The sequence below is a fragment of the Streptomyces sp. LaPpAH-108 genome (assembly GCF_000373625.1).
Lineage (GTDB): Bacteria > Actinomycetota > Actinomycetes > Streptomycetales > Streptomycetaceae > Streptomyces.
Genome location: NZ_KB891988.1, coordinates 853991 through 969333 on the forward strand (window position 1 = coordinate 853991; position 115343 = coordinate 969333).

Below are 115343 nucleotides of genomic sequence, written 5' to 3' on the forward strand. Positions count from 1 at the left end.
CCGGTGCCGTCGAAGTCGGCGACGGTGGTGGCGAGCCGGTTCTTCAGCGGGGCCCGCCAGTGTTCGGGCAGTGCCTCGGGGGAGCCCGCGAGCAGCCCCGCGACACTGCCCGCCGTCGCCCCGTTGGAGTCGGTGTCCCAACCGCCGGACACCGCACGGCAGATGGAGCCGGAGAAGTCGCCGTCCGCGTGGGTGAGCGCGGCGGCGATCAGGGCGGTGTTGGGGATCGCGTGCACCCAGTGGTGGGTGGCGTCGTACCGGGCGTGGAGCCGGTCCACCACGTCGTCGAAGTCGTCGTGCTCATGGGCCAGTCGGACGGCGTGGTCGAGCGCTGCGGCCAGCCGGGAGCGGGCCGGGACGACCGTGCGGCCGGTGCGCAGACAGGCGTGCACGTCGTGCGTGCCGGTCGCTGCGGCGGCGAGGACGGCTGCGATGAACATCGCCGCGTAGACGCCGTTCGCGGTGTGGGTCAACACGGCGTCGCGGTACGCCTGTTCGGCGGCGGCGGCCGGGTCGCCCGGGTGGGTCCAGCCGTGGACGTCGGCGCGGATCAGCGCGCCGATCCACTCGCGGAACGGGTTGCGGTGCCGTGCGGTGCGCGGGGGTTCGATCCCGTCCAGGAGGTTGCGGAAGGCGACGCGTTCGGCGGTGAAGGTGCGGCCGGGCGGGAGTTCGTCCAGCCAGAGCGCGGCCACCTGGTCGGTGCTGAAGGCGCGGCCGTGCCGCCGGAGCAGCAGCAGGCCCAGCAGGGGGTAGTTGAGGTCGTCGTCCTCGGGCATGCCGTCGATGTTCTCGGCGAGCGAGGTGGGGGCCGAGCGGCGGTTCCAGGGATACCGGGCCAGCAGCTCGGCGGGGACGCCCCGGGCGGTGAACCACGTGGTCAGCGGCCGGTTCCCGGCGGCCTCGGCGAGGGCGCGGATGCCGTCGAGCGGCAGCTTCTCCACCGGCTTGCCCAGCAGGCACCCGGCCGCGCGGCCGAGCCAGGCGGCCTCCAGGGCGGCGGGGGAGACGCCGGTGTGCTCGCGCGGGGCGGGCCAGTCGGGGCAGGCTTCCTTGAGCGCGGTCCACTCCGTCGGCTCGTCGGCCGTCAACGCGCTGGGCAGATCGGCGAGTTCGTCCAGCAGATCCTCGGCGAGCAGCCGCAGCGAGCGGGAGACCGGCTCCGGGGAGGCACCGGCCCGCTCGGGGGCGTCCGGTCCGCCCGCCGCCTTCCAGCGTGCCTCGATCCGTGCGGGCTCCCGGCCGTCCAGGCGGGCCTGGCGGATCTCGTGGCCGAGCAGGTCCTCGGGCTGGACCCAGGTCAGCCGGATCATGCCGGGCCCCCGAGCGCGGCGAAGGCCCGCTCGTGCGCGCGCCGCCGGGCCACGTCCCGCGCGAAGACCTCCCGGGCGACCCCGGCCAGTTCCCGCGCCGGGGCCCACAGGTCCAGACGGCTGGCCTCGGCCACCGTCTTCGCCCACTCCTCGGGCACCGGCGAGCCGAGCGCGCCGGTGATCGCGCCCGCCATGGTGGCGATGGAGTCGCAGTCGCGCCCGTAGTTCACCGAGCCGAGCACCGCGTGCCGGAAGTCGCCGCCCGCGACCAGCACCATGCCGAGCGCCACCGGCAGCTCCTCGATGGAGTGCAGCCGCGAGGGGCGGCGGGCGCCGAGCGAGGGGGCGCGGTAGTCGGGGCCGACCGTGTCGTACGGCGCCACCGCCGTGCGCAGCGGGACCAGCGCGGACTCGAAGTCGCCGTATCCGGCAGCGGTTTCGCAGACCTTCTCGATCGCCTCGCGGGTGCCGTCCTTCGCCAGTGCCAGCGCGGCGGCCACCACCGAGTCCGGGGTGGCCCCGGGCGCGGTCGCGGCGGCGACGGCCGCGGCGAAGACCCCGGCGGCCTCCCTGCCGTACGACGACTGGTGGGCGCCCGCGACGTCCAGTGCCTCGGCGTACGCGGCGGCCGGGTCGGCGGCGTTGACCAGGCCGACCGGCGCCATGTACATCGCCGCACCGCAGTTGACGATGTTTCCGCTGCCCGCCTCGCGCGGGTCCACATGACCGTAGGCCAGCCGGGCCACCAGCCACTTCTCGGCGAGGAAGATCCGCTGGAGCGGCAGCGCCTCCGCCTCCAGCTCGGGGATCCAGCGGGGGGTGGTCATCAGGTCCGGGACCAGATGGTCGGCGACCGCGTAGGCGTCCAGATGGTCGCGGACGCGCTGGTAGACCCGGATCAGCGCGTGGGTCATCAAGGTGTCGTCGGTGACGTGCCCGTCGCCCTTGTGGTACGGCGCGATGGGGCGGGCGGTGCGCCAGGCGTCGCCGTTCCAGGGGCCGACGAAGCCGTGGACGCGGCCACCGTGGCGGTCGGCGATCTGGTCGGGGGAGTAGCCCTCGACGGGGCCGCCGAGCGCGTCGCCCACGGCGGCGCCGACCAGGGCTCCGGTGATCCGTGCGTCCAGTGCGGTCAGTCCTGGGCCGGGGATTTCTTCCTTTTCGGGCGTCATGCCCGAATCATCCCTCCGGTCGGGCCCGTTGTGCGGCTTCCAGCAGCCCGGCGAGTTCCACGAGGTCCGTACCGGTGAGCCGGGGCAGCGCGCAGCCGGACAGGACGCGGCACGCGTCCCGCCACGTCCCGGGCACGCACGCGCCGCCGCCGAGTGCGCCGGTGAGCGCCCCGGCCAGCGCCGGAGCGGAATCCGCGACCCGGGACAGGCAGGCAGCGGCCGGGACGGCCTCGCGGATACGGCCCCCGGAGGCGGCGGTCAGCGCGAGTGCGACGGGGACCGTCTCGGCGGCGGCGACACCGTAGCTGTACACATGATCGACGATCCGGTGCTCCAGGAGAGGGATCAGCTCGAAGGCCGAGCCGCTGTCCGGGACCAGCGCGAGCGCCTGGCGGGCGTTGCGGCCGATCTCCGTCCCGGCCGGGAGTTCGGCGAGCGCCGCCGCCACGCACTCGTCCGGCTTCGCCCCGCCGAGGGCCGACGCCAGCGCCGCCGCCATCGCCCGCGCGCCGTGCACGCCGTCGCCGTCCTGGGTGTAGCGGGCGTCGAACTCCGCGAGGTCCGCCGCGCGCCGGGCGTCACCGGGGTGGGCCACGGCGAGGACACAGGCCCGCACACAGGCGGCGTCGTCGAAGTAGTGCGGGTTGTCGTGCCCGGTCGCGGGCGGTCGCAGCCCGGCGGCCAGATTCCCGAGGCCCGCCCGCACCGAGATCCGGGCGCGCAGCGGCAGGACGGCCGACTCGATCTCCGGCGCGCGCTCCGCCGCGGCCGACACCTCCGCGGCCACGGCGGTCCAGGTCAGGTCGATGGCCGCGCGCATCCTGCGCTCCCGGCTCAGGTCCCCGAGCACGTCGTCCCCGGCCCGCAGCACCGCCTCGGCCGCGAACGCCGCCCACTCTGCGTCGTCGGAGGGGCCGAGCCGCAGCGGTTCCGGGGGCTGGTTCAGCGCGACCGGCACGGGCAGCGTGGTCGTCGCGTTCAGCTCCGCGAACGTGTCCAGCTCCCGGGTGAGCCGCCGCGTCCACTCCGGCATCCGCGCCGCCCGATGCCGCGCGGCGGGCCACCCGGCCGCGTCCCCGGCGGCCAGACCGAGCAGCAGTCCCTCGATACGGCGGCTCACGCGGGCACCTCCGAGTCGGCGCGGGTGCGGGTGTCCGGGGCGGGCGCGGCGGGATCGGCCGGGTGTGTGGGCGCGGCCCGCCCCGCGCCGGAGGCGGCGCCCTGCCCCGGATGTCCGGCGTCGTCGGGCGGCGCGACGGGCACGGCTCGCGCCCCGGCCGCTTCCGGCCCGGTCCCCGTCCGCTCGGCAGCGCCCGCGAGGCCGGGCGACGACACCGGCGCGGTCCGCACCCCGGCCGCCTCCCGGCCGACCCCGGGCCGCTCCGGGGGTACGACCCCGGCGGGAGGCGCCGCGGATGCCGCCCCGCCCTCCGGTGCCGCGCCGCTCCCGGTCGTCACCTGTTCCCGTACCTCTTCGCTTCCGGCGGTCACCCGTTCCCGCGCCGTCTCACTCCCGGCCGTCACCAGTCCCCGTACCTCTTCGCTTCCGGCGGTCACCAGTTCCCGCGTCGCCTCGCTCCCGGCCGTCACCAGTCCCCGCACCTCCTCACTCCCGACCGTCACCCGTTCCCGCACCCCCTCCCGCGCCGTGCCGCCCCCCGCCGAAGCCGCCTCGCGGAGCGCCCCGCTCCGCACCAGCTCCCGTACCTCCTCCGGCAGGAAGTCCGGTACGGCGAGCGCCTCGCCCCATTTGCCGCCCTCCTCGGGGACCAGGAGTTCGGCGATGTCCAGGACGTGGTGGCCGGCCATGGCGGGCAGGCAGCGGCCCCGGGCGGGGCCGATGGCGGCGGCCCACTCGGCGGGGATCGCGCAGACGCCCTGGGTGGCACCGGCGAGGGCACCCGCGACCGCCGCCGTGGTGTCGGCGTCGCGGCCCATGTTGACGGCGGTGAGGACCGCCTCCCGGAAGTCGCCGTCGGCCGCCGCGTACGCCCCGAAGGCGAGGGCGACGGCCTCGGGGGCGAGGTCGGTCCAGGGGTAGCCGCCGATGACCACGGCGGAGCGGACCGCGCGTTCGCCCCGGTGGGCGACGGCGACCGCGCGGCGCAGCGAGCGGGCGGTCCAGGAGTCGTCGGGTACGGCCGCGAGCGCGGCGGCGATCACCACGGCCGGGTCGGCGCCCGCCATCGCCGCCGCCACCCCGGCCGCGACCGCCTGCCCGCCGTGGATGCCCTCGCCCTCGTGGCTGACCGAGCCGTCGATCGCCACCAGCCGGGCCGCCTCGCCCGGCCGTCCGGCGGCGAACACCCCGAAGGGCGCCGCCCGCATCGCGAGCCCGTCGCTCCAGGCGTGCCGGTGCTGGGCGGAGATGGGGGCGGCCAGTCCGCGCCGCAGGTTCTCCAGGGTGCCGCGCTCGCTGAAGCCCGCGCCCCGGAAGGGGCCCTCGGCGCGGTCCGCGATCCACTGGTGCCAGGCCGCCTCGACATGCGCCGGGGTGAGCGCGGAGCCGTGCCGGGCGAGCAGCAGCCCCGAGAAGATCGCGTACTCGGTGTCGTCCGTGCCCGAGGGCCGGTCGGTGACGTACCCGGTGATACGGCCCCAGCGGGCGCGGATCTCGGAGGGCTTCATGTTCTCGGCCGGGGCGCCGAGCGCGTCGCCGACCGCCAGGCCGAGCAGCGCCCCGCGCGCCCGCTCACGCGGTCCGGGGCGGTTCCCGGACGCCGGGTCCGGGACGGGGTCCGGGGCGGTGCGGGCGGTCGAAGCCATGGCGGACTCTCCTTCGGCGGGGGGTCGCGCTACAGGCGTGGGCCGCGCGGCCCTTTGCGGATGTGTCCCCCGTGACACGCGCCGACCAGCCTCCGGAGGCCCAGCATCACTCTCTCGGCATCTGAGCGTTCGATTCCTCGGATGAGCAAGAAAAGGTAAAGCCGCAGGTTAGCGGAGCCTTTCCTTGCTGGCGGGCAAGGAATGCCCGACGTAGGTTGGTAGTTGTCAAAAGATAGAAACAGTCCAAAGTTAGCTTTGGCTAAGCTCCCCGGGGGTCCTGAATGGCCATCATCGACACCGAGGCCACGCTGCACGAGGCGCACCGTGACAACCACACCCACCGCGACGTCAACGGCGGCTGGCTGCGCCCCGCCGTCTTCGGCGCGATGGACGGCCTGGTGTCCAACCTCGCCCTGCTGACCGGTGTCGCGGGCGGGTCCGTCGGCCATCAGGCGATCGTGCTCACGGGCCTGGCCGGGCTCGCCGCCGGCGCCTTCTCGATGGCGGCCGGTGAGTACACCTCCGTCGCCTCGCAGCGCGAGCTGGTGCTGGCCGAGCTGGACGTGGAGCGCCGTGAGCTGCGCAAGCACCCGCAGGCCGAGGAGGAGGAGCTGGCCGCGCTGTACACCGCGCGCGGGGTCGAGCCCGGCCTCGCCCGCGAGGTCGCCCGGCAGCTGTCGCAGGACCCCGAGCGCGCCCTGGAGATCCACGCCCGCGAGGAGCTGGGCATCGACCCGGCCGACCTGCCCTCGCCGCTGGTGGCCGCCGTGTCCTCGTTCGGTTCGTTCGCGCTGGGTGCCCTGCTGCCCGTGCTGCCGTTCCTGCTCGGCGTGACCGTGCTGTGGCCCGCCGTGCTCCTCGCCCTCGCCGGACTCTTCGGCTGTGGTGCGGTGGTGGCCCGGGTGACGGCGCGGACCTGGTGGTTCAGCGGCCTCAGGCAGCTCGCCCTCGGTGGCGCCGCGGCCGGTGTGACGTACGCCCTGGGCAGTCTGTTCGGTACGGCCCTAGGATGACAGGCGCGGAATGTATGCGAGAGCCTGCATAAATAATCGTTACTCGCGGGTTTCGAACGCTTAACCACGGGGCATGACCAGTGAGCACTGGCACTGCGGGCAATGACGCCTGCGGTGGCGCCCCGCGGACCCGGGGGAAAGACACCCGGCCCGCCCCCTCGGACCGGCCCGGTCCCGATCCGACCGATCACCCCGGCCCGGCCTTCACGCACCTTTCCCGCCGCCGTGCGCGGCACCCGCCGTGACCGACCTCGCGGCACCCGCCGCGACCCCTGCGGCACCCTCGCCGCACCCCCGCGGCACCCGACGCGACCTTCCGTGTGGCGTCCGCATGCTGGAACGGCCTATCCGGTTCCCGGGAGCCGTCCCATCATGTAACCTGCACGAAATTTTGCACCCCACGCAGAGGGCCAGCGTCGTCCCTCGGTACCGCACATGGCCAGATGACGACGACGGGAGAGCCGATGCGTACGCCGCGCCAGCCGTCCCAGCACTCCGTGACCGACCGCCCCTGGTCCTTCATGGATGCCCGCCCTGCGGCTCAGGGCATGTACGACCCCCGCGACGAACACGACGCCTGTGGCGTCGGTTTCGTGGCCACCCTCACCGGCGAGGCGAGCCACGCGCTGGTCGAGCAGGCGCTGACAGTACTGCGCAACCTGGAGCACCGAGGTGCCACCGGCTCCGAACCCGACTCCGGGGACGGCGCCGGCATCCTCTCCCAGGTGCCCGACGCGTTCTTCCGCGAGGTGGCCGGATTCGATCTGCCGGCCGCCGGTTCCTACGCGGTCGGCACCGCCTTCCTGCCCGAGGACGGCACCTCCGACGCCGTCTCACGGATTGAGACGATCGCCGCCGAGGAGGGCCTTACGGTCCTCGGCTGGCGCGAGGTCCCGGTCGCCCCCGAACTGCTCGGTGCGACCGCTCGCTCGACCATGCCCGCCTTCCGTCAGATCTTCGTCTCCGACGGCGTCAGCGAGGGCATCGCGCTCGACCGCAAGGCGTTCGTCCTGCGCAAGCGCGCCGAGCGGGAGGTGGGGGTCTACTTCCCCTCGCTGTCCGCCCGGACCATCGTCTACAAGGGCATGCTGACCACCGGCCAGCTGGAGCCCTTCTTCCCGGACCTGTCCGACCGCCGCTTCGCCTCCGCGATCGCGCTCGTCCACTCGCGCTTCTCCACGAACACCTTCCCGTCGTGGCCGCTCGCGCATCCGTACCGCTTCATCGCGCACAACGGTGAGATCAACACCGTCAAGGGCAACCGCAACTGGATGCGCGCCCGCGAGTCCCAGCTCGCCTCGGACCTGTTCGGCACCGAGGACAACCTCGCCCGGACCTTCCCGGTCTGTACGCCGGACGCCTCCGACTCGGCGTCCTTCGACGAAGTTCTCGAACTGCTGCACCTGGGTGGCCGCTCGCTGCCCCACTCCGTGCTGATGATGATCCCGGAGGCGTGGGAGAACCACGCCTCGATGGACCCGGCCCGGCGCGCCTTCTACCAGTTCCACTCCACGATGATGGAGCCCTGGGACGGTCCCGCCTGCGTCACCTTCACCGACGGCGTCCAGGTCGGCGCCGTCCTCGACCGCAACGGCCTGCGCCCCGGCCGCTACTGGGTCACCGACGAGGGCCTGGTCGTCCTCGGCTCCGAGGTCGGCGTCCTCGACATCGACCCCGCGCGCGTGGTCCGCAAGGGCCGCCTCCAGCCCGGCCGCATGTTCCTCGTGGACACCGCCGAGCACCGCATCATCGAGGACGACGAGATCAAGGCGTCCCTCGCCGCCGAGCAGCCCTACGGCGACTGGATGGAGGCCGGGGAGATCGAGCTGGGCGACCTGCCCGAGCGCGAGCACATCGTGCACACCCACGCCTCGGTCACCCGCCGCCAGCAGACCTTCGGCTACACCGAGGAAGAGCTGCGCGTCATCCTCGCCCCCATGGCCAAGGCGGGCGCCGAGCCCATCGGCTCCATGGGCACCGACAGCCCCATCGCGGCCCTCTCCGAGCGCCCCCGGCTGCTGTTCGACTACTTCACCCAGCTCTTCGCGCAGGTCACCAACCCCCCGCTGGACGCCATCCGCGAGGAACTGGTCACCTCCCTGCGCTCCTCGCTGGGCCCCTCGGGCAACCTGCTCGACCCGAGCGCCGCGTCCTGCCGCTCGGTCCTGCTGCCCTTCCCGGTGATCGACAACGACGAGCTGGCCAAGCTCATCCACGTCAACGCCGACGGCGACATGCCCGGCTTCAAGGCCGCGACCCTCTCCGGCCTCTACCGGGTCTCCGGTGGCGGCGAGTCGCTGGCCGCGCGCATCGAGGAGATCTGCGCCGAGGCGGACGCCGCCATCGACAACGGCGCCCGGCTGATCGTCCTGTCCGACCGGCACTCCGACGCCGAGCACGCGCCGATCCCCTCGCTGCTGCTCACCGCCGCCGTCCACCACCACCTCATCCGCACCAAGCAGCGCACCCACGTGGGCCTGCTGGTCGAGGCCGGTGACGTGCGCGAGGTCCACCACGTCGCCCTGCTGATCGGCTACGGCGCCGCCGCCGTCAACCCGTACCTGGCGATGGAGTCCGTCGAGGACCTGGTCCGCGCGGGCACCTTCCTGCCCGGCATGGAGCCCGAGCAGGCCATCCGCAACCTGATCTACGCCCTCGGCAAGGGCGTCCTCAAGGTGATGTCCAAGATGGGCATCTCCACCGTCGCCTCCTACCGGGGCGCCCAGGTCTTCGAGGCCGTCGGCCTGGACGACGCCTTCGTGGCGAAGTACTTCGACGGCACCACCTCCAAGATCGGCGGCGTCGGCATCGACGTCATCGCCCAGGAGGTCGCCGCCCGCCACGCCAAGGCGTACCCGGCCAGCGGCATCGCGCCCGCGCACCGCACCCTGGAGATCGGCGGCGAGTACCAGTGGCGCCGCGAGGGCGAGCCGCACCTGTTCGACCCCGAGACGGTCTTCCGCCTCCAGCACTCCACCCGGGCCGGCCGGTACGACATCTTCAAGAAGTACACCGACCGCGTGAACGAGCAGTCCGAGCGCCTGATGACGCTGCGCGGCCTGTTCGGCTTCACCTCAGGGCGGGCTCCCATCCCGGTGGACGAGGTCGAGCCGGTCTCCGAGATCGTCAAGCGCTTCTCCACCGGCGCCATGTCGTACGGCTCCATCTCCCGCGAGGCGCACGAGACGCTGGCCATCGCGATGAACGAGCTGGGCGGCAAGTCCAACACCGGCGAGGGCGGCGAGGACCCGGAGCGGCTCTACGACCCGGCCCGGCGCAGCGCCATCAAGCAGGTCGCCTCCGGCCGCTTCGGCGTCACCTCCGAGTACCTGGTCAACGCCGACGACATCCAGATCAAGATGGCCCAGGGCGCCAAGCCCGGCGAGGGCGGCCAGCTGCCCGGCCACAAGGTCTACCCGTGGGTGGCCAGGACCCGGCACTCCACGCCCGGCGTCGGCCTGATCTCCCCGCCCCCGCACCACGACATCTACTCCATCGAGGACCTGGCCCAGCTGATCCACGACCTGAAGAACGCGAACCCGCAGGCGCGGATCCACGTGAAGCTGGTCTCCGAGGTCGGCGTCGGCACGGTCGCGGCGGGTGTGTCCAAGGCGCACGCGGACGTGGTGCTCATCTCCGGCCACGACGGCGGCACGGGTGCCTCCCCGCTGACCTCGCTCAAGCACGCGGGCGGTCCCTGGGAGCTGGGCCTCGCCGAGACCCAGCAGACCCTGCTGCTCAACGGGCTGCGCGACCGGATCGTCGTCCAGACCGACGGCCAGCTCAAGACCGGCCGCGACGTGGTCATCGCCGCGCTGCTCGGCGCCGAGGAGTTCGGTTTCGCCACCGCGCCCCTGGTCGTCTCCGGCTGCGTGATGATGCGCGTCTGCCACCTGGACACCTGCCCGGTCGGCATCGCCACCCAGAACCCGGTGCTGCGCGAGCGGTTCAACGGCAAGGCCGAGTACGTCGTCAACTTCTTCAAGTTCATCGCCGAAGAGGTCCGCGAACTCCTGGCCGAGCTGGGCTTCCGCTCCATCGAGGAGGCCGTCGGCCACGCCGAGGTGCTGGACGTCGAGCGCGCGGTGAACCACTGGAAGGCCCAGGGCCTGGACCTGGCCCCGCTCTTCCACGTGCCCGAGCTGCCCGAGGGCGCGGTGCGCCACCAGATCACCACCCAGGACCACGGCCTGGAGAAGGCGCTCGACAACGAGCTGATCAAGCTCGCCGCCGACGCGCTGGCCGTCCCGGACGCCACCGAGGCCCACCCGGTGCGCGCCCAGGTCGCCATCCGCAACATCAACCGCACGGTCGGCACCATGCTCGGCCACGAGGTGACCCGGAAGTTCGGTGGCGCGGGCCTGCCCGACGACACCATCGACATCACCTTCACCGGCTCGGCCGGCCAGTCCTTCGGCGCCTTCCTGCCGCGCGGCGTCACCCTCCGCCTGGAGGGCGACGCCAACGACTACGTCGGCAAGGGCCTCTCCGGCGGCCGGATCGTCGTCCGCCCCGACCGCGCCGCCGACCACCTGGCCGAGTACTCCACCATCGCGGGCAACACGATCGGCTACGGCGCCACCGGCGGCGAGCTGTTCCTGCGCGGCCGTACCGGCGAACGCTTCTGCGTCCGCAACTCCGGCGCGCTGGTGGTCTCCGAGGGCGTGGGCGACCACGGCTGCGAGTACATGACCGGCGGCCACGCCGTCGTCCTCGGCCCGACCGGCCGCAACTTCGCGGCGGGCATGTCCGGCGGCATCGCCTATGTGATCGACCTCGACCGGGACAACGTCAACCCCGGCAACGCGGGCGCGATCGAGCCCCTGGACGACGCCGACCGGAGCTGGCTGCACGACGTGGTGCGCCGCCACGCGGAGGAGACCGGCTCCACGGTCGCCGCCAAGCTGCTCGACGACTGGGACCGGGCCGTCGAGCGCTTCAGCAAGATCATCCCCAGCACGTACAAGGCAGTGCTCGCCGCCAAGGACGCCGCCGAGCGAGCCGGTCTCTCCGAGACCGAGATCACCGAGAAGATGATGGAGGCGGCGACCAATGGCTGATCCCAAGGGCTTTCTTCACCACGGCCGCGAGGTCGCCCGCACCCGCCCCGTGGACGTGCGCCTCAAGGACTGGAACGAGGTCTACGTCCCCGGCTCCCTGCTGCCGATCATCAGCAAGCAGGCCAGCCGGTGCATGGACTGCGGCATCCCGTTCTGTCACAACGGCTGTCCGCTCGGGAACCTGATCCCCGAGTGGAACGACTACGCCTACCGCGAGGACTGGGCCGCCGCCTCCGAGCGGCTGCACGCGACCAACAACTTCCCGGAGTTCACCGGGCGGCTGTGCCCCGCCCCCTGTGAGTCGGCCTGTGTGCTGGGCATCAACCAGCAGCCGGTCACCATCAAGAACGTCGAGGTCTCCATCATCGACAAGGCGTGGGAGACCGGGGACGTCGCCCCGCGCATCCCCGAGCGCCTGTCCGGCAAGACCGTCGCCGTCATCGGCTCGGGCCCGGCCGGGCTCGCCGCCGCCCAGCAGCTCACCCGCGCCGGGCACACGGTCGCCGTCTACGAGCGCGCCGACCGCGTCGGCGGCCTGCTGCGGTACGGCATCCCCGAGTTCAAGATGGAGAAGCGGCACATCAACCGCCGCATAGAGCAGATGCGCGCGGAGGGCACCCGCTTCCGCACCGGCGTCGAGATCGGCCGCGACCTCAAGGCGACCGACCTCAAGAAGCGCTACGACGCCGTCGTCCTGGCCGTGGGCGCCACCACCGCCCGTGATCTCCCCGTCCCCGGGCGGGAGTTGAACGGCATCCACCAGGCGATGGAGTATCTGCCGCTGTCCAACAAGGTCCAGGAGGGCGACTACGTGGCCCCGCCGATCTCGGCCGAGGGCAAGCACGTCGTCGTCATCGGCGGCGGCGACACCGGCGCCGACTGCGTGGGCACTGCCCACCGCCAGGGCGCGGCCTCCGTCACCCAGCTGGAGATCATGCCCCGCCCGAGCGACGAGCGGCACCCGCTGAACCAGCCCTGGCCGACCTTCCCCATGCTCTACAAGGTCACCAGCGCCCACGAGGAGGGCGGTGAGCGGGTCTACTCCGTCTCCACCACCCACTTCGAGGGCGACGAGGACGGCAACGTCCAGTGGCTGCACCTGGCCGAGGTCGAGTTCATCGACGGCAGGCTGACCCCCAAGCCGGGCAGCGAGCGGAAGATCCCGGCCCAGCTGGTCACCCTCGCCATGGGCTTCACCGGCACCGACCGGGAGAACGGGCTCGTGGAGCAGTTCGGTCTCGACCTGGACGAGCGGGGCAACATCGCCCGCGACGCCGACTTCCAGACCAACGTGCCCGGCGTGTTCGTCGCCGGTGACGCGGGCCGCGGCCAGTCCCTCATCGTGTGGGCCATCGCCGAGGGCCGCTCCGCCGCCCGCGGCGTGGACCGCCACCTCACCGGGGCGAGCGACCTGCCCGCCCCGATCCGCCCGACCGACCGCGCCCTGGCGGTCTGACGGCCCCTCCACCGGATGTCCCGTACAACGGCGTACGCGGCATCGGGCGGCGCCTGCCCGACAGTCCCCGACCGGACGCCCCGGCAGGCGCCGCCGCCTGTCCGCAGCCGTCCGGCCGGGGGAGGCGCGTGGCTCAGGCCATGCCGCTCGTGTAACCCGCCACCTTCACCCACGTCAGCACCAGCAGCAGCACCACCAGCGCCGCGCACGCCCCCGCCTGGATCAGCGTCCGGCGCTTGTCCCGGGGCGCGTAGGCGTAGGCCAGCGTCACCAGAGCGCCCGTCAGCAGGCCGCCCAGATGCGCCTCCCAGGACGTCATGAACGCGGAGATCACCAGCCACACCAGCAGACCGGTCATGTACTGGTTGACCGCCCGCATGTCGTAGCCCAGACGGCGCCCCATCACCCAATAGGCCGCGCCCAGACCGAAGATGGCGCCCGAGGCGCCGATCGTCAGGTCGTCCGGGGCGACCAGGAGCACCAGCACCGAGCCGCCCAGCGCGGAGAGCAGATACAGCGCGAGATAGCGGGCCCGCCCCAACTGGATCTCCACCACCCGGCCGATGCTCCACAGCGAGACCATGTTCATCACGATGTGCACCATCCCCATGCCCTCGTCCGGCGGCATGTGCAGGAACGATCCGGTCAGCAGCCGCTCCCACTGGCCGTCCGCCAGGCCCTCCGGGCGCAGCACCGGGTCGTAGGGGTACTGCCACAGGTAGTGCCCGCCGTCCGGCCCGAGCAGCCCCGCGCCCAGCATCCCGAAGCGGTCCACCAGGGAGGGCCGGACCAGCTCGCAGAGATAGGCGAGCACGTTCAGGCCGACCAGCGCGTACGTCACCAGCGGCACCGCGCTGATCCTGCCGCCGAACGCCGTCCGCGCCTGCCGGACCGAGCGCGTCCCCTCCTTCACGCACTCCACGCACTGGTGGCCGACCGCCGCCTCGCGCATGCAGTCCGGGCAGATGTAGCGGTCGCAGCGGGTGCAGCGGACGTGCGACTCCACCGTGGGATGGCGGAAGCAGGTGGTCACGTCGGACTCGGCGGTCACGGCCGGCTCCTCGGGGAAGGACTCGGGGAAGAGTGGGACAGGATGAGCCGGTGGGGCGGCGGCGAACAAACTATCGGACCGGAGCGGACGGTGGGCGAACGGCGGGGGAGCGCCGCCCGTCCGGCTGTGATCAGCTGATTTCCCGATACCGCGTCACCGCCCCGCGTCCCGCGCACTCTTAGGGATGACAGACCCGCGATTCACGTCCGCGCAGGTGGGAGGGCGTGCTGATGATGTCCCGGATCATCGCGCCCACCGCAGTCACGCGACCCGCGCCTGGCGGGCCGCTGCGCCGTGCGCGGATCCGGAAGGAGACGGCCTTGTCCGAGCAGAACGAACAAGCCGAGCGCAGCGTAGGGGAGTTCACGCTCACCGGCCCGCTGGCCGCCGCGCCGCCCGCCGGGTACCGGGCCCCCGAGCCCGACGAGAAGTGGCAGTTGCCGGGCGGCTTCGCCCACGTCTACTACGGCGAGCGCAACCAGGGCATCATGCGGCCGGTGATCGTCGCCGACGGCTTCAACCTCGGCCGCAGCGACCTGGACTGGCTCTACGCGGGCCTCGACCAGGGCCAGTTCCCCTTCCTGACCGAACTGCGCCGCCGGGGCCGGGACGTCATCCTGCTCGGCTTCGACGAGCGCACCGCCTCGATCCTCGACAACGCCCAGACCGCGACCGCCGCCATCATGCGGGCCAACGCCGAACGGCTGGGCGGCACCCGCCTCACGGTGGGCGGCTTCAGCATGGGCGGCCTGATCACCCGCTACGCGCTGGCCAGGATGGAGATGCAGCGCGTCGACCACCAGGTCGGCGTCTACTTCTCGTACGACACCCCGCACCGGGGCGCGTACATCCCCGTCGGGCTCCAGGCGTTCTCGCACTTCATCCCCGTGGCGAACGACTTCGCCCGGCAGATGGACAGCCCCGCCGCCCGTCAGATGCTCTGGCGCCACTACGACCCGAAGACCGGTGAGAGCGGGATCGCCCCCGAGCGCACCCAGTTCCTCGAACAGCTCCAGCAGGTCGGCGGCTGGCCCCGCATCCCCCGTCTCCTGGCGGTCGCCAACGGCCGGGGCGACGGCACCGGCATCGCCGTCCTGCCCGGCGAGACCGTGCTCAAGGTGGACCGGGTCTACCCCGGCACCTCCTTCTCCGCCCAGGCCCAGGGCCGCAACGTCACGGTCGCCGAGCTGAAGCGGCGCTTCCCGGCCGCCGAGAAGACCATCACCACCAGCGACTTCCCCGAGCTGGACGGCGCCCCCGGCGGCACCCTGCGCTCCTACGGCATCCTCGCCGACGCGCTGAAGAAGGCGGGCGCCCAGGTCGACCTGCGGCACCCGGAGGTCTCTTTCGTGCCCACGGTCAGCGCGGTCTCGATCCGCGACCTGGACCAGCAGAAGGACCTGTACGCGAACGTCGACGACCTGCCGCCGGACGAGGCCGACGTCGACGACTACCTCTGCTCCTCCGACACGACGGCCCACACCGCCGTCACCGAGGAACTGGCGATCTGGCTCCTGGACCGGCTGCCCGACTGAGCCCACCGGTTCGCTCAGGTGTCGCACTCCAGCACCGTGCGGCACAGCCCGCACCGCGCCTTGACCCGGCCCCGCACCGGCACCCTGATCCGCTGGTGGCAGACCGGGCAGTCGAAGGAGACACGCGGGCGCCCGTCGGCCCCGGAGGCGAAGGTGTAGCCCGCTTCCGGGGCCGGCGTACGCAGGGGATGGCGGCGGTGGTGGGCGTAGCGCAGCCGGGCCGGGCGGCCCGCCGCCGTCAGCGGGGGCCTGCGCTCGTCGTGCCGGGCCCGGGCGAGACCCTTGGCGTAGGCGTCGGCCGCCTGCGGGCTGGTGAACCACACCGCCGGGTCCTCGTGGAACAGCAGCGCCCGCTTGGCCAGCACGTACCCGAACTCCTCCGGGGTGAGATAGCCCAGCTTCTGCGAGGCGGGACCGTGCTCGCGGTAGGCGTCCAGGAGCAGCCAGCCCGCGCCCAGGTACACCGCCACCGTGTCGGTCAGGATCTCGTTCTCCGCCGTGGTCGGGAAGGCCAGGCCGAGCCGGTGCAGATAGACGTGGGTGACCTCGTGGGCGAGGGCCGCGCCGATGTCCTCGCGGTGGGTGCGGAAGCGGTCGTTCAGCTCCACGAAGTACTCCGGGCCCGCCGCCAGCTCGACGTTCGCCGCCTGGGTCATCTCCCGGAAGCCGACGATCAGCCGGGCGTCCGGCAGCCGGAAGTGCCCCACCAGCTCGCGCGCCACCCGCTGGGCGCCCAGATGCAGGTCGTCCGCGTCCCCGAAGGCCACGTCGGCCGGGGCCACACTGGTCGCGAAGGTCTCCACCACGTCGTACGACAGCCGCTTGTAGAGCGCGGTGACCGCTCTGCGCACCGTCGCCAGATGAGGAAAGCCGTGCTCGACCGGTCCGCCGTTCGCCACGTCCGCACCCCCAAAGACGCCGGGAAGCCCCCTCCACCATAGGTCCGCCCCGACCGCCCGGGAACGGTGCCGGGCCGCGCCCCTTAGGGTTGTCGCCCATGACCATCAGCAACACCGGTACCGGTGACGTCGAGCCCGAGGTCCGCGAGGAGCTGGAGCGGCTGCGGGCGAGCATCGACAACATCGACGCGGCCGTCGTCCACATGCTGGCCGAACGCTTCAAGGCCACCCAGCAGGTCGGCCGCCTCAAGGCCCGCCACCAGCTGCCCCCGGCCGACCCGGCCCGCGAGGCCCGCCAGATCGCCCGCCTGCGCAGCCTCGCCGAGGACGCCCGCCTGGACCCGGCCTTCGCCGAGAAGTTCCTCAACTTCATCGTGGCCGAGGTGATCCGCCACCACGAACGCATCGCCGAGGACGTGGCGAAGCCCCCGGCGAACTGAGGGAGGAGCGGGACACGAAGCCTCTGGTGAGCCGGGGGAAGAGCGGGCGAGGGGCGGACATAAGCCATGTACCGGTCCGCCTCTGTCCGGCACCGGCGGCATCGGGCAGCATGGCCTGCATGTCCGTACTGACGCGCGACGAAGCGCAAGCCCGAGCACAGCTCATCGACGTCCACCGCTACACCGTCGACCTCGACCTCACCACCGGGGACGAGACCTTCGGCTCCCGTACCGTGATCGCGTTCAGCGCGCGGTCCGACGGGGACACCTTCGTCGAGCTGAAGCCCGCCGAGCTGCGCACCGTCACCCTGGACGGACAGCCCCTGGACCCCGAGACCCTGGACGGCAACCGGCTGCCGCTGAAGAACCTCACCGAGGGCGCGCACGAACTCGTCCTGGACGCCGTCATGCGCTACTCCCGCACCGGCGAGGGCATGCACCGCTTCACCGACCCCACCGACGGCGAGACCTACGTCTACAGCCAGCTCTTCCTGGACGACGTCCAGCGCGTCTACGCCGCCTTCGACCAGCCCGACCTCAAGGCCGTCTTCGACGTCACCGTCACCGCCCCCGAGGGCTGGACCGTCCTCGCCAACGGCGTCACCGAACACCTCGGCGAGGGCCGCTGGAAGGCCGCCACCACCCCGCTGATCTCCACCTACCTCCTCGCCGTCGCCGCGGGCCCCTGGCACTCGGCGCACACCGAACACCGCGGGCTGCCCTTCGGCATCCACTGCCGCCGCTCCCTCGCCCCCCACCTCGACGCCGACGCCGACGAGATCTTCGACGTCACCCGCGCCTGCTTCGACCGCTACCACGAGAAGTTCGCCGAGCCCTACCCCTTCGACTCCTACGACCAGGCGTTCGTCCCCGAGTTCAACGCGGGCGCCATGGAGAACCCCGGACTCGTCACCTTCCGCGACGAGTTCGTCTACCGCTCCGCCGTCACCGACACCGAGCGGCAGACCCGCGCCATGGTCATCGCGCACGAGATGGCCCACATGTGGTTCGGCGACCTCGTCACCCTCAAGTGGTGGGACGACATCTGGCTCAACGAGTCCTTCGCCGAGTACATGGGCTACCAGACCACCCTGGAGGCCACCCGCTTCACCGAGCCCTGGGTCGAGTTCGGCGTCACCCGCAAGGCGTGGGGCTACGACGCCGACCAGCGCCCCTCCACCCACCCCGTCGCCCCCGAGGCCGTCGACGACACCGCCGCCGCCCTCCTCAACTTCGACGGCATCTCGTACGCCAAGGGCGCCTCCGCGCTGCGCCAGCTCGTCGCCTGGCTCGGCGAGAAGGACTTCCTCGCGGGCATCAACATCCACTTCGAGCGGCACCGGTTCGGCAACGCCACCCTCGCCGACTTCATCGACTCCCTCGCCGCCGCCACCGAACGCGACGTCCACGCCTGGGCCGACGCCTGGCTGCGCACCACCGGCGTCGACAAGCTCACCGCGCACATCGGCTCCGCCGAGGACGGCACCCGCACCCTCACCGTCGCACACGAGGGCAGCCGCCCGCACCGGATCACCGTCGGCCTCTACGACCACGACCTCACCGAGGAGGGCCGCCTCACCCCGCGCGCACCCCTCGGTCTCGACATCCCGCACACCGGGCCCGCCCCCATCGGCAAGCGCCCCGCCTTGGTCGTCCTCAACGACGGCGACCCCACCTACGCCAAGATCCGCTTCGACGCCGACTCCTTCGAGACGATCCGCACCAGCCTGTCCGGGCTGCCCGACCCGCTCACCCGCGCGGTCGTCTGGAACGCCCTGCGCGACGCCGTACGCGACGGCGAACTCCCGCCCGCCGCCTACCTGGAGACCGCCCGCGCCCACCTCCCGCTGGAGACCGACCTCGCCCTCGTCGAGGGCGTCCTCGCCTTCGCCATCGGCCACATCGCGCTGCGCCACCTCACCCCCGAGGAGCGGCCCGCCGCGCTCGCCACCCTCACCTCGCTCTGCCGCGACCTCATCCGCCGCACCGAGGACGGCGACAACCCCGGGCTGCGCCTGATCGCCGTACGCCACTTCATCGACGTCGCCGCCCACCCCGAGACCATCGCCGCCTGGCTCGCCGACGGCACCGTGCCCGGCGGACCCGAACTCGACCCCGAGCTGCGCTGGCGCATCCTCGGCCGGCTCGCCGTGCTCGGCGCCACCGACGAGGCTGCCATCGCCGCCGAGCTGGAACGCGACCCCTCCGCCAGCGGCCAGGAGGGCGCCGCCCGCTGCCGCGCCGCCCTGCCCGACCCGGAGGCCAAGCGGACCGCCTGGGACGCCATGTTCACCGGCGACGACCTCTCCAACTACCTCTTCAAGGCCACCGCCCTCGGCTTCTGGCAGCCCGAACAGGCCGATCTGGTACGGGAGTACGTCACCCGCTACTTCAAGGAGGCCCCCGCCCTCGCCGCCCGCCGGGGCCCCGCCATCGCCGCCGCCGCGGGCGCCTGGGCCTTCCCCCGCCACGCCGTCGACCGCGAGACCCTGACCCTCGGCGAGACCTGCCTGCGCGAGGACGCCCCGCCCACGGCCCTGCGCCGCAAGCTGATCGACGAACTGGACGACCTGGCACGGGCGTTGCGCGTACGGGGCGAATAGCCGACAGGGGCGCCGGGCGGTGCCCTCACGCGGAGGCCACCCTCCGCGGCACCGCCCGGCGCGGCACTCCTCCCGCCGACGGCAAGCCCGTACACGTACTCCTCCGACGTGTTTTCCCCGCACGGCAGTACCCACGACCGCTCTCCGTCGTTGGACATCGCGGACACCCGGCCCCAAATCCGCCCGGCCGGCGTACCCGCCCCGCAGGAGAGCCCATGAGCACGCCGCCCCTCGCCGCCGGACCGCACGGCCCCGACGCGCTGCGGCCCCTGCTGGAGACCGTGCTCGACGCACTCGCGGCGGGCGCGCGGGACCGGGGCGGACCGCTGCCCGCCGGAGGGCCGCACGCCGTGGACACCCGGGTCGCACAAGCCCTCGGGGACGTACTGCCCGAGCACGGCGACCCCGACGCCCTGCACACCCTCGTCCGCCTCCTCGCCGCCGGGGCCGCCGACCCCGCCGACCCGCTCTGCGCGGGCCACCTCCACTGCCCCCCGCTCGCCGTCGCCACCGCCGCCGACCTCGCCGTCAGCGCGCTGAACCCCTCCCTGGACTCCTGGGACCAGGCCCCCGCCGCCTCCGCATTGGAGGCCCGCGTCACCCGCGCCCTCGCCCGCCAGGCCGGACTCGCCGACGCCCTGGTCACCACCGGCGGCACCGAGTCCAACCAGCTCGCCCTGCTCCTCGCCCGTGAACGGCACGGCACCGCGCTCACCCTCGTCTGCGGGGCCAACGCCCACCACTCCCTGCCCCGCGCCGCCTGGCTCCTCGGTCTGCCCGCCCCGCTCGTCCTGCCCACCCCGGACGGCACCCTGGACCCCGCGACCCTCGACACCGCGCTCGCCGCACTCGAAGGCCCCGCCCTCGTCGCCGCCACCGCGGGCACCACCGACGCCGGGCTCATCGACCCCCTCCCCGAGATCGCCGCCCGCTGCACCGCCCACGGCGCCCGCCTCCACATCGACGCGGCCTACGGCGGCGGACTCCTGTTCAGCGACCGCCACCGCGACCGGCTCACCGGACTCGATGCCGCCGAAACCGTCACCCTCGACCTGCACAAACTCGGCTGGCAGCCCGTCGCCGCCGGACTCCTCGCCGTCGCCAGCCCCGCCGAACTGACCGCCCTCCACCAGCGCGCCGACTACCTCAACGCCGACGACGACACCCACGCCGGGTATCCCGACCTCCTCGGCCGCTCCCCGCGCACCACCCGCCGCCCCGACATCCTCAAGGCCGCCGTCACCCTCAAGACCCTCGGCCGCACCGGACTCGCCGAACTGGTCGACCAGGTCTGCGCCCGCGCCGAGGAGTTCGCCGCCCTCGTCCGCGCCCACCCCCGCTTCGAGCTGTACCGCGCCCCCGGGATCAGCACCGTCCTGTTCCGGCCCGCCCACGCCCCCGACGACACCGTGGCCACCGTCCGCCGCACCCTGCTCCACCAGGGCCGCGCCGTCCTCGGCCGGGCCCGCGCCGACGGCCGCCTCTGGCTCAAGGTCACCCTCCTCAACCCCCACACCCGGCCGGACGACCTCGCCCACCTCCTGAAACTCGTCGAAGGACACACGCCCAGATGACCCACCCCCCACGGCACGAGCCCGCATCCCCCCGCGACCTCGTCGGCATCGGCATCGGACCCTGCAACCTCTCCCTGGCCGCCCTCGCCCACCCGCTGGCCGAACTCGACGCCGTCTTCTACGAACAGCGCCCCGGCTTCCACTGGCACCCCGGCCTGCTCATCGACGACGCCACCCTCCAAGTCCCCTTCCTCGCCGACCTGGTGACCCTCGCCGACCCCACCAGCCCCTGGAGCTTCCTCAACTACCTGCGCGCCCGCCAGCGCCTCTTCCCCTTCTACTTCGCCGAGCACTTCCACATCCGGCGCGCCGAGTACGACGCCTACTGCCGCTGGGTCGCCCGGCAACTGCCCGGACTGCGCTTCTCCCACCAGGTCGACACCGTCCGCTGGGACGCCGCACGCGAGGTGTTCGAGGTCGACTTCACCCGGCTCGACGCCGAAGGCCAGGCCGAATCCCTCGGCCGTACCCGCGCCCGCAACCTCGTCCTCGGCATCGGCACCGCCCCCCACGTCCCCGAACCCCTGCGCCCGCTCGCCGCCGCACCCGGCGTCCCCGTCCTGCACGCCGCCGACTACCTCACCCACCGCGACGACCTGCTCGCCGCGGGCCACGTCACCGTCGTCGGCTCAGGACAGTCCGGCGCCGAGGTCTTCCTCGACCTCCTGCGCCACCGCCCCCAGGGCCGCGAGGGCCTGCACTGGATCGGCCGCACCCCCGCCTTCGCCCCCATGGAGTACTCCAAGCTCGGCCTGGAACACTTCACCCCCGACCACACCCGCTACTTCCACGCCCTGGCCGAACCCGTCCGCGACCGGCTCGTCCCCGCCCAGTGGCAGCTCCACAAAGGCGTCGACGCGGGCACCCTGGCCGCCATCCACGACGAGCTGTACCGGCGCACCCTCCACGGCGGCTGGCCCGACGCCGTCCTCACCCCCGGCGTCCACGTCCGCACCGCGGGGCGCCTGGGCACCGGACAGGTCGAACTCCACCTCGAACACCACGACCAGGGCACCCGCACCCGCCTCGCCACCGACGCCGTCGTCCTCGCCACCGGCTACCGCCAGCGCCCCCTCGACGGCGTCCTCGCCGGACTCACCCCGCACCTGCGCCGTGACAGCGCAGGCCGCCCCCTGATCGACGACGCGTTCCGGCTCGTCCTGGACCCCGCCGTCACCGGCGCCGTCCACGTCCAGAACGCCGAACTCCACACCCACGGCGTCGGCACCCCCGACCTCGGCCTCACCGCCTGGCGCAGCGCCCGCATCCTCAACTCCCTGGCGGGCAAGGAGCAGTACCCGCTGCCGACCCGAACGGCGTTCACGACCTTCGGCCTCGAACAGGCGGCCTCGGTCCCCGGAACCCGGCAGAAAGCGGAATCCCCCATCACCCTCGGCGCGCCCGTAGGGGGATCTGTGCGACCCAGGTGAAGAACCACGGGAGGGGGTGCGAAAGGACACGGGGATATTCCCTACCCCTCCCCCGTATCTCTGTGCGCTGATACCGTCCCGGCATGTCGCTGCAACGGGGGCATGTGAGCCGGGTGGTAGTGGTGGCGGGGGGCATATTCCTCGCGGTCCATTTCCCGCAGGAAGACCCTTTCTTCCGTTCGGTGATCGACTTACCCGGTCTCACCGCGATGGCATTTCTGATCACGGCATTGCACGCCGGACCGCATCAGCGAGCGGCAATTCCGCCCCCGCCCCCGATGGCCGAATGCCGTGAACGCCCAGGGAACAACCGGCCGACCCGTTCCGACGCCGCCGACGGCGAGGTACGACTCGACGCTCTCGCCGCACAGGCCGCCCCTATCCGCGCGCACAGGAGAGGCAGCAGAGCATGACCGTCATCCCGCCACCCGCACCACCCGCCGTTCCCCCCAGCATCCCCGACCCCCGCTTCGCCCGCGACATCACGCGGTATCTGTGCGCCGCCGTCCACACCGACACCAAGCTCGCCCGACAAGCCGTCGAGCAGATCATCGATGAACCGCGCCGTGCCGTCGCCTCCTCACCCGGCGTCGACCTCGCCTGCGTCCTGCGCCACGCACTGGCCGCCCGCCGCCGCCACATCCAACGCGACGTCGTCCTCACCCTGCTGATCATCATCGCCCTCGTCATCCTGCCGAACGCCCCCGGCACCGCACTCTTCGGCGGACTCCTCGTCGCCTGGATCATCGTCGCCCTCGAATCACTCGCCGTTCACTACGGCGTGCTGGCCCGACACCTCAAACGCGAGAACTTCGACCCCGGCAAGGCCCCACAGCCCACCAGCACCCGGCACCGGCACCGCATCGCGGCCATCGAAAGACGCGACCGCGGCAACGTCGTCGTCTTCTCCCCCTACGCCCCCTTCGTCGGCTACGGCACCACCATGAGCACCTGGTCCTTCGCCCTCGACACCGCACGCCCCCAAGAGGGCAAGCAGGTCACCCCCTTCACCGTCCACGAACTCAACGACCACCTCGCCGCACACATCGGCGACCTCAAACTCCCCGGCGTCCACGTCGAGAACCTCCTGCTCGTCAACGGCGCCGACCTCCTGTACGCGGTCGACGACCGCACCCGCGGCGAACTCCTCCCCGACAACGCCGGACCACCCCGCGAGCAGGTCTCCGCCACCCTCCTCCGCGACCTGCGCGAAGACGGAAACGGCCGAGCCCGCCCCTACCTCGCCATCCGTGTCACCGGCTGGAGCGGCGAACTCGCCGCCACCCTCTTCCTGCGCTGCGCCCTCCTGTCCGACGGCAGGATGCTGTTCCTCGAAGCCAGCAACTCCCTCCTCACCCCCGTACGCGAGCGGTACCGGGCCGCCGACCGCATGCTCGACGCCCCCACCGCCCGCCAGTGGTGGGCCCTCGTCGGCACCGCCGCACGACGCACCCTCCCCACCCTCGTCGGAGCACCCTTCTCCGTCCTCGCCGGGCTCACCGCACCTCTGAGCGAACAGAGCAAACAACGCCGGCAGGCACGCGAGATCCGCCACCGCACCTTCAACTACGGAGCCTCCTTCAGCATCCGCGACGCGGCCGGCGACCAGGTCTACTACCGCTACTTCCAGCAGATGGACCGCGAGCTGTACGCCAAGACCGTCGAACACCGCGTCCTCGACGCCCTGGTCGCGTTCCTGGAAGACCACCACATCGACACCGGCGAACTCGTCCAGCGCCAGACCGCCATCTACAACACCGGCCTGTACGCCGCGGGAAACCTCACGGTCAAGGACTCCGCCGTCGGCATCGGAGGCAGCATCGCCGCCGCCCTCCGACGCGGCCAGAGCCCCGCCGCATCCAGCCCCCTCACCCCCCTCAGCCCGCCCGCCCAGCCTGGCCAGCCCATGACTCCAGGAAGGTGACGCCATGCCCGACACCACCCCCGGCCACAACAGCGGCATCCAGAGTGGAGGCGACCTCACCATCGACAACAGCGCCGTCGCCGTCAACCACTCCACCGCCACCAACACCCCCACCCCACCCGACCACGACGCCGCCATCGCCGAACTGCGCACCGCGGCACGCCAGTTGCTCGAAGAATTACGCCGCCACCAGGACCAGTACGAGGACGGCACGGCTCTCGTACACGCCGCCGAAGAGGTCGACACCGAACTCACCCGCGACGAACCACGCCGCAACCGCATCCTGAGCTGGCTCGGCTTCATCGCCCCCGGCGTCCAGGCCACCGCCGAACTCGCCGGCCACGTCGCCGCCCTCCAGAACAGCGTCACCAGCCTGCTGTGACACCCGGGCCGTCCCAGCGGCCTGACCCGCAACGGAAAACGGCGCCGACGGGAAACCCCCGCCGACGCCGTCCACCCGGGCCCGGTCCTAGAACACCGGCGTGCCCTCCCGCGTCAGCTTCCAGTCCACCGACGCGAAGTCCTTCGGGTCCAGCTCACCCTTGGCCGTCACCCACTCCGCGATCCGGGTCCGGATCTCCGTGGACTCCGACCACAGCTCCTTCGCCGAGGCCACATACGGGAAGGCGCCACCGCCGTTCGCCCGGTAGTTGTTCACCGCGAACACGAACTGCGCGGCATCGTCCAGCGGCGCCCCACCGAACGTCACGTTCTTGATCCGCGAACCGGCCGCCTGCGCCACATCGATGTCGTACGACAGCCCGGACACATAGTCGTAGTTGTAGTCCGGGCGGTCGTTCGCGTTCGTCAGCTTGTCCACGTCCACCGGGGCACCCGGCGCGGTCTGCACGAAGTACTCCGCCGAGTACTCCAGGTACGCCCGCACCTGCGCGCCCGTCAGCAGCTTCGCCACCAGCGTGTTGTCGTACACGTACAGGCTCGACAGATCCCGGATCGTCACATCGCCCGCCGGGATCTCACTGGTCCGCGAGAACGGCGACGCCTGCGACAGCACCGGCAGCGACGCGTACGCGGTGCCCGCCAGCGCCGCCTTGACCACGTCCTCCTGCACCTTGTTGATCAGATCGATGATCGGCGCGTCCTTGTACCGCGCGTCCACCGTCGTCAGCGTCTCGGTCGCCCGGCCCACCACCTGGTTGACGTACGCGACCACCTCCTTGTGCTCCGCCGTCAGCAGCCGGGTGATCTTCGGGTCGTCCGCGACCGTCCGCGAGTCCCGCAGCGAGGCCGCGACCGACTCGACCTCCCACTTGCCCCGCCGCAGCACCAGCTCCACGTCGAACAGGGTCAGCCGCTCCGCGAAGCACAGCGGCTCCGACAGCACGACCGTCTTGCCCGACTTCTCGTTGACGACCCGCAGCTCCGGGATCTCCAGATGCGCGTGCCCCACCAGGATCGCGTCGATCCCCGGCACCAGCCGCGCCACGTTCGCCGCCGCGTTCTCCACGTACGGCACCTGATCCCCGTACGACGACGTGCCCGACGTACCCGAGTGCGCCGAGACGATCACCACGTCCGCGCCCATCGAGCGCAGCTTCGGCACCCACTTCGCGGCCTGCTCCTCAAGCCCCTCGAACGCCAGCTTCCCCTGGACGTACGCCTTGTCCCAGATCGCGATGCCCGGATTGGTAAGACCCAGCACCGCCACCTTCACCGGCGGCGCCCCCGGCACCCGGATCTGCTTCATGACATACGGCTGGAACGCGGGCTTCAGCGTCTTCGCGTCCACCGCGTTCGCGCCCAGCAGCGGGAAACGCAGCTGGCTCTCGAACGTGCGCAGCGTCTCGATGCCGTAGTTGAACTCGTGATTGCCCAGCGCCGCCGCGTCGTACCCGATCGCGTTCATCGCCAGCGCCATCGGATGCACCGGGCCGCCCTTGGCGGTGATCGGGTCCACCTTCGCGTAGTAGTACGTCAGCGGGGTGCCCTGGATCGTGTCGCCCGCGTCGATCAGCAGCGTGTTGTGCCGCCCCTTCTCCTCGCGGACCTGGTTCACCAGCGTCGAGATCCGGGACAGCCCCAGCGCGTTGCCCGCCGGGTCGGCGTACTCCGCGTTCTTGAAGTAGTCCCAGTTGAAGACATGGCCATGCAGATCGGTCGTGCCCATCACGGTCAGCGCGTACCGCTTCTCGTGGTGCTTGCCGGGGTGCGCCCCGTGATGCGCCTCGTGCGCGTCGTGCTTGTCGGTCGCGGCCTCGGCCACCGGCGCTCCCGCACCCGCCACGGCCACCCCCGCCCCGGTCACAGCGGACTTCTTCAGGAACTTCCGGCGGTTCAACGACATCGGTGGCCTCTCTCGGCACGATCGGACAACGCGCGTAGATTGTGCCGGGCCAGAACCCGCCGCAACAGACCTCCCAGGTTGCGATCCGGTGACCGATCCCCCCCGAACTCCCCCCGCCCGCACGGGCGTCACATGACACAGTGGGACACATGACCACTCCACCGGCACCCGCACACGGAACCCCCGAAGCACCCCTCCTCGTGGTCCAGGGCGAGGCGGAGTTCGAGACCGGACCCGAGATCGCCCGCATCGGCATCACCGTCGGCGCCCGAGGCCGCGACCGACGCGCCACCCTCGACGACCTCACCCGCCGCAACGCCGCCGTCCTCGACCTCGTCAAGTCCTACGGCGAAGCCGTCGCCGAACTCTCCACCGGCGTCTTCTCCATCACCCCCGAACTCTCCGAACGCGGCCGGGGCGAACGCGTCCGCAGCCACCAGGGCCAGGTCCGCCTCGACGCCGAGTTCACCGACTTCACCGCACTGGCCGAACTCACCACCCGACTGGCCGACTTGGAACTGACCCGCGTCGACGGCCCCTGGTGGTCCCTGCGCCCCGGCTCCCCGGTCCACACCGAGGCCCGCCGCCGCGCCGTCGCCGACGCCCTCCAGCGCGCCCGCGAATACGCCGACGCACTCGGCACCTCCCTCGCCGCCCTGGTCGAACTCGCCGACACCGGCGCCGACCGCCCCCGCGCCACGGCCGCCTACGGCCGCGCCGCCCGCTCCCTCACCAGGGGCGGCCCCGCCGAACCGCCCGAGGCCCTGGACCTGGAACCCGCACGGCTCACGGTGGCCGCACAGGTCACGGCACGCTTCACCCTGGTGCCGCCGCGCCTGTGAAATACGCGGCGCCGGAATGGGCGGCGTAATCGGCTGGGATGAAAGAGTGACGAACTGTTGCGCGAAAAACATCGCTCATAGGAGCGGGGCGCCGCACAATTCAACACTTGTCAATAAGCCTTTCCGTAAAGGTCGTTGAATGGCCATCGGCCCCGGATTCTCTACCCGCCGGTAAGCCCTAGGCTCGAACCATGCGCCGAGCAAAGATCGTCTGCACCCTCGGGCCGGCCACCGACTCGTACGACCAGATCAAGGCACTGGTCGAAGCCGGAATGGACGTCGCCCGCTTCAACCTCAGCCACGGCGGCCAGGCCGAACACGAGGCGCGATATCAGCGCGTACGCAGGGCCGCCGACGAAACCGGCCGCAGCGTCGGAACCCTCGCCGATCTTCAAGGCCCGAAGATCCGCCTCGGCCGATTCGCCGAAGGCCCGGTGATCCTCGAACGCGGCGACACCTTCACCCTCACCGTCGAAGAGGGCGTCGAAGGCGACCGCCACCACTGCGGCACCACCTACGCCGGACTCGCCACCGACGTCACCCCCGGCGAACGCGTCCTCGTCGACGACGGCCGCGTCTGCCTGGAGGTCACCTCCGTCGACGGCCCCCGCGTCCACACCCGCGTCCTCGAAGGCGGCGTCGTCTCCGACCACAAGGGACTCAACCTCCCCGGCGCCGCCGTCTCCGTCCCCGCCCTCACCAAGAAGGACGAGGACGACCTGCGCTGGGCCCTGCGCACCGGCTTCGACACCGTCGCCCTCTCCTTCGTCCGCGCCGGACGCGATGTGCTCGACGTCCACCGCGTCATGGACGAGGAGGGCCGCCGCCTCCCCGTCATCGCCAAGGTGGAGAAACCCCAGGCCGTCGAGGACATCGAGGGGATCGTCGCCGCCTTCGACGGCATCATGGTCGCCCGGGGCGACCTCGGCGTCGAGATGCCGCTCGAACACGTCCCCGTCGTCCAGAAACGTGCCTGCCAGCTCGCCCGGCGCAACGCCAAGCCGGTCATCGTCGCCACCCAGATGCTCGACTCCATGATCGAGAACGCCCGGCCGACCCGCGCGGAGGCATCCGACGTGGCCAACGCGGTGCTCGACGGCGCGGACGCGGTGATGCTCTCCGGCGAGACCAGCGTCGGCAAATACCCGGTCGGGGCCGTGCACACCATGGCGAAGATCGTCTCCGCCGCCGAGGAGGACATGCTCGCGGGCGGCCTCCCACCGCTGACCGAACGCGACAAGCCCCGCACCCAGGGCGGCGCGGTCGCCCGCGCGGCGGCGGAAACGGGCGACTTCCTCGGCGCCCGGTTCCTCGTCGCCTTCACCCAGTCCGGCGACACCGCCCGCCGCCTCTCCCGCTACCGCTCCCCGATCCCCCTCCTCGCCTTCACCCCCGAACCGGCGACCCGCTCCCAGCTGAGCCTGACGTGGGGCGCGGAGACGTTCCTGGGCCCACACGTCGACTCCACGGACGCGATGATCGCCCAGGTGGACGAGCTGCTGCTCCGCTACGGCCGCTGCGAGAAGGGCGACATGGTGGTCATCACCGCGGGCTCCCCTCCGGGGGTGTCCGGCACGACGAACCTGGTCCGGGTGCACCACGTGGGGGAGGATGACAGTCCTCGGTAGGTGTGGTCAGTACTTGGGCCCGACGTGGGCGTCCATGAGGGCGACGGAGGCTTTGCGGGCGACGGAGATGTTGAAGGGGTTTCCGTGCCTGGTGCAGTGCGTCCACTCGACGCCGAGCGCTTCGAGCGTATCGGTGTAGAGACGCCGGATGTCGTCGGAGACGTTGGCGAAGAAGTACCGCGGGTACTCATAGCGCTTGCGCTCGCCGCCGACCAGTCGTGTTGTCCAGTTGGTGATGCGGCACCCGTCGGAGTGCACGAGCCCCCGGACGAACGGCCACGGGTGACCGTCCACGATCTCCTGCTGCCAGGGTTCCAGAGCGATGCGACGCTCATGCTTCTTCCCGGGGCCGTGTTGGGGGAAGAGGCAGAGCATGTGCTTCGAGTAGACCTTGACGTTGCGACAGCCGGTGCGGCGAACGCGGCAGACGGCGTTGTCAGGGAACACCGCCTGCATGGCCGCTTCGCACTCGTCCATGAGGCCGGGCCACGACTCCGCGCACGTGATCATGAGGTTGGGCACGCGGTGCTGGACGTAGTGGCTGATATGGCCGTCGCCCAGGTACAGACCGAGCAGGTAGCTGTACGCCGACTCGTCGAGTTCCCGCCCGTCGCATCGAGGACACGACGGGTCGTGCCGGCCGGGGCACTCGCCCCGCTTGGCGCGGTCCAGGTGTTTCCAGTAGCCGATGGTTCCCAGGGGCACGTCGAGATTCCTGGCCACGTCGGCGTTCTTCGCGCCGCCGCGCAGCAGCGTGAGCGCCCTCTGTCGTACGTCAGTGCCATGGATGTTCACTCGAACACCGTGCGTCACGGGCCACGGCGACACGCAGCAAAAAGCGGAGAACCACGCGAACGTGATCCTCCGCTTGTGTCATCGCAGAGAGTGCCGGGTGCGGGATTCGAACCCGCACGTCCTTTCGGACAGATGTGTTTGAGACATCAGCGTCTGCCATTCCGCCAACCCGGCCAGGCACCCCGTGAGTGTACCGGTTCACTGCACGTCCCCGCTGCTAGGTACCCTGCTAGAAGCAGTGCCCCTGCCCTGGATCAAGGAGCCTCCGTGACCGCCCCCGAGTCGCCCCAGCCCGCAGACGTGTCCGACGACGACAAGTCGCATGTGCCCCCGCTGACGACCCGTGTCGTCATCGCGGAGGACGAGGCGCTGATCCGGCTCGATCTGAAAGAGATGCTGGAGGAGGAGGGCTACACGGTCGTCGGTGAGGCCGCCGATGGTGAGCAGGCCGTGGAGCTGGCCCGGGAGCACAAGCCGGACCTGGTGATCCTGGACGTGAAGATGCCGAAGCTCGACGGCATCTCGGCGGCTGAGAAGATCGCCGAGGAGTCCATCGCCCCGGTCCTGATGCTCACCGCGTTCTCGCAGCGTGACCTCGTGGAGCGCGCCCGCGACGCCGGTGCCATGGCCTACCTCGTCAAGCCCTTCAGCAAGAGCGACGTGGTCCCGGCCATCGAGATGGCCGTCTCCCGCTTCACCGAGCTGCGCCAGCTGGAGCAGGAGGTCGCGGACCTCACCCAGCGCCTGGAGACCCGCAAGCTGGTGGACCGCGCGAAGTCGATCCTCCAGACGGAGTACGGCCTGTCCGAGCCCGCCGCCTTCCGCTGGATCCAGAAGACCTCCATGGACCGCCGCCTGTCGATGCAGCAGGTCGCGGAGGCGGTCATCGCGGACGACCACGAGAAGAAGTCGGCCAAGAAGAAGGACAGGGACAAGGACAGGGACAAGGACTGAGCAGGACTGGTCCATGTGAGGAGGCCCGCGCCCCCCGGGAGGGGGGCGCGGGCCTCGGTCGTACGACGGCTCAGTCCTCGCCGAGGTACGCCTTCCGTACCGACTCGTCGTGCAGCAGGTCCTGCCCGGTGCCGGAGAGCACGATGCTGCCGACCTCCATGACATGGCCCTGGTCGGCGAGCGAGAGCGCGGCCTGGGCGTTCTGCTCGACGAGCAGGATGGTGGTGCCCTGGGCCTTCAGCTCGGCGATCGTCGCCATGATCTTCTGCATCATGATCGGGGAGAGGCCCATGGAGGGCTCGTCCAGCATCAGCAGCTTGGGCTGGGACATCAGCGCCCGGCCCATGGCCAGCATCTGCTGCTCACCGCCGGAGAGGGTGCCCGCGGCCTGCTTGCGGCGTTCCCCGAGGATGGGGAAGAGGTCGTAGGCGCGCTGGATGTCCTTCTCGATGCCGGGTTTGTCGCTGCGCAGGAAGGCGCCGAGGCGCAGATTGTCCTCGATGGTCATGCGCGGGAAGATGTGCCGGCCCTCGGGGGAGTGGGCGAGCCCGAGGGAGACCACGTCGTGGGCGGGGACCTTCTTCAGCGACTTGCCGTTGAAGCGGATCTGTCCGCCGACGGGCTTGAGCAGTCCGGACAGGGTGCGCAGGGTGGTGGTCTTGCCCGCGCCGTTGGTGCCGATGAGGGTGACGACCTGGCCGGCCTCGACCTTGAACGAGATGCCCTTGACGGCCTCGATCTTGCCGTAGGCGACGCGCAGGTCCTCGACTTCGAGCAGTGCGGTCATCGGTCGTTCTCCTTGCCGTTCTCCTCGCCGGGCGCGGCGTCCGTCGTGGCCTCGGCCTCTGCTCCGGCCGCCGTCGTCTCGGTTCCCGCCGCGTCCGCTTCCGCCGCCTCGACCTCGGCGGCCTCCTCGGCGCCGGGGGCGTCCTCGAAGGGTTCGCCGAGGTAGGCGGCGACGACGCGTTCGTCGCCCTGGACGGTGGCGCTGTCGCCTTCGACGAGCTTCTGGCCCTGGACGAGGACGGCGACGCGGTCGCACAGGTTGAAGATGAAGCGCATGTCGTGCTCGATGACGAGGACGGCGATGCCCTGGTCGCGGATGGCGAAGACCAGTTCCTCGGTGGCGCGGGTCTCCTGCGGGTTCATGCCCGCGGTGGGCTCGTCGAGCAGGAGGAGGCCGGGCTCGCTGGCGAGCGCGCGGGCGATCTCCAGCTTGCGCTGTTCGCCGTAGGGGAGGTTGCGCGCGAGGTGTTCGGCCTTGTTGTCCAGGCCGACGAAGGCGAGGAGTTCCATGGCGCGGGCGCGGGAGGCGGCTTCGGCCTTGTGGAAGCCGGGGCCGCGCAGGAGGGCGGACCAGAGTCCTTCCTTGGTGCGGGTGTGGCGGCCGACGAGGACGTTCTCCAGGACGGTCATGTTGGCGAAGAGCCGGATGTTCTGGAAGGTGCGGGCGATGCCGGCCGCGGTGACCTTGAAGGACTTGGGCGGCAGGACGGTGCCCTTGTAGCGGACCTCGCCCTCGGTGGGGACGTAGAGGCCGGTGAGGCAGTTGAAGAAGGTGGTCTTTCCGGCGCCGTTGGGGCCGATGAGGCCGACGATCTCGCCGCTGTTGACGGTGAGGTTCACGTCGCGGACGGCGGTGAGGCCGCCGAAGCGCATGGTGACGCCGCGGGCGTCGAGGACCGTCTCGCCGGGGGTGGTGCCGGGGGCGGTTTCCTGGGTGGGGGTGTCGGTGGTCATGGTGGTCAGGCCCCTGCCTTGCTGAGGACGGCGGGCGCGGCGGTGTCCTCGTGGAACTCGAGTTGGCGGCGCCGGTTGGGGATCAGGCCCTCGGGGCGGAAGCGCATCAGCAGGACGAGCGCGACGCCGAAGGCGAAGAGCTGGTATTCGCCCAGGAACTGGAGCTTGGCCGGGATCAGGTAGAGCAGCGAGGCGCCGACGAGGGGTCCGGAGATGGTGCCCATGCCGCCGAGGACGACGGCGGCCAGCAGGAAGGCCGAGTTGGGCGGGACGACGTGGGCGAACTGGTACTGCTCCGGGGTCACGGTGTAGGTGACGTGGGCCTGGACGGATCCGGCGAGTCCGGCGAGGGCGGCGCCGAGGGCGAAGGCGATGAGCTTGACCCGGAAGCCGTTGATGCCCATGGCGAGCGCGGCGGTCTCGTCCTCGCGGATGGCGATCCAGGCGCGGCCGATGCGGGAGTCGCTGCTGCGCCGGAAGACGACGACCACGACGAGAGTGATGAGGAGCATCAGCAGGAAGTAGTTGGCGAACCGGCCGATGGTGGCGCCGAACAGCTGGTGTTCCTGGCCGAAGTCGAAGCCGAGGATGTTCAGGTTCGGCACGGAGGAGATGCCGTTGGAGCCGTTGGTGACGTCGGGTCCTGAGGTGCCGTCCATGTTGAGGACGGTGATGCGGAAGATCTCGCCGAAGCCGAGGGTGACGATGGCGAGGTAGTCGCCGCGCAGCCGCAGGGTCGGGGCGCCGATGAGGACGCCGAAGATCATGGCGACGGCCGCGCCGAGCAGGGCGGAGGCCCAGAAGGGCCAGTGCACGTGCAGGGGCGAGGAGGGCGAGCCGGAGACGAGGGCGGCGGTGTAGGCGCCGACGCCGAGGAACGCGACGTAGCCGAGGTCGAGCAGGCCGGCGAGGCCGACGACGATGTTCAGGCCGAGGGCGACGGTGGCGAAGATGAGGATGTAGACGCCGATGGTGGCGTACTGGTCGTCGGACTGGGTGAAGGGGAAGGCCGCGGCGGCGACGAAGGCGCCGGTCATGGTGACGGTGCGGTGGCGTGCGGTGATCGCCGAGATCCGGGCCACGAGTCCGGCCTTGGCGAGGGCGGCGAAGCCGAATCCGGCGGTGATGAGGAAGCCGATGAAGAGTTCGTCGTACTCGGTGCCGATGCCGTAGGTGAAGACGAGCAGGCCGAGGGCCATGACGGCGGCGATGACGAGGATCTCGGCCCAGGCGGGCAGGGTGCGGCCGGGGGCGGGGGCCTCGGCGGCGAAGGCGGACTTGAAGGTCTGCCAGTTCTGCCGGGCGCGGTGGCGGAAGGCTTCCCAGCCGGTGTCGTCGGGGTCGGCCGGGTCGGGCTCGGGCCGCTGGAAGGGCAGCGCGAGGGCGCCGAGGAGGGCGGCCAGGGTGGCGAGGGCGACGAGGTAGCCGCCGGGTTCGAGGTTGACGACGCCGCCGAGCTTCACGCTGATGGCGATGACGGTGTACCAGGCGGTGGCGAAGGTGCCGAGCGCGGCGAGCTTGAGGGCGCTGTCGGCGCTGCCGGGGGTGAGGAGGGTGAGGCCCTTGACGCCGTAGGAGGCGAGGCCGAACAGGGTGGTGAGGAGGCCGCCGATGAGGACGAGGACCTGGAGGCCGCCGGGGTAGCCGTAGACGGTGAGGTCGCCGGGGAAGTCGGCGGTCCAGGTCCAGGCGAGGAAGGCGGAGACGACGGCGAGGGCGCCGCCGCCGGTGGCCAGGGCGCGGCCGGTGGTGGCCGGGAGGCCGATGAGGCCGGTGGCGGTGGGGGCGCCTGCGTCCGGGGTGTCCGGGGTCTCCGGGGTGCCGGGTGCGGTGGTCTGTGTGGTCATCGGTGTCACGCCCTGTCCGCGACGCGCTCGCCGAGCAGGCCCTGTGGCCTCAGCAGGAGCACGAGGATGAGGAGTACGAACGCCCAGACGTCTGCCCAGGACTGGCTGCCGAACTTGTCCATGCCGGGGATGTCCGCGATGTAGGCGGTGGAGAGGGCTTCGGCGACGCCGAGGACGAGGCCGCCGAGCATGGCGCCGTAGATGTTGCCGATGCCGCCGAGGACGGCCGCGGTGAACGCCTTGAGGCCGAGGATGAAGCCCATGCGGAAGTCGATCTGGCCGTACTTGAAGCCGTAGGCGACGGAGCCGACGGCGGCGAAGGCGGCGCCGAGGGCGAACGCGATCACGATGATGCGGTCGGTGTTGACGCCCATGAGCTTGGCGGTGTCCGGGTCCTGGGCGGTGGCCTGCATGCCGCGTCCGGTGCGGGTGCGCATCACGAAGTAGGCGAGGACGGCCATGCTGAGGGGGGCGGCGGCGACGAGGAAGACGTCACCGGTCTGGATGGTGACGCTGCCGATCTCGAAGGGGCCGCCCGGGATGCTCGGGAAGGTGCGTGCGGACTTGGCCTCCGGGTACCACGCCCAGACCGCCTGCTGGAGGGCCAGGGAGAGGCCGATGGCGGTGATGAGCGGGGCGAGCCGGGGGGCGCTGCGCAGCGGCCGGTAGGCGAATCGTTCCGCTCCGACGGCGACGGTGACGGCGACCAGGATGGCGCCCACCAGCATCAGTGGCAGGGCGATCCACATGGAGGTGCCGTCGGGAAGGACGTACACGTAGACCGTGAGGGCGCCGAAGGCGCCGGTCATGAAAATCTCGCCGTGGGCGAAGTTGATGAGCTGGACGATGCCATAGACCATGGTGTAGCCGATGGCGACCAGCCCGTACATGGAACCAAGTAGCAGGCCGTTGACCAGCTGCTGCGGCAGTTCGTTCACCGCATGTCCTCCGAGCGTTCGGATGAGTTCGACGGATGTGTCCGGATGTGAGTCCGCGCGGGGCGCCACTTCAGCGCCCCGCGCGGCTCGGCTGGTGCGGGTGGGTGGGTCAGGAGCCGTTGTAGGTGCCGGACTCCACGGCCTTCCAGTCACCGTCCTTGACGGCGTACACGGTGAGCTGCTTGTTGGTGGCGTCGCCGTACTCGTCGAAGGAGACCTTGCCGGTCACGCCGTCGAAGGAGACGTTCTGCAGGGCAGCGGTGACCTTGGCGCGGGCGTCGGAGGGCAGCTTGCCGCCGTTGTCGTCGACGACCTTCTTGACGGCCTCGATGATGGACCAGGCGGAGTCGTAGGAGTAGCCGCCGTAGGCCGCGTACTCCTCCTTGTAGCCCTCGGCCTTGTAGTCGGCGACGAACTGCTTGGCGGAGGGAAGGGTCTCCACCGGGGCGCCGACGGAGGTGGCGAGGTCGCCGGTGGCGGAGGCGCCGGCGAGCTTGATGAAGTCGGCCGCGTAGATGCCGTCGCCGCCGACCAGCGGGACCTTGGCGCCGGCCGCCTTGATCTGCTTGCTGAGCGGGCCGGCCTGCGGGTACTCGCCGCCGTAGTAGACCACCTGGGCGCCGGAGTTCTTCACCTTGGTGGCGACCGCGGAGAAGTCCTTGGTGTCGGGGTTGATGTGCTCGGTGCCGACGACCTTGCCGCCCAGCTTCTTGAACTCGGCGGAGAAGGTGGCGGCGAGACCGGCGCCGTAGGTCTTCTTGTCGTCGATGACGAAGACCTTGGTCTTCTTGGCCTTGTTGTAGACGTACTGGGCGGCGAACGGGCCCTGGATGGCGTCCGTGGTCGCGGTGCGGAAGTACGCCTTGTACGGGCGGGACTTGGTCTTCTGCCAGTTGACGCCCTGGGTGAGGGCCGGGTTGGTGTTGGCCGGGGAGACCTGGGCCAGCTTGGCGTCGTCGAGGACCTTCTGCATCGACTCGGCGACGGAGGAGTTCAGCGGGCCGACGACGCCGAGGACGCTCTTGTCGGTGACGAAGGCGGTGGAGTTCTGCTGGCCGGAGGAGGGCTGGGCCTGGTCGTCCTTGGCCGAGATCTTGAAGGTGACGCCCTTGACGTACTCCTTCTTGTTCGCGGTCTTGACCGCGAGGTCCACCGAGTTCTTGATGCCGAGGCCCAGCGCGGACAGGTCGCCGGTCAGCGGGGCGTCGACGCCGATGGTGACGGTGGTGCCGCCGCCCGAGGAGCCGTTCCCCTTGTCGCCGCTGTCGCGCGAGCCGCAGGCGGTCAGGGTGAGAGCTCCCGCAGCCAGCGCGGCGGTGATGGCGATGAGCGAACGTTGACGCACGATCAGTCCTTTCCCTGGACGACCGCATCCCCATGGAAACGGTCGGGCCGCGCACTGGCCGAAAAGTGAATCCGGGGCGCGGTGACTGGCCGTGACTCTAGGCGTGTGTGGGGAACGTGGAGGAGGGTCTGACGAATGCTGTGACGCTCTTGTTATGACACGAGGTAATGCAGAGCGGTACGCGGTGGGGGAAAGACAGGAATTCGATCCGGTTCGCCCCGTCCACATCGTGAGAACCCGCAGGAACGCCCCTCAACTGTTCAGGCGTCTCAAGGGTTTTGGTAATGACGCGGGGGTCGTCGCCGCATGTGACATTCGGGGCCTCGATGATCTGCGGGGCAGATCGGGAACGCGGAGCGGAACGGGAATCCGTATTGCGCGCGTATTACGCAGCGTTACTTCCAGGGAAATGGTTCGGCGCGTTCCGGTTTCCCGGAATTCGGTCATATGTGGGCATGGCGCGGGCCGGGGGCCCGTACCGCCGGTGCTGCGGACGGTGCGGGCCCCCGGCCCTGACGCTTCATCAATCGGTGAGATCGGACGGTCACCTCGGTCCCGTCCCCGGCGGGCTCAGCCCTCGGTGCCGCCCGGCCGCGCGTCCCGCAGCAGACAGGTCAGCCGGGCCGTGCAGACCCGGCGGCCCTCCTCGTCGCTGATCACGACCTCGTACGTCGCCGTCGTACGGCCCCGGTGCACCGGGGTGGCCACGCCGGTCACCAGGCCGGAGCGCACCCCCCGGTGGTGGGTGCAGTTCAGGTCCACGCCCACCGCGATCTTCGAGCTGCCGCCGTGCAGCATGGCGCCGACCGAGCCCAGGGTCTCGGCGAGCACGGCCGAGGCGCCGCCGTGCAGCAGGCCGTACGGCTGGGTGTTGCCCTCCACCGGCATGGTGGCCACCACCCGCTCCGGGGCCGCCTCCAGGATCTGCACGCCCATCCGCGTACCGAGGTGACCCGCCGAGAACAGTGCGGGCAGGTCCACACCGAGCGCCGCGTACTCGTCGATGATCTCCTGCGGGAATTTCACCTGCTGCTGCTCACCCATGGTCCGGCTCCGTTCTCGCCACGCCCGTCCGACGGCGCGTCCTGGTCCCCGACGGCACGTCCCTGTCGCTGAGCGAACGCTCAGTCGGTCGCCGATTGTTCCAGACGGGGCGCCGGGGCCGCCTCCAGCCGGATCACGACCGACTTGCTGGCCGGGGTGTTGCTGGTGTCGGCGGTGGCGTCCAGCGGCACCAGCACATTGGTCTCCGGGTAGTACGAGGCCGCACACCCCCGCGCCGTCGGGTAGTGCACCACCCGGAAGCCCGGCGCCCGCCGCTCCACCCCGTCCCGCCACTCGCCCACCAGATCGACGTACGACCCGTCGGCCACGCCCAGTTCGCGCGCGTCCTCGGGGTGGATCAGGACGACCCGGCGGCCGTCGGTGATGCCCCGGTAACGGTCGTCCAGGCCGTAGATCGTGGTGTTGTACTGGTCGTGCGAGCGCAGCGTCTGCAGCAGCAGCCGGCCCTCGGGCAGCTCGGGGTGCTCCACCGGGGCGGCCGTGAAGTGGGCCTTGCCGGTGGCCGTCGCGAAGCGGCGTTCGTCGCGCGGACCGTGCGGCAGGGCGAACCCGGCGGGGTCGGCCACGCGCGCGTTGAAGTCCTCGAACCCGGGGACCACGCGCGCGATGCGGTCGCGGATCGCCGCGTAGTCCCGCTCGAACTCCTCCCACGGCACCGTGCTGTCCGGCAGCACCCGCCGGGCCAGCCGGGCCACGATCGCGGGCTCCGAGAGCAGCTGCGGGCTCGCGGGCGCGAGCCGCCCGCGCGAGGCGTGCACCATGCCCATGGAGTCCTCGACGGTCACGAACTGCTCGCCGCCGTCCTGCACGTCGCGCTCCGTGCGGCCGAGCGTCGGCAGGATCAGGGCGCGGGCGCCGGTGACCACGTGCGAGCGGTTCAGCTTGGTCGACACGTGCACGGTCAGCCGCGCCCGGCGCATCGCCGCCTCGGTCACCTCGGTGTCGGGGGAGGCGGAGACGAAGTTGCCGCCCATGGCGAAGAACACCTTCGCCTCGCCGTCGCGCAGCGCGCGGATCGCCCGGACGACGTCGAAGCCGTGCGCGCGCGGGGGAGCGAACCCGAACTCCTTCTCCAGCGCGTCCAGGAAGGCCGGGGCGGGCCGCTCGAAGATGCCCATGGTGCGGTCGCCCTGCACGTTCGAGTGACCGCGCACCGGGCAGACGCCCGCGCCCGGGCGGCCGATGTTGCCGCGCAGGAGAAGGAAGTTGACCACCTCGCGGATGGTCGGCACGGAGTGCTTGTGCTGGGTGAGGCCCATGGCCCAGCAGACGATGATCCGCTTCGAGTCGAGCACCATGGTGAGCGCCCGCTCGATCTCCTCGCGGGCCAGACCGGTCGCGGCCAGGGTCTCGTCCCACTCGGCCTTGCGGGCGGCGTCGGCGAACTCCTCGTAGCCGTGGGTGTGTGCGCGGACGAACTCCTCGTCCACCGCGCCCTCGGTCTCCAGGATGAGCTTGTTCAGGAGACGGAAGAGGGCCTGGTCGCCGCCGAGGCGGATCTGCAGGAACAGATCGGTGAGCGCGGCGCCCTTGAGCATCCCCTGGGGGGTCTGCGGGTTCTTGAACCGCTCAAGACCCGCCTCGGGCAGCGGGTTGACGCTGATGATCCGCGCCCCGGACGCCTTCGCCTTCTCCAGCGCGGAGAGCATGCGGGGGTGGTTGGTGCCGGGGTTCTGTCCGGCCACGATGATCAGATCGGCGCGGTAGAGGTCGTCGAGCAGGACGCTGCCCTTGCCGATGCCGATCGTCTCCGACAGGGCCGAGCCGGAGGACTCGTGGCACATGTTGGAGCAGTCGGGCAGGTTGTTGGTGCCCAGCTCGCGTGCGAACAGCTGATAGAGGAACGCGGCCTCGTTGCTGGTACGGCCCGAGGTGTAGAAGACCGCCTCGTCGGGGGAGTCCAGCGCGGTGATCTCCTCGGCGACGATGCCGAGGGCGCGCTCCCAGGTGACGGGCTCGTAGTGGCTCGCGCCCTCAGGGAGATACATGGGGTGCGTGAGGCGCCCCTGCTGGCCGAGCCAGTAGCCGCTCTTGTCCGACAGGTCGGCGACCGAGTGCTCCGCGAAGAACTCCGGGGTGACCCGGCGCAGCGTGGCCTCCTCGGCCACCGCCTTCGCGCCGTTCTCGCAGAACTCCGCGGTGTGCCGGTGCGCGGGCTCGGGCCAGGCGCAGCCCGGGCAGTCGAAGCCGTCCTTCTGATTCACCCGGAGCAGGGTGAGCGCGGTGCGCCTGACCCCCATCTGCTCCTGCGCGATCTTCAAGGAGTGCACCACCGCGGGCAGCCCCGCCGCCGCGTGCTTCGGCTCCCCTGTCCGCGGCGCGTCCTGCACCGGATCGCTCTTGGGCGGCCTCGTCGCCATGTGCCCGCTCCCCTTCGCCTGTGTACTCGGGGTCTGTGTACTCGGGGTCCGGCACCACGCTGTGCCCGCGGGCCGTCCCCACGTCCCGCGCATCAGCATGCCTGGCGAGGGCGGCGGAGGGGAGGGGGTGGACGGGGGCGGTCGGTGAGCGGGCGGCTGGGGGCGGTGAGCGGTGGGACCACCCCGGCTGTCCGAGCCGCCCACCCCGCCGCCGGATCACCGGCTGTGTGGACTCGGCTGTCAGTGGGGCGTGGCAGGATCGGGGGCGTGGCAGAGACAGCATCGAAGCAGAACGAGACCAACCCCGGCCGGCCCCGGCTGATGCTCATGGACGGGCATTCGCTGGCGTACCGCGCGTTCTTCGCGCTGCCCGCGGAGAACTTCACCACCGCGTCGGGCCAGCCCACGAACGCGATCTACGGCTTCGCCTCGATGCTGGCCAACACCCTGCGCGACGAGGCGCCCACGCACTTCGCGGTGGCGTTCGACGTGTCCCGCAAGACCTGGCGCTCGGAGCGCTTCACCGAGTACAAGGCGAACCGCTCCAAGACCCCGGACGAGTTCAAGGGCCAGGTCGAGCTGATCGGCGAGCTGCTGGACGCCATGAACGCGCCCCGCTTCGCGATCGACGGCTTCGAGGCGGACGACGTGATCGCCACCCTCGCCACCCAGGCCGAGGGCGCCGGGTTCGACGTACTGATCGTCACCGGTGACCGCGACTCCTTCCAGCTGGTCAGCGACCACACCACGGTCCTCTACCCGACCAAGGGCGTCTCGGAGCTGACCCGGTTCACCCCGGAGAAGGTTCTCGAGAAGTACGGGTTGACGCCCGCGCAGTACCCCGACTTCGCCGCGCTGCGCGGTGACCCGTCCGACAACCTGCCCGGCATCCCCGGCGTCGGCGAGAAGACCGCCGCGAAGTGGATCAACCAGTTCGGCTCGTTCGCGGAGCTGGTCGAGCGGGTCGAGGAGGTCAAGGGCAAGGCCGGGCAGAACCTCCGCGACCACCTGGAGTCGGTCAAGCTCAACCGCGTGCTGACCGAGCTGGAGCGCGAGGTCGAGCTGTTGAAGACGGTCGCCGAGCTGGAGCGCGCCCCGTACGACCGCAAGGCCGTCGCGGCGATCCTGGACACCCTGGAGATCCGCAACCCCTCCCTGCGCGAGCGCCTTTTCGCCGTCGACCCCGGCGCGGAGGAGGCGGAGACGACCCCGGTCGCGACCGAGGGCGTGGAGATCGACGGCACGGTCCTCGGCACCGGCGAGCTGGCCCCCTGGCTGGCCGAGCACGGCACCGAGGTCCTGGGCGTCGCCACGGTGGACACCTGGGCGCTGGGCGCGGGCTCGGTGGCCGAGGTCGCCCTCGCGGCGTCCGGCGGAGCCGCCGCCTGGTTCGACCCGGCCGAGCTGGACGAGGCCGACGAGCGGGCGTTCGCCGCGTGGCTGGCGGACGCGGAGCGCCCCAAGGTGTTCCACAACGCCAAGGGCGCGATGCGGGTCTTCGGCGAGCACGGCTGGAGCGTGGAGGGCGTCCGCATGGACACCGCGCTCGCCGCGTACCTGGTCAAGCCCGGCCGCCGCTCCTTCGACCTGGACGCGCTCTCGCTGGAGTACCTGCACCGCGAGCTGGCCCCGGCCGCCGCGGCCGACGGGCAGCTGGCGTTCGGCGCGGACGACGGCGCCGAGGCCGAGGCGCTGATGATCCAGGCCCGCGCGATCCTCGACCTGGGCGAGGCGTTCGAGGGGCGTCTGGAGGAGGTCGGCGCGGCCGATCTGCTGCGCGACATGGAGCTGCCCACCTCCGCGCTGCTCGCCCGCATGGAGCGGCACGGCATCGCGGCCGACCGGGCGCACCTGGAGACGATGGAGCAGACCTTCGCGGGCGCGGTGCAGCAGGCCGTGAAGGAGGCCCACGCGGCGGCCGGGCACGAGTTCAACCTGGGCTCGCCCAAGCAGCTCCAGGAAGTCCTCTTCGGCGAGCTGGCGCTGCCCAAGACGAAGAAGACCAAGACGGGGTACACCACCGACGCCGACGCGCTGGCCTGGCTCGCCGCCCAGACGGAGAACGAGCTGCCGGTGATCATGCTCCGCCACCGTGAGCAGGCCAAGCTGCGTGTCACGGTCGAGGGCCTGATCAAGACCATCGCGGGCGACGGCCGTATCCACACCACCTTCAACCAGACGGTGGCGGCGACCGGGCGGCTCTCCTCCACGGACCCGAACCTGCAGAACATCCCGGTCCGCACCGACGAGGGCCGCGCGATCCGCCGGGGCTTCGTGGTGGGCGAGGGCTTCGAGTCCCTGATGACCGCCGACTACAGCCAGATCGAGCTGCGCGTGATGGCCCACCTCTCCGAGGACGCGGGCCTGCTCGAGGCGTTCACCTCCGGCGAGGACCTGCACACCACGGTCGCCTCCCAGGTGTTCTCCGTCGGCCGGGACGCGGTCGACCCGGAGATGCGGCGCAAGATCAAGGCGATGTCGTACGGCCTGGCGTACGGCCTCTCCGCCTTCGGCCTCTCCCAGCAGCTCAACATCGACGCCGGTGAGGCGCGGGCCCTGATGGACACCTACTTCGAGCGCTTCGGCGGGGTACGGGACTATCTGCGCCGCGTGGTCGACGAGGCCCGCGCGACGGGCTACACGGCGACCCTGTTCGGCCGCCGCCGCTACCTCCCCGACCTCAACAGCGACAACCGCCAGCGGCGTGAGGCGGCTGAGCGGATGGCGTTGAACGCCCCCATCCAGGGCACGGCCGCCGACATCGTCAAGATCGCCATGCTCCAGGTGGACCGCGCGCTCCGCGAGACCGACCTCACCTCCCGCATGCTCCTCCAGGTCCACGACGAAATCGTCCTGGAAATCGCCCCCGGCGAACGCGCCACCGTCGAGCAGATCGTCCGCCGCGAAATGGCCGACGCGGTGTCCCTCCGGGCGCCCCTGGACGTCTCGGTGGGCGTGGGCCGGGACTGGGAGTCGGCGGCGCACTGATGTGATCCGGCAGGGGAGGGGAGAGCACGACTGCTGTGCTCTCCCCTCCGACGTGCCCGGCCATGCGCCGACTCGGTAAGGCACCGCCCCGCCCCGGGCAGACTGGAGCCTGGCCGTCACCCCGCACACCCGGGCTTGGGCCGGACCCGTGTATCGGCTGTGGCCGCCGCGCTCGGTACCTCCGGCCACGGTGACCCGCAGGGGTTGCCCTGCGCGGGCCTGGCTGACAGCGCCGCGCCCTCGGGACCTGGTGGGCCGACGCCCTCTGGATTCGTACCCGGCGAGCCGGAGCGGCCTCCTTTCCGCCCTGGCCGACCCGAATCTGTGCGCTTGGCATGGCCGACGGAGATTCCCCGCCGACAAACGGCGGCGGTACCCCTGACGCTCTGCGGGCCCGCACCGCGGCGGACCTGTACCCGGCCCCTGGGCCGACAGAAGCTGGTGCTCCGGCTTGGCCGAGCGGCGCCCCGCACCCGGCGAGCGGTGCTCCCAGAGCCTGGCAGGACGGGGCCCGCGCACGCACGCCCGGCCGATCCCGGGTACCGATTCCGCCCGACCCGAGTCCCCCGTCCCACCTCCGGAGGGCCCCGTCACTCACGTGGCCCCCGTCAGAACGCCGCCCGCCGGTGCCAGCGGCAACACTGCGAGCATGGGTATACGGATGCTCCACCGCCGCAGGACCGAGGCGTGGCACCGTCGGATCGAGCGGGCGGAGGCGGAACCGGGGCGGGGCGGGGACGCCTCGGCGGTGCCGTCGCTCGCGGCCGACGCGAGCAGCGCCCGCATTCCCGCCGACCCGGCCGCGCGGGCACGCGCCGCACTCGCGGCGCTGAGACACCGCCTCGCCACACTCCAGTGGCGAGCCCGCGCCGACGTCGCCCGGGCCTACCTCGCCCTCCTCCTGGCCGCGCTCCCCAAGGCCCGCCCCCGGCACACCCTGACCGTCTTCGTCGCCTCCCTCACCGACCGCTCACCCCGCCCGACTCCCGGCCCGGCGCAGCCACCTGGGCGGGAGCCGGGCGCGACACCCTGAGGGCGATGCCGTAGCGCCCGATCTCCACGAGCAGCCTCGTGCCGCCACGCGGCCCCGGTCCTCCCCCCGGCCTGCCGGGGGCTGGGTGACCACCCGCGTCAACGCTGGGCGCCCCTGGCAGACGGTAAGGGAGTACTGGATGCTCACTGCGCTCCAGCCCTACCGGCTTCCGGGCAAGGCGGCGGTCGTCTGTGGGGAGCTGGGTGTCACACCCTGAGGGTGACGGCGTAGAGGATGATTTCCGCGAGCGGCCATGCGCCCACCCCGACCGGGGCTCACCGACCCTCCCGGGGGCCCAGCCGCGCCGATGCCGGGCTCCACGCCCTGAGAGTGACGGCGTGTAGAGCATCCCCCTCTACGAGCAGCCCTGCGCCTCCACCCCGCCCGGGGCCCACCGACCCTCCCGGGGCCCGGCCGTGCCGATGCCGGGCTCCACGCCGTGAGAGTGACGGCGTAGAGCACCCCTTCTACGAGCAGCCGGGCAGCCCCCGACCCCACCGGCCCCGGGCAAGCGCGACCACCCGCCCCCGAGTCGAGTGTCACGCCCCGGCGGGCGACGGCGTACAGGTCAGGTCACTCACCGAGCCGAGCCCCCGACCCCACCCGCTCCCGAGCCCGCTCAGAACTCCCCGCCGCCGGACGCCACACCCGCACCGCCACGGCGTAGGCCACCACCCCCACCACCAGCCCAGCCCCCGCCCCGAAGCACACGGTCGGGACCACGTCCAGGAGCCGGGCGTCGAGCCGCCCCCACAGGAGTGTCATCCGCTGGAGCGCTGCCACGACGGCGCAGCAGACGAGGGCGGTCGCCGCCAGGGCGCGGTCCCGGGCGGACAGCATCGGCACCCCGAGGGGGGCGGCCGAGGCCGGCGTCAGCCGTAGCGCGCGCAGCAGGAACACCACCAGCACCCCAGCGGCCAGCGCCGACGTGCCGTACTGGAGCCAGGTGTACAGGGGCAGCCCCGCCGCGTCCCGCATGAGGGCGGGGAACAGGTCGGAGCCCCAGCGGTCGTGGTGGGTGAAGGCGTCCCAGACGACGTGGGTGAGGGCGCCGAGGGCGGCCGAGACGTACCACCACAGGGCGGTCGCGGGCCGTACCCGCGCCCGGCGGGCTCCGCAGCGCAGGAGCGCGGCCGGGCGGGCCTGCAGGGCGCGGGGGAGCAGCGCCACGAGGGGTTCGCGGACCAGGAGCCAGAGCGCGACCAGCGTCCACGCGATGAGGACGTCCACGCTCGCCACACCGGCGAAGGAGTGCGTGACCGTGCCGAATTCCATCGCGCCCGGCACGAAACTCGCCGCGAAATAGGTGAGATCGGGCGCGAAGGACCCGGCGACGAGCACCGAGGGCACCAGCGGCCCCCGCCCGCTCCCGTCCCGGCGGACCGCGGGCAGCACGGCGGCCGCGTGACTGAGGGTGAACGGCAACGGAGCCTCCAGAAGCGGCCGAGGGGCGACTCGCCCCGCCCGGGACCGGTGATCGGACGCGTTCCAGTATGTGCGGTGGATCACCTGCCCGGGGCGTCCGGAGGGCAGTTGGCCGGGCGGCGAAAACCGGACACGAACGGGTGCCCGTGCCAAGCAAGTTGTCGTAGGGTCAACGGGACCGCCGTGCCGGTCGCACGCGCGCTCACCTGTCACATCGCGGAACAGGGGCAACCAGAACACGGCGTCAACCGTCACACCAGCGAGGCAGTCGGACGGAGACGGGCGCCCCCAGCGCCCAGCGGGAGGGTTCACTCTATGGCGGCGCATTTCGGCAAGCGGCTGCGCAAGGGAGCCGCGACCACCGCGGTGGCCGCGGTGGCGGTCGCGGCTCTGTCCGCGTCCCAGGCCCCGGGAGCGACCGGAGCGGGCGGCGGCGCACAGGACACGGGAGTCAGCACACCGGTGCCCGACGCGGCGTCGGACGCCACCGGCGGCTCCCCGTACTACACCGACCTGCCCCCGCTGCACAGCCCCGCCCCCAGCTCCTCGCCCGTCGTCGGCACCCCCGTGGCGCAGGGCGACGGCGAGGTCGCGGGCCAGATCCCCGCGACCGTCCTCGACGCCTACAAGCGCGCCGAGGCCGAGCTGCGCAGCTCCAAGCCCGGCTGCAACCTGCCCTGGCAACTCCTCGCCGCCATCGGCAAGGTGGAGTCAGGCCAGGCCCGCGGTGGCCGCGTGGACGCCGACGGCACCACCCTCGGCCGCATCCTCGGCCCCCAGCTCGACGGCAACGGCTTCGCGCTGATCAAGGACACCGACCACGGCGCCTACGACGGCAACGCCGCGTACGACCAGGCCGTAGGCCCGATGCAGTTCATCCCCTCCACCTGGGCCTGGGCGGGCCGCGACGGCAACGGCGACGGCAAGGCCGACCCGAACAACATCTACGACGCCGCCCTCGCCGCCGGTCACTACCTGTGCCGGGGCGACCGGGACCTCTCCCACGAGGACGACCTGCACCGCGCGATCCTCAGCTACAACAACTCCACCGACTATCTGAACCTCGTCCTGAACTGGGTGAGTTACTACCGCAAGGGCGTCCACACCGTCCCCGACGGCACCGGCGGCCTGCCCACCCACCGCAGCGACGACACCGCCGCGCGCTCCGGCACCACCGGACCCTCCGCACCCGCGAAGCCGTCGAAGCCCGCCAAGCCGAGCAAGCCCGACAAGCCCGGCAAGCCCGCGAAGCCCGACCCCGGCACCCCCGCCGAAGGCGACGACAAGCCCACCCCCAAGCCCTCCACCCCGCCGTGGGAACAGCCCACCCCCTCGGACACCGTGGACCGCTTGGCCTACGCCGACCCCGACGCGGCCGAGCCCACCGCGATGGCCGGGCACGCCTTCACCGGGAAGATCGCCGCCCGCGCCGAGACCGAGGACGGCAAGGCCGTGGCCAAGGTGCGGGTCCGCTTCACCATCACCGGGGACACCGACGCCACCTTCGCGGGCGACGAGAAGGTCGCCACCGTCGCCACCGACGGCAAGGGCGTCGCGACCGCCCCCGCGCTCCAGGCGGGCGAGAAGACCGGCGACTTCAAGATCACCACCGCGCTCGTCGGCCGCCAGGTCAAGGGCGTCACCTATAAGGCGACCGTCACCCCGCGCGCCGCCGACGCCCTCGCCCCCGCCGACGACACGGCATACACCTGCGTCCCCGGCGGCGAGTTCGCCGACCCCGTCCAGGTCAAGGCCACCTACAAGGGCGCCGTCGCCGACGGCGTCGAGGCCACCGCCACCCTGGTCAAGGCCGACGACGACCCCGCCGAGAACGACAAGGGCCCCTACTTCAAGGGCGCCGACGACAAGCCCGTCCGCACCCTCACCGGACTCAAGACGGACGCCAAGGGCCTGCTCACCCTCCCGAAGCTGTACGCCGACGACACCGCCGGCACCTATCTGCTCCGGATCACCACCACGGGCGGCGCCACCCTCACCGTGAAGCTGACGGTCGCCCCCGAGGACGACGCCCCGTCCGGCGGCACCTCGGCCGAACCGTCGCCGAGCCCGTCCGCCAGCTGACGGAGCATCAACTCCGCCCGAGGCGCGCCTTGGTGTGCCGGGTGGGCTCGGCCGTGGCCGGGTCCTCCGGCCACGGGTGCTTCGGATAGCGCCCGCGCAGCTCGGCCCGTACGCCGCGATAGCCGTCCCGCCAGAAGGAGGCGAGGTCGGCCGTCACGGCGGCGGGCCGCCCGGCGGGGGAGAGCAGATGGACGAGGAGCGGCACCCCGGCCACCGTCGGGGTCTCGCCGAGCCCGAACATCTCCTGCAACTTCACGGCCAGCACGGGCCGTTCGGGGTCGGAGTAGTCGACCCTGATCTGTGAACCGCTCGGCACCGTGATCCGCTCGGGCGCCAGTTCGTCCAGCCGCCCCGCCTCCCCGCTCGCCCATGGCAGCAGCCGTCCCAGCGCCTGCCCGGCGTCGATCCGGCCGAGATCGGCCCGCCGCCGGGCCCGGCTCAGCTCGGGCTCCAGCCAGACGTCCGCGCGCGCGTACAACGCCTCGTCGGACACGTCCGGCCACGGCTCGCCCAGCCGCGCCCGCAGGAACGCCAGCCGCCGCCGCAGCGCGGCAGCCCCCTCGGACCACTTGAGCAGCCCAAGGCCCTCCCGCCGCAACCCGTCGAGCAGCGCCGCGCGCACCAGCTCGGGCTCCGGGTCCGCGAGGGGCCGTACGGCCAGCTCCACGGCCCCGAGCCGCTCGACCCGCCGCGCCACGACCTCCCCGTCCGCCCAGCGCACCTCCTCCCCCTCGGAGAGCAGCGCACCGGCCGCCTCCCGCGCCACCTCCTCCGGTACGGCGGCACCGAGCCGCACGCGCGCGTGCCCCTTCCCACCGGGCCGGTCGGCCACGGCCACCACGATCCACGGCGCCCCGCGCAGCGCCGACCCCTCCGCAAGCTCCGCCCGCGTCCCGGACACCATGAGGTACGACCCGCCGTCCAGCCGGGCCACCCGCTCGGGGAAGGCGAGCGCGGCCACGCGTCCGACGGCCGCGTCCAGAACGGCATGTCCGTCAGAGGCGCTGTCCACGCGCCCCGGCGCCCCGGCGAGCCCTCTCAGCCGCCGCACCTCCGCACGCCACCGCGCCGCATACGCGTCCCCGCCCCGCCGGGCCCGGTGCAGCGCCGTGGCGAGATCGTCGCCGTACTCGCGCGGGACCTCCTCCGCGAGCAGGGCGACCGCCCCGGCGCCCGCGCCGTCGGTGTCCAGCAGGGCGCGGCCCAGACGGGGATGGACACCGAGGCGGGACAGCCGGGCACCCCGCTCGGTGGCGTGCCCGGCGGGGTCGACCGCGCCCACCGCCGTCAGTACGTCACGGGCCGCCGCCATCGCTCCGGTGGGCGGCGCGTCCAGGAGGGCGAGGCCCGAGGCGTCCGGGTCGCCCCAGCAGGCGGCCTGGAGGGCGAAGGCGGTCAGGTCGGCCACCTTGATCTCGGGCGCCGGGAAGGCGGACAACCGGCCGTCCTCGGCCTCGGCCCAGCACCGGTAGACCGCGCCCGGTGCCTCACGTCCGGCACGCCCCGCCCGCTGCCGCCCGGCCGCGCGCGAGGCCCGTACCGTCGCAAGGCCGCTCAGCCCGCGCGCGTGGTCCACCCGGGGCTCGCGCGCCAGCCCCGAGTCCACGACCACCCGCACCCCGGGCACCGTCAGCGAGGACTCCGCGACCGAGGTGGCCAGCACCACCCGGCGCCGCGCCCCGGGCGCCAGAACCGCGTCCTGCACGGCGGCCGGGGCCCGCCCGTGCACCTGGAGCACGTCCACGTCCGGCAGCTCGCCCAACTGCCCCGCCACGCGCGCGATCTCACCGACACCGGGCAGGAAGCACAGCACGTCACCGGGACGCTCCGCGAGCGCCCGCCGCACGACCGAGGCCACGTGCGAGAGCAGCGCCGGGTCCACCCGCATCCCGTGCGGCGGCCGGACCGGACGCGCGGGCGGCGCCCACACGGTCTCGACGGGATGCGTGACCCCCGCCGCCTCCACCACCGGCGCCCCGCCCAGCAGCCGCGCCCAGCCCTCGGCGTCCGTGGTCGCGGAGGCCGCCACCAGCCGCAGGTCCGGGCGCAGGGTCTGCCGTACGTCCCACAGGAAGGCCGCCGCCGTGTCCGCGTCCAGATGGCGTTCATGGCACTCGTCGAGGATCACGGCGTCGACCCCGGCCAGCTCCTGGTCGCGCTGGAGGCGCTGGAGCAGCACACCCGTGGTGACGACCTCCACGCGCGTGTGCCGCCCCACGACCCGCTCGCCGCGCACGGTGAACCCGACGCTGTCGCCGGGCTTCTCGCCCAGCAGCCACGCCATCCGCCGCGCCGCCGCCCGCGCCGCGATCCGCCGGGGCTCGGCCACCAGCACCCGCCGCGCGGGCCCGCCGCCGACCAGCCCGGCCAGCACCAGCGGCACCAGCGTCGTCTTGCCCGTGCCGGGCGGCGCCACCAGCACGGCGGCGCCGCTCCCGTCCAGCGCGTCGGTCAGGGCGGGCAGGGCGGAGCGCACGGGCAGCACGGCGAGGGCGTCGTCACGGATCACGCCCCCAGTGTCGTACGCGGCCCGTTGCGAGGAGGTTGCAGGCCGCCGTGCAGGGGTTTCAGTCCCGGAGAGGGTTTCAGTCCCGCTCGCACACGAAGATCGCCGTGCCCGGGATCAGCGCGCCCCGCAAGGGTGACCAGCCGCCCCACTCGGCGGTGTTCCAGGCCGGCCACTCCGGCTCGACGAGGTCGACCAGACGGAACCCGGAGGCCGCGATGTCCCGCACCCGGTCGCCGATCGTGCGGTGGTGCTCCACATAGACGGCGTGGCCGTCCTCGTCCTGCTCCACGTACGGCGTGCGGTCGAAGTACGACGCGGCGACCGACAGACCCTCGGGCCCCGGCTCGTCCGGGAAGGCCCAGCGGATCGGGTGCGTCACCGAGAACACGAACCGGCCGCCGGGGCGCAGCACCCGGCGCACCTCGCGCAGCACCAGCCGGGGATCGGCGACGAACGGCAGCGCGCCGTACGCCGAGCACGCCAGGTCGAAGGAGGCGTCCGCGAAGGGCAGCGCGCCCGCGTCCGCGCAGACCAGCGGGAAGGACCCGCCGATCCGCAGGGAGTGCTGGAGCTGGCGGTGGGAGAGGTCAAGGGCCACCGGGCGGGCGCCCTGCGCGGCCAGCCAGCGGGAGCACTGGGCGGCGCCCGCGCCGATCTCCAGGACGTCCCGGCCCTTCAGGTCCTCGGGCGCGCCCAGCAGCTCGGCCTCCACCTCGTCCAGGCCCTCCGGGCCCCACACGAAGCGGTCGTCGCCGAGGAACGTGCCGTGCTCGACCTGGTACTCGTCCGCGTTGCGGTCCCACCAGCCGCGGTTGGCGCGGCTGCTCTCCGCGACGTCCGCGTCACGGCGGGTTGCTTCCGGCTCGGTCCCCTCGGGATCGGGCCCCATCGGCTCTTGGATGATCGGCTCCCTCGTCGTACTCTTCCGTCCAGCCGACCCGCCGGGCGAGTGTCACGGAACGGGTCTCCCGGGCCTGCGTGGCCACTTGAGACGATTCTTCTGCCGGGAATGCGGCGATCCGCCCCGGGTGTGCGCCTTCGCGCATTGACCCTGCCCGGCTGCCCCCGTATGCTACAAGTTGCGCTGCGGGCCTGCGCACCTCAGACGTAGCAGGTCGCGCTCGCATCTGTATGTATGTCCCCTCGGTTGTCGAGGCGCCACCGGGCACCCGGTGTCTATGTGGCGCTTCCTTGGCTGTCCGGCTTCTGCAGAGCGAAACGGGCTCCCGGCGTAAGCAGTACCTACGACTTCAATGTCCGTACCGGAGCCCTTTCCCACATGACGAGCAGCACCGAGACCACCGCCACCACCCCGCAGGTTGCGGTCAACGACATCGGTAACGAGGAAGCCTTCCTCGCCGCGATCGACGAGACGATCAAGTACTTCAACGACGGCGACATCGTCGACGGCGTCATCGTGAAGGTCGACCGGGACGAGGTCCTGCTCGACATCGGTTACAAGACCGAAGGTGTCATCCCGAGCCGCGAGCTCTCGATCAAGCACGACGTCGACCCGAACGAGGTCGTCAAGGTCGGCGACGAGATCGAGGCCCTGGTTCTCCAGAAGGAGGACAAGGAAGGCCGCCTGATCCTCTCGAAGAAGCGTGCCCAGTACGAGCGCGCCTGGGGCACCATCGAGAAGATCAAGGAAGAGGACGGCATCGTCACCGGTACCGTCATCGAGGTCGTCAAGGGTGGTCTCATCCTCGACATCGGCCTCCGCGGCTTCCTCCCGGCCTCCCTGGTCGAGATGCGCCGCGTCCGCGACCTCCAGCCCTACGTGGGCAAGGAGCTCGAGGCGAAGATCATCGAGCTGGACAAGAACCGCAACAACGTGGTCCTGTCCCGCCGTGCCTGGCTGGAGCAGACCCAGTCCGAGGTCCGCCAGACGTTCCTCACGACCCTCCAGAAGGGTCAGGTCCGCTCCGGTGTGGTCTCCTCGATCGTCAACTTCGGTGCCTTCGTGGACCTGGGTGGCGTCGACGGTCTGGTCCACGTCTCCGAGCTGTCCTGGAAGCACATCGACCACCCCTCCGAGGTTGTCGAGGTCGGCCAGGAGGTCACCGTCGAGGTTCTCGACGTCGACATGGACCGCGAGCGTGTCTCCCTGTCGCTGAAGGCGACGCAGGAGGACCCGTGGCAGCAGTTCGCCCGTACCCACCAGATCGGCCAGGTCGTCCCGGGTAAGGTCACCAAGCTGGTTCCGTTCGGTGCGTTCGTCCGCGTGGACGAGGGCATCGAGGGTCTGGTCCACATCTCCGAGCTGGCCGAGCGCCACGTGGAGATCCCGGAGCAGGTCGTCCAGGTCAACGACGAGATCTTCGTCAAGGTCATCGACATCGACCTCGAGCGTCGCCGCATCAGCCTCTCGCTGAAGCAGGCCAACGAGGCCTTCGGTGCCGACCCGTCGGTGGTCGAGTTCGACCCGACCCTGTACGGCATGGCCGCGTCGTACGACGACCAGGGCAACTACATCTACCCCGAGGGCTTCGACCCCGAGACCAACGACTGGCTCGAGGGCTACGAGACCCAGCGCGAGGCGTGGGAGGGCCAGTACGCCGAGGCGCAGTCGCGCTTCGAGCAGCACCAGGCGCAGGTCATCAAGTCCCGCGAGGCCGACGAGGCCGCTGCCGCCGAGGGCGGCGAGGCCGCTGCTCCGGCCGCGGCCGGTGGCGGTTCGTACTCCTCCGAGGGTGCGGACACCTCCGGTGCCCTGGCTTCGGACGAGGCGCTTGCCGCGCTGCGTGAGAAGCTGGCGGGCGGCCAGAGCTGAACGCTTGCCGCTGAGGCTTAGCAGCTGAGTTTGAGGGCCCGTACCTTTCGAGGTGCGGGTCCTCAGGCGTTTTTGTGCGTTGTCGGGTGCGGGGGCTTCGTGGCTTGTCGCGCAGTTCCCCGCGCCCCTTCAGGTAGGACACCTTGACGTCACTTGGGGACTTACCGTTGGTGATCTTGGGAATGGCTTTGGGGTTGTGAGCGTTGGGGGGTATGGACACTAGGAGGGGCGGTCATCGTGCTTGATCCGCAGGGTTTGTACGCGTGGGAGCCGAAGGGGCTGGCCGTGGTGGACATGGCGCTGGCTCAGGAATCGGCCGGACTGGTCATGCTCTACCACTTCGACGGCTACATCGACGCGGGAGAGGCCGGCGACCAGATCGTCGAGCGGCTTCTCGACACACTTCCCCACCAACTCGTCGCCCGCTTCGACCACGACCGGCTCGTGGATTACCGGGCCCGCCGTCCGCTGCTGACGTTCACGCGGGACCAGTGGACCGACTACGAGGTGCCGGCCATCGAGGTCCGCCTCGTCCAGGACACCACCGGCGCCCCCTTCCTGCTGCTCTCCGGCCCCGAACCGGACGTGGAGTGGGAGAGGTTCGCGACGGCCGTACGGCAGATCGTGGAGCGGCTCGGCGTCCGCCTCTCGGTCAACTTCCACGGCATCCCGATGGGCGTCCCGCACACCCGCCCCGTCGGCCTCACCCCGCACGGCAACCGCACCGACCTCGTGCCCGGCCACCGCAGCCCCTTCGACGAGGCCCAAGTGCCCGGCAGCGCCGAGGCGCTGGTCGAGTACCGGCTCACCGAGGCGGGCCACGACACGCTCGGCGTCGCCGCGCACGTGCCGCACTACATCGCCCGCTCCACCTACCCGGACGCCGCCCTGACCGTCCTGGAGGCGATCACCGCCGCCACCGGGCTCGTGCTGCCCGGCGTCGCGCACGCGCTGCGCACCGACGCGCACCGCACGCAGACCGAGATCGAGCGGCAGATCCGCGAGGGCGACGAGGAACTGACCTCGCTCGTCCAGGGCCTTGAGCACCAGTACGACGCCGCCGCGGGCGCCGAGACCCGGGGCAACATGCTCGCGGAGCCGGTCGAGATCCCGTCCGCCGACGAGATCGGCCGCGAGTTTGAGCGGTTTCTCGCGGAGCGGGAGGGCGAGGGCTGAGCCGGGGGACCGGTACGGCACGGTTGAGCTGAGCTGAGCTGAGCTGAGCTGGGTGCCGGTGCCGGTGCCGGTGCCGGTCGGGCGGGCTCTAAGCTTCCGCTCATGCTGACAGTGGGTCTGACCGGTGGCATCGGCGCCGGCAAGAGCGAGGTGTCCCGGCTGTTCGTGGAGCACGGGGCCGTACTGATCGACGCCGACCGCATCGCACGGGAGGTCGTGGCGCCGGGCACCCGCGGGCTCGCCGCCGTCATCGAGGCGTTCGGGCCGGAGATCCTGGCCGAGGACGGCTCCCTGGACCGTCCCCGGCTCGGTGCCCTCGTCTTCGCCGACCCCGAGAAGCTGGCCCTCCTCAACTCGATCGTGCACCCCCTGGTGGGCGCCCGCTCCCGCGAACTGGAGAGCGCCGCGCGCCCCGGCTCCGTCGTGGTCCACGACGTGCCACTGCTCACCGAGAACGGCCTGGCCCCGCTGTACGACCTCGTGATCGTCGTGGACGCGAGCCCCGAGACCCAGCTCGACCGGCTGGTCCGGCTGCGCGGGATGGCCGAGGAGGACGCCCGGGCGCGCATGGCCGCCCAGGCGAGCCGCGAACAGCGCCTGGAGATCGCGGACATCGTCATCGACAACGACGTCCCCCTGGACGCGCTGAAGGAGCGGGTCGACCGGGTGTGGGACGAGCTGACGGCCCGCGCGGCCCGTTCCCGCGCGGGCGGTTCGACGGAATAGCCCTGCGCGTACAGGCGTTGGAATGCCCGAGTGAGGGAAGGACTTCGCCGTGCCCGAGACCAGCGGATCGCCCGGACGTACTCCGGAGACGCATGTCATCGACTTCCGTGCCGCCGAGCATCTGCTTGACGCGCGGGATCCCAGAGGCGCGGTGAAGCTGCTCGACGAGGTCATCGCCGCCCATCCCGAGAACACGGCCGCCCGGCTGCTGCGTGCGCGCGCCTTCTTCGCCGCTGCCCAACTGCGTCCCGCCGAGCTTGAGTTCACCATCGTGCTGGAGCGCGAGCCGGACAACGCCTACGCCCACTTCGCCCTCGGCCGCACCTACGAGCGCCAGGGTCGGCCCGGCCAGGCCCGCCGCCACTTCCGGCTGGCGGCGGCCCTCGATCCCAACCCGGAGTATCTGCGGGCGGCGCGCTTCGATTCCTGAGCGGGGGGCCGGGGCTGGTGGCCGGGGCTGGGGTCACGGCTCGGTCGGCTTTGAGGTCTCCGGTCGGTCAGGGGTGCCGACGCGGTGTCGGCGGGCGGCGCAGCCGGGGCAGCTTCGGTCTGCTCGGCGGTCCGTCGTCCACGGGCTCGTACGGCGGGATGTCGCGGCCCGGCTGGTAGTGCGGGCCCTGCCGCAGATGGCGCAGGACCAGCGTCAGATCGATGGTGACCACGAGCCACAGCGCGGCACAGGCCGCCGCCCAGCCCGGCCGTCCGACGAGGACGAAGGCGACGGTCCCGAAGACGGCCCAGCCGAACCCCCACACGGCCAGCCACAACCGCGCTCGCAGCGCACTGCGCGCGGTTGTCGGTTCACTGCCCGTACGCATTCCGTCTCCACTCCTCCTTGCAACGTACTCTTCGCCGGGCCCGCACACCAAGGGCGGAAAGTTCCCGCCGACCGGTGAATTGACTCGAACGAGTGGACCGGGCGGAGAGGGGAACGACCGTACGAGCGCCGGGCGTTGTGCGGGCATGACGGTCGAAATGCGTGAGGGACACGAGGGCACGGGCCCCGGGGCGATCACTCCGGACGGCTGCGCGGTCGAGCTGTACAGCAGGCTGCCGGTCGGCGAGGAGCCGGACATCATCGCGGCGGCGGTGCCCCCGGGGGCACACATCCTGGAGCTGGGCAGCGGCGTGGGCCGGGTGACCCACGCCCTGCTGGAGCGGGGCTTCACGGTCACCGCCGTGGACGAGTCGGCGGAGATGCTGGCCCGGGTGAGAGGGGCGCGCACGATATGCGGGCCCATCGAGGACCTGGACCTGGGCGAGCGGTTCGACGTGGTCATGCTCGCCTCGTTCCTGGTGCACACCGGTGACCCGGAGGTGCGGCGCGGCTTCCTGCGCGCCTGCGTCCGGCATGTCGCGGACGGGGGCTGTGTCCTCATCCAGCGGGAGGGCGCGGACTATCACACCCGGATACCGAGGGAGCGGGTCGACCCGAGCGGCTTCACGGTGCGGATCGTGGCGAGCGATCCGGTGGGGGAGGGGGTGCGTGTGGTCCGTGCCGAGTATGTGTTCCCGGACGCGGTCTGGACCCAGACCTTCCGCGCCCGCCCGCTGACGGTGGCGGAGTTCGAGGAGGTGCTGGCGGAGGCGGGACTGGAGGTGGACAGGTATCTGACGGAGGACGGGATGTGGGTGCGGGCGGTGGCGCTGCCGCTGGGCTGAGCGGGGTTTGGCTGAGCCGGACTGGGTTGGGCTGGGTTGGCGGAGCCGGGCTGGGTTTGGCGGAGCGGGGCTCGGCTTGGCTGGTTGCGGGGCGCGCGGTCGGGGTTCACCGTCCTCGGCGTCGGCCTCCGGAGCCGCCGGGTCGGTCGGGTCGGTTGGGTCGGCCACGGCGGTCGGTGCGATCGGGGTCACCACCGGGTCGGCCGGGGCGGTCGGTGCGGCTGGTGTCGGCGGGGTGGCTCGATCGGCCCGTGTCGCCGGGACGGTCCGGTCGGCCGGAGTGACCGGTGTCGTCCGGTTCCTCGGGTGCCGTGCGTGCCGCTGCCGAGGCGCCCAGTGATCCCAGGCCCCGCAGCCGCTCCAGCTCGCGGCGGTCGCGCTTGGTGGGGCGGCCGGCGCCCCGGTCGCGGACACCGGCGGGGGCCACGGCCTCGCGGGGCGGGGGCGGCGGTGAGTTGTCGACGTAGCACTCCACGGCCACGGGTGCGCCGACCCGCTTGCGGATCAGCCGCTTGACGATCACGATCCGCTCCCGGCCCTCGTGCCGCAGCCGGACCTCGTCACCGACCCGCACGGCGTGGGCGGGCTTCACCCGGTCACCGTTCACATGGACATGGCCGCCACGGCAGGCGGTCGCGCCCAGCGAACGCGTCTTGACCAGGCGTACGGCCCAGATCCAGCTGTCGATGCGGACGGTCTCGCCCGACGCCGGTCCGGCGGCCTTCGCGGCGGCGACGGCGGCCGAGGTCTTCGGGTCGGGGGCGGCGGAGTCACGGTTCACGTCGTCGCCCGCGTCCGGTGAATCCTGTGCAGCCAGAGCCATGCTGCCGACCCTAACGCGTCGCGCTGTCCGGACTGGACCTGTTTTCGGTGCGGTGGCCCTCCGGGTGGGGCCTCCGGCGCCGTCCTCCTCCGGAGTTGTACCCCGGTGCCGTACTCCTCCAGCGACCCCTCCCACGGCCCACCCCCGGATGCGCCCCGCCCCACCGCCCCCGAGGCTGAAGTGATCGGTGCGGGTGAGGAGGGACGAGGAGGGGCATGGAGACGGCGGCCACGGCGGGGGAACCGCCCACGCGCGAGCGGAAGTTCACCCGTCGCCGCCCTGGTGAAGGCGCGCTCAGCGGAACCGCCCACGCGCGAGCGGAAGTTCACCTTTCCGAGCGCGCTGACCGTCCTCGCCGCCGTCACCGTGGCGGTGTGGCTGCTCGCCTTTCTGATCCCGCCGGGGGAGTACGTCCGCGACGCCTCCGGTGCCCCGGTGCAGGGCACGTACCACCGGGTGTCCTCGGGGCGCTCCTTCACGGACCGGCTCGACGATCTGTTCCTCTCGCCGGTGAACGGGCTGTACGGGCTGCGGGACGCCAGGACGGGCCTGGTCGGACCCGACCTGTCCGGGAGTCTGTACGGCGCGGCGGGCGTGTTCCTGTTCGTGCTCGCCATCGGCGCGTTCATCACCGTCGTGTTCGCCACCGGCGCGCTCGACCGGGGCATCGCCCGGCTCGCCCACCGGCTGCGGGAGCGCGGGGCGCTGCTGATCGCCGGGATCATGGTGGTGTTCTCGGTGCTCGGCACGGTCGAGGGCTTCGCCGAGGAGACCCTGGGCTTCTACGGCCTGATCGTGCCGCTGATGCTGGCGCTCGGCTACGACCGGATGGTCGCCGTCGGCACGATCATCCTGGGCGCGGGGATCGGGGTGCTGTGCTCGACGGTGAACCCGTTCGCGACCGGGGTGGCGTCCTCGGCCGCCGACATCTCGCTCGGCGACGGCATCCTGCTGCGCTCGGCGATGTGGGTGGTGCTGACGGCGGTGACGGTGGCGTACGTGATCCGGTACGCGCGGCGGGTACGGCGTGATCCGGCGCGCTCGCTCACCGGGTTCCTGCCCGGGGACCGGGACCACGCCACCGAGGCGCCGGACGCGGAGCCCGAGCTGACCGGGCTGCACAAGGCCGTACTGATCACCATGGTGCTGGTCTTCGCGTTCATGATCTTCTCGGTGGTGCCCTGGTCGAGCGCGCTGACCGGGGACGCGGACGCGACGCCGTACGGGTTCGAGCTGGACTGGTCCTTCCCGCAGCTCGCCGCGCTGTTCCTGTGCGCGGCCGTGCTGGTGGGCTTGGTGGCGCGGATGGGGGAGCAGCGGCTGAGCGCGACGATCGTGCAGGGCGCGGCCGACTTCATCGCGCCCGCGCTGGTGATCGTGCTGGCCCGGGGCGTCACCGTGATCATGAACAACTCGCGGATCACCGACACCGTGCTGCACTCCATCGAGGGCGTGGTCCGGGGCACGTCCTCCGGTGTCTTCGCGGTGATCGTGTTCGTGGTGAACCTGCCGCTGGCCTTCCTGATCCCCTCCACCTCCGGGCACGCCACGCTCGCCATGCCGATCCTCGCCCCGCTGGCCGACTTCGCCGGGGTCTCCCGCGCGGTCGCCGTCACCGCCTGGCAGGCGTCCAGCGGCTGGATGAACCTGTGGGTGCCGACCACCGCCGTCGTCATGGGCGGCGTGGCGCTCGCGAAGGTCGGCTACGACCGGTATCTGCGGTTCGTATGGCCGCTGCTCGCGGTGCTGTTCGTGCTGATCTGCGGCTTCGTCGCGCTGGGGGCGGCCTTCACGTGAGGGGGCGTACGACCGGGCACCAGGTGTCCGGCGGCGGTCCGGCCCGGGGCTTACGGTGGCCGGTATGGACGACAGTGCCGCCCTGGCCCGCCTCGACCGGCGGCTGACCGAGTGCCGGGCCTGTCCGCGCCTGGTCGAGTGGCGCGAGGAGGTGGCCCGTACCAAGCGGGCCGCCTTCGTCGACCAGCCGTACTGGGGGCGCCCGGTGCCCGGCTTCGGACCGGCCGACGCGCGCCTGGCGATCATCGGGCTCGCCCCGGCGGCGCACGGCGGCAACCGCACCGGCCGCATGTTCACCGGCGACCGCTCCGGGGACGTGCTCTTCCAGGCGCTCTACGACGTGGGGCTCGCCTCGCAGCCGACCTCGGTGAGCGCGGACGACGGCCTGGAGCTGTACGGCGTCCGGGTGACCGCGCCCGTGCACTGCGCCCCGCCCGCCAACAAGCCCACCCCGGGCGAGCGGGACATGTGCCGTCCCTGGCTGGTCAGCGAACTCGAGCTGCTGCGCCCCACGTTGCGGGCGGCCGTCGTCCTCGGCGCCTTCGGCTGGCAGGCGGCGCTGCCCGCCCTCGCGGAGGCGGGCTGGCCCGTACCGCGCCCCCGCCCGGCCTTCGCCCACGGCACCCGCGTAGCCCTCGGCGACCTGGACCTCTTCGGCTGCTTCCACGTCAGCCAGCGCAACACCTTCACCGGGCGCCTGACGACGGAGATGCTGCGCGAGGTCCTGAGCACGGCGGCCCACACGGCCGGTCTGCGCTGACCGGCCGTCCCTCACCTCAGGGCCACCGGCACCTCACGGCCGCCAGACGTACCGCACGTCCGGCTCCCGCTCCTCGTTCCCGCTGCCGTCGGTGTACTCGACGGCGGTGAAGCCGTGCCGCTCGTAGAAGCGGCGGGCGGGCTTGTTCACCTGGAACGCCCACAGCGCGAGGCCGCCGGGGGCCCGCTCCTTGGCCAGGGCCACGAACCGGTCCCCGAGACCCCGCCCGCGCCAGGCCGGGTCCAGATAGAGCTGGGACAGCTGGTCCCCGTGGAGGACCATCATGCCGACGATCCCCGCCTCCGCGTCCTCGGCCACCCAGGTCTCGCGCAGCGGGACGACCACGTCGCGGATGTAGGCGCGCACCTCGTCGTCGGAGCGGGGCCGGACGACCGTGGGCAGCGCGGCGGCGAAGGACCGCAGCCAGACGTCGGCGGTGGCGCGGGCGTCCGCCGCGACCGCCCGGCGCAGCGTCACCGGGTGCGTCATCACCGCTCCGGCACCGTCGCCGTCGCCGTGATCTCCACCAGCTGGCCCGGGTAGCCGAGGCACGCGACGCCGAGCAGGGTGGAGGAGTGGGGGCCGTCGCTCAGGCCCGAGGTCGCGACCACCTTCCAGACGGCCGCGAGGACCGCCGGGTCGGCGCTCACCACGTACACATCGGTGGCCAGCACTTGGCCGAGGTCGCTGCCCACGGCGTGCAGCTGCGCGCGGAGATTGGCGAGGACCTGCTCGGCCTGGCGCACGGGGTCGCCCGCGCCGACCAGTTCGCCGTGCTCGTCCAGCGGGACCGCGCCCGCGAGGAAGGCGATCCGGGTGCCCGCCTCGACCACGGAGGCGTGGGAGTAGGTGGGCGGCGGGAAGAGGCCGGGGACGGTCACGCGGCGGATCATGGCGGCTCCAGAAGGGGCGGGACGGGTGACCTCCGCATCATTCGCGGGTACGACCGGCCCCGCACCCGAATTTCGGTGCGCCCGGCCTCCGGCTCCCGTAGCGTCGCCCCGGCCCCCCGGCCCGGCCCCCGTAAGCGTCACCCGAGCTTCCGCATCCCGCAGCGTCGCCCCCGCCTCCGCCCCCACCCAAGGACCCCCATGCCCGCCCTCTCCGACGCCGGCTTCCTCACCGCGACCGCCGACCGCCTCGCCGCGCTGCCCACCGTCCGCGCCGTCGCCCTCGGTGGATCGCGGGCCCAGGGCACCCACACCCCCGCCAGCGACTGGGACCTCGCCCTCTACTACCGGGGCGCCTTCGACCCCGCTGAGCTGCGCGCCCTCGGCTGGGAGGGTGAGGTGTCCGAGGTGGGCGGCTGGGGCGGCGGGGTGTTCAACGGCGGGGCCTGGCTGACGATCGACGGACGCCGGGTCGATGTGCACTACCGGGACCTGGACGTCGTGGAGCACGAGCTGGCCGAGGCGGAGGAGGGCCGGTTCCGGGTGGAGCCGCTGCTGTTCCACCTCGCGGGCATCCCCACCTATCTGATCGTCGCCGAGCTGGCCGTCAACCAGGTGCTGCGCGGCGACCTCCCCCGCCCCGCCCGTTATCCGGAGGCCCTGCGCCGCAGCGCCCCGCCCCGCTGGTCCGGCACCGCCCGCGCCACCCTCGGCTACGCCAAGGCGCACCACGCCCCGCACGGCCGCCTCACCGAGGTCGCGGGCGCCCTCGCCACCGCCGCCGCCCAGACCGCCCACGCCGTGCTCGCGGCACGCGGAGAATGGATCACCAACGAGAAGCGCCTCCTGGAGCGGGCCGGACTACGCAGCATGGACACGATCACCGGCACCCTCCGACCCGAGCCGCAGGCCCTGGTCGGCGCCGTGGCACAGGCCGAGGACCTGCTCGGCGCCCGGCTGAACGCCTGAGGACCCGCTCGGCGCGCACACCTGAACACCCCTTTCATCTCGCCGAAACCCGCCCGTCGCCCCTACGCGACAACGCCCCGTACTGTGGAAGGCGGCACCAGCCCGGCCACCGTCGTCCGAAGGCACGCCCCCGCCCTCGTACGAACAGGAGCCCCGTGTCGCGCCCCGCCGCCCGGTCACTGCCGCCTTGGCTCGCCCACGCCTTCCGCGCCCAGCGCGGGCCCGTCCCCTGGAGCGCGGTCGCCCGTGGCGCACTCGCCGCCGGACCGCTGCTGCTCGCGGGCGTACTGGCCGGATACGTCGCGGACGGCGTCCTCGCCGCCACCGGCGCGATGCTCGCCGGGATCAACGACCGCCCCGGCGGCCGTCGCCTCTCCGTCCGCAGCCTCGCCACCCCCGCCCTCGCGGGCGGCCTCGGCCTGCTCGTCGGCACCGGCGCGGGCGAACATCTGCCCGCCGTACCGCTGACGCTCGTGCTCGCCCTGCTCGGGCTGGTCGCCGGATCGCTCAGCGCGGTCGGGCCGCTGGCCTCCGCCTCCGCCACCCAACTGCTCGTCACCGCCGCCATCGGCGCCGGAATGCCGAGCCCCGAGAGCGGCTGGCAGCGCGCCCTCGCCTTCCTCGCCGGAGCGGCCTGGCTGCTCCTGCTGCGCGTCGCCCTGCCCACCCCGGGCTCGCTCGTCTCCGACCTGCGGTTCGAGGGCGAACGGACCGCGGTCGCGGCGGTGTACGACGCGATCGCCGACCTGCTCGACGCCGTCGGCGGACCCGACGCCACCGCCCGCCGGGCCGCGCTCACCGCCGCCCTCGACCGCGCCCAGGACGCCCTGGCCGGACCCCGGCTGCGCCGCTACGCCACCCTGGCCCCGGAACGACGGCTGCACGCGCAGTACGTCGCCGCGCTCCCGCTCGCCGAGGCCGCCACCGCACTCGCCTGGACCGGCGACCCCCTGACGGCGCGGGCCTCGGCCGGACCCCGGCGGCTCGCCGCCGCCGTACGCGGCAACACCGGCACCGGACCGCTGCCCGCCCCGGCCCGCACCACCCCGGCCCTGCGCGCCCTGGACGACGCGCTGCTGCACGCCGCCGAGGCGTTCGACCGCGCCGACGGCGGCCCCCACCGGCTGCTCGTGCGCCCGTGGGCGGTCCGGCGCGCGCTGCGGGCCGCGTTCGGCACCGGGGGCCGCGAGTACGGGCTGCGCGTGGCCCTCTCCTTCGGCGCCGCGGCGGGGATCGCCCAGGCCCTGCACCAGACCGGCTGGTACGGCAGGCACCAGCACTGGTACTGGCTGCCCGTCACCGCCGTCTTCCTCGTCAAGCCCGACCTCGGCCCGCTTGCCTCCCGGGTGCTGTGCCGGGCCGCGGGCACCGTGCTCGGCGCGCTGGTCTTCGCCGGGTTCGCCGCGGTGCTGCCCAGGCCCCTCGGGCTGATCGCCCTGGTCGCGGTGTGCGGGGCGCTGCTGCCCGTCTCCACCCGGCACTTCGCCGCGCTGACCGCCGTCGTCACCGTGCTCGTGCTCGCCCTGATCATGATCGGCGGCGAACCGCAGGCCGGCGTCAGCCGGATCGCCGAGACCATGCTGGCCTGCGCCCTCGTGCTGATCGTCGGGCATCTGCCGATGCCGGGGAAGCGCGGCGCGGGCGTACGGGCGCGGCTCGCCGCCGCAGGCGCCGCCGCGCACGCCTACCTCGCGCATGTCATGGCCGAGTCCGGCGACCGCGCCGAACGCTGGGCGCTGCGCCGCGAGGCGTACCGCACGCTCGCCGAGGCCCACACCGCCATGGCGGTCGCCGCCGCCGAACTGCCCGCCCTCGCCCGGCACACCCGCGACACCGGCGCGGTGGCCACCGCCCTGGAACGGCTCGTGGACACCACCACCGCCTGCGCGGTCCACCTGGACGACACCGGCCGCCTCACCCCGCGTCACACCGACCGGCTCCAGGAGGCCCTGCGCGAGCTGGAGAGCGGCCGTCGGGACTGGCGGGTGCTCCCGGCCGCCTGACCCGCCCGCATCCGGGCGCCGGGACATCGCCGAAGAAATCCCGGCGCCCCGCGATGAGTTCCGCCTCCGCCCGCGGTCAGCACCACGACACGACCGTCGGACAGGCAGGAGAGCCCATGTCGCTTCCGGAGATCGTCACGCGTGCGCAGTGGCGCGTGGCGCGCGAGGAGTTACGGCGCAAGGAGGAGGCGGTCGCCCGGGCCCGGGAGACGCTGGGTGCCGAGCGGCGGCGGCTGCCCGTGGTGGAGGTCGACCCGGAGTACGTCTTCGAGGGCGGCGACGGCAAGGCCACCCTGCTCGACCTCTTCGACGGGCACGCCCAACTCGTCGTCCACCACTTCATGTTCGCCCCGGAGTGGACGGAGGGCTGTCCCTGCTGCGCCGCCTTCCTGGACCAGCTGGGCCAGCTCGACCGGCTGCGCGCCCGCGACACCGCGTTCGCGGCGGTCTCCCGCGCGCCGTTCACCCGCATCCTGCCGTTCAAGGCGCGGATGGGCTGGGCGGTGCCCTGGTACTCCTCGTGCCACAGCGACTTCAACCGCGACTTCGAGGCGACCGTGGAACGCGCGGGCCGCCCGGTCGAACGCCCCGGCCTCAGCTGCTTCCTGCGCGACCGCGACCGGGTCTTCCACACCTACTCGGTCCACGACGACGCCACCCTAAACGCGCTCGGCGCCGTACCCGGCCTGCTCGACCTGACCATGCTCGGCGGCCACCCGAACGGTGGCGAAGCGCACTGACCCGGTGTCGGCAATGTCTCAGTCCCGTCACCGGCCGAGGCGATCACCCCCTCCGCAGCGTTCACTTCCATGAAGTACGACGTCTTCTGGAGGTGCGAGATGGTGAACGGGCGAACCGAGCTCGGGCGCTTTCCCGCCGGTGGACCGCGCGGATCATGGCCGGCGGAGGAGTTCGCGCACGCGCGACGCCTCGAAGGGCTGCCCGCGGAGGTCGTGATGGACCTGGCCACGGACACCTTCCTGGTGATCCTGCGGGGGCCGGAGGGCGCCGACTGAGACGGGCGGGCGGGCTCACGCGGACCTTGGGGCCGGGCCCGGCTCACGCGGACCTGGGCGTCGGCACCGCCCCCGTGAACTGCTCCGCCTGGAGCGCGTACAGCTCCGCGTACACCCCGCCCCCGGCCAGCAGCTCCTCCGGCGTGCCGGACTCCACGAGCCGCCCGCGCTCCAGCACATGCACCAGATCGGCATGGCGTACGGAGGCCAGCCGGTGGGTGATCAGGACGACGGTCTGCCCGCTGCCCGCCAGCGCCCGGATCTTCTCGAACACCGCCAGCTCGGCCCGCGCGTCCAGCGCCGCCGTCGGCTCGTCCACGATCAGGATGTCCCCGCGCCGGTAGGCGGCCCGCGCGATCCCGAGCCGCTGCCACTGGCCGCCGGACAGCTCGTGGCCGCCGCTGAAATTGCGGGCCAGCAGGGTGTCCAGGCCGTTCGGGAGCGCGGCCACCACCTCCTCGGCGCCCGCCTCGGCCACCGACGCGTCCAGCCGCTCCTCGGTCATGGGCACGGAGGACCGGCCGACGGCCACGTTCACCTTCGCGGTGAACGGCCAGCGCTTGAAGTCCTGGGCCACCATCGCGACCCGCTCGGCGAGCGCCCGCCGGTCGGCCCGCGCCGCGTCGACACCGTCCCACAGGATGCGGCCCCGGTCCGGGTTGTACAGCCCCGCCAGCAGCTTGACCAGGGTGGTCTTGCCCGAGCCGTTCTCCCCGACCAGCGCGATGATCCGGCCCGTCGGCAGGCTCAGGGTCACGCCGTCGAGGGCCGGACGGGAGCCCTCGCCCGGATAGCTGAAGGTGACGTCCTCGAACCGGATCTCCTTCGGCTCCTCGGGCAGTTCCTCCCCGCCGACCGGGATCGCCCGCTCGGCCGCCTCCACGTACAGCCGCTCCAGATCGCCCACGAACAGGGCCTCCTCGTGCAGCTGGTTGATCTCCAGCACCAGCGTGTCCAGGCTCGCCGCCCCGGTCCGGATCGCGATCACCGCCGTACCCGCCACCGACAGCGCCATCGCGCCCGCCACCAGCAGCGCGCCGAGCGTGGCGTACGTGGCGAGCGTCGCGAGACCGGTCCAGGCGGCGGCCACCAGGCCGGTGCGCGCGGCCAGCCGCGACAGCCGGGCCTGCTCCGCCTCCGCCGTCTCCGACATCGACCGGTAGTGCCGCAGCAGGAACGGCCCGACCCCGTGCACCCGGATCTCCGGCGCCGCGCCCGGCTCGGTGAGCAGACTGCCGATGAGCTGGCCCGCCCGGGCGTGCTGCACCCAGATGTGGAACGACTCGTAGCGCCGCCGCGCGATGGTCAGGGAACTCCAGGCGCTCGGCAGCGTCATGGTGACCAGCAGCGGCAGCAGCGCCGGATGCAGCACGGTCAGCACACCGGCGGCGGCGATCAGCGAGATCATCGCGTTGATCACCCGGGCGCTGTACGAGATCATGTGCCGGGCCGAGCGGGCGCCGTACTGCGCGGTGTCCAGCAGCTTGTGGAAGGCGTGGTCCTCGATCGCGGCCAGCTCCACATCGGCCGCCCGCTCCAGATACAGCTCGGTCGCCACCCGCTCCACCTTGGGCTCCAGGCGCCCGGTGGCGTAGGTGGAGGCGGCCCGCAGCAGCGCGGCGACCAGCATCATGGCGGCCATCACGGCCAGGGCGGGGGCCGCGGAGCGCAGCCGCTCCTCGATGTCCGGGCCACTGAGCAGGCTGCCGAGCGCGCTGTTCACGGCCAGCAGACTCACCGCCTGCGCCACACCCCGGCCCACCTCGGCGGCCAGCACGGTCCGCGCGGCCCCCGGGTCGGCGCGCCGCGCCAGCCGCAGACTGGACCCCAGCATCCCCGGCAGCCGCCGCACCATCGCCCGGAAGCTCAGCTCCAGGAACGCCTGCGAGTGCTCGTTCCACCCCATGTCGTACCGGAGCGGCCCGCCGAACAGCAGCCGCTCCGACTCCGACACCTCGCTCTCTTCCCGCCCCCGCCTCCGCCCCACCCGGAACCTCCCGACGCCATGACCGAACGGCCACTATCCCGGCACGACGACGGCGCGGGCAGGGCGCGAGCGGGGGTGCGGGGGGCGCGGGGGGAGTGCGGTGCGCGGAGGAACGGGGCCTTCCGGGGCGAGCCCGCGCATGCACGGGCGCGACGAGGTCATGACGGGCGCATGGTGGTGTGGAGGTCGGCCCGGTCAGGCCCCTCGGATCAGGCCGACAGCGGGCGGGACCAGTCCGGGGTCGTGCCCGTCGCCCGGCACAGGGCGAGGTACAGGGGGATCGGCGGGGTGTAGGGGATCGTGCCCTCGGGGCGGTGGAGCAGCCGGGCGGTGGTGGGGAGGGCGGCGCCGGTGGCGTAGTGGGCCGGGGCGGGCCAGGACAGGGCGTAGTCGGAGTCGGCGGGGACGATCCACCACCAGTGCGTGCCGTCGGCGTACACGCACCCCACGCGCGGCAGCCGGGCCAGGAGCAGCGCGCCCAGCCGGTCCGGGACCGCCACGGCGTCCATGCCGAGCGGGGTCGTCATGCCCTCGGGGAGAACGGGCCGACCGGTCGGTACGGGCAGGTGACGACGACGCCCCAGCCTGACGAGCGTGTCGAGCCCCAGCGGCTGCCCGGCGCCCGTCACGGGACGGCCCACGGCTGGGTGCGCCCGTGCGGGACCGCGCCACGACGCGGCCCGGCCCACTGGGCCGGAACCGTCTCGTCGCTGCGGACGGCGGGCCCGGCGGGTTCGTCCTCACCCGGCAGGGGCGAGGGGTCCGGCTTGGGGCGTACACCCCAGCCGAGGTCGGCGCGGGGGTCGCGGGCGGGCGTGTGCTCCCGGGTTCCGGCGGGGGCGTCGGCGATGCCGTCGGCCATGGCGTCGGCGTCGTCCGCCGCGCCGTAGGCCGCGAACAGCTCGTCGGCCGTGCCGTACTCCGTGCCGTGGGCCTCCTCGGGCGCGGACTCCTCTGCGTCGCCCTCGCGGGGCAGCTCGGCCCACACCAGGAGGCCGGGCCCGTGCTGCTGGGCGCCCCAGGCCCGGCACAGCGCGTCCACGAGAAGCAACCCCCTCCCGTGCTCCTCGTCGGGCCGCTGCTGTGCCGGGCGGGGATCACCGGGCGCGCATCCCTCGTCGCGCACGGCTATGCGCACCACGTCGTCGTGGTCGTGCAGCTCGCACACGACCTGACTGCTCGCGGTGTGCATGATCGCGTTGGTGACCAGCTCGGACACCACCAGGGCTGCGCTGTCACACGTGTCCGCGCACACCGACCAGCCGTCCAGCCGGGCGCGCGTCACGCGTCTGGCCTCGGCGGGCGAACCCGGATGTGCGGCCAGCTCGAAGCGGAACCGTCGCTTGGTGGCGCCCCTGACCGGGGCTTCTCCGGTGGCGACACCGAGACCGGGCCGGTCTGCGGCGGAGTCTGTTCCTAAGGGCGCGGACGGAATCACGCTTGCCACTATCTCCCCGCCGTGAACACTTGGCAAGTGTCACTCTGAAAAATGCAGAGTGCTGTGTGACGCGGTGAAGCGCCGTGGCACACTGCTCGCAACAGCACGTCGCGCGGCGCCAATTGGGACCGTCGTCGATCCGGCCGGATCCACGCACGCTCTTCGAACGGCGCCGCAGGGCTGTCGGGACGCGAAGCTGCCGGGACACCGTGCCCGGCGTCCCGGCGCTGTCGCGATTCTTTGCCGGAGCGGGATGTCAGTCGGAGGTGGCACGTGAGCGAACCGCGGTCCGCGCCGACCGTGGGTCAGGTGGTCCTCGGCCGACGCCTGCTGGAACTGCGGGAACGTGCCGGGCTGAAGCGCGAGGAGGCCGCACACCTCCTCCATGTCGCCCCCGCCACCGTGCGCCGGATGGAGATGGCCGAGGTCTCCCTCAAGATCCCGTATCTGCAACTGCTGCTCAGGGCGTACGGGGTGCCCGACGACGAGGCCGAACTCTTCGTCCGCCTCGCCGAGGACGCCAACCGGCCCGGCTGGTGGCAGCGGTTCCACGACATCCTGCCCGGCTGGTTCTCGATGTACGTCAGCCTGGAGGGGGCCGCCTCCCTCATCCGCTCCTACGAACCGCACTTCGTGCCCGGACTGCTCCAGACCGAGGGCTACGCGCGCGGAGTGCTCGAATCGGGCGCCATCGGCCAGACCAGCCCCGACGACATCGAGCGGCACGTCGCCCTGCGGATGCGCCGTCAGGACCTGCTCACCCGGCCGGACGCGCCCCGCTTCTGGGCCGTCATGGACGAGACCGTCCTGCGTCGCCAGGTCGGCGGCCCGGAGGTGATGCGCCGACAGATCGACAAGTTGCTCGAGGCCGCGAAGCTGCCCAATGTGACGCTCCAGGTGGCCCCGTTCGCCGACGGGCCGCACCCGGGCACGTACGGGCCCTTCGTGCTGTTCCGATTCGCCATGCCGGAGCTTCCGGACATGGTCTACAGCGAGTACCTGACCGGCGCCGTCTATCTGGACGCGCGCTCCGAGGTGGCGAGCCACCTGGAGGTCATGGACCGCATGGCGGCACAGGCCGCCACGGCACAACGCACGAAGGAGATCCTGCGGGATCTCCGCAAGGAGCTGTGAATGGATCGCATCAATCCGCGCGGTCGTGTCTACAACGGTATGCCCGCGCGGGAGCTGGGCAGCGACGGCTGGCACAAGCCGTGGAGCGGGGGCAACGGGGGCAACTGCCTGGAGGCGATGAAGCTCGCCGACGGCCGCATCGCCGTCCGCCAGTCCACCGACCCGGACGGCCCCGCGCTGATATATACCACGGACGAGATGACCGCCTTCATCGAGGGCGCCAAGGCGGGGGAGGCGGATTTCCTGCTCTCCTGATCCCGCACGGCTCTTTTTGACACATGCCCTTCCCCTTGTTCCCCTTGGCCCGCCATAGACCCGATCCACATCTGACTGTCCATCACTTCACCTACTCCCTCCCTCTGTTGATCGTCGGCTACACGGTCATGGGCCTGTCGTACGGCGACACCGGCGCCGGAAGCCAGGAACCGCCCGTCAGATAGCAGTCCACGGCCGCCGCCACCGACCGTCCCTCCGCTATCGCCCACACGATCAGCGACTGACCACGCGCCGCGTCCCCGGCGGCGAACACGCCGGGGACACCGGTCCCGAAGTCCCCGTCCCGGGCGAGCGTCCCGCGCGGCTCCGTCCGCAGCCCCAGCTGGTCGATCAGCCCGTCCTCCCGGTCAGGCCCGGAGAAGCCGAGCGCCAGCAGCACCAGGTCGGCGGGGAGCGTCCGCCCGGTGCCCGGCAGCGGGCGGCGCCGCTCGTCCACCTCGACCAGGTGCAGCGACCGCACATGCCCCTCGGCGTCCCCGGTGAAGCGGAGCGTGGACGCCGCGAACAGCCGCGCGTCCGCGTCCGCCGCCGGTGCCGTCCGCAGCTCCCGCGCCTCCTCGTGCGCCGCCGACAGCCGGTAGAGCTTCGGATACGTCGGCCACGGCTCGGCGTCCTCGTCGCGCGCGTCGGGCGGCTGGGCGTAGATGTCGAGCTGGGTCACCGACGCGGCGCCCTCGCGCACCGCCGTGCCCAGGCAGTCGGCCCCGGTGTCGCCGCCGCCCACGATCACCACGTGCCGCCCCTCCGCCGACAGCGGCGAGACCGCGAGGTCCCCCTCGCGCACCTTGTTGGCCAGCGGAAGATACTCCATCGCCTGGTGTATCCCGGCCAACTCACGCCCCGGCACCGCCAGTTCCCGCCATGCCGTGGCGCCCGTCGCGACCACCACCGCGTCGTACCGCGCCCGCAGCTCCGTCGCCGGTACGTCCCGCCCGACCGTCACCGACGTACGGAACCGGGTGCCCTCCGCCTCCATCTGCTCCAGCCGCCGCTCCAGTTGCCGCTTCTCCATCTTGAACTCGGGGATGCCGTACCGCATCAGGCCCCCGATCCGGTCGTCCTTCTCGTACACCGCGACCGTGTGCCCGGCCCGCGTCAGCTGCTGCGCCGCCGCCAGCCCGGCAGGGCCCGAACCGATCACCGCCACGGTCTTCCCCGACAGCCGCTCCGGCGGCCGGGGCGGCACGAAGCCCTCCTCCCAGGCCCGCTCCGCGATCGCGCACTCGACGTTCTTGATGGTGACCGCCGGCTGGTTGATCGCGAGCACGCACCCCGCCTCGCACGGCGCGGGACACAACCGTCCGGTGAACTCCGGGAAGTTGTTCGTCGCGTGCAGCCGGTCGCTCGCCGCCCGCCAGTCCGAGCGCGCCACCAGGTCGTTCCACTCCGGGATCAGATTGCCCAGCGGACACGCCTCGTGGCAGAACGGCACCCCGCAGTCCATACAGCGGTCGGCCTGCGCACTGATGATCGGCAACAGCGCCCCCGGGACGTACACCTCGGCCCAGTCCCGCGCCCGCTCCTCCACGGACCGCCGCGGCCACTCCTCGCGCGGGGTGGTCATGAACCCCTTGGGATCGGCCATCGGCGTATTCCTCGTGTACGGATACCGGCGGGCTGGGGGTACCTGGGGTACGACGGGCCGTGCGTCATCGGGCTGGGATCACTCGGCGGTCGCCCGGCGCTGGTGCGAGACCGTCCCGGAGCGCTGTTCCGGGACTCTTCCGGCCACGATACGTCGCGCCCGACGCCCGCGCAGAGCGGCGGACCTCGCCTTTCACCGCGCCGCGTCGCACTCCGGCAGGGGTTCATCCGCTCACTTCTCCTCTCCGGTCCTGCCCATCGCCCTGGCCGCTCCCGCGTCTCGCGCGGTGCCCGGTGGCCGGACTCCGCAGCGGCCGTCCGCCCCATCCCCGCACCACCTCCCGCACGTCCTCCGCGATCCGCTCCCTGGCCTCCCTCCTCGGCACACCGCTCATGATCAACCGGTCGTACGGCGTGTCCATGTGCCGCACCGAGGCCACGACCGCCGAGGTCACCGCCTCCTCGGACAGCGCCCGCCCGGCCGCGCTCCGCCCGACCCGCCCGCTGCCCCGCGCCCCCGCGTGGGCCGCGATGGCCCGGGCCCGCTCGCCGGGACACCCCGGGAACAGCCGCCGCACCTCCGCCGCGAAGTCCGCCACGAACCGCTCGTCCTCCACCGCCCTGCGCCCCGCGTCCCGCGCCCTCCTCCGCCGCCTGGCCTCGGCGTCGGCCAGACAACGGGCCTCCGCCCGCGCCAGCGCCTCCTCCTCCACCAGCACCCCCTGCCGCTCGTACCGGCCCCTGCGCCGGTCGAACCGCACCACCACCGCCCACAACCCACTCTCCTCCCGCGCCCTCCGCGTCAACGCGGCATCCCCTCGCGGCAACAACACGAGATGCCCAAGATCCACACACTCCAGACACCGGGGCGCCCCGTCCTCCAACACGAGCAGCGACAAGGGCCCACTTCGACACGCTGCGCATCGCTTGCGGCGGAGTGGCTGGACTACGACGAGGGTGCCGGGGTTGTCGGCGTTGTCGGGGGAGGGGGGTCCGTCTGGGGAGGCGAGCGCGCCGGGGGAGGCGAGCCCTTCGGGGGCACCGTGGGCGACCCCCTCGGGCGAACCGGAGGGCGGAGGAGCGGCGGGGCGTGCCATACGCGGTTCATTCCCCGTGGCGGCGCCCCCGTCCCGTGCCGGACCACCCGGAATTCGGCCGTACCACCGAGGAACCGCCCGCCCCGTGCGGTCCGGCTCGGCCTCCGCCCGGCAGCCATCCGGCTCGCCTCCGGCAGCCACCCTGCCCGCCTCTGACAGCCAACTTGCCCGGCAGCCCTCGTCCGGCAGTCGCCCCGCCCCCCGTCCGGCAGGACCCGGCATCATGGCCCCGTGCGACTTGAAGCGATCACCTGGGAGCGGTTGGCGGAGCGGCTTGCCGAGCGGATCGTCGGGCTGGAGCCCGCTGACGGGGGTGACTGGACGCGGGTGGGGTTCGACGGGGCGTCGGCGGCGCGGCCGGGGGATCTTGCGGAGCGGGTCGCGGGGGCGTTGCGGGTGCGGGGGCGGCCTTCGCTCGTCGTGGGGACCGAGGGCTTTCTGCGTCCAGCCTCGCTGCGTCTCGAACACGGGCGGCGCGACGAGGAGTCGTACTACAGCGGCTGGTTCGACACGGGCGCGCTGTGGCGCGAGGTCTTCGGGCCGCTGGACCCCGGTGGCGACGGGCGGGTGCTGCCGGACCTGTGGGACGCGGACACCGACCGTGCCACCCGCAGCCCGTACGTCCGACTACCGCCCGGTGCGGTGCTGTTGACGCATGGTCCCCTCCTTCTGCGGCACTGGTTCCCCTTCGATCTGACGGTCCACCTCCTTCTCTCTCCGGGCGCCCTGCGCCGCCGCACCCCCGAGGACGACCACTGGACGCTCCCCGCCTTCGCCCGCTACGAGGCGGAGACCGACCCGGTCGGCACGGCCGACGTCCTGGTGCGCGCCGACGATCCGCGCCACCCGGCCTGGAACGGCTGAGCGCCGGAAACCCGGCAGGCGTCAGAGCCAGCCGTTGCGCCGGAAGCCCCGGTAGACCACGGCACAGAACAGCACGGTCACGGACATGACGAGCGGATAGCCGAACCGCCAGTCCAGCTCCGGCATGTGCTTGAAATTCATGCCGTACACACCGCACACCATCGTCGGCACGGCGATCACCGCCGCCCAGGCCGTGATCTTCCGCATGTCCTCGTTCTGCGCGACCGTCACCTGCGCCAGATGCGCCTGGAGGATCGAGTTGAGCAGTTCGTCGAACGCGGCGATCTGGTCCCTGGCCCGTATCAGATGGTCCAGCACGTCCCGGAAGTACGCCTGGATCTCCGGGTCCACCACGCGTATCGGCCGGGTCGCCAGATCCTCCAGCGGCCGGCCGAGCGGCACCACCGCCCGCTTCAGCTCCAGGAGTTCACGCTTCAGCTGGTAGATGCGGCCGGGGTCGGTCCGCGCGCCGTTCTCCGCGAACACGTCCGTCTCGACCAGGTCGATGTCCGCCTGCACCGCGTCCGTGACGTTCAGATACTCGTCCACCACATGGTCCGCGATCGCGTACAACACCGCCGCCGGGCCCTGCGCCAGCTGCTCCGGCCGCGCCTCCAGCTCCTCCCGCAGAGGCCCGAGCGAGCCGTGCCGTCCGTGCCGCACGGTGACGACGAAGTCCTCGCCGAGGAACACCATGATCTCGCCGGTGTCCACGACCTCGCTGGTCGCCGTCAGCTGCTCGTGCTCCACGTAACAGACCGTTTTGAAGACCGCGAACAGCGTCTCTCCGTACCGCTCCAGCTTCGGCCGCTGATGGGCCTCCACCGCGTCCTCCACCGCCAGCGGATGCAGGTCGAACAGCTCGGCGATGCCCGCGAACTCCTGGGCCGTCGGCTCGTGCAGCCCCAGCCAGACGAAGCCCTCCCCGCTCTTGCGGACCGTCCGCACCGCGTCCACCAGATCGGTGGCGCCGGACACCCGGACACCGTCCTGGTACGTCACGCAGTTGACCACCGAGGAGCCCAGGGGCGACCTGGCCGGGTGGCTCAGGTCGACCCGGGGACGCCGTCTGGCCAGCCGCGCCACCCTGCGCAGACCGCCGGCCTTGCCCAGCCCCGTGACCTTCCGCAGATTGCCCGCCATGGTCATCTGGATCTCCTTGCCCTGGATCTCCTCACGTGACGCTTTCGCGCCGTGCCCGGCCAGTGTGCCAGTCCTGCCACGAGCGCGGAGAAGCCTGTGGGAAGGGGGAGTTCCGCTTTGTTCCCGCCTGTGGACAACGGGACGTCGACGGAGGTGGAGCAGGCTGTTGCTGGAATGATCACGACATGACGCGACCCGACGGATACCTTCTGGACAACCGCCAGACGGAGGCGCAGGAACGCTTCGACGCCTTCGCCTCCCTCTTCGACCCCACCACCTTCCGCCACCTCGAACGCCTCGGCATCGGCCCCGGCCAGCGCTGCTGGGAGGTCGGCGCGGGCGGCACCTCCGTCGTGTCCTGGCTGGCCAGGAAGGTCGGCCCCACCGGCGAGGTCGTCGCCACCGACATCGACACCACCCGCCTCACCGCCGCGGCCCGGCCACCGGTCCGGGTCCTCGTCCACGACGTGAGCACCGAGGAGCCGCCCGGGCAGCGCTTCGACCTGGTGCACGCCCGGCTGGTCCTCGTCCACGTCCCCGACCGGGAACGGGCGTTGCGCTCGATGATCGACGCGCTGAAGCCGGGCGGCCAGCTGCTCGTCGAGGACGCCGACCCCGCCCTGCATCGTCGAGGACGCCGACCCCGCCCTGCAACCCCTGCTCTGCCCCGACGAGTACGGCCCCGAGCAGGAGCTGGCGAACCGGCTGCGCCAGGGCTTCCGCACCCTGCTCGCCGGGCGCGGCGCCGACCTCTCCTACGGCCGCAAGCTCCCGCGCCTGCTCCGCGACGCCGGACTGCGCGAGGTCGAGGCCGACGCGTACTTCCCCGTCACCTCACCCGCCTGCACCGCCCTGGAGTCCGCCACCGTCCGGCAGATCCGGGACCGGCTCGTCGCGGCGGGGATCGCCACCGACGAGGAGATCGACCGGCATCTGGCCCATGTGGAGGCGGGCGGCATGGACCTCGCCACGGCCCCGATGATCTCGGCATGGGGCCGCAAGGCCTGACACCTCACACACCGGGCGCGGGCGCTGTGGGGTCAGGCCGGTACGCCTCGTACCTCCCGGGTGCGGTCGTGTCCGCCGTACCCGAACGCGTACCCGGCCCCGGACGCGGCGGCCGACCGCCCACCCGCTCCACCGCCCGCGCCCCGGCCCCGCACCCCCGCTCCGCCGCCGCCTCGACGGACGCGCCCGCGCCGAGCGCGGCGAGGAACGCACCGGTGAACGCGTCACCTGCGCCCGTGGTGTCCCGAGGCGTCGCCGGTACGGCGGGTATCCGCGCCCGCACCGCCCCCGACCGGGCCACCAGCGCCCCGTCCGCCCCCGACTTGGCCACCACGACCGGCACCACCCCGCTCAACTCGGCCGCCGCGTCCGCCCAGTCGGTCCGGCCGGTCAGCAGACACGCCTCGTCCCGGCTGGGCAGCAGTACGTCGAGCCCCCGAGCGAAGGCGAGGAACCGGTCCACGCCGAGTTCCGCGAGGAAGCCCGCCGAGGCCGGGTCGAGGCTGACCGGCACCCCACGCGCGCGTGCCGCGGCGAGCGCCACCCGCGCCAGCGCCCGGCTCGACTCCGCGAACAGCAGATAACCCGACAGATGCAGTCGGCCGACGCCGTCGAGCAACGTGTCCGACCAGTCGGCGGGTTCGATCCGCAACGAGGCGCCACTGCACGTGAGGAACGTGCGCTCGGCCGCCGCCCCCGAGTCGACCAGGCAGATCACGGTGCCGGTCGGCGCCGCCGGATCAACCACCAGGTGGGGCCGCACCCCAGCCGCGCGCAGCTCCCGTTCGTGCCACCGCGCCGCGTCCGCGCCGACCCGCCCGAGCAGCCGTACGTCGGCACAGCCCGTGTGGGCGGCCCAGCAAGCCACGTTGGCGCCCGCGCCGCCCGGCAGCGTGCGGATCACGGCGGCGGTGTCGGTGCCGGTCGCGAGCGGCCCCGGATGCCGGGCCACGACATCGGTGATCACATCACCGACGACCAGGAGACCGCCCGCAGGGCCGGTCACTTCCCGGCCCACGCCAGGGCGATCCGCGCCGCCAGCCGCACATTGCCGCGCACCGCCGCCAAGTTGGCCCGCAGCGACGCCCCGTCCGTGTGCCGGACCAGATAGCCCAGCAGGAACGGTGTGACCGCTTGACCGGTGACGCCCTCCCGCTCACAGGCGTCCAGCGCTTCCGCGAGCACGCGCGCGTGCAGCCCGGGATCGAGCTGCCGCTCCGGCGGGACCGGGTTGGCGACGAGCAGCGCCGACTCCTGCCCGCCGAGGGCGTCCTGGGCCCGCATCACCTCGGCCACCTGCTCCGGGCCGTCGAGCGTCCAGTCCACCGGGAAGCCCGAGTCCGACAGATAGAAGCCGGGGAACCGGTCCGTGCGGTAACCGGCGACGCTCACGCCCAGCGTCTCCAGGCGCTCCAGGGTCGCCGGTACGTCCAGGACCGACTTCACGCCCGCGCACACCACGGTGATCCGGGTGCGGGCCAGCAGGCCCAGGTCCGCCGACTCGTCCTGGGTGAGCGTCCACTGCCGGTGCACCCCGCCCAGACCTCCGGTGGCGAAGACCCGGATGCCCGCCAGGGCCGCGAGCCGGGCCGTCGCCGACACCGTGGTGGCACCGCTCGCCCCGGTGGCGACCGCCAGGGGCAGATCGCGGTGGCTCAGCTTCCTGATCCCGTCCTCACCCGCGACCCGCTCCAGCTCGTCCTTGGTGAGGCCGATGCGGGGGCGCCCGTCCAGCACGGCGACGGTCGCGGGCACGGCGCCCTCCCGGCGCACCGTGTCCTCCAGCTCCAGACCGACCCGCAGATTGTCCGGGCGGGGCAGACCGTGCGCGATGATCGTGGACTCCAGCGCCACCACGGGCCGTCCGGCCGACATCGCCTCCCGGACTTCCTCCGACATCACCAGCACCATGTGCCCGCCTCCCGTCAGTCGGTCCCACTCCCTTTCTGGCGGGCGAGGCGCCCGGCTAAACAGAACCGGGGTGCCGGGCTGGTCGGAGCGCCGCGTGCCGGGCCGGAGCGAACCCCGCGTGCGAACCGGAGGGAACCGCGTGCCGGTCCGTCAGAACAGCGGCTCAGGCAGCACGCCCTCCAGCGCGAGCAACTGCCGCTTGGTCTCCAGACCGCCCCCGAAACCCCCGATGCCGCCGTCGCTCTCCACCACCCGGTGACACGGCACCACCACGGGCAGCGGGTTGGCGCCCATCGCCGCGCCCACCGCCTGCGCCCCGCCCGGCTGGCCGACCCGGCCCGCGAGATCGCCGTAGCCCACCACCGTGCCGTAGGGGACGCCGGAGGCCAGCTCGCGCAGCACCTCCCGGTTGAAGCCGGAGATCAGCGACCAGTCCAGCGGCAGGTCGAAGTCGCGGCGCTCACCCGCGAGATACGCCTCCACCTGCCGTATCGCCTCCACCAGCAGCGGGGCGTCCGGGTCCTCGACGGGCTCGGCGCCGAGCCGGGCCGTCAGCCGCTCGCGGACGCGCTCGCTGATCGCGTCCGTGGCGTGGAAGACGACGTTGACCAGTCCCTGACGGGTCGCCGCCAGCATCAGCGGGCCGATGCCGGTGTCCACGACGGTCCACACGACCCGCTGCTCGTCCTGCCCATGGCTGTCCATGCGCCCACCGTACGACCCGGCACTGACAACGCCCCCGGGTTCACTCCGCGCGCAGCGCCGTGCGCACCACGTCGGGCTTGTTGGTGATGATGCCGTTCACGCCGTACGCCCTGACCTTGCGGGCGGTGGCCGCGTCGTTGACCGTCCAGGCGAAGACCCGCAGCGGCTTGCCGTGCGCTCCGGTGAAGGCGTGCACGGTGGAGACGTAGCTGGTGGAGAGGGTGCCGTGGGAGGGGTTGATCAGGTCGACGTAGCGGGCGTAGCCGCCGATCCTGGACACCGCCGGGCGACCCAGCAGGGCGGTGGTGACGGCGGGCTTGAGCCGGTGCACCGTGCGCACGCTGCCCGCGCTGAAGCTCTGCACGATCAGCCGCTTCAGATGCGCCCGGTCCAGCCAGCCCTCGTTGCCCAGGGTCTTCAGGATCTGCTGCTCGATGCCCGGGTACAGCTCGGGGTTCTTGACCTCCAGGAGCAGACTCTCGTGGTTGCGCTCGACACGGCGCATGTACTGCTCCAGCGTCGGCACGCGCGTGCCCGCGTACGCGGAGGAGTACCAACTGCCCGCGTCCAGGCGGGCGATCTCGGCGGCGGTGAAGTCCTTCACCTTCCAGGGCGCGCGGCGCGGGAAGACCTTCTCGACGTTGGTGGTGCGGGCCAGGTTGTCGTCGTGGATGACGACCAGGCGGCCGTCCTTGGTGCGCTGCACGTCGTTCTCGACCCAGGTGAAGCCGAGCTTCGCGGCCTTGTCGATGGAGGCCAGTGTGTTCTCGGGAGCGTACGCGGAGGCACCCCGGTGAGCGATCACCGTGGGCTGGGTCACGGACCGGGCCGGCCGCGCGTCGGAGGCGGGGGCCAGCAGGACCGCCGTTCCCAGGGCCGCGGTGGCCACGGTGGCGACTGCGTGCGCGTGCATGCGTACTCCTCACGTCCAGCGAACACCGACAGCACCAGAGTGACAGCAGAGCGTCAACGGCACGCGGGCGCGGGACGGCCACGGGATGAACGGGGTGGGCCAACCGCGCACACCTCTGCCGCACAAGTGGGGTGAGGCCGTGATTCTTTGCCGGATAATCATTCGACCATTCCGGTGGCGGTCATACTCTCTGCGTCAACCCCGACCGCCTGCCGCGGTCCTGGGCCAGGGGAGTGTTCCGGGAGTTCCGGATACACGTTTGGGCGGAAGGGCAGCCGCGGATGCGAGGCACGGTCGACGGGTTCGACTACGGGGTCGCCACCCCTCTTGTGGGCTACCTGATGGCATGCCTCGGCGGTGCCCTCGGGTTGCGCTGTGTGGCCCGGTCCCTGCTGGTCACCCGCGTGTGGCGGCCCATGTGGCTGGCGCTCGGGTCGGTCGCGATCGGCTCCGGCATCTGGACCATGCACTTCATCGCCATGATGGGTTTCTCCATCGACGAGGCGCCGCTCCGCTTCGACGGCCCCATGACGTGGGCGAGCCTCGGACTCGCCGTCGTCATGGTGGGCGTCGGAATCTTCATCGTCGGTTACCGGGGCACCGACCGCACCTCGCTCGTCACCGGCGGCACGATCACCGGTCTGGGCGTCGCCTCAATGCACTACCTCGGCATGGCGGCGGTCCGCTTCGGCGGACACTTCACCTACAACACGCTCACCGTGACCGCCTCCGTCGTCATCGCGGTGGCGGCGGCGACCGCCGCCCTGTGGGCCGCCGTACGCGTCCGGGGCCTGGTGGGCAGCGTCGGCGCGAGCCTCGTCCTGGGCCTCGCCGTCACCGGCATGCACTACACCGGGATGGCCGCCCTCGGCGTCCACCTGCACCACGCCGCGCACACGACCCCGCCCGGCGCGCCCGCCGCGGCCCTCGTGCCGATCCTCGTCGGACCGCTCGCCCTGCTGCTCCTCGTCGGCGTCGTCGTCATGGTCGACCCGCTCATGGTCAAGGGCGCTCAGAACCGCCCGGCCGTCGAGTCCAAACCGGGCGTCCCGGCCGCCACCATCGCCTCCCACCAGCACCTTCGCCCGCCGCGCCGGGCCGGCCGCCAGCCCGTCGGCCACGCCGGGGCCCAGGGCTCCCGGGCCCCGCACGGCCACTGACCCCGGCCCGTTGTCAGTGGGGGGTCGTACGGTGGATGACATGCGGCCCGTTTCCCAGATCGAACGCACGGTGGCGCCCTTCGAGGTCGTCAGCCCCTACCAGCCCAGCGGTGACCAGCCGGCGGCCATCGCCGACCTGGCCAAGCGCATCGAGGCCGGTGAGAAGGACGTCGTCCTGCTCGGCGCGACCGGCACCGGCAAGTCCGCCACCACGGCGTGGATGATCGAGAAGCTTCAGCGCCCCACCCTGGTGATGGCGCCGAACAAGACGCTCGCCGCCCAGCTGGCCAACGAGTTCCGCGAACTCCTGCCGAACAACGCGGTCGAATACTTCGTCTCGTACTACGACTACTACCAGCCCGAGGCGTACGTCCCGCAGTCGGACACCTACATCGAGAAGGACTCCTCGATCAACGAGGAGGTCGAGCGCCTGCGCCACTCGGCGACGAACTCCCTGCTCACCCGCCGTGACGTGATCGTGGTCGCCTCCGTGTCCTGCATCTACGGCCTCGGTACCCCGCAGGAGTACGTGGACCGCATGGTCCCGCTGCGCGTGGGCGACGAGATCGACCGCGACGAGCTGCTGCGCCGCTTCGTCGACATCCAGTACACGCGCAACGACATGGCCTTCACCCGAGGCACCTTCCGCGTGCGCGGCGACACCATCGAGATCTTCCCGGTCTACGAGGAGCTGGCCGTCCGCATCGAGATGTTCGGCGACGAGATCGAGGCGCTGTCCACGCTCCACCCGGTCACCGGCGAGATCATCACCGACGACCAGCAGCTCTACGTCTTCCCCGCCTCGCACTACATCGCGGGCCCGGAGCGGCTGGAGCGGGCGGTCAACGACATCGAGAAGGAGCTGGGCGAGCGGCTGACCGAGCTGGAGAAGCAGGGCAAGCTCCTGGAGGCCCAGCGGCTGCGGATGCGCACCACCTACGACATCGAGATGCTGCGCCAGATCGGCAGTTGCTCCGGCGTGGAGAACTACTCGATGCACTTCGACGGACGCCTCCCCGGCTCCGCGCCCAACACCCTGCTGGACTACTTCCCGGACGACTTCCTGCTCGTCATCGACGAGTCCCACGTCACGGTCCCGCAGATCGGCGCGATGTACGAGGGCGACGCCTCCCGCAAGCGCACCCTGGTCGACCACGGCTTCCGGCTGCCCTCCGCGCTGGACAACCGCCCGCTGAAGTGGGAGGAGTTCCAGAAGCGCGTCGGCCAGACCGTCTATCTGTCCGCCACCCCGGGCGCCTACGAGCTCTCACGCGGCGACGGCGTCGTGGAGCAGATCATCCGCCCGACCGGACTGGTCGACCCCGAGGTCGTGGTGAAGCCCACCGAGGGCCAGATCGACGACCTGGTGCACGAGATCCGCGAGCGCACCGAGAAGGACGAGCGCGTCCTGGTGACCACCCTCACCAAGAAGATGGCCGAGGACCTCACCGACTACTTCCTGGAACTCGGCATCCAGGTGCGCTACCTGCACAGCGACGTGGACACCCTGCGCCGCGTGGAGCTGCTGCGCGAGCTGCGCGCCGGTGAGTACGACGTCCTGGTCGGCATCAACCTCCTGCGTGAGGGCCTGGACCTGCCCGAGGTGTCCCTCGTGGCCATCCTGGACGCCGACAAGGAGGGCTTCCTGCGCTCGGGGACCTCGCTGATCCAGACCATCGGCCGCGCGGCGCGCAACGTCTCCGGCCAGGTCCACATGTACGCCGACAAGATCACCCCGGCGATGGCGAAGGCCATCGACGAGACCAACCGGCGCCGCGAGAAGCAGATCGCCTACAACAAGGCCAACGGCATCGACCCGCAGCCGCTGCGCAAGAAGATCAACGACATCGTCGCGCAGATCGCCCGCGAAGAGGTGGATACCGAGCAGCTGCTCGGCTCGGGCTACCGCAAGCAGAAGGACGGCAAGCCGGCCAAGGCACCGGTGCCCTCGCTCGGCGGCAAGGCGGGCAAGAACGCCGGGGACGCCGACACCAAGACCGCGAAGTCCACGAAGACCGCGCGGGGCAAGGCCGCCGTCGCGCCGACCGACCGCCCGGCGGCCGAGCTGGCGGAGCAGATCGAGGAGATGACCGAGCGGATGCGCGCCGCCGCCGCGGAGCTGAAGTTCGAGATCGCCGCCCGGCTGCGCGACGAGGTCTCCGAGATGAAGAAGGAACTGCGCCAGATGCGGGAGGCGGGCCTCGCCTGACCCTCCCGTACACCTCTGGACCCCGCCCGCGCGCGGTGTGTTGCAACACCGACACAAAGCACGGGGCGGGGTTCGGCACGCTCGGTGCCCCTGCGTAGGGTTCCTGACAACCGCGTGAGACGCGGCAACAGGGGAAACGCCGAGAGGGGAATCAGCCGTGACCGTCAACTTGTCCAAGGGCCAGGCCATCAGTCTGGAGAAGCAGGACGGGGCCAGCCTGACGGCGGTCCGCATGGGTCTCGGCTGGCAGGCGGCCAAGCGGCGGGGCCTGTTCGGCTCGCGCACCCGCGAGATCGACCTGGACGCCTCGGCGGTGCTCTTCGCCGAGAAGCAGCCCGTCGACGTCGTCTTCTTCCGCCATCTGGTGAGCGACGACGGCTCCGTCCGGCACACCGGGGACAACCTGGTCGGCGGTGTCGGGCACGGCGGGGACGACGAGGCCATCCTGGTGGACCTCCAGCGCGTCCCGGCCCACGTCGACCAGATCGTGTTCACGGTGAACTCGTTCTCGGGCCAGACCTTCCAGGAGGTGGAGAACGCCTTCTGCCGCCTGGTCGACGAGACCAACGGCCAGGAGCTGGCCCGCTACACGCTGGCGGGCGGCGGCGCGTACACGGCCCAGATCATGGCCAAGGTCCACCGCGCGGGCCAGGGCTGGAAGCTGACCGCGCTCGGCGAGCCCGCCCGGGGCCGCACCTTCCAGGACCTGATGCCGACGATCCTGCCGCATCTGTAAAGGGGATGATCAAGTAACAGTAAAGCGGCTCTGACCTGCGAACTTGGTCTTTATTTTACCTTTCTCTTTACTGTTCCTTGGTTATTGGGGTACTGTCGTCCGTACGGAGGGGAGTACTCCTCAGTGCGACGTGCCCGTCAGTACGGACCCGAGCGGTCCCGGGGCGTCGGCCCGTCTCCCGGGTGGAAGAGACCTCCGGCAGCAGCGACAAGCTGATGTGTTTGCCGTTACCCCATGCCGGAGGTGCAGTGGAAGTCTCTGTGACCCTTTGGGTCCTCACCATCGCGGGCCTCGCCGCGCTGATCGCCGTCGATTTCTTCATCGGCCGCAAGCCGCACGAGGTCTCCATCAAGGAAGCGGGCATCTGGACGGCCGTCTGGATCGCCCTGGCCGGACTCTTCGGCCTCGGGCTGTTCGTCTTCGGCGGCGGACGCCCGGCCGGAGAGTTCTTCGCCGGTTTCATCACCGAGAAGTCGCTGAGCGTCGACAACCTCTTCGTCTTCGTCCTGATCATGGCGAAGTTCGCCGTCCCCGCGCGGTACCAGCAGCGCGTGCTGCTCGTCGGCGTGCTCATCGCCCTGGTCCTGCGCGCGATCTTCATCGCCGCCGGAGCCGCGATCCTCGCCAGCTTCTCCTGGGTGTTCTACCTCTTCGGCGCCTTCCTGATCTGGACCGCCTGGAAGCTCGTCCAGGACGCCCGGAACAGCCACGAGGACGAGGAGTACGAGGAGAACAAGCTGCTGAAGGCGGCCGAGCGCAGGTTCGGCGTGGCCGACCGCTACCACGGCACCAAGCTGTGGATCCAGCAGAACGGCAAGCGGGTCATGACCCCGATGCTGGTCGTGATGCTGGCCATCGGCACCACCGACGTGCTCTTCGCGCTGGACTCCATCCCCGCGATCTTCGGCCTGACCCAGGACCCGTACATCGTCTTCACGGCCAACGCCTTCGCCCTGATGGGCCTGCGGCAGCTGTACTTCCTCATCGGCGGCCTGCTGAGCAAGCTGGTGCACCTGTCCTACGGCCTGTCGATCATCCTCGGCTTCATCGGCGTCAAGCTGGTGCTGCACGCCCTGCACGAGTCCGGGGTCCATGTCCCGGAGATCAGCATCCCGGTCTCCCTGGGCGTGATCTGCGGTGTCCTGATCGTCACCACGGTCACCAGCCTGCTGGCGACCCGGAAGCAGGCGGCCCTGGACGCGGCCGACGGCAAGGGCGGTAAGGGCGGCAAGGACCCGGCGAAGGCCGACGTGGACGCCTGACGCCCGGAGCGGCACCGGGTGCGGCACCGGAGCCGCACCCGGGGCGATGCTCGGCAGAGACGGAATGCGAAGATCCTCCGCCTCTGCCACCATCGCTGCATGATCACTCGGCTCAGGTCGCTCGCCGCACGGTGGACGTTCCTCGTGCCGGTGCTCGCGGTCGTCCTGCTGGCCCTCACCTGGGGGCGCGAGCTGCCCGCCGGGCTCGTCGCGCTGATCACCCTGGTGCTCGCCGGGTCCGTCCTCGCGGCCGTGCACCACGCGGAGGTCGTCGCCCACCGGGTGGGCGAGCCCTTCGGCTCCCTGGTGCTGGCCGTCGCCGTGACGATCATCGAGGTGGCGCTGATCGTCACCCTGATGATCGACGGCGGTGAGAAGGGCGCCACACTGGCCCGGGACACCGTCTTCGCCGCCGTGATGATCACCTGCAACGGCATCCTCGGACTCTGCCTCCTGGTCGCCTCGCTGCACCACGGCACGGCGGTGTTCAACTCCGAGGGCGCCGGAGCGGCCCTCGCGACGGTGGCGACCCTGGCCACGCTCAGCCTCGTGCTGCCGACGTTCACGAGCAGCAAGCCCGGGCCCGAGTTCTCCAGCGTGCAGCTGTCGTTCGCCGCGCTGTCCTCGCTCGTCCTCTACGGCCTGTTCGTGGCCACCCAGACCGTGCGGCACCGCGACTACTTCCTGCCGGTCACCCGGGAGGGCGAGATCATCACCGCCGGCCGGCACGCCGAGCCCCCGACCGCCCGCCGCGCCTGGTTCAGCCTCGGCCTGCTCGGCCTCGCCCTGGTGGGCGTGGTCGGACTGGCCAAGGGGGTGTCGCCCACCATCGAGTCCGCCGTGGAGCGGGCGGGCCTGCACCACGCGGTCGTCGGCGTGATCATCGCCCTGCTCGTGCTGCTGCCCGAGACGATCGCCGCCCTGCGCGCGGCCCGCCGCGACCGCGTCCAGACCAGCCTCAACCTGGCGCTCGGCTCCGCCATGGCCAGCATCGGCCTGACCATCCCCGCCGTCGCCCTGGCCTCCTTCTGGCTGCCCGGCCCGCTCGTGCTGGGCCTCGGCTCCACCCATATGCTGCTGCTCGCGCTGACCGTGATCGTCGGCACCCTCACGGTCGTACCGGGCCGCGCCACCCCGCTCCAGGGCGGCGTCCACCTGGTCGTCTTCGCGGCCTACCTGGAGCTGGCGATCAACCCGTAGCCGTCCGGCACCGCCCGAAGCCGCCGTGATAGACCGGTCCGACGAGCGGTCGTGGAACACCGCACCCTTACGGACCCGGAGGAACCGTGCCCCGCACCCTGGCCAGCGCCCCGATCATGATCCTCAACGGGCCCAATCTGAACCTCCTCGGCCAGCGGCAGCCCGAGATCTACGGCAAGGACACGCTCGCCGATGTGGAGGCGATGTGCGTCGCGGCGGCGGCCCGCTACGGCGGCACCGTGGACTTCCGGCAGTCCAACCACGAGGGCGAACTCGTGGACTGGATCCACGAGGCCCGGCTCGGCCACGCCGGGATCGTCATCAACCCCGGCGCCTACTCCCACACCTCGGTCGCGATCCTGGACGCGCTCAACACCTGCGACGGCATGCCCGTCGTGGAGGTGCACATCTCCAACATCCACCAGCGCGAGTCGTTCCGGCACCACTCCTACGTCTCGCTGCGCGCCGACGGCGTCATCGCGGGCTGCGGAGTGCAGGGCTACGTCTTCGCGGTCGAGCGGGTGGCCACGCTGGCCGGAGCGGCGCGGGCGGACGCCTAGGTCTTTCGTTTGGATCAGGCTGGATCAGGGAGCGGGGTCTGGCACCGTGCATCGCAAGGCGGAGGAGGGCGTCATGGCGGAGCCATGGCAACCGACGACAACGCGGCGAGGCGCGGTGCCAGACCCCGCGAGCCCGGCCTGATCCAAACGAGAGGCCCTAGGCGAGCGAGCCCGGCCGCCGTCTCACCAGCCGCGCGCGTGCCACTCCGGCAGGTGCGGGCGCTCGGCGCCCAGGGTGGTGTCGTCGCCGTGGCCGGGGTAGACCCAGGTCTCGTCGGGCAGCACGTCGAAGATCTTCGTCTCCACGTCGTGGATGAGGCTCGCGAACGCCTCGGGGTCCTGGTGCGTGTTGCCGACGCCGCCCGGGAAGAGGCAGTCGCCGGTGAAGACGTGCGGGTGGCCGTGCGGGTCGTCGTAGACCAGGGCGATGGAGCCCGGGGTGTGGCCGACGAGGTGGCGTGCGGTGAGTTCCACCTGTCCCACGCGGATGACGTCGCCGTCGTCCACCAGGACGTCCGTGGTGACCGGGATGCCGGGGGCGTCCTCGCGGCCCGCGTAGGTGCGCGCGCCCGTGGCCGCCGCGACGTCGGCGAGGGCCTGCCAGTGGTCGCCGTGCTGGTGGGTGGTGACGACGGACGCGACGCCGTCGTCACCGATCATGCCGAGGAGCGAGGGCGCGTCGTCGGCCGCGTCGATCAGCAGTTGCTCGTCGGTGGCCCGGCAGCGCAGCAGATAGGCGTTGTTGTTCATCGGGCCGACCGCGATCTTCGTGATCATCAGGTCTTTCAGCTCGTGCACGTCGGCCGGTCCGCCGACCTTGACCTCGCCGCTGTACGTCATGGTGATCAGCCTATAGCGGGGAGCGGCGGGCGGGTCGCCCATGGGGAGGAGCCGCGAAGTCAGAGCGGGGGCAGCGCGGGCAGCGTGCCGCCCCGTACCGTCAGCGCGGAGCCGTCGCGGCGGCCGGCGAGCCAGCCCAGCAGCTCGGCGGCCGGTCCCTCGACCGTGACCGGACCGTCCGGGGCGCCGCCGCCGGTCGTCCACGTTCGTCCCGCCTCGGAGATCAGCACCGTCGCGGGGACGTCCGGGTGCCCCGCGAACCGCTCCGTGAGGAAGTCGGTCTCCCGCTCGGTGAACTCCGCCGGAAGGTTCTCCAGCTCGTAGCCGGTGCCGAGGTCCACGTGGTGCAGCTCGACCTCGGCCCACCGCCGGAACGGCACCCGGGCCGCGAGGTCGGTCACACCGTTGCGCAGCTCCACGGTGCGGCTCCGGTCCGCCGGGGCCCCGGCCGTGCGCCGGAACCGGTCCGCGCTCGTGCGCAGGTCGTCGAGCTGGGCGGCGGGCGGGCGCGGGGCGTCCCGCTCGATGTCGGCGTCGCGGGTCGCGGCGTCGGCGTACATGGGGCGGCCTTCGAGGACGTTCACGAGGGCGTCGGCGTTGCGGGAGAGATGGGCGAGGACGTGTCCGCGGCTCCAGCCCGGAAGCCGTGACGGCTCGGCCAGTGACGCGTTGTCCAGTCCGGCGGCAGCGTTCAGGAGCCGTTCCGTCGCCGCGTGTACACATGCCAGGTCATGAGCATCGTCGATCATGCGCCGAACCCTAGCCCCGCCACTCCTTCGGGTGAAGGTGGCGGACTTGGCCCGGTAATCGAAAGCGCGTGCTATATCGTCGTGAGTGGCGTCGGGCATGTTCAAGGCCCCGAGGTTGTTATGCAACCGGGAAATCCGACCGGCGTTGTCAGTGGCTCCCCCTAGCCTGGAAGAGCACGGGGGCCCCGCCCCTGTCACTTCTCTCAAGAAAGGTGCGGACCGGCGTGGCCGACCGTCTCATCGTCCGTGGCGCGCGCGAGCACAACCTCAAGAATGTCTCGCTCGACCTGCCGCGTGACGCGCTCATCGTTTTCACCGGCCTGTCCGGCTCGGGCAAGTCCTCCCTGGCCTTCGACACGATCTTCGCCGAGGGCCAGCGTCGCTACGTGGAGTCGCTCTCCTCGTACGCCCGGCAGTTCCTCGGCCAGATGGACAAGCCCGACGTCGACTTCATCGAGGGCCTGTCCCCGGCGGTCTCCATCGACCAGAAGTCGACCTCCCGCAACCCCCGCTCCACGGTCGGCACCATCACCGAGGTCTACGACTACCTGCGCCTGCTCTTCGCACGCGTGGGCAAGCCGCACTGCCCCGAGTGCGGGCGCCCGATCGCGCGCCAGTCGCCGCAGGCCATCGTGGACAAGGTCCTGGAGCTGCCCGAGGGCAGCCGCTTCCAGGTCCTCTCCCCGCTGGTGCGCGAGCGCAAGGGCGAGTTCGTGGACCTCTTCGCCGAGCTACAGACCAAGGGCTACTCCCGCGCGCGGGTCGACGGCGAGACCATCCAGCTCTCCGAGCCGCCGACCCTGAAGAAGCAGGAGAAGCACACCATCGAGGTGGTCGTCGACCGCCTCACGGTGAAGGACTCCGCCAAGCGCCGCCTCACCGACTCCGTCGAGACCGCCCTCGGCCTGTCCGGCGGCATGGTCGTGCTCGACTTCGTCGACCTCCCCGAGGACGACCCCGAGCGCGAGCGCATGTACTCCGAGCATCTGTACTGCGCGTACGACGACCTCTCCTTCGAGGAGCTGGAGCCCCGCTCCTTCTCCTTCAACTCGCCGTTCGGCGCCTGCCCTGAGTGCACCGGCATCGGCACCCGCATGGAGGTCGACCCGGAGCTGATCGTCCCGGACGAGGAGAAGTCCCTCGACGAGGGCGCGATCCACCCCTGGTCGCACGGCCACACCAAGGACTACTTCGGCCGCCTGGTCGGCGCCCTCGCCGACGCGCTCGGCTTCCGCACCGACATCCCGTTCGCCGGGCTGCCGCAGCGCGCGAAGAAGGCCCTGCTGTACGGCCACAAGACCCAGATCGAGGTGCGCTACCGCAACCGGTACGGCCGCGAGCGGCGCTACACGACGCCCTTCGAGGGCGCCGTGCCCTTCGTGAAGCGGCGGCACAGCGAGGCCGAGAGCGACTCCAGCCGTGAGCGCTTCGAGGGCTACATGCGCGAGGTGCCCTGCCCCTCCTGCCAGGGCACGCGCCTGAAGCCGATCGTCCTCGCCGTCACGATCATGGGGAAGTCGATCGCCGAGGTCTCCGGGATGTCGATCAGCGACTGCGCGGAGTTCCTGGGCGAGCTGAAGCTGAACGCCCGCGACAAGAAGATCGCGGAGCGCGTGCTCAAGGAGGTCAACGAGCGGCTGCGGTTCCTGGTCGACGTCGGCCTGGACTACCTCTCGCTCAACCGCGCGGCGGGCACCCTTTCCGGCGGCGAGGCCCAGCGCATCCGCCTGGCCACCCAGATCGGCTCCGGCCTGGTCGGCGTGCTCTACGTCCTGGACGAGCCGTCCATCGGTCTGCACCAGCGGGACAACCACCGGCTGATCGAGACCCTGGTCCGGCTGCGCGACATGGGCAACACGCTCATCGTGGTCGAGCACGACGAGGACACCATCAAGGTCGCCGACTGGATCGTGGACATCGGCCCCGGCGCCGGTGAGCACGGCGGCAAGGTCGTGCACAGCGGTGACCTCAAGGAGCTGCTGGCCAACACCGAGTCGCAGACCGGGCAGTACCTCTCGGGCCGCAAGGCCATCCCGGTCCCGGACGTGCGCCGCCCGCTCGACCCGAGCCGTCAGCTCGTCGTGCGCGGTGCCCGCGAGAACAACCTGCGGGACATCGACGTGGCCTTCCCGCTGGGCGTGTTCACGGCCGTCACGGGCGTGTCGGGCTCCGGCAAGTCCACGCTGGTCAACGACATCCTCTACACCCATCTGGCCCGCGAGCTGAACGGCGCGCGCAACGTCCCCGGACGGCACACGCGCGTGGACGGCGACGACCTGGTGGACAAGGTCGTACACGTCGACCAGTCGCCCATCGGCCGTACCCCCCGGTCCAACCCGGCGACCTACACCGGCGTCTTCGACCACGTCCGCAGGCTCTTCGCGGAGACCACCGAGGCGAAGGTCCGGGGCTATATGCCCGGCCGCTTCTCCTTCAACGTCAAGGGCGGTCGCTGCGAGAACTGCGCGGGCGACGGCACGATCAAGATCGAGATGAACTTCCTCCCGGACGTGTACGTCCCGTGCGAGGTCTGCCACGGCGCCCGGTACAACCGGGAGACCCTGGAGGTCCACTACAAGGGCAAGTCCATCGCCGACGTGCTGAACATGCCGATCGAGGAGGCGACCGAGTTCTTCGAGGCCGTCCCCGCGATCTCCCGGCATCTGCGCACCCTGAAGGACGTCGGCCTCGGCTACGTCCGGCTGGGCCAGTCCGCCACCACCCTGTCCGGTGGTGAGGCGCAGCGCGTCAAGCTCGCCAGCGAACTCCAGAAGCGCTCCACCGGCCGCACGGTCTACGTCCTGGACGAGCCGACCACCGGTCTGCACTTCGAGGACATCAGCAAGCTGCTGAAGGTGCTCTCCGGCCTGGTGGACAAGGGCAACTCGGTCATCGTCATCGAGCACAACCTCGATGTCATCAAGACCGCCGACTGGCTCATCGACATGGGTCCTGAGGGCGGCGCCGGAGGCGGCATCGTGGTCGCCGAGGGCACGCCCGAGGAGGTCGCGGCGATCCCGGCCAGCCACACCGGCAAGTTCCTGCGCGAGGTCCTGGGCGCCGACCGGGTCAGCGACGCGGAGCCGGTCAAGGCGCGCGCCACGACGGCCCGCAAGACGGCCAGGACGGCGGCGAAGAAGGCCACGACCGCCAAGACGGCGACGGCCAAGGCCAACAGCACCGCCACCAAGAAGGCCGCCGCGGCCAAGAAGACCACGGCGACGAAGAAGACGGCGGCCACGAAGACGACGCGGGCCCGCAAGGCCTGAACCCCGTCGAGCTGACGGATCGTCATGAAACGGTGGCCCCGGGGAACTTCCCCGGGGGCACCGCTCGTTCCACCCTCAGACACCCGGACCGCATGGCCCGGACCCGATCACCACGCGCCCAGCTCCGCCGCGTACGGCGGCTCCGCACCCGCCCGGGAGCAGGTGAGCGCGGCGGCGCGGGCGGCGAGGCGCAGCAGCCGGTGCCAGCTGTCGGCGCCGAGCCCGGCCAGCGCCCGCGCGGACAGCGCGTCCTGGGCCGAAAGACCGTGCAGCAGGGCCGCGTTCACGGTGTCACCGGCGCCGATGGTGTCCACCACGTCGACCTTCTCGCCGGGCACGGAGTACTCCGCGCCGTCCCGCGTGAAGACGGTCAGGCCGTCACCGCCCCGGGTGAGCACGACGGCCGACGGACCGGCGGCCAGCCAGTCGGCCGGGCTGCCGCCGAGCCACGCCGCGTCCTCCTCGGACAGCTTCAGCAGCGTCACCGAGGGCAGCCAGTCACGGAAGCGGGCCCGGTAGGCGTCCGGGTCCGGGATGAGACCCGCGCGGATGTTGGGGTCGAGCGCGGTGAACAGCCCCTGACCGGCGGCGGTCCGCATCAGCTCGGCGTAGGCGCTCGCCCCCGGCTCCAGGACGAGCGAGCAGGTGCCGAAGGACACCGCGCGGGTACCGGCGGAGAGTTCGGAGGGGGCGGTGAACAGGCGGTCGGCGGTGCCCTCCACGTAGAAGGAGTAGGCGGCCGAGCCGTCGGAGCCGATCGTGGCCACCGCGAGCGTGGTGGGCTCCGGGCCGCGCTGCACCCCGGACACGTCCACGCTCGCCTGCCGCAACCCGTCCAGCAGGGCTTCCCCGAAGGCGTCGTGCGAGGTGCGGGAGGCGAAGGCGGTGGGGGAGCCCAGGCGGCCGAGGGCCACGGCGGTGTTGTACGGGCCGCCGCCGAGCGCGGGCTTGAGGCCGGCCAGGGCGCCGGGGCCCTGCGGTACCAGGTCGATCAGTGCCTCACCGGCGACGACGATCACGAGGTGGTTCCCTTCTCGGACTGCGCGGATGGTTCCGTGGTCTCCCCGGCCGGGCGCGCGTCGGCGCCCTCGGCCCCGCCGCGCACCTCCTCCGGGCATCCGCAGGAGGTGCGGTGGACGAAGGCACAGGGCAGCCGGACCGTCCTGGTCGGCCGGTCCGGCGCGGCCAGGCGGTCGAGCAGCACCCGTACGGCCCGGGCACCCATCTCGCGGCTCGGCTGCGCGATGGCGGTGAGCCGGGGCGAGAAGAGATCGGCCCAGGCGAAGTCGTCGAAGGAGCACAGGGCGATGTCGTCCGGCACGCTCAGCCCCCGCTCGCGCAAGGCGCGCAGAGTGCCGATGGTCATCGCGTTGTTGGCGGTGACGAGGGCCGTGGGCGCGGCAGGTCTGGAGAGCAGATCGGCGGTCGCGCGCTCGGCGGCGGCCGACTCGGAGCTGCCGGACACGACCAGGTCGGCGTCGTAGGGGAGCCCGGCGGCGGCCAGGCCCCGGCGGTAGCCGGTGATCCGCTCGCTGGTGGTGCTGAGGCCGGGCAGCCCGGCGATCAGACCGATGCGCCGGTGACCGAGACCGGCGAGGTGGGTGACCAGCCGGGCCATCGGCTCGCTGTTCTCGGCACAGACCTGATCGAAACCGGCCGCCCGTGACGCGAGTTGATCACTGCGGTCGGGTCCGGCGGCTCCGTCGACGTCACCGCTGTCATCGCCGTCCGGTGTGATCACCCGGTCCAGGAACACCGTCGGTACGGCCTGGCGGCGCAGGTAGGTCACCAGCTCGTCCGGCCGGGCCGAGGGGGCGACGATCATGCCGTCCACGCGGCGCTCGTGCAGCAATTGCACGACCTTCAGCTCGTGTTCGGGGTCGTCGTGCGGGTCGGCGATGAGGAGGCTGTAGCCCTCGGCGAGGGCGGCGGCCTCGACGCCCTGAAGGATCTCGGTGAAGTACGGATTGCTGATCGCGGACACCGCTAGCCCGATGGAACGGGTGCGGGAGGTGACCAGCGAGCGTGCGAGGGTGTTCGGGGTGTAGCCGAGGGCGTCCACCGCGTCCAGGACGGCCTGGCGGGTGTGGGGCAGGACCGGGCGCGTGTCGTTGAGCACGTGGGACACGGTCGCCACGGAGACTCCGGCACGCCGGGCGACGTCGGCCATGGTGGGCATCGCGGTTCCCTCCCCGGGGTGTCCGCCGGGGGCACGGGTGAGCCCTCCTGGCTGAGGACGGACCGTCGGTGGCCCGTACCCGTGGCGAACGCCCGGCCTGTCGTGCCAAGAGTTCTCCGGGCGGGAAGGTATCCCATCCACCACCCACCCGTAAACGCTTGCGCAAGCGCTTGCGACCGGAAGACGCGGCCACCTGTGCCTCCCCGTGCCGCCAGGGCCCCGTGCCCCCGGGTCACTCGGGCCGCCCCGCCCCCACCCCGTCCGCTCTGCCCGGGTATCGTCGGGCTGCACACCGTCTGACCTGTGGAGAGTCTGATGTCGGCCCAGTCGTTCGCGAGCCGTCGTACCGTCCTTCGAGGGGCTGCCGTGGTCCCGGTCGCCGGGCTCGGCCTGGCTGCCTGCGCGGCGCCGGGGGGCTCTCCCGAGCCGACGCCGACCGGGTCCGTCGACCTCGGCGCGGAGAGCGAGGTGGCCAAGGGCGGGGCCAGGCTCTACCGGGACCACAACGTGGTCGTCAGCAGGGGTGCCGACGGCGGACTGAAGGCGTACAGCACGATCTGCACGCACGCGGGCTGCGCGATCAACAAGCTCCAGGGCACCACCCTGACCTGCCCCTGCCACGGCAGCGAGTTCGACGCCGCGAGCGGCAAGGTGCTCGCGGCCCCGGCCACCGAGCCGCTGAACGAACTGTCCGTGAAGGTCGCGGACGGCAGGATCGTGGCGGGCCCGAAGTCCTGACCCCGGCCGCCGGACCGGACCCGGCTAAGCCACCGCCGCTCCCTCCGGCGAACCTTCCGCCGGACCCTCGGCCTGGCCGTCCCACTCCCAGGCGATCCCCACCATCCCCGGCCGCACCCGGGGCTCGACCACGTGGACGCTGCGGTACGGATGCGTCACCGGCAGTTCGACCCGGCCGCCGCGCGGGGCCGCCGGGGAGACCTGGCTGAAGCGGTGGCAGCGGACCGGCAGCGCGGGGCTGTCGAAGCGGACCTGGAGCGCGTACTGCCCACCCAGCGCGCCGAAGCGGTGCACGTACTCGTGCGAGACCCCGCCCGTGCCGTCGGCCACGCCGTAGCGGAACAGGAAGGTGTCGCCCCGGCGCAGCCGGGTGCCGAAGAGCAGCTCCGCCGCCAGGACCCCCGTGTCCCGGTCGAACAGGACGCGCCCGGTGCGGCAGTTCTCCAGCGCGCGGACGGCCATGGCGCGCGGGTCGCAGCCGGGGTCGCCCTGGTGGACGGCGACGAAGCGGTCCACGCCGTCGCGGTGGGCGCGCACGATGTGCTCGGACTCGCGGGCCGCCAGCTCGCGCCGGGTGCCGATCCGGACGCGTTCATGGTGGCCGAGGACGTGCAGACCGCCGTCGGAGATCCAGCCCAGCTCGGCCTGGAGGCGGCGCAGCACCCCGGAGGTCTCCAGCAGGGAGCGGTAGGAGCGGGTCGCCGGGCGCCCGTGCACGGGGCGGTCACCGGACTCGGCGAGCAGCCGGATCAGGGACTCCTCCGGCAGCCGCAGAATCTCCTCCAGCGCGCGTACGGCCCGCAGCGACTCGGGGCGCTGCGGTCGGCGCGCCCCCTGCTGCCAGTAACTCAGGCTGGTCAGGCCCACCTTGACCCCGTGGCGGGTCAGATGGTGCTGCACACGCTGGAGCGGCAGCCCGCGCGCGGCTATGGCGGCGCGCAGCGCCACGTGGAAGGGACCGCCCCGCAGGACCGAGTCCAGCTCGGGCACGTCCGGGGGAGCGGCGGCGTCCGTGTGCTCTGTGACATGCCACATGCACAGAAGCCTTTCTGTGAGGTGTCACCTCGGCTGGTCAGACCGAGGCGCGGGGTTCTGCTTGCCACCCCGTGGGGCACCGGGGCGCGTCGGCACGCGGGCACGCCGTGCGCGTGCGCCGTGCGGGCGCCGCCCCGAGTTCCCCCGCATTGAAGCGTGTTGACTTGGACCCGACAACACCTCGGACAGTGCGGTGGCCCACACGCCACCCCTGTACGACGCCCCGCACAGGGCCCGTGGCAGCCCCCGGGAGCGGCCTTCCGCAACGCTCCCGTCACCCCGCCGTCACCCCGCGCCCACCCGCCGGCCGCACCGGTGCGCCGTACGGGTGCCGGCGTTGTCCACAGGCCCGACGCGGTGTCGGTCCTCGCCAGTAGGGTGTGAGACATGGCCGATCCCTCCAGCTACCGCCCCAGGCCGGGAGACATCCCGGACTCCCCGGGGGTGTACCGATTCCGCGACGAGCACCGCCGGGTGATCTACGTCGGAAAGGCCAAAAGCCTGCGCCAGCGCCTGGCCAACTACTTCCAGGACCTGGCGAACCTGCACCCCCGCACCCGGTCGATGGTCACCACCGCCGCGTCCGTGGAGTGGACCGTGGTGTCCACGGAGGTCGAGGCACTGCAGCTGGAGTACTCCTGGATCAAGGAGTACGACCCCCGGTTCAACGTCAAGTACCGCGACGACAAGAGCTACCCGTACCTCGCGGTGACCATGAACGAGGAGTTCCCGCGCGTCCAGGTGATGCGCGGTCACAAGAGGAAGGGCGTGCGCTACTTCGGGCCGTACGGCCACGCGTGGGCCATCCGCGACACCGTCGACCTGCTGCTGCGCGTCTTCCCGGTGCGCACCTGCTCGGCCGGGGTCTTCAAGAACGCCGCCCGCACCGGCCGCCCCTGCCTCCTCGGGTACATCGGCAAGTGCTCGGCCCCCTGCGTCGGCCGGATCTCGCCGGAGGACCACTACGAGCTGGCCGAGGAGTTCTGCGACTTCATGGCGGGCCGCACCGGCACCTATCTGCGCCGCCTGGAGAAGCAGATGGCCGAGGCGGCCGACGAGATGGAGTACGAGCGGGCCGCCCGCCTGCGCGACGACATCGGCGCCCTGAAGAAGGCCATGGAGAAGAACGCGGTCGTGCTCGCCGACGCGACCGACGCCGACCTCATCGCCGTCGCCGAGGACGAGCTGGAGGCCGCCGTCCAGATCTTCCACGTGCGCGGCGGCCGGGTGCGCGGCCAGCGCGGCTGGGTCACCGACAAGGTCGAGGAGATCACCACCGCCGCCCTCGTCGAACACGCCCTCCAGCAGCTCTACGGCGAGGAGCGCGGGGACGCGGTGCCCAAGGAGGTGCTGGTCCCGGCGCTGCCCGACCCGGTGGAGCCGGTCCAGGAGTGGCTGACCGGCAGGCGCGGGGCGAACGTGTCGCTGCGCATCCCGCAGCGCGGCGACAAGAAGGCGCTCATGGAGACCGTGCAGCGCAACGCCCAGCAGGCCCTCGCCCTGCACAAGACCAAGCGCGCCTCCGACCTGACCACCCGCTCGCGCGCCCTGGAGGAGATCGCCGACGCCCTCGCCCTGGACAGCGCCCCGCTGCGCATCGAGTGCTACGACATCTCCCACCTCCAGGGCGACGACGTGGTCGCCTCCATGGTCGTCTTCGAGGACGGCCTCCAGCGCAAGAACGAGTACCGCCGCTTCCAGATCAAGGGCTTCGCGGGACAGGACGACGTCCGCTCCATGCACGAGGTGATCACCCGCCGCTTCCGGCGCTACCTCGCGGAGAAGGAGCGGTCCGGGGAGTGGACGGCGGGGGAGGACACCCCGGCGGACGGCGCGGTCCCGCTCACGGACGGCACGCCCCGCACCGACGGCGCCCCGCACCCTCTGCCCGTCGGCGCCGACGACGCCCCGCTCCCCGGCCCCGGCCAGGACGGCGACCTCTTCGCCGACCCGCTCAAGGACGACGACGGCCGCCCCCGGAAGTTCGCCTACCCGCCCCAGCTCGTCGTGGTCGACGGCGGCCAGCCGCAGGTCGCGGCGGCCCGGCGGGCGCTGGACGAGCTGGGGATCGACGACATCGCCGTGTGCGGCCTCGCCAAGCGCCTGGAGGAGGTCTGGGTGCCCGGCGAGGACGACCCGGTGGTGCTGCCCCGCAGCAGCGAGGGCCTGTATCTGCTCCAGCGCGTGCGCGACGAGGCCCACCGCTTCGCCATCACCTACCAGCGCGCCAAGCGGGCCAAGCGGCTGCGCTCCGGCCCGCTGGACGAGGTGCCGGGGCTCGGCGACACCCGCAAACAGGCCCTCCTCAAGCACTTCGGCTCGGTCAAGCGGCTGCGCGCCGCCACGATCGAGCAGATCCAGGAAGTACCCGGCATAGGCCGGAAGACGGCCGAGACGATCGCCGCGGCACTCGCCCGCGCCGTCCCGGCCGGACCCGCCGTGAACACGGCGACCGGAGAGATCATCGATGACGAGGAACCCGGCACGACACCGGATTCCCCCGGAGAGCCCGTGAGCGCGGGTCTCCCGGACGACCGACGGGGGCAGGAGAGATGACCGAGCGCGACACAGGACCCGAGCGCGACGAACGTACGCAGGGGAAGGCGGGCGAGGCACGGCCACGGGAAGCGGCCGGGGAGAACGGAGCACAGGTGAGTACGGACGGTAAGGCGAACGGCGCCCAGGAAGCGGCCATCCCCGAGCTGGTGATCATCTCCGGGATGTCCGGGGCGGGCCGGTCCACCGCGGCCAAGTGCCTGGAGGACCTCGGCTGGTTCGTCGTGGACAACCTGCCGCCCGCCCTGATCCCCACCATGGTGGAGCTGGGCGCCCGCTCCCAGGGCAACGTGGCCCGGATCGCCGTCGTCGTCGACGTGCGGGGCCGCCGCTTCTTCGACAACCTCCGCGAGTCCCTGGCCGACCTCGACAGCCGGGGCGTCACCCGGCGGATCGTCTTCCTGGAGTCCTCCGACGAGGCCCTGGTGCGCCGCTTCGAGTCGGTGCGCCGCCCGCACCCCCTCCAGGGCGACGGCCGGATCGTGGACGGCATCGCCGCCGAGCGCGAGCTGCTGCGCGAGCTGCGCGGCGACGCCGACCTGGTGATAGACACCTCCAGCCTCAACGTGCACGAACTGCGCGCCAAGATGGACGCCCAGTTCGCCGGTGAGGAGGAGCCGGAGCTGCGGGCCACGGTGATGTCCTTCGGCTTCAAGTACGGGCTGCCGGTCGACGCCGACCTCGTCGCCGACATGCGCTTCCTGCCCAACCCGCACTGGGTGCCGGAGCTGCGCCCCTTCACGGGGGTCAACGAGGAGGTCGCCTCCTACGTCTTCAACCAGCCCGGCGCCAAGGAGTTCCTCGACCGCTACGCCGAGCTGCTGCGCCTGATCGCGGCCGGGTATCGGCGCGAGGGCAAGCGGTATGTGACCATCGCCATCGGCTGTACCGGCGGCAAGCACCGCTCGGTCGCGATGTCGGAGAAGCTTGCCGCGCGCCTGGCGGCAGAGGGCGTGGAGACGGTGGTCGTACACCGGGACATGGGACGGGAATGACAGAACGTACACGGCGGCTCGCCGGCCTGCGCCGGGTGGTGCCGGAGGGGCGCGCCGGCCGCGCCATGGCGGAGGCCCGCGCGGGCCGCGCCGAAGCGCGTGGCGGCCGGCCGCGCAGGCGGGGGGCGCAGCCCAAGGTGGTCGCCCTCGGCGGCGGCATGGGCCTGTCCGCCTCGCTCGCCGCGCTGCGCCGGATCACCGGCGACCTCACCGCCGTGGTCACGGTGGCCGACGACGGCGGCTCCAGCGGCCGGCTGCGCGACGAACTGGGGGTGCTGCCCCCGGGCGACCTGCGCAAGGCGCTGGCCGCCCTGTGCGGCGACGACGACTGGGGCCAGACCTGGTCCCGGGTCATCCAGCACCGCTTCCACTCCAAGGGCGATCTGCACGACCACGCGGTGGGCAATCTGCTGATCGTCGCGCTGTGGGAGCAGCTGGGCGACCATGTGCAGGCCCTGGACCTGGTCGGCAAGCTGCTCGGCGCGCACGGGCGGGTGCTGCCCATGTCGGCCGTGCCGCTGGAGCTGCAGGCGCTGGTCAAGGGGCACGACCCGGAGCGCCCCGAGGACGTGGACACGGTGCGCGGACAGGCCACCGTCGCCCTTACCCCGGGCGAGGTGCAGTCGGTGCACGTCGTGCCGTCGGACCCGCCCGCCGTGCCCGAGGCCGTCGAGGCCGTCCTGGACGCGGACTGGGTGGTGCTCGGTCCGGGGTCCTGGTTCTCCTCGGTCATCCCGCATCTGCTGGTCCCCCAACTGCTCGACGCCCTCACCGACACCAAGGCGCGCAAGGTGCTCTCGCTGAACCTGGCGCCGCAGCCGGGCGAAACCGAGGGGTTCTCCCCGCAGCGTCATTTGGAGGTTTTGGGGCGACACGCCCCTAAACTCGCCCTGGACGTGGTGCTGGCCGACGAGGCGGCCGTGCCCGACCGCGATTCGCTCACCGAGGCCGCCAAGCGGCTGGGAGCCGCGGTCGAGCTGGCGCCGGTGGCCCGGACCGACGGAACTCCCCGGCACGATCCGGAGCTGCTGGCCGCCGCGTACGACCGTATTTTTCGGATGCATGGAAGGATCGGCCCATGGCGATGACGGCAGCGGTGAAGGACGAGATCTCCCGGCTCCCCGTCACCCGGACCTGCTGCAGGAAGGCGGAGGTCTCCGCCCTTCTGCGGTTCGCCGGCGGCCTTCACCTGGTGAGCGGGCGCATCGTGATCGAGGCGGAGCTGGACACCGCGATGGCGGCCCGCCGTCTCAAGCGGGACATTCTGGAGATCTTCGGCCACAGCTCCGAACTGATCGTGATGGCGCCCGGCGGTCTGCGCCGGGGCTCGCGCTACGTGGTGCGCGTGGTCGCCGGGGGCGACCAGCTGGCCCGGCAGACGGGCCTGGTGGACGGCCGGGGCCGCCCGATCCGCGGCCTGCCGCCGCAGGTCGTCTCCGGGGCCACCTGTGACGCCGAGGCGGCCTGGCGCGGCGCGTTCCTCGCGCACGGCTCGCTCACCGAGCCCGGCCGGTCCTCCTCCCTGGAGGTGACCTGCCCGGGGCCCGAGGCCGCGCTCGCGCTGGTCGGCGCCGCCCGCAGACTGTCCATCGCCGCCAAGGCCCGCGAGGTGCGCGGGGTGGACCGGGTCGTCGTCCGCGACGGCGACGCGATCGGCGCCCTGCTCACCCGGCTCGGCGCGCACGAGTCGGTGCTGGCCTGGGAGGAGCGGCGGATGCGCCGCGAGGTGCGGGCCACCGCCAACCGGCTCGCCAACTTCGACGACGCCAACCTGCGCCGCTCGGCCCGCGCCGCCGTGGCCGCCGGGGCCCGGGTGCAGCGGGCGCTGGAGATCCTGGCGGACGAGGTGCCCGAGCACCTGGCCGCCGCCGGTCGGCTGCGCATGGAGCACAAGCAGGCGTCCCTGGAGGAGCTGGGCGCGCTCGCGGACCCGCCGCTGACCAAGGACGCGGTCGCGGGCCGTATCCGCCGCCTCCTCGCGATGGCCGACAAGCGCGCCTCCGACCTGGGCATCCCGGGCACCGAGGCCAACCTCTCCGAGGAGCTGGCGGACAATCTCGTCGGCTGACCCCCTCGGTCTCGTCGGTCTCGTCGGCTGATCCCCTCGGCCGATCCATGGTGTGCAAGCCGGTGCCGGGCGCCCGTTCGGGTGGTCGGCACCGGCTTTCGCGTGTCCGTGAGGCGCCCTTGACGGCCCCCTGGTGTGACATGAGCCTGGCAACCTGGTCCGCGCTGTGGCGGACCACCACGAGGGGGGTTCATGAGACACCCAGTGAGATCGATCCTCGCCGCCGGAGCCCTGCTGGCGGGCACGGCGGCCCTCGGGCCGGTACCGGCCCAGGCCCAGGCCCACGCCGCGAGTCCCGCGAAGACGGACCGCGCCGCCGAGATCAAGGTCTTCCGCGCCGAGGTGACCCGGGCCCAGCTGCCCCTGCTCATCGCCGCGGGCCAGGACGGCCGCGAACTCGACGCCCAGACGGCCGGAGCGGGCCGCAGCACCGTCGAGGTGTACCTCACCGACGGCCAGGCCGAGTGGCTGCGCGCCCAGGGCGTCCGCCTCGCCGAGCGCGAGCTGCCGAAGGCCGCGGGCAAGCGGGTGACCGCCGCCGCACAGGGCGTCTTCCGGCCGTACAGCGGCAGCGGCGGCCTCCGGGAGGAGCTGCTGCGCACCGCGCGCGAACACCCGGACCTCACCAAGGTCGAGTCCATCGGCCGTACCGTCCAGGGCAAGGACATCCTCGCGCTCAAGCTCACCAAGGACGCCAAGCGCGTCGAGGACGGCGCCAGACCCGCCGTGCTGTATCTGTCCAACCAGCACGCGCGCGAGTGGATCACCCCGGAGATGACCCGGCGGCTGATGCACCACTATCTGGACAACTACCGCTCGGACAAGCGGATCAGAAAGATCGTCGACACCACCGAGCTGTGGTTCGTCCTCTCCGCCAACCCCGACGGCTACGACTACACCTTCCAGGGCGACGACACCCGTCTGTGGCGCAAGAACCTGCGCGACCTGAACGGCGACGGCGCGATCGGCGCGGGCGACGGCGTCGACCTCAACCGCAACTTCCCCTACAAGTGGGGCTACGACGACGAGGGTTCGTCCCCCAGCCCCGCCTCCGAGACCTACCGCGGCCCCGCCCCTGGCTCCGAGCCCGAGACCAAGGCGCTGGACTCCTTCGAGAAGCGGATCGGCTTCCGGTACGCCGTCAACTACCACTCCGCCGCCGAACTCCTCCTCTACGGCATCGGCTGGCAGGTCGCCACGCCCAGCCCCGACGACGTCCTCTACAAAGCGCTCGCCGGAACCCCGGACCACTCAGCGATCCCCGGCTACCGCCCGCAGATCTCCTCGGAGCTGTACACCACCAACGGCGAGGCGGACGGCCACGCCGCGAACGTCAACGGCATGGCGATGTTCACCCCCGAGATGTCCACCTGCCAGACGGCCGCCAAGTCCGACCCGGACGACGCCTGGAACCCGGACGACTGCCGGTCGGTGTTCAGCTTCCCCGACGACGAGCGGCTGATCCAGCGGGAGTTCGAGAAGAACGTCCCCTTCGCGCTGTCCGTCGCCGAGACCGTCGCCCACCCCGACCGCCCCGCCTCGGCGACCGGCCTGAGCGCGGCCGACTTCACCCCGGCCGCCTTCACCACCTCGTACGCGCGCGGGAGCGCCCAGGAGGTCTCCGTCACCGCCCGCAAGGCGGTCCGCGACAAGCGGCTCCAGTACCGCGTCAACGGCGGCCGTACGCAGCAGCGGAGCCTGCGCGCCTGGAAGGGCGGCGAACGGTACGGCGGCGCCGACCACCTCTACTTCGACGAGTACCGCGCCGAGGTGCCCGGCGCCAGGCCCGGCGACCGGGTCGAGGTCTGGTTCAGCGGCAAGGGGGCGAACGGCGCGAAGACCACCAGCACCCCCTTCACCTACACCGTCGAGAAGCGCCCCGCCGCCGACACCCTCGTCGTCGCTGAGGAGGGCGCGAAGGCCGCGCGGGCCACGGCCTACACGGACGCGCTGCGGGCGGCCGGACACCACGCCCTGGTGTGGGACACCGCGACCCGGGGCGCCCCGGACGCGCTCGGCGTGCTCGGCCACTTCCGCACGGTGGTGCACTACGCGGGCCCCGGCGGCCCCGGCAACGCCACCCAGCTCCAGCTGCGCGCCTACCTCAACGAGGGCGGGCGGCTGATCGAGGCCGGGGAGACGGCCGGCGGCAGCGTCGACCTCGGCGGCGGCAACCGCTCGAACGACTTCAGCCAGTACTGGCTCGGCGCCTACAGCCGCACCTCCGTCAAGGGCGTCACCGCCCTCACCGGCTCCGGCGCCCTCTCCGGGATCTCCGCGCCCCTCGGCGACGCGCCCGGCGACCCGCTCGACGCGGCCGGGGCCTACGGGGTCACCTCCGACGAACTGCCCGCCGCCGCTTACCCGCAGTTCAAGAGCGCGGGCGCGGGCGCCTTCGCCGGTGCCGCCACTCCGTACGGCCCGTACTCCGGCTCCTTCATGGCCGCCGCCGTCCACACCGACGACGCCTACAAGCGCCTCACCCGCACCGTCGACCTCACCGGTGTCGGTGCCGCCGACAAGCCCGCGCTGAGCACCCGGCTGCTGTGGGACACCGAGCCCGGCTACGACCACGCGATCGTCGAGGTCCACACCGTGGGCGCCGACGACTGGACGACGCTGCCCGAGGCGGGCGGCGCGACCGGCACGGCCGTGCCCGAGGAGTGCGGGGCCGGGTTCCTGATCGGCGAGCACCCCTGGCTGCGCCATTATCTGACGCTCTCCGGCGGCGCCTGCACCGCGACCGGCACCACCGGCGCCTGGCACAGCCTCACCGGCGCCTCGGCGGGCTGGCAGCACACCGAGTTCGACCTGAGCGCGTACGCGGGCCGGAACATCGAGGTGTCGGTCTCCTACGTCACCGACCCCGGCAGCGGCGGCCACGGCGTCCTCGTGGACGACGCCTCGCTCGTCGTCGGCGGCACCGCGCGGGACACCGAGGGCTTCGAGACCTCCCTCGGTCCCTGGCGCGCGGCCGGACCCCCGCCCGGCAGCCCCGGCGTGCTGAAGGACTGGACGCGCACCGGCGCCCTCTTCCGCACCTACGGAGCGGTCACCACCCGCGACACGGTGCTGCTCGGCTTCGGCCTGGACCAGGTGCCCTCGGCGGCCGACCGGACCGCGCTGATGCGCAAGGCGCTGGCCGCGCTCGGCAGATGACGGGAGCCGCCGCTCACAGGTGAGCGAGACCCCCACTCAACGGTGCGCGGGAGCACCTGACATCAGGTGAGCCGACACCCTCACGAACGAGTGAAATACCCGCCCGCGACGGCGGTCAGTCCCTGACAAAAAGGAGTGAAACGACCGCCGTTCCGGGCTGGTCCGTACCCTACTGACGGGTAAGGAAGGCCTGCCCGTGTATGCGCCATCTCGATGTCACCCCGGGGGCTGCGGAGAGGTAGGGTCGGGGGTGGTCGGGGACATCCCAAATACAGCTCGCCGGCACCGCATAAGCCGGCGTACCAACGAGGAGATCGGTTCGTGACGATCCGCGTAGGCATCAACGGCTTCGGCCGCATCGGGCGTAACTACTTCCGCGCACTGCTGGAGCAGGGTGCGGACATCGAGGTTGTGGCTGTCAACGACCTGGGTGACACCGCGACCACGGCGCACCTGCTCAAGTACGACACGATCCTGGGCCGTCTCAAGGCCGAGGTCACGCACACCGCCGACACCATCACGGTCGACGGCCACACCATCAAGGTGCTCTCCGAGCGCAACCCCGCCGACATCCCGTGGGGCGAGCTGGGCGTCGACATCGTCATCGAGTCGACCGGCATCTTCACCAAGCGCGACGACGCCGCCAAGCACCTCGCCGGTGGCGCCAAGAAGGTCCTCATCTCGGCTCCGGCCAAGGACGAGGACATCACCATCGTCATGGGCGTCAACCAGGACAAGTACGACCCGGCGAAGGACCACGTCATCTCCAACGCCTCGTGTACCACCAACTGTGTGGCGCCGATGGCCAAGGTCCTGGACGAGAACTTCGGCATCGTCAGCGGCCTGATGACGACGGTGCACGCGTACACCAACGACCAGCGCATCCTTGACTTCCCGCACAAGGACCTGCGCCGCGCCCGTGCCGCCGCCGAGAACATCATCCCGACCACCACCGGTGCCGCCAAGGCCACCGCGCTGGTCCTGCCGCAGCTCAAGGGCAAGCTCGACGGCATCGCGATGCGCGTCCCGGTCCCGACCGGCTCGGCCACCGACCTGGTCGTGGAGCTGCAGCGCGAGGTCACCAAGGACGAGGTCAACGCCGCGTTCAAGAAGGCCTCCGAGGACGGCTCCCTCAAGGGCTTCCTGACCTACACCGAGGACGAGATCGTCTCCTCCGACATCGTCGGCGACCCGTCCTCCTGCACCTTCGACTCCTCCCTGACCATGGTCCAGGAGGGCAACACGGTGAAGATCCTCGGCTGGTACGACAACGAGTGGGGCTACTCCAACCGCCTCGTGGACCTCACGGTCTTCGTCGGCGAGCAGCTCTGAACGACCCCAGCAGGACCTTGAAGTGAGAGCAGGGCCCGGGCAGCGCACGGCCGCGCTGACCGGGCCCTGTCTCACGCACGGACCACGCCCTCTTACGATCGGGGGCATCACGAGCCCTCCTCAGGAGTCCACTCAATGAAGACGATCGACGAACTTCTCGCCGACGGCGTGAGCGGCAAGCGGGTCTTCGTCCGCGCCGACCTCAACGTGCCGCTGGCCGACGGGACCATCACCGACGACGGCCGCATCCGCGCCGTACTGCCCACCGTCAAGGCCCTCGCGGACGCGGGCGCCAAGGTGGTCGTCGCCTCCCACCTGGGCCGCCCCAAGGGCGCCCCGGACCCGGCCTTCTCGCTGCTGCCCGCCGCCGAGCGCCTCGGTGAACTGCTCGGCGCCCCGGTCGCCTTCGCCCAGGACACCGTCGGCCCCGCCGCCCACGCCGCCGTCGACGGCCTGGAGCCCGGCCAGGTCGCGGTCATCGAGAACCTGCGCTTCAACCCCGGCGAGACCTCCAAGGACGACGCCGAGCGCGCCGAGTTCGCCGACCAGCTCGCCGCCCTCGCGGACGTGTACGTGGGCGACGGCTTCGGCGCCGTGCACCGCAAGCACGCCTCCGTCTACGACCTCCCGGCCCGGCTGCCGCACTACGCCGGTTACCTGATCGCCCGCGAGGTCGGCGTCCTGAAGAAGCTCACCGACGACGTCAAGCGCCCCTACGTCGTCGTCCTCGGCGGCGCCAAGGTCTCCGACAAGCTCGCCGTCATCGACCAGCTCCTCGGCAAGGCCGACCGGCTGCTCATCGGCGGCGGCATGGCCTACACCTTCCTCAAGGCCCAGGGCCACGAGGTCGGCATCTCCCTCCTCCAGGAGGACCAGATCCCGGTCGTCAAGGAGTACATGGAGCGCGCCGAGAAGAACGGCGTGGAGCTGGTGCTCCCCGTCGACGTCCTGGTCTCCCCGGACTTCCCGGACCTGAAGACCAAGGCGCCCTCGCAGTACACCGTGGTCGACGCGGACAAGATCCCCGCCGACCAGGAGGGCCTGGACATCGGCCCGAAGACCCGGGAGCTGTACGCCTCGAAGCTCGCCGACGCCGAGACCGTCTTCTGGAACGGTCCCATGGGCGTCTTCGAGCACCCCGACTACGCCGAGGGCACCAAGGCGGTCGCCCAGGCCCTCGTCGACTCCGACGGCTTCACCGTCGTCGGCGGCGGCGACTCCGCCGCCGCGGTGCGTACCCTCGGTTTCGACGAGAACGCATTCGGCCACATCTCGACCGGTGGCGGCGCCTCCCTCGAATACCTCGAGGGCAAGACGCTCCCCGGTCTCGCCGCACTGGAGGACTGACCTCGATGGCTGTATCCACTTCCGCCGGCCGCACGCCGATCATGGCGGGCAACTGGAAGATGAACCTCAACCACCTGGAGGCCATCGCCCACGTCCAGAAGCTCGCCTTCGCCCTCGCCGACAAGGACTACGACGCGGTCGAGGTGGCCGTCCTGCCGCCCTTCACCGACCTGCGCTCGGTGCAGACCCTGGTCGACGGGGACAAGCTCAAGATCAAGTACGGTGCCCAGGACATCTCCGAGCACGACTCCGGTGCCTACACCGGCGAGATCTCCGGCCCGATGCTGGCCAAGCTCAAGTGCTCCTACGTGCTCGCCGGCCACTCCGAGCGCCGCCAGTACCACCACGAGACCGACGACGTGGTCAACGCCAAGGTCAAGGCCGCCTTCAAGAACGGCCTCACCCCGATCCTGTGCGTCGGCGAGGAGCTGGACGTCCGCGAGGCCGGGAACCACGTCGACCACACCCTCGCCCAGGTCGAGGGCGGTCTCAAGGACGTCCCGGCCGACCAGGCCGAGACCGTCGTGATCGCCTACGAGCCCGTGTGGGCCATCGGCACCGGCAAGGTGTGCGGCTCCGACGACGCCCAGGAGGTCTGCGGCGCGATCCGCGGCAAGCTGGCCGAGCTGTACTCCCAGGACGTGGCCGACAAGATCCGCATCCAGTACGGCGGCTCCGTGAAGGCGGCCAACGTGGCCGAGATCATGGCGAAGCCGGACATCGACGGCGCCCTGGTCGGCGGTGCCTCGCTCGACACGGACGAGTTCGTCAGGATCGTGCGCTTCCGCGACCAGTGACCGGCCGTGATCATCAGCTGTGATCATGGCCGTGAGTAGGCGGTAGCGGCGATACGTCGTACCCTTGCGAGGGGCATGGCCAGGGTGCCGTGCCCCGTCGTCCATCCGAATCCGAGGAAGTTGGTCCAGCCGTGGTTTTGGGGTTCTCGATCGCCCTGATCGTCTTCAGCCTGCTGCTGATGCTGCTGGTGCTGATGCACAAGGGGAAGGGCGGCGGCCTCTCCGACATGTTCGGTGGCGGCATGCAGTCCTCCGTCGGCGGCTCCTCGGTCGCCGAGCGCAACCTCGACCGCATCACCATCGTGATCGGTCTGCTGTGGTTCGCGTGCATCATCGTCCTCGGCATCATGATGAAGTCGAACGCCTGACGCGCACGTCCGCGCCGCACAACTGCATACATCCCGTACGTAAAGCCCCATGTTCGGTACGCGCTCCACGGCGCGGCCTATCATGGGGCTTGCGTCTGGGCGGGGACCGTACCTCCCATCACTGGACGCGCGTTGGGCCTTACGTAGACTAAGGCGCTCGCGGCGAAGCGAAAGGCCGACCTGCTTCGCGGCACCATCACGCAGGGAGTTACGACCGTGGCAAGTGGCAACGCGATCCGAGGAAGCCGGGTCGGGGCGGGGCCGATGGGCGAGGCAGAGCGCGGGGAGTCCGCCCCGCGACTGCGCATCTCCTTCTGGTGCTCCAACGGGCACGAGACCCAGCCGAGCTTCGCCAGCGACGCGCAGGTCCCCGACACCTGGGACTGCCCGCGCTGCGGCTTCCCGGCCGGTCAGGACCGGGACAACCCGCCGGACCCGCCGCGTACCGAGCCCTACAAGACGCACCTGGCCTATGTCCGGGAGCGGCGCAGCGACGCGGACGGCGAGGCGATCCTCGCCGAGGCGCTCGCCAAACTGCGGGGCGAGATCTAGGGCCTGTCGTCAAACTCCCGTCGTCAGCCCGGAGGGCGGGTGAGGCGGCGTCAGGTGCGTGCTCTCGGTGTGCCGGGCGTGGGCCCTCGTACTGGATGTACGTGGGTCTGCGCCCGGTGCGGCGAGTGGGGGCACCCCCTGCTCGCAGAGCCTGGGGGAGCGTGCATGGCGTCGCCCCGCAGACGGGAGTTTGACGACAGGCCCTAGCAGTTCACACCGGCCGGGAGCCCTGGGGCGCCCGGCCGGAGCCGTACCACCCGGCGGTCAGGACCCGTTGTCAGTGGTGCCTCCCGCTGCTCGCGGTGCGGCTGACGGACGGCAGCGCCGCCCCGGTCCTGCTTCCCGCCCTGCTCCGGACGGGCGACCTCGGCTCTTTCAACGCCCGGCTGATGACTGGTCAGCAGATCGCGGTCCTGTGCGCGGTCCTGCTGCGCGGGCTCGGTACGCATGACCGGATGGGTCTCCGCTCGCTGATACCGGCGCGGCGCGCGGACGTACCAGTGGTCACGACGCGGGGGGACACCGCCACCGTCCCTCCCGCCCGCTGATCAACTAGGTTGGTTCCGCCGCCGGGCATGGCACGCGGCAGGACAGGCCCCGGAAGGAAGGCTGAAGTCGGAGATGAACGCAGACGGCCGTACCAGGCTCAACCAGTTGCCCGAGTGGAACGCCCTCGCCCGGCATCGCGAGGACATCGCCGGCACCACCCTGCGGGAGCTGTTCGCCGCCGATCCCGGGCGCGGCACCGGATACACCGTCCAGGTCGGTGACCTCTACATCGACTACAGCAAGAACCTGGTGACGGACGAGACGCTGGCGTTGCTCCAGGAACTCGCCACGGCCACGGACGTGTTCGGGCTGCGGGACGCGATGTTCCGTGGTGACCGCATCAACGTGACCGAGGACCGTGCGGTCCTGCACACCGCGTTGCGGGCTCCGCGTGAGGCCGTGATCGAGGTGGACGGCGAGAACGTCGTCCTGGGCGTGCATGCCGTGCTCGACAAGATGGCCGCCTTCGCCGACCGCGTGCGTTCCGGTGAGTGGACGGGTCACACGGGCAAGCGGATCAAGAATGTCGTGAACATCGGTATCGGCGGCTCGGACCTCGGTCCGGCGATGGCGTACGAGGCGCTGCGGGCGTTCACGGACCGTGATCTGACGGTGCGGTTCGTGTCCAACGTGGACGGCGCGGACCTGCACGAGGCGATCCGGGACCTGGATCCGGCGGAGACGTTGTTCATCGTGGCGTCGAAGACGTTCACGACGATCGAGACGATCACGAACGCGACCTCGGCGCGGCAGTGGCTCCTGGAGTCGCTGGGTGATGAGAAGGCGGTCGCGCGGCACTTCGTGGCGTTGTCCACGAACGCCGAGAAGGTGTCCGGTTTCGGGATCGACGTGGACAACATGTTCGAGTTCTGGGACTGGGTCGGCGGCCGGTATTCGTTCGACTCGGCGATCGGTCTGTCGCTGATGATCGCGATCGGTCCGGACCGGTTCCGGGAGCTGCTGGACGGTTTCCGGATCGTGGACGAGCACTTCCGCACCGCTCCGGCGGAGGCGAACGCGCCTTTGCTGATGGGGTTGTTGGGGATCTGGTACAACAACTTCTTCGACGCGCAGTCGCTGGCGGTGCTGCCGTACAGCCACTATCTGTCCAAGTTCACCGCGTACTTGCAGCAGTTGGACATGGAGTCCAATGGCAAGTCGGTGCAGCGTGATGGTGCTCCGGTGGAGTGGCAGACCGGTCCGGTCGTCTGGGGCACTCCGGGGACGAACGGGCAGCACGCGTACTACCAGTTGATCCATCAGGGTACGAAGCTGATCCCGGCGGACTTCATCGGATTCGCGCGTCCGGCCGAGGAGTTGAGCGACGCGCTCAAGGGCCAGCACGATCTGCTGATGGCCAACTTCTTCGCCCAGACCCAGGCCCTCGCCTTCGGCAAGACGGCGGAGGAAGTGCGGGCGGAAGGGGTGCCGGAGGAACTGGTCGCGGCCAAGACCTTCCAGGGTGACCGCCCGACGACCACCATCCTGGCCCCCGAACTGACCCCCTCGGTCCTCGGCCAGCTCATCGCCCTCTACGAACAGAAAGTCTTCGTCCAGGGCGCCGTCTGGAACATCGACTCCTTCGACCAGTGGGGCGTGGAGCTGGGCAAGGTCCTGGCCAAGCGAATCGAGCCCGCCCTCACCGAGAGCGCCGAGGTACCGGGGCTCGACCCGTCGACCAAGGCACTGGTGACCGAATACCGCGAACTACGCAACCGAAGCTGACGCAGGGGGAGCCCTAGGGCCTGCCCCGACCTCGGGGGTCGGCTCCCCGGGCCGCCCCCCGGTGCCCCGCCGGGTCTACCTGCCGGGGCACTCGGGGGCTGCCGCCCGGGCCCGTGCCCCGGGTCCGCCCTCCCCGCCTCCCCTCGGCTCGCCGGGTTTTCCCCTACGGCCCCCGAGTCTGCCGCCAGCGTCTGCCACCCGGGTACGGGCCGGGGCTCACCCCTCCGGGCCTCGAGTCTTCCCCCCGGTCCGTGCCCCCGAGCCAGCCCTCCCCGGCTCCCTGGCTCGCCGGGTTCACCCCTACGGGCCCTCCGGGTCTGCCACCCGGGCATGGACCAGGGCTCACTCCTCCGGGCCGGGTTTTCCTTCCCGCGCCTCCCCGGGGCTGCCTCCGCGTCTCTCCCCTCGGGCTCCGGGCCCCTGCGCCCTGGTTCTGCCCCGGGCCTCAAGGCCCGCTCTCTCCGGTCCTCGAGGTCTGCCTCCGCCCGGGCCTGGCCCTCTGAGGCCGCCGGGTCTCCCTCCCCTCGTCCCTCGGGGCTGCTGCCTGGGGCTGTGTCCCGGGTCTTTCCCCCGGGCCCTCGGTCCGTGCCCCAGGCACGCGGGTCTGCCCCCGGGGCTTTGGACTGCCGCGCGGGTCTGTGCCCCCGGTCCGTACCCTGGGTCTGCCCCGGGCCTCCGAGCCTGGCGTCAGGGTCTGCCTCCTGGGCTTGCCGGGTTCGCCCCCCCCCGGGCGCTCGGGGATGCCGCCCGAGCCTGTGGCCCTGGGTCTTGCCCGGGCCTCCGGCTCGTGCCGGGCCGTCCCTATGGGGCTCCCGGGGCTGCGCCAGTGGCTGCCCCTCAGTTCGCAGGGTTTCCCCCGGGGGCCTCGGGTCTGCTGCCCGGTCTGCCCGGGCCCCGGCTCGTGCCAGGGGCCTTCTCCATGGGGCTTCCGGATTTGCCGCCAGGGGGCTGCCTGGGCCCGCCGGGTTTTGTCCCTCGGGGTCCTCGGGGCCTGCTGCTCGGGCCTTTGCCCCGCCTCTGCCCGGGCACCGGTCCGTGCCTGGGTCTGTCCTACCCTGGCCCGTCCCCACGGGGCTTCCGGGTACGGGCCTCCAGGGTTCCCAGATCTTCCGACCGGGGCTGTCGCGAAGCCTGACCCCGGGTCTGCCCCGGAGCCTGACCGCCGGGTCCGCCCCCCGCCAAGAAGTCACCCCACCGCGCTCATCGTCTCCGCCGGCCGGCCCCGTGCCGAGCGGGCGGCGGGGAAGGTCGCCAACGCCGCCGCGCCCAGTACGGTGCCCGCGCCGATCGAGAAGAGGAGGGTGGGGGAGGGGGAGTGGGCGAGGCCGGTGCCGGTGCCGGTGGAGGCGGCCTGGGCGTCGATCAGGTGGTGGGCCAGGGGGAGGCCGAGGGCGGTGGCGATGAGGGCCGCTGCCAGGGCCGTGCAGCTGATCGAGGTGACGGTGATCGCGGTGATCTGGCGGGGGGACATGCCGATGGCGCGCAGGGCGAGCACGTCCCGTTCGCCCTCGCGGACGGTGCCGCCGATGGCGGTGAGGAGTTCGACCAGGCCGACCAGGGCGAGCACGGCGATCAGGCCCGCGACCACCGCGCGCAGCGGGGAGAGGCCGTCGGCCGGGTTGGTGACGGCGTGTACGTCGAGATGGCCGCCGCCCGAAGAGGTCAGCGCGGCGGCGACCTTCGCGGGGTCGGCGCCGGGGCGCAGCCGGAGCTGGTAGAAGGCGGGGGAGAGGGTGGGGTCGTTCTCGCGGAGGGTGTCCAGGGAGGTGGTCACGGTCCGGCCGCCGTTCTGCGGTTCGAGGGCGCGGCCCACGATGTGCAGGATCTGCGGCTGGTCGCCGACCGTCATGCGCACCCAGTCGCCCACCCGGACGTGCAGCAGGTCGAGAAGGCCCTGGCCCGCCACCGCCTCGTCGGGTCCGTGCGCGCGCCGTCCCTCCACGAGGGCGTAGGGGTAGGGCCGTTCGCGGGTGCCGAGGCCGCGCAGGGCGATGGTGCCGGTCTGCCCGGGAACCAGCGCGGCCAGTTCCACGCCCGGGTACGCCTCGGCGACCTGGGGGTCGGCGGCCAGCAGCTGTCGTACCCGCTCATCGCTCAGGCCGTCGTCGGCGCGGACGGTGAGCGCGGCGGGCAGGCCCACGCGGGACGGTTCGGTGTGGAAGCGGTCGATGGTGGTCCAGGCGCTCAGCGCGACCACCATGAGCAGCAGCGGAAGCGTCAGCCGGGCCAGCGCGGCGGACGAGCGCCCGCGCCCGGCGAACGCCCGGTGGCAGCCGAGGACCAGCGCGGCGGGCAGCCGCAGCCCGAGCGCCCGCCGGGCCACCTCGGTCAGCCCGGCGCCGGAGGGCCCCGCCGGACGCGGCACCGGCACCGGCGGCACCCGCCCCGCGCGCCAGGCGGCGAGTCCGGTGGTCAGGCCGATGAGCAGCACCGTGCCGACGGGGACGGCGGACAGCGCCAGGGTGTGCCCCGGCAGCCCCTGCCACACGCCCACCGCGTCACCGAGCCGCCCCGGCACCCGGGCGCCCAGCCCCTCGATCAGCGCGGCCGAGGCCACCGCGCCGAGCACGGCGTACGCCAGATGCTGGAGCAGGAAGACCCGGACCACCTGGGCGGGGGTGAACCCGATGGCCTTGAGCACCGAGATGTCCCGCAGATGCCCCCGGATGCGGGTGCCGATCGCCCCGTGCACCGCGAACCCGGCGGCGGCCAGCGCGCCGAGCCCGAACGCCCCGAGCACCTGGCCGAGCAGCCGGTTGTCGCCCTGTGCCTGCGCCCGGGCCTGCTGCCAGGTGGAGACCTCCCCGACCGCGCCCGCGCCCAGCCGGGTCACCGCGCGCTGGACGGCGTAGTCGGTGTCGGCCGGGTCGGCCAGGCGCAGCCCGGTGACCTGGTAGCCGGGTGCGCGCACGGCGGAGGGCAGCGCCCAGACCAGGCCCGGCTGTTCGCCCGCGCTGTAGCGGGGCTCGGCGCTGTCGGCGATGCCCTCCACGGTCAGGGTGCGGGCGGTGCCGGGCAGGGTGAGGGTGTCGCCGGGCTCCGCCAGCAAGGCGCGGGCCAGGCCGCTCTCCAGGACCACGCCGTCCGGCCGGGCGGGATCGAGCCAGTGCCCGGCGGTGAGCAACGGCCGCCCCACGGAGGGCAGATGGGCGGTGGCCCGGAGTTCCACGGAAGCCCGGGTGCCCCGGCAGGAGACGGTGGCGGCCTCGGTGTCGTACGGCCCGGCGACCGCGCGCACCCCGTCCAGAGCGGCCAGCCGGGCGGCGTCGGCGGAGGGCGCGGTGTGCAGCCAGACATGTGCGCCGTGGGCCTGGGTGAAGACGCGCTGCCAGGGGTTGGTGGCGTAGCCGAACAGGGCGGCGGCAAGGAGCAGGGAGGCGACGATCCCGGCGGTGGCCAGGCTCAGGAACAGCGCCTCGCCGCGGTGCGCGCGCAGATCGGAGTGGGCCCAGCGCAGGGTGGCACGCACGGGCTCAGCTCCTCGTATCAATGGCGTGGTCGCGCACGGCCGTCAGTCCCTCAGCTCAAGGACGCCCGAGGTGCCGGGCCTCGGGGAGGGGGTGCCGTCGAGCGTCGCGTCGTCGGCGATGCGGCCGTCGAAGAAGCTGATCACGCGGTCCGCCGCGCTCGCGAGGCGGGCGTCGTGCGTGACCAGGACGATGCTCTGGCCGCGCGCGTGGAAGCGGGTCAGCAGCCGCATCACCTCACGGGTGCCCTTGCTGTCGAGGCTGCCCGCGGGCTCGTCGGCGAGCAGCAGCGGGGGGTGGTTGACCAGCGCGCGGGCCAGCGCGACCCGCTGCTGCTCGCCGCCGGACAGCTCGCGGGGCATCGCGCGCTCCTTGCCGGTGAGACCCAGCTCGGCGAGCAGCGCCTCGCGTTCGGCGCGGGCGCGCTTCGGGGGGACGCCCGCGAGCAGGGCGGGCAGCTCCACGTTGTCCGCGACGGACAGGTTGGAGACCAGGTTGAAGAACTGGAAGACGATGCCGATGGATTTGCGGCGCTCCACCGCCCAGCGCGCCTCGGTGAAGGCGTCGGTGGGGCGGCCGTCGAGCCAGATGCTGCCCGCGTCGGGGCGCTGGAGGCCGCCGAGCAGATGCAGCAGCGTGGACTTGCCCGCGCCGGAGGGTCCGGTGACGGCCACGAACTCGCCGCGCGCCACGGTCAGATCGACCCCGCGCACGGCCCGCACCGGGGCGCCCTCGCCGTGGTGGGTCTTCTCCAGGCCCTCGGCCCGCAGCACGGGCGGCGGCTTCTCGCTCACCTCGGCCCCTCCAGTTCCTCCTGGCAGCGCTCCAGCCAGTCGAGGTCCGCCTGCAGATGCAGCATCGCGCCCTCGATGAGCAGCTGGGCGACACGGTTGTCCCGGTCCTCGGCCGCCGCGAGGCGCGACAGGTCCCGCATGGTGTTCAGATAGCGGCGCCGCTGCTTGTTGATGAGGTCGATCTGGTCGGCGAGACCGGTCCTCGGGGCCAGCGCGAGCTTCATGAAGAACTCGTCCCGCACCCGGGGTTCGCCCTCGGTCTCCTCGAACCAGACGTGCAGCGCCTCCCGCCCGGCGTCGGTGAGGTGGTAGACCTTCTTGTTGGGACGGCCGGACTGCTCGACGTCCTCGCCCGCGATCAGCCCCGACTTCTCCAGGCGCCCGAGGGTCACATAGATCTGCCCGACGTTCGGCTGAGGGTACGCGGAGCCCAGCAGTTGCTCAAGGTCCTGTTTCAGCTCGTAGCCGTGGGCGGGGCCGCGCGCGAGGAGTGCCAGGAGGGGCAGGCGCACTCGTGCTGTCCTCCTGTCCGCCGAATGTGCTCCACCCCCTAGTATCGCGCATACCTAACAGGTATACATGGCTCGGTCCCGGGCGATGAGGCCCGGGGCGCGTGGGGTGCACGGGGAGGAACCTATGCGGTGGACGCATGCCGCCGGTAGGGGGCTTCTCGTTCTCGCCGTGGTGCTGGCCGGATGTGTCTCCTCCGGGGCCCGGGCCGACGGCGGGGGCGGGCGTGGACCGCTCACCCTGGCCACCGCGGGCGACCTCACCGGCTATCTCGGCCCGCTGCTCGCGGGCTGGAACCGCGCCCATCCCGCCGAGCGCGTCACCCTGGTCGAACTCCCCGACTCCGCCGACGAGACCCACGCGCAGATGACCACCGACCTGCGCGGCGGCGACCGGGGCCGCTTCGACGTCCTCAACATCGACGTCAACTGGACTTCCGA

The 115343-nt window shown here is 72.1% G+C and carries 90 protein-coding genes, 1 tRNA gene and 2 pseudogenes (2 of these 93 running past the window's edge); 52 read left to right on the forward strand and 41 right to left on the reverse strand.

What is annotated here, in order from left to right:
• The 4 genes and pseudogenes from B079_RS0110030 to B079_RS36535 form a co-directional block, all read right to left on the reverse strand.
• A protein-coding gene (locus B079_RS0110030; protein WP_018545663.1) for an ADP-ribosylglycohydrolase family protein crosses the window boundary here: on the reverse strand, positions 1 to 1313 show its 5' portion. Its footprint begins 49 nt before the window's first position; only the first 1313 of its 1362 coding nucleotides appear in the window; it begins with the start codon at positions 1311 to 1313; the stop codon falls past the left edge of the window.
• Positions 1310 to 2485 (reverse strand): ADP-ribosylglycohydrolase family protein, encoded by a 1176-nt coding sequence (locus B079_RS0110035; RefSeq protein WP_018545664.1) that lies wholly within the window; start codon positions 2483 to 2485, stop codon positions 1310 to 1312. The genes B079_RS0110030 and B079_RS0110035 overlap by 4 nt, the downstream gene beginning before the upstream one ends.
• A 7-nt stretch (positions 2486 to 2492) precedes the next feature.
• Positions 2493 to 3605: an ADP-ribosylglycohydrolase family protein gene (locus B079_RS0110040; RefSeq protein WP_018545665.1), complete on the reverse strand. Its 1113-nt coding sequence runs from the start codon at positions 3603 to 3605 to the stop codon at positions 2493 to 2495.
• 623 nt (positions 3606 to 4228) lie between these two features.
• Positions 4229 to 5251, reverse strand: a pseudogene (locus B079_RS36535) (ADP-ribosylglycohydrolase family protein); the annotation flags it as partial.
• Positions 5252 to 5532: 281 nt separating this feature from the next.
• Between B079_RS36535 and B079_RS0110050 the strand changes: the two are divergent.
• From B079_RS0110050 to B079_RS0110060, 3 genes are all read left to right on the forward strand, one after another.
• Positions 5533 to 6264: a VIT1/CCC1 transporter family protein gene (locus B079_RS0110050; RefSeq protein ID WP_018545667.1), complete on the forward strand. Its 732-nt coding sequence runs from the start codon at positions 5533 to 5535 to the stop codon at positions 6262 to 6264.
• A gap of 464 nt (positions 6265 to 6728) precedes the next feature.
• Positions 6729 to 11324 (forward strand): glutamate synthase large subunit, encoded by a 4596-nt coding sequence (gene gltB / locus B079_RS0110055; protein WP_018545668.1) that lies wholly within the window; start codon positions 6729 to 6731, stop codon positions 11322 to 11324.
• Positions 11317 to 12780 (forward strand): glutamate synthase subunit beta, encoded by a 1464-nt coding sequence (locus B079_RS0110060; RefSeq protein WP_018545669.1) that lies wholly within the window; start codon positions 11317 to 11319, stop codon positions 12778 to 12780. Before gltB ends, B079_RS0110060 begins: the two co-directional genes overlap by 8 nt.
• Positions 12781 to 12913: 133 nt before the next feature.
• Here B079_RS0110060 and B079_RS0110065 read toward each other — a convergent pair whose 3' ends face one another.
• The gene (locus B079_RS0110065; RefSeq protein WP_018545670.1) at positions 12914 to 13831 is read right to left on the reverse strand and encodes a rhomboid family intramembrane serine protease; all 918 of its coding nucleotides are present in this window, start codon (positions 13829 to 13831) and stop codon (positions 12914 to 12916) included.
• 224 nt (positions 13832 to 14055) lie between these two features.
• Between B079_RS0110065 and B079_RS0110070 the strand changes: the two genes are divergently transcribed.
• A complete protein-coding gene (locus B079_RS0110070) occupies positions 14056 to 15366 on the forward strand; it encodes a hypothetical protein (RefSeq protein ID WP_018545671.1) in 1311 nt (436 codons plus the stop codon).
• 14 nt (positions 15367 to 15380) lie between these two features.
• Here the strand turns inward: B079_RS0110070 and B079_RS0110075 are convergent, their stop codons facing one another.
• A complete protein-coding gene (locus B079_RS0110075; RefSeq protein WP_018545672.1) occupies positions 15381 to 16265 on the reverse strand; it encodes a hypothetical protein in 885 nt (294 codons plus the stop codon).
• A gap of 98 nt (positions 16266 to 16363) precedes the next feature.
• Between B079_RS0110075 and B079_RS0110080 the strand changes: the two genes are divergently transcribed.
• From B079_RS0110080 to B079_RS0110105, 6 genes are all read left to right on the forward strand, one after another.
• The gene (locus B079_RS0110080; RefSeq protein ID WP_018545673.1) at positions 16364 to 16705 is read left to right on the forward strand and encodes a chorismate mutase; all 342 of its coding nucleotides are present in this window, start codon (positions 16364 to 16366) and stop codon (positions 16703 to 16705) included.
• Between the two features lie 119 nt (positions 16706 to 16824).
• A complete protein-coding gene (gene pepN / locus B079_RS0110085) occupies positions 16825 to 19308 on the forward strand; it encodes an aminopeptidase N (protein ID WP_026248543.1) in 2484 nt (827 codons plus the stop codon).
• 215 nt (positions 19309 to 19523) lie between these two features.
• The gene (locus tag B079_RS0110090; RefSeq protein WP_018545675.1) at positions 19524 to 20882 is read left to right on the forward strand and encodes a pyridoxal phosphate-dependent decarboxylase family protein; all 1359 of its coding nucleotides are present in this window, start codon (positions 19524 to 19526) and stop codon (positions 20880 to 20882) included.
• Complete coding sequence (locus B079_RS31640) at positions 20879 to 22312, forward strand: lysine N(6)-hydroxylase/L-ornithine N(5)-oxygenase family protein (protein WP_018545676.1); 1434 nt, start codon at positions 20879 to 20881, stop codon at positions 22310 to 22312. Before B079_RS0110090 ends, B079_RS31640 begins: the two co-directional genes overlap by 4 nt.
• Positions 22313 to 22721: 409 nt before the next feature.
• Positions 22722 to 24236, forward strand: a complete 1515-nt coding sequence (locus B079_RS0110100; RefSeq protein WP_018545677.1) for a hypothetical protein — start codon at positions 22722 to 22724, stop codon at positions 24234 to 24236.
• 4 nt (positions 24237 to 24240) lie between these two features.
• A complete protein-coding gene (locus B079_RS0110105) occupies positions 24241 to 24618 on the forward strand; it encodes a hypothetical protein (RefSeq protein WP_018545678.1) in 378 nt (125 codons plus the stop codon).
• 87 nt (positions 24619 to 24705) lie between these two features.
• On the opposite strand, the gene B079_RS0110110 is transcribed toward B079_RS0110105, so the two are convergent.
• Entirely contained in the window at positions 24706 to 26541 is a 1836-nt protein-coding gene (locus B079_RS0110110; protein ID WP_018545679.1) for a bifunctional metallophosphatase/5'-nucleotidase, read from the reverse strand.
• Between the two features lie 149 nt (positions 26542 to 26690).
• Between B079_RS0110110 and B079_RS0110115 the strand changes: the two genes are divergently transcribed.
• Both B079_RS0110115 and pyk read left to right on the forward strand, forming a co-directional pair.
• A complete protein-coding gene (locus B079_RS0110115) occupies positions 26691 to 27383 on the forward strand; it encodes an SIMPL domain-containing protein (RefSeq protein ID WP_026248544.1) in 693 nt (230 codons plus the stop codon).
• A 191-nt stretch (positions 27384 to 27574) separates the two neighbouring features.
• Positions 27575 to 29011, forward strand: a complete 1437-nt coding sequence (gene pyk, locus B079_RS0110120; protein ID WP_018545681.1) for a pyruvate kinase — start codon at positions 27575 to 27577, stop codon at positions 29009 to 29011.
• A 6-nt stretch (positions 29012 to 29017) separates the two neighbouring features.
• Here the strand turns inward: pyk and B079_RS0110125 are convergent, their stop codons facing one another.
• Together B079_RS0110125 and B079_RS0110130 are read right to left on the reverse strand one after the other, a co-directional pair.
• Positions 29018 to 29806 carry a hypothetical protein gene (locus B079_RS0110125; protein ID WP_018545682.1) on the reverse strand — a complete coding sequence of 263 codons (789 nt, stop codon included), beginning with the start codon at positions 29804 to 29806 and terminating at the stop codon, positions 29018 to 29020.
• Between the two features lie 91 nt (positions 29807 to 29897).
• A tRNA-Leu gene (locus tag B079_RS0110130) sits at positions 29898 to 29980 on the reverse strand.
• Positions 29981 to 30073: 93 nt separating this feature from the next.
• Here B079_RS0110130 and B079_RS0110135 point away from each other — a divergent pair.
• A complete protein-coding gene (locus B079_RS0110135; RefSeq protein ID WP_018545683.1) occupies positions 30074 to 30760 on the forward strand; it encodes an ANTAR domain-containing response regulator in 687 nt (228 codons plus the stop codon).
• Positions 30761 to 30830: 70 nt separating this feature from the next.
• Here the strand turns inward: B079_RS0110135 and B079_RS0110140 are convergent, their stop codons facing one another.
• The 7 genes from B079_RS0110140 to B079_RS0110170 form a co-directional block, all read right to left on the reverse strand.
• Positions 30831 to 31547 carry an ABC transporter ATP-binding protein gene (locus tag B079_RS0110140; protein WP_018545684.1) on the reverse strand — a complete coding sequence of 239 codons (717 nt, stop codon included), beginning with the start codon at positions 31545 to 31547 and terminating at the stop codon, positions 30831 to 30833.
• Positions 31544 to 32500 carry an ABC transporter ATP-binding protein gene (locus B079_RS0110145; protein ID WP_018545685.1) on the reverse strand — a complete coding sequence of 319 codons (957 nt, stop codon included), beginning with the start codon at positions 32498 to 32500 and terminating at the stop codon, positions 31544 to 31546. Before B079_RS0110145 ends, B079_RS0110140 begins: the two co-directional genes overlap by 4 nt.
• 5 nt (positions 32501 to 32505) lie before the next feature.
• On the reverse strand, positions 32506 to 34347 hold the full coding sequence (locus B079_RS0110150) for a branched-chain amino acid ABC transporter permease (RefSeq protein ID WP_018545686.1): 1842 nt from the start codon (positions 34345 to 34347) through the stop codon (positions 32506 to 32508).
• 5 nt (positions 34348 to 34352) lie between these two features.
• Entirely contained in the window at positions 34353 to 35285 is a 933-nt protein-coding gene (locus tag B079_RS0110155) for a branched-chain amino acid ABC transporter permease (protein ID WP_018545687.1), read from the reverse strand.
• Positions 35286 to 35394: 109 nt separating this feature from the next.
• A complete protein-coding gene (locus B079_RS0110160) occupies positions 35395 to 36630 on the reverse strand; it encodes a branched-chain amino acid ABC transporter substrate-binding protein (RefSeq protein ID WP_018545688.1) in 1236 nt (411 codons plus the stop codon).
• Positions 36631 to 37200: 570 nt separating this feature from the next.
• Positions 37201 to 37674, reverse strand: coding sequence for a PaaI family thioesterase (locus B079_RS0110165; RefSeq protein ID WP_018545689.1), 474 nt, complete (start codon positions 37672 to 37674; stop codon positions 37201 to 37203).
• An 80-nt stretch (positions 37675 to 37754) separates the two neighbouring features.
• Positions 37755 to 40055: an FdhF/YdeP family oxidoreductase gene (locus B079_RS0110170; protein ID WP_026248545.1), complete on the reverse strand. Its 2301-nt coding sequence runs from the start codon at positions 40053 to 40055 to the stop codon at positions 37755 to 37757.
• Between the two features lie 267 nt (positions 40056 to 40322).
• Between B079_RS0110170 and polA the strand changes: the two genes are divergently transcribed.
• Complete coding sequence (gene polA, locus B079_RS0110175; RefSeq protein ID WP_018545692.1) at positions 40323 to 43043, forward strand: DNA polymerase I; 2721 nt, start codon at positions 40323 to 40325, stop codon at positions 43041 to 43043.
• Positions 43044 to 43692: 649 nt separating this feature from the next.
• Positions 43693 to 44076 (forward strand): hypothetical protein, encoded by a 384-nt coding sequence (locus B079_RS31645; protein WP_078495894.1) that lies wholly within the window; start codon positions 43693 to 43695, stop codon positions 44074 to 44076.
• A gap of 573 nt (positions 44077 to 44649) precedes the next feature.
• Here the strand turns inward: B079_RS31645 and B079_RS0110185 are convergent.
• Positions 44650 to 45501 (reverse strand): DUF4184 family protein, encoded by an 852-nt coding sequence (locus B079_RS0110185; protein WP_018545694.1) that lies wholly within the window; start codon positions 45499 to 45501, stop codon positions 44650 to 44652.
• Positions 45502 to 45816: 315 nt separating this feature from the next.
• On the opposite strand from B079_RS0110185, the gene B079_RS0110190 reads away from it, so the two are divergent.
• On the forward strand, positions 45817 to 47583 hold the full coding sequence (locus B079_RS0110190; RefSeq protein WP_018545695.1) for a lytic transglycosylase domain-containing protein: 1767 nt from the start codon (positions 45817 to 45819) through the stop codon (positions 47581 to 47583).
• Between the two features lie 7 nt (positions 47584 to 47590).
• Here the strand turns inward: B079_RS0110190 and hrpB are convergent, their stop codons facing one another.
• Positions 47591 to 50092, reverse strand: a complete 2502-nt coding sequence (hrpB, locus tag B079_RS0110195; RefSeq protein ID WP_018545696.1) for an ATP-dependent helicase HrpB — start codon at positions 50090 to 50092, stop codon at positions 47591 to 47593.
• 76 nt (positions 50093 to 50168) lie between these two features.
• Positions 50169 to 50981 carry a class I SAM-dependent methyltransferase gene (locus B079_RS0110200; protein ID WP_018545697.1) on the reverse strand — a complete coding sequence of 271 codons (813 nt, stop codon included), beginning with the start codon at positions 50979 to 50981 and terminating at the stop codon, positions 50169 to 50171.
• A 390-nt stretch (positions 50982 to 51371) separates the two neighbouring features.
• On the opposite strand from B079_RS0110200, the gene rpsA reads away from it, so the two are divergent.
• The 4 genes from rpsA to B079_RS0110220 all read left to right on the forward strand — a co-directional run bounded on the left by rpsA (position 51372) and on the right by B079_RS0110220 (position 55197).
• Positions 51372 to 52865, forward strand: coding sequence for a 30S ribosomal protein S1 (gene rpsA, locus B079_RS0110205; RefSeq protein WP_018545698.1), 1494 nt, complete (start codon positions 51372 to 51374; stop codon positions 52863 to 52865).
• A 237-nt stretch (positions 52866 to 53102) separates the two neighbouring features.
• Positions 53103 to 54041 (forward strand): PAC2 family protein, encoded by a 939-nt coding sequence (locus tag B079_RS0110210; protein ID WP_026248546.1) that lies wholly within the window; start codon positions 53103 to 53105, stop codon positions 54039 to 54041.
• A 102-nt stretch (positions 54042 to 54143) separates the two neighbouring features.
• Positions 54144 to 54767, forward strand: coding sequence for a dephospho-CoA kinase (coaE, locus tag B079_RS0110215; RefSeq protein WP_018545700.1), 624 nt, complete (start codon positions 54144 to 54146; stop codon positions 54765 to 54767).
• Positions 54768 to 54816: 49 nt separating this feature from the next.
• On the forward strand, positions 54817 to 55197 hold the full coding sequence (locus tag B079_RS0110220) for a tetratricopeptide repeat protein (RefSeq protein ID WP_018545701.1): 381 nt from the start codon (positions 54817 to 54819) through the stop codon (positions 55195 to 55197).
• A 67-nt stretch (positions 55198 to 55264) separates the two neighbouring features.
• Here B079_RS0110220 and B079_RS31650 read toward each other — a convergent pair whose 3' ends face one another.
• Positions 55265 to 55585, reverse strand: coding sequence for a DUF6343 family protein (locus tag B079_RS31650; RefSeq protein WP_051095023.1), 321 nt, complete (start codon positions 55583 to 55585; stop codon positions 55265 to 55267).
• Between the two features lie 145 nt (positions 55586 to 55730).
• Between B079_RS31650 and B079_RS0110230 the strand changes: the two genes are divergently transcribed.
• Positions 55731 to 56429, forward strand: a complete 699-nt coding sequence (locus B079_RS0110230; protein ID WP_018545703.1) for a methyltransferase domain-containing protein — start codon at positions 55731 to 55733, stop codon at positions 56427 to 56429.
• A 106-nt stretch (positions 56430 to 56535) separates the two neighbouring features.
• Here the strand turns inward: B079_RS0110230 and B079_RS0110235 are convergent, their stop codons facing one another.
• A complete protein-coding gene (locus B079_RS0110235) occupies positions 56536 to 57252 on the reverse strand; it encodes an RNA-binding S4 domain-containing protein (protein ID WP_051095025.1) in 717 nt (238 codons plus the stop codon).
• A gap of 282 nt (positions 57253 to 57534) precedes the next feature.
• Between B079_RS0110235 and B079_RS0110240 the strand changes: the two genes are divergently transcribed.
• Together B079_RS0110240 and B079_RS0110245 are read left to right on the forward strand one after the other, a co-directional pair.
• Positions 57535 to 59049: a YfcC family protein gene (locus B079_RS0110240; RefSeq protein WP_018545705.1), complete on the forward strand. Its 1515-nt coding sequence runs from the start codon at positions 57535 to 57537 to the stop codon at positions 59047 to 59049.
• Positions 59050 to 59113: 64 nt separating this feature from the next.
• The gene (locus tag B079_RS0110245) at positions 59114 to 59809 is read left to right on the forward strand and encodes a uracil-DNA glycosylase (protein ID WP_018545706.1); all 696 of its coding nucleotides are present in this window, start codon (positions 59114 to 59116) and stop codon (positions 59807 to 59809) included.
• A gap of 33 nt (positions 59810 to 59842) precedes the next feature.
• On the opposite strand, the gene B079_RS0110250 is transcribed toward B079_RS0110245, so the two are convergent.
• On the reverse strand, positions 59843 to 60298 hold the full coding sequence (locus B079_RS0110250; protein WP_018545707.1) for a GNAT family N-acetyltransferase: 456 nt from the start codon (positions 60296 to 60298) through the stop codon (positions 59843 to 59845).
• Complete coding sequence (locus tag B079_RS0110255; RefSeq protein WP_018545708.1) at positions 60298 to 60702, reverse strand: RidA family protein; 405 nt, start codon at positions 60700 to 60702, stop codon at positions 60298 to 60300. Before B079_RS0110255 ends, B079_RS0110250 begins: the two co-directional genes overlap by 1 nt.
• A gap of 198 nt (positions 60703 to 60900) precedes the next feature.
• Between B079_RS0110255 and B079_RS0110260 the strand changes: the two genes are divergently transcribed.
• The 4 genes from B079_RS0110260 to B079_RS31655 all read left to right on the forward strand — a co-directional run bounded on the left by B079_RS0110260 (position 60901) and on the right by B079_RS31655 (position 64687).
• Positions 60901 to 61668 (forward strand): nucleotidyltransferase domain-containing protein, encoded by a 768-nt coding sequence (locus B079_RS0110260; protein WP_018545709.1) that lies wholly within the window; start codon positions 60901 to 60903, stop codon positions 61666 to 61668.
• Positions 61669 to 61823: 155 nt separating this feature from the next.
• Positions 61824 to 63671, forward strand: a complete 1848-nt coding sequence (locus tag B079_RS0110265) for an FUSC family protein (RefSeq protein ID WP_018545710.1) — start codon at positions 61824 to 61826, stop codon at positions 63669 to 63671.
• 116 nt (positions 63672 to 63787) lie between these two features.
• On the forward strand, positions 63788 to 64411 hold the full coding sequence (locus B079_RS0110270; RefSeq protein ID WP_018545711.1) for a DUF899 domain-containing protein: 624 nt from the start codon (positions 63788 to 63790) through the stop codon (positions 64409 to 64411).
• Between the two features lie 69 nt (positions 64412 to 64480).
• Positions 64481 to 64687 (forward strand): hypothetical protein, encoded by a 207-nt coding sequence (locus B079_RS31655; RefSeq protein ID WP_018545712.1) that lies wholly within the window; start codon positions 64481 to 64483, stop codon positions 64685 to 64687.
• A gap of 43 nt (positions 64688 to 64730) precedes the next feature.
• On the opposite strand, the gene B079_RS0110280 is transcribed toward B079_RS31655, so the two are convergent.
• The 3 genes from B079_RS0110280 to B079_RS33215 all read right to left on the reverse strand — a co-directional run bounded on the left by B079_RS0110280 (position 64731) and on the right by B079_RS33215 (position 68112).
• Entirely contained in the window at positions 64731 to 66593 is a 1863-nt protein-coding gene (locus B079_RS0110280; RefSeq protein ID WP_234016777.1) for an ABC transporter ATP-binding protein, read from the reverse strand.
• A gap of 290 nt (positions 66594 to 66883) precedes the next feature.
• Positions 66884 to 67303 (reverse strand): hypothetical protein, encoded by a 420-nt coding sequence (locus tag B079_RS0110285; RefSeq protein ID WP_026248549.1) that lies wholly within the window; start codon positions 67301 to 67303, stop codon positions 66884 to 66886.
• Positions 67300 to 68112, reverse strand: a complete 813-nt coding sequence (locus B079_RS33215) for an ATP-binding protein (RefSeq protein WP_324604047.1) — start codon at positions 68110 to 68112, stop codon at positions 67300 to 67302. The genes B079_RS0110285 and B079_RS33215 overlap by 4 nt, the downstream gene beginning before the upstream one ends.
• 273 nt (positions 68113 to 68385) lie before the next feature.
• On the opposite strand from B079_RS33215, the gene B079_RS0110295 reads away from it, so the two are divergent.
• Both B079_RS0110295 and B079_RS0110300 read left to right on the forward strand, forming a co-directional pair.
• A complete protein-coding gene (locus tag B079_RS0110295) occupies positions 68386 to 69246 on the forward strand; it encodes a helix-turn-helix domain-containing protein (protein ID WP_018545716.1) in 861 nt (286 codons plus the stop codon).
• Positions 69247 to 69501 (forward strand): DUF397 domain-containing protein, encoded by a 255-nt coding sequence (locus tag B079_RS0110300; protein ID WP_018545717.1) that lies wholly within the window; start codon positions 69247 to 69249, stop codon positions 69499 to 69501.
• Between the two features lie 118 nt (positions 69502 to 69619).
• Here B079_RS0110300 and B079_RS0110305 read toward each other — a convergent pair whose 3' ends face one another.
• Together B079_RS0110305 and B079_RS0110310 are read right to left on the reverse strand one after the other, a co-directional pair.
• Positions 69620 to 71107: a glutamate synthase subunit beta gene (locus tag B079_RS0110305; RefSeq protein ID WP_018545718.1), complete on the reverse strand. Its 1488-nt coding sequence runs from the start codon at positions 71105 to 71107 to the stop codon at positions 69620 to 69622.
• Positions 71108 to 71330: 223 nt separating this feature from the next.
• On the reverse strand, positions 71331 to 72005 hold the full coding sequence (locus B079_RS0110310; RefSeq protein WP_018545719.1) for a DUF2293 domain-containing protein: 675 nt from the start codon (positions 72003 to 72005) through the stop codon (positions 71331 to 71333).
• Between the two features lie 429 nt (positions 72006 to 72434).
• Here B079_RS0110310 and B079_RS0110315 point away from each other — a divergent pair, with 429 nt between their 5' ends.
• Positions 72435 to 73067: a uridine kinase gene (locus B079_RS0110315; protein WP_018545720.1), complete on the forward strand. Its 633-nt coding sequence runs from the start codon at positions 72435 to 72437 to the stop codon at positions 73065 to 73067.
• A 21-nt stretch (positions 73068 to 73088) separates the two neighbouring features.
• Here B079_RS0110315 and B079_RS0110320 read toward each other — a convergent pair whose 3' ends face one another.
• Positions 73089 to 74216: a magnesium and cobalt transport protein CorA gene (locus B079_RS0110320; RefSeq protein ID WP_018545721.1), complete on the reverse strand. Its 1128-nt coding sequence runs from the start codon at positions 74214 to 74216 to the stop codon at positions 73089 to 73091.
• A gap of 179 nt (positions 74217 to 74395) precedes the next feature.
• Between B079_RS0110320 and B079_RS33795 the strand changes: the two are divergent.
• Positions 74396 to 75218, forward strand: a pseudogene (locus B079_RS33795) (methyltransferase domain-containing protein).
• Positions 75219 to 75222: 4 nt separating this feature from the next.
• Here B079_RS33795 and B079_RS0110335 read toward each other — a convergent pair.
• From B079_RS0110335 to B079_RS0110350, 4 genes are all read right to left on the reverse strand, one after another.
• Entirely contained in the window at positions 75223 to 76236 is a 1014-nt protein-coding gene (locus B079_RS0110335; protein WP_018545724.1) for a carbohydrate kinase family protein, read from the reverse strand.
• Entirely contained in the window at positions 76221 to 77129 is a 909-nt protein-coding gene (locus B079_RS0110340) for a pseudouridine-5'-phosphate glycosidase (RefSeq protein ID WP_018545725.1), read from the reverse strand. Before B079_RS0110340 ends, B079_RS0110335 begins: the two co-directional genes overlap by 16 nt.
• Positions 77130 to 77279: 150 nt before the next feature.
• The gene (locus B079_RS0110345; RefSeq protein WP_018545726.1) at positions 77280 to 77834 is read right to left on the reverse strand and encodes a methylated-DNA--[protein]-cysteine S-methyltransferase; all 555 of its coding nucleotides are present in this window, start codon (positions 77832 to 77834) and stop codon (positions 77280 to 77282) included.
• 40 nt (positions 77835 to 77874) lie between these two features.
• The gene (locus B079_RS0110350; protein WP_018545727.1) at positions 77875 to 78747 is read right to left on the reverse strand and encodes a glycerophosphodiester phosphodiesterase; all 873 of its coding nucleotides are present in this window, start codon (positions 78745 to 78747) and stop codon (positions 77875 to 77877) included.
• A gap of 281 nt (positions 78748 to 79028) precedes the next feature.
• Between B079_RS0110350 and B079_RS0110355 the strand changes: the two genes are divergently transcribed.
• From B079_RS0110355 to aroQ, 6 genes are all read left to right on the forward strand, one after another.
• Positions 79029 to 79907 (forward strand): MHYT domain-containing protein, encoded by an 879-nt coding sequence (locus B079_RS0110355; protein WP_018545728.1) that lies wholly within the window; start codon positions 79029 to 79031, stop codon positions 79905 to 79907.
• Positions 79908 to 79947: 40 nt separating this feature from the next.
• On the forward strand, positions 79948 to 82116 hold the full coding sequence (gene uvrB / locus B079_RS0110360) for an excinuclease ABC subunit UvrB (RefSeq protein WP_018545729.1): 2169 nt from the start codon (positions 79948 to 79950) through the stop codon (positions 82114 to 82116).
• A 157-nt stretch (positions 82117 to 82273) separates the two neighbouring features.
• Positions 82274 to 82852 carry a TerD family protein gene (locus tag B079_RS0110365; RefSeq protein WP_018545730.1) on the forward strand — a complete coding sequence of 193 codons (579 nt, stop codon included), beginning with the start codon at positions 82274 to 82276 and terminating at the stop codon, positions 82850 to 82852.
• Between the two features lie 248 nt (positions 82853 to 83100).
• Positions 83101 to 84114 (forward strand): TerC family protein, encoded by a 1014-nt coding sequence (locus B079_RS0110370; RefSeq protein WP_026248550.1) that lies wholly within the window; start codon positions 83101 to 83103, stop codon positions 84112 to 84114.
• A 99-nt stretch (positions 84115 to 84213) separates the two neighbouring features.
• The gene (locus tag B079_RS0110375) at positions 84214 to 85314 is read left to right on the forward strand and encodes a calcium:proton antiporter (RefSeq protein WP_018545732.1); all 1101 of its coding nucleotides are present in this window, start codon (positions 84214 to 84216) and stop codon (positions 85312 to 85314) included.
• Positions 85315 to 85400: 86 nt separating this feature from the next.
• Positions 85401 to 85874: a type II 3-dehydroquinate dehydratase gene (aroQ, locus tag B079_RS0110380; RefSeq protein WP_018545733.1), complete on the forward strand. Its 474-nt coding sequence runs from the start codon at positions 85401 to 85403 to the stop codon at positions 85872 to 85874.
• 183 nt (positions 85875 to 86057) lie between these two features.
• Here the strand turns inward: aroQ and B079_RS0110385 are convergent, their stop codons facing one another.
• Both B079_RS0110385 and B079_RS0110390 read right to left on the reverse strand, forming a co-directional pair.
• Complete coding sequence (locus tag B079_RS0110385; RefSeq protein ID WP_018545734.1) at positions 86058 to 86714, reverse strand: MBL fold metallo-hydrolase; 657 nt, start codon at positions 86712 to 86714, stop codon at positions 86058 to 86060.
• A gap of 59 nt (positions 86715 to 86773) precedes the next feature.
• Positions 86774 to 87463: a maleylpyruvate isomerase family mycothiol-dependent enzyme gene (locus tag B079_RS0110390; protein ID WP_018545735.1), complete on the reverse strand. Its 690-nt coding sequence runs from the start codon at positions 87461 to 87463 to the stop codon at positions 86774 to 86776.
• Positions 87464 to 87687: 224 nt separating this feature from the next.
• Here B079_RS0110390 and uvrA point away from each other — a divergent pair, with 224 nt between their 5' ends.
• The gene (uvrA, locus tag B079_RS0110395; RefSeq protein WP_018545736.1) at positions 87688 to 90732 is read left to right on the forward strand and encodes an excinuclease ABC subunit UvrA; all 3045 of its coding nucleotides are present in this window, start codon (positions 87688 to 87690) and stop codon (positions 90730 to 90732) included.
• 107 nt (positions 90733 to 90839) lie between these two features.
• On the opposite strand, the gene B079_RS0110400 is transcribed toward uvrA, so the two are convergent.
• Together B079_RS0110400 and B079_RS0110405 are read right to left on the reverse strand one after the other, a co-directional pair.
• Positions 90840 to 91751, reverse strand: coding sequence for a carbohydrate kinase family protein (locus tag B079_RS0110400; protein WP_018545737.1), 912 nt, complete (start codon positions 91749 to 91751; stop codon positions 90840 to 90842).
• Positions 91748 to 92911 carry a LacI family DNA-binding transcriptional regulator gene (locus B079_RS0110405; RefSeq protein WP_018545738.1) on the reverse strand — a complete coding sequence of 388 codons (1164 nt, stop codon included), beginning with the start codon at positions 92909 to 92911 and terminating at the stop codon, positions 91748 to 91750. The genes B079_RS0110400 and B079_RS0110405 overlap by 4 nt, the downstream gene beginning before the upstream one ends.
• 315 nt (positions 92912 to 93226) lie before the next feature.
• On the opposite strand from B079_RS0110405, the gene B079_RS0110410 reads away from it, so the two are divergent.
• Complete coding sequence (locus B079_RS0110410; protein ID WP_026248551.1) at positions 93227 to 93649, forward strand: Rieske (2Fe-2S) protein; 423 nt, start codon at positions 93227 to 93229, stop codon at positions 93647 to 93649.
• Between the two features lie 24 nt (positions 93650 to 93673).
• Here B079_RS0110410 and B079_RS0110415 read toward each other — a convergent pair whose 3' ends face one another.
• Positions 93674 to 94684, reverse strand: coding sequence for a hypothetical protein (locus tag B079_RS0110415; RefSeq protein ID WP_018545740.1), 1011 nt, complete (start codon positions 94682 to 94684; stop codon positions 93674 to 93676).
• A 387-nt stretch (positions 94685 to 95071) separates the two neighbouring features.
• Between B079_RS0110415 and uvrC the strand changes: the two genes are divergently transcribed.
• The 12 genes from uvrC (at position 95072) to pgi (ending at position 110132) form a co-directional block, all read left to right on the forward strand.
• Positions 95072 to 97240, forward strand: a complete 2169-nt coding sequence (gene uvrC / locus B079_RS0110420) for an excinuclease ABC subunit UvrC (protein ID WP_018545741.1) — start codon at positions 95072 to 95074, stop codon at positions 97238 to 97240.
• A complete protein-coding gene (gene rapZ, locus B079_RS0110425; RefSeq protein WP_018545742.1) occupies positions 97237 to 98235 on the forward strand; it encodes an RNase adapter RapZ in 999 nt (332 codons plus the stop codon). Before uvrC ends, rapZ begins: the two co-directional genes overlap by 4 nt.
• Positions 98232 to 99323, forward strand: coding sequence for a gluconeogenesis factor YvcK family protein (locus B079_RS0110430; protein WP_018545743.1), 1092 nt, complete (start codon positions 98232 to 98234; stop codon positions 99321 to 99323). Before rapZ ends, B079_RS0110430 begins: the two co-directional genes overlap by 4 nt.
• Positions 99314 to 100303 (forward strand): DNA-binding protein WhiA, encoded by a 990-nt coding sequence (whiA, locus tag B079_RS0110435; protein WP_018545744.1) that lies wholly within the window; start codon positions 99314 to 99316, stop codon positions 100301 to 100303. Before B079_RS0110430 ends, whiA begins: the two co-directional genes overlap by 10 nt.
• A 192-nt stretch (positions 100304 to 100495) precedes the next feature.
• A complete protein-coding gene (locus B079_RS0110440; protein WP_026248552.1) occupies positions 100496 to 103462 on the forward strand; it encodes a M14 family metallopeptidase in 2967 nt (988 codons plus the stop codon).
• Between the two features lie 321 nt (positions 103463 to 103783).
• Positions 103784 to 104794 (forward strand): type I glyceraldehyde-3-phosphate dehydrogenase, encoded by a 1011-nt coding sequence (gene gap / locus B079_RS0110445; protein WP_018545746.1) that lies wholly within the window; start codon positions 103784 to 103786, stop codon positions 104792 to 104794.
• A gap of 135 nt (positions 104795 to 104929) precedes the next feature.
• The gene (locus B079_RS0110450; protein ID WP_018545747.1) at positions 104930 to 106141 is read left to right on the forward strand and encodes a phosphoglycerate kinase; all 1212 of its coding nucleotides are present in this window, start codon (positions 104930 to 104932) and stop codon (positions 106139 to 106141) included.
• 41 nt (positions 106142 to 106182) lie between these two features.
• Positions 106183 to 106938, forward strand: coding sequence for a triose-phosphate isomerase (gene tpiA, locus B079_RS0110455; protein WP_026248553.1), 756 nt, complete (start codon positions 106183 to 106185; stop codon positions 106936 to 106938).
• A gap of 131 nt (positions 106939 to 107069) precedes the next feature.
• On the forward strand, positions 107070 to 107306 hold the full coding sequence (gene secG / locus B079_RS0110460) for a preprotein translocase subunit SecG (RefSeq protein WP_078495896.1): 237 nt from the start codon (positions 107070 to 107072) through the stop codon (positions 107304 to 107306).
• A gap of 216 nt (positions 107307 to 107522) precedes the next feature.
• Positions 107523 to 107858 (forward strand): RNA polymerase-binding protein RbpA, encoded by a 336-nt coding sequence (locus B079_RS0110465; RefSeq protein WP_003957010.1) that lies wholly within the window; start codon positions 107523 to 107525, stop codon positions 107856 to 107858.
• A 302-nt stretch (positions 107859 to 108160) separates the two neighbouring features.
• Complete coding sequence (locus tag B079_RS0110470) at positions 108161 to 108406, forward strand: hypothetical protein (RefSeq protein WP_018545750.1); 246 nt, start codon at positions 108161 to 108163, stop codon at positions 108404 to 108406.
• A 73-nt stretch (positions 108407 to 108479) separates the two neighbouring features.
• The gene (gene pgi / locus B079_RS0110475) at positions 108480 to 110132 is read left to right on the forward strand and encodes a glucose-6-phosphate isomerase (protein ID WP_018545751.1); all 1653 of its coding nucleotides are present in this window, start codon (positions 108480 to 108482) and stop codon (positions 110130 to 110132) included.
• A gap of 1186 nt (positions 110133 to 111318) precedes the next feature.
• Here pgi and B079_RS0110480 read toward each other — a convergent pair.
• From B079_RS0110480 to B079_RS0110490, 3 genes are read right to left on the reverse strand one after another with little or no spacing between them, the layout of a single operon-like run.
• A complete protein-coding gene (locus B079_RS0110480) occupies positions 111319 to 113601 on the reverse strand; it encodes an ABC transporter permease (RefSeq protein WP_018545752.1) in 2283 nt (760 codons plus the stop codon).
• Positions 113602 to 113643: 42 nt separating this feature from the next.
• Entirely contained in the window at positions 113644 to 114393 is a 750-nt protein-coding gene (locus B079_RS0110485; protein ID WP_018545753.1) for an ABC transporter ATP-binding protein, read from the reverse strand.
• Entirely contained in the window at positions 114390 to 114905 is a 516-nt protein-coding gene (locus B079_RS0110490; protein WP_018545754.1) for a PadR family transcriptional regulator, read from the reverse strand. The genes B079_RS0110485 and B079_RS0110490 overlap by 4 nt, the downstream gene beginning before the upstream one ends.
• 124 nt (positions 114906 to 115029) lie before the next feature.
• Here B079_RS0110490 and B079_RS0110495 point away from each other — a divergent pair, with 124 nt between their 5' ends.
• Positions 115030 to 115343: the start of an ABC transporter substrate-binding protein gene (locus B079_RS0110495; RefSeq protein WP_026248554.1), read on the forward strand. The gene runs 946 nt beyond the window's last position; the window shows 314 of its 1260 coding nt (coding positions 1-314); it begins with the start codon at positions 115030 to 115032; its stop codon lies off the right edge, out of view.

Excerpts from the sequence above, each read along its gene's own strand:
- coaE (WP_018545700.1), top strand. The coding sequence starts at position 54,144 with ATGCTGACAGTGGGTCTGACCGGTGGCATCGGCGCCGGCAAGAGCGAG.
- B079_RS0110305 (WP_018545718.1), bottom strand. The coding sequence starts at position 71,107 with ATGGCCGATCCCAAGGGGTTCATGACCACCCCGCGCGAGGAGTGGCCG.
- uvrC (WP_018545741.1), top strand. The coding sequence starts at position 95,072 with ATGGCCGATCCCTCCAGCTACCGCCCCAGGCCGGGAGACATCCCGGAC.
- B079_RS0110345 (WP_018545726.1), bottom strand. The coding sequence starts at position 77,834 with ATGGACAGCCATGGGCAGGACGAGCAGCGGGTCGTGTGGACCGTCGTG.
- B079_RS0110260 (WP_018545709.1), top strand. The coding sequence starts at position 60,901 with ATGCCCGCCCTCTCCGACGCCGGCTTCCTCACCGCGACCGCCGACCGC.
- B079_RS0110150 (WP_018545686.1), bottom strand. The coding sequence starts at position 34,347 with ATGACCACACAGACCACCGCACCCGGCACCCCGGAGACCCCGGACACC.
- B079_RS0110190 (WP_018545695.1), top strand. The coding sequence starts at position 45,817 with ATGGCGGCGCATTTCGGCAAGCGGCTGCGCAAGGGAGCCGCGACCACC.
- B079_RS0110280 (WP_234016777.1), bottom strand. The coding sequence starts at position 66,593 with ATGGGGTGGAACGAGCACTCGCAGGCGTTCCTGGAGCTGAGCTTCCGG.
- B079_RS0110450 (WP_018545747.1), top strand. The coding sequence starts at position 104,930 with ATGAAGACGATCGACGAACTTCTCGCCGACGGCGTGAGCGGCAAGCGG.
- B079_RS0110140 (WP_018545684.1), bottom strand. The coding sequence starts at position 31,547 with ATGACCGCACTGCTCGAAGTCGAGGACCTGCGCGTCGCCTACGGCAAG.
- B079_RS0110340 (WP_018545725.1), bottom strand. The coding sequence starts at position 77,129 with ATGGTGCTGGTGATGTCGGAGGAAGTCCGGGAGGCGATGTCGGCCGGA.
- B079_RS0110415 (WP_018545740.1), bottom strand. The coding sequence starts at position 94,684 with ATGTGGCATGTCACAGAGCACACGGACGCCGCCGCTCCCCCGGACGTG.
- B079_RS31655 (WP_018545712.1), top strand. The coding sequence starts at position 64,481 with ATGAAGTACGACGTCTTCTGGAGGTGCGAGATGGTGAACGGGCGAACC.
- B079_RS0110350 (WP_018545727.1), bottom strand. The coding sequence starts at position 78,747 with ATGCACGCGCACGCAGTCGCCACCGTGGCCACCGCGGCCCTGGGAACG.
- B079_RS0110050 (WP_018545667.1), top strand. The coding sequence starts at position 5,533 with ATGGCCATCATCGACACCGAGGCCACGCTGCACGAGGCGCACCGTGAC.
- pgi (WP_018545751.1), top strand. The coding sequence starts at position 108,480 with ATGAACGCAGACGGCCGTACCAGGCTCAACCAGTTGCCCGAGTGGAAC.
- B079_RS0110235 (WP_051095025.1), bottom strand. The coding sequence starts at position 57,252 with ATGGCTCTGGCTGCACAGGATTCACCGGACGCGGGCGACGACGTGAAC.
- uvrB (WP_018545729.1), top strand. The coding sequence starts at position 79,948 with ATGCGGCCCGTTTCCCAGATCGAACGCACGGTGGCGCCCTTCGAGGTC.
- B079_RS0110090 (WP_018545675.1), top strand. The coding sequence starts at position 19,524 with ATGAGCACGCCGCCCCTCGCCGCCGGACCGCACGGCCCCGACGCGCTG.
- B079_RS31645 (WP_078495894.1), top strand. The coding sequence starts at position 43,693 with ATGGGTATACGGATGCTCCACCGCCGCAGGACCGAGGCGTGGCACCGT.
- B079_RS0110105 (WP_018545678.1), top strand. The coding sequence starts at position 24,241 with ATGCCCGACACCACCCCCGGCCACAACAGCGGCATCCAGAGTGGAGGC.
- B079_RS0110320 (WP_018545721.1), bottom strand. The coding sequence starts at position 74,216 with ATGACCATGGCGGGCAATCTGCGGAAGGTCACGGGGCTGGGCAAGGCC.
- B079_RS0110035 (WP_018545664.1), bottom strand. The coding sequence starts at position 2,485 with ATGACGCCCGAAAAGGAAGAAATCCCCGGCCCAGGACTGACCGCACTG.
- B079_RS0110440 (WP_026248552.1), top strand. The coding sequence starts at position 100,496 with ATGAGACACCCAGTGAGATCGATCCTCGCCGCCGGAGCCCTGCTGGCG.
- B079_RS0110355 (WP_018545728.1), top strand. The coding sequence starts at position 79,029 with ATGCGAGGCACGGTCGACGGGTTCGACTACGGGGTCGCCACCCCTCTT.
- B079_RS0110410 (WP_026248551.1), top strand. The coding sequence starts at position 93,227 with ATGTCGGCCCAGTCGTTCGCGAGCCGTCGTACCGTCCTTCGAGGGGCT.
- B079_RS0110145 (WP_018545685.1), bottom strand. The coding sequence starts at position 32,500 with ATGACCACCGACACCCCCACCCAGGAAACCGCCCCCGGCACCACCCCC.
- B079_RS31640 (WP_018545676.1), top strand. The coding sequence starts at position 20,879 with ATGACCCACCCCCCACGGCACGAGCCCGCATCCCCCCGCGACCTCGTC.
- B079_RS0110200 (WP_018545697.1), bottom strand. The coding sequence starts at position 50,981 with ATGGGGCCCGATCCCGAGGGGACCGAGCCGGAAGCAACCCGCCGTGAC.
- B079_RS0110110 (WP_018545679.1), bottom strand. The coding sequence starts at position 26,541 with ATGTCGTTGAACCGCCGGAAGTTCCTGAAGAAGTCCGCTGTGACCGGG.
- B079_RS0110080 (WP_018545673.1), top strand. The coding sequence starts at position 16,364 with ATGACCATCAGCAACACCGGTACCGGTGACGTCGAGCCCGAGGTCCGC.
- tpiA (WP_026248553.1), top strand. The coding sequence starts at position 106,183 with ATGGCGGGCAACTGGAAGATGAACCTCAACCACCTGGAGGCCATCGCC.
- B079_RS0110245 (WP_018545706.1), top strand. The coding sequence starts at position 59,114 with ATGGACGACAGTGCCGCCCTGGCCCGCCTCGACCGGCGGCTGACCGAG.
- B079_RS0110300 (WP_018545717.1), top strand. The coding sequence starts at position 69,247 with ATGGATCGCATCAATCCGCGCGGTCGTGTCTACAACGGTATGCCCGCG.
- B079_RS0110390 (WP_018545735.1), bottom strand. The coding sequence starts at position 87,463 with ATGATCGACGATGCTCATGACCTGGCATGTGTACACGCGGCGACGGAA.
- B079_RS0110100 (WP_018545677.1), top strand. The coding sequence starts at position 22,722 with ATGACCGTCATCCCGCCACCCGCACCACCCGCCGTTCCCCCCAGCATC.
- B079_RS0110060 (WP_018545669.1), top strand. The coding sequence starts at position 11,317 with ATGGCTGATCCCAAGGGCTTTCTTCACCACGGCCGCGAGGTCGCCCGC.
- B079_RS0110430 (WP_018545743.1), top strand. The coding sequence starts at position 98,232 with ATGACAGAACGTACACGGCGGCTCGCCGGCCTGCGCCGGGTGGTGCCG.
- gltB (WP_018545668.1), top strand. The coding sequence starts at position 6,729 with ATGCGTACGCCGCGCCAGCCGTCCCAGCACTCCGTGACCGACCGCCCC.
- rpsA (WP_018545698.1), top strand. The coding sequence starts at position 51,372 with ATGACGAGCAGCACCGAGACCACCGCCACCACCCCGCAGGTTGCGGTC.
- B079_RS0110115 (WP_026248544.1), top strand. The coding sequence starts at position 26,691 with ATGACCACTCCACCGGCACCCGCACACGGAACCCCCGAAGCACCCCTC.
- B079_RS0110375 (WP_018545732.1), top strand. The coding sequence starts at position 84,214 with ATGATCACTCGGCTCAGGTCGCTCGCCGCACGGTGGACGTTCCTCGTG.
- B079_RS0110170 (WP_026248545.1), bottom strand. The coding sequence starts at position 40,055 with ATGGCGACGAGGCCGCCCAAGAGCGATCCGGTGCAGGACGCGCCGCGG.
- B079_RS0110165 (WP_018545689.1), bottom strand. The coding sequence starts at position 37,674 with ATGGGTGAGCAGCAGCAGGTGAAATTCCCGCAGGAGATCATCGACGAG.
- B079_RS0110385 (WP_018545734.1), bottom strand. The coding sequence starts at position 86,714 with ATGACGTACAGCGGCGAGGTCAAGGTCGGCGGACCGGCCGACGTGCAC.
- B079_RS0110230 (WP_018545703.1), top strand. The coding sequence starts at position 55,731 with ATGACGGTCGAAATGCGTGAGGGACACGAGGGCACGGGCCCCGGGGCG.
- whiA (WP_018545744.1), top strand. The coding sequence starts at position 99,314 with ATGGCGATGACGGCAGCGGTGAAGGACGAGATCTCCCGGCTCCCCGTC.
- pepN (WP_026248543.1), top strand. The coding sequence starts at position 16,825 with ATGTCCGTACTGACGCGCGACGAAGCGCAAGCCCGAGCACAGCTCATC.
- rapZ (WP_018545742.1), top strand. The coding sequence starts at position 97,237 with ATGACCGAGCGCGACACAGGACCCGAGCGCGACGAACGTACGCAGGGG.
- B079_RS0110255 (WP_018545708.1), bottom strand. The coding sequence starts at position 60,702 with ATGATCCGCCGCGTGACCGTCCCCGGCCTCTTCCCGCCGCCCACCTAC.
- B079_RS0110270 (WP_018545711.1), top strand. The coding sequence starts at position 63,788 with ATGTCGCTTCCGGAGATCGTCACGCGTGCGCAGTGGCGCGTGGCGCGC.
- B079_RS0110405 (WP_018545738.1), bottom strand. The coding sequence starts at position 92,911 with ATGCCCACCATGGCCGACGTCGCCCGGCGTGCCGGAGTCTCCGTGGCG.
- B079_RS0110250 (WP_018545707.1), bottom strand. The coding sequence starts at position 60,298 with ATGACGCACCCGGTGACGCTGCGCCGGGCGGTCGCGGCGGACGCCCGC.
- B079_RS31650 (WP_051095023.1), bottom strand. The coding sequence starts at position 55,585 with ATGCGTACGGGCAGTGAACCGACAACCGCGCGCAGTGCGCTGCGAGCG.
- pyk (WP_018545681.1), top strand. The coding sequence starts at position 27,575 with ATGCGCCGAGCAAAGATCGTCTGCACCCTCGGGCCGGCCACCGACTCG.